Here is a 114,179-nt window from a genome sequence, read left to right on the forward strand (position 1 = left end):
GAGGAGCTGCCGGCCGAACCGGTCAAGCTGCCCAAGCGCAAGATCGGCAAGGTCAAGCCCACCGACCACCCGTTCCGCTTCATCCCAGAACCCTTCTGATCAGCCGCAAGGGGTGAGCCAAGGCTCACCCCTTGCCCTGTTGATATTGGCGGATCGCCGCCCTGGCGTTGAACAGCATGCGGCCGGCCCCCAGCTGGCTGGCCAGACCGCAGCGGCGCACGTTCTCCAGCACCCCGGGATTGAGCCCGGCCAGCCAGAGGTTGACCCCCCTGGCGCGCGCATGCTGCTCCCCCTCCATCAGCATCATCAGCGCCGAGTACTCCACATCCTGCACCCGGCTCATGTCCAGCACCACCACCTCGGGCTGGTGGGTCTCGATCAGCTGGCGGATCTGGGCGGCCACATACTGCACATTGATGAAGAACAGGCGCCCCTCCGGCCGCAGGATCAGCAGGCCCGGGATCGTCTCGTCATCGGGGTGGCGCTCGGCGAGCGGGCGCAGCACATCCTCCCCCGGCTTGCGGCCAATCACATAGACCTGGGGCTGCGCCGTCTGGCTGGCGAGCCCCAGCAGGGAGGCCAGGATCGCCACCACTATCCCCTGCAGGGTGCCAAACAGCAGCACCCCCAGGCAGGCGATGGCGGCCCAGCGGAACTCCATCATGCGGATCTGCCCTATCTTGCGAAACTCCCCCGGCTGGATGAGACCCACCGAGTAGACGATGACCACCACCGCCAGGGTGGCGTTCGGCAACCAGGACAGCAGGGGGGCGAGGAAGATCATGGTGGCCAGCGCCATCGCGGCCGTGACGGCGGAGGCCCACTGGCTCAGCCCCCCGACGGAGCGGACCACCGCGGTCTGGGAGGTGCCGCCCCCCGCCGGCATGCTGCCGCAGAAGGCGCCGCCCAGGTTGGCCAGCCCGGTGGCCACCAGCTCGCGGTTCGGATTGATCTCGGGCTCCCCCTCCCCCACGAAGGCCCGGCCGGCGGCTATGGTCTCGGTGAAGCTCATCAGCGCTATCCCCGCAGCCCCCGGCAGCAGCTGCAGCACCAGCTCCAGATCCGGCATCGTCAGGCTGGGCAGGCCGGTGGGAATGGCCCCGACGATGGCGACCCCTGCCTCGTTCAAGCCCCAGCCCCACACCAGCGCTATGCCGATGCCCACCCCCAGCAAGGGAGCCGGGGAGTGTGGGAAACGCCACTCCATGAACACCAGCACCACCAGGGTGACGAGGGCGACCCCCAGCGTCAGCCAGGAGGTCTCGGGCAAGGCCTGCCCCAGGTGGTAGAGATCCATGAAGAAGTTCTCCTTCTGGATGTGCACCCCGAACAACTTGGGCAGCTGATCGAGGATGATGACCAGCCCGATGCCGCTCTTGAACCCCACCAGCACCGGCAGGGAGATGAAGTTCGCCACGAAGCCGAGCCGCAGCACCGCCGCCAGCATCAGCATGGCCCCCACCAGCAGGGTCAGGGTGGCCGTCACAATGAGCAGCTGGCCGGGATCGCCATCCGGCACCACCACCCCGAGCTGGGTCGCGGTCAGGATCGCCAGGGTGCTGGTGGAGCTGACGCTGAGCACCCGGGAAGAGCCCAGCAGGGCGTAGAGCAACATGGGAACGAAGGCGGTGTAGAGACCGATCGCCACCGGCAGACCGGCCACGGTGGCATAGGCCATGGCCTTGGGCAGCACGACCGCCGACGCGGTGACGCCGGCCAGCAGATCGGACAGGGAGCGCCTTGGCGCCGACGCGGGTGATGACATCATATCCTCCATGATCGCTGGCCTGATCGGGCCCTGATGTTGCAACGGCGCTCAAAGAGGCCCGTTGCCAACCGACGGCCATAGCCGCTCGCCTGGGCGTGCCGACTATGTCTCGTCATACCATGAAGTGTACGCGCCCCGCCTTGCGCCGGGCTGAATGCCTCGAGATAGGTGACGGGCGCGCCGCAGTAGCCGACGCCTGAGCCGCCACAACGAAACACGGGACGCTCGCGCGTCCCGTTCCAATCAGGATGAACCCTGCTCCTGTCGCGTCACGGCAGGCAGAAGACCGAGACCAGCTCCCGGCTGATCGGGCTGTCATCCGGGTGGGAGGGCATGAGGCTCTTCATGTAGCCCCACCACTCCCGGCAGATGGCGGTGTCCGCCACCGCCTCCCAGCGTGCCTCGTCCTCTATCTCGACGTAGGCAAACAGCTGGCAGCTCTTGGAGTCGAGAAAGATGCTGTAGTTGCTGGCCCCATGTGCCTTCAGGGTCTCGGCCAGGGCTGGCCAGATCTCATCGTGACGACGGCGGTATTCCGTCTCGCAGCCGGGGTGAACCGACATCAGAAATGCCTTGCGGATCATCTTGTCGCTCCTCACGCCATGCCCATGCCAACCAGGTTGGCGGCCCCGACGATCACCAGCATGCCGATGCAGAGAATGCGCACCGGGCGCGTCCCTACCCCTTTCCATTCCGCCATCAGCAACCCCACGATCCCACCGCAGAGCACGTAGCCGCTCATGTGCAGCATCCAGTTCACGAAGGAGAGGTGCTCGGGAATGCTCGCCTCACCCCAGGCATAGAAGAAGAACTGCAGGTACCACATGATGCCACCGGTAGCGGCCAGCAGGCCGTTGATCAGCAGGCTCGGCAGTGGCTGGGCCAGATCCTTGCGCAGCGACAGCTCGGGGCGGGTGGCCAGGCGGATGAAGCAGAAGGCCATGTTCACTATGGCACCGCCGCCCATGATGATGCCGTAGCTCGGCAGCATGGCATAGAGAGGGTCTATGCCCAGCGCCAGCGAGGCCTGCTTGATGGGGGCTGCCGCCTCCAGCCCGAAGGCGAAGCCCGACGAGAAGATGCCGCACATGACCGCGAGGCCGAGCCCCTTCCTCAGGTTGAACTCCTTGGTCGCCGTGCCCAGGCTCTGCTCCTTCTGGTGACCGGCCCAAGTCACGATGCCGATGCCGACCAGGGCGACCAGCACTCCCGACAGGGTGATCTGGCCGCTGGAGGTGCCGATCAGGGTGCCAAACTCGCCACGCAGAATGGGGGGCATCAGGGTGCCGACCACCAGAGTGACCCCGATGGCGATGCCGATGCCGAGGGACATGCCGAGGTAGCGCATGGTGAGGCCATAGTTGACGTTGCCAACGCCCCACATGGCGCCGAACAGGAACATGCCCCAGAACGCCTTGCTGTCCACCACGCTGTAGAAGGAGGCGAAGTCCTCGATCAGCAGGGAGGTGACGAACCAGGGCAGCAGGATCCAGGAGAAGAGGCCGGCCAGGGCCCAGGTCGTCTCCCACGACCATTTCTTGACCTTGCTGAGGGGGGCATAGAAGGAGGCGGCGGAGGCGGCGCCAACCAGGTGCCAACCGATTCCTGATGCGATAGCAGACATAAGATCTTCCTTGTATGGGTACGATTGTGTTGCGGCTGACCGCCGGGGGAAAGCGTTCCGGCGGGCTACCGAGCTGTTTTTGTTGTTTTTATGACACCCGGCACAGGCCGGGTGCCTGATGCCCCATCAGCGACGCGCCGACAGCACCTCGGTCTCATAACCCTTGACCACCGCCAGCCAGTCGGTACCGACCGGTACCCCTTCCTGAGCACAGGCATAGTCCCAGACCGCCTGCCAGGGCAGGCTGCGGGTCTCTTCCATCAGGGCGAGACGGGTGGCGTAATCCCCCTGCTGCTCGGCCTGACGCAGCAGGGCTATGGGTTCGATCAGGGCGCGCAGCAGCGCCTTCTTCATGTTGCGGGTGCCGATGACCCAGGCCGCGATGCGGTTGATGGAGGCATCGAAAAAGTCGAGCCCGACATGCACCCGTGCCAGCAGATCGTTGCGCACTATCTCGTTGGCGATGGCCTGGGTCTCGTCGTCCAGCAGCACCACGTGGTCGCTGTCCCAGCGCACCGGGCGGCTGACGTGCAGCAGCAGGTGGCGGACGAACAGGGAGGCCGCGCTGATCTTGTCGCTGATGACCTCGGTGGGGTGGAAGTGGCCGGCATCCAGGCAGAGCGCGATGTCGCGGGAGCTGGCATAGCCCAGGTAGAACTCGTTCGAGCCGACGGTATAGGACTCGGCACCTATGCCGAACAGCTTGCTCTCCACCGCATCGATGTGATGGGCCTCGTCCAGCGGCTCGGCCAGCACCTCGTCCAGGGCGGCCATCAGGCGTTGGCGGGGCCCCAGCCGGTCGGCAGGCAGATCCTTCATGCCGTCCGGGATCCAGATGTTCATCACCGAGGGGGTACCCAGCGCCTGGCCGAAGGAGGCGGAGACGCGGCGGCTGGCCTTGCAGTGATCGATCCAGAAGCGGCGGATCTCGGGATCCGGGTGCGCCAGTGTCATGCCATCGGCACTCAGCGGGTGAGAGAAGCAGCTGGGGTTGAAGTCGAGCCCAATCCCCTTCGCATTGGCCCAGTTCACCCAGTTGGCGAAGTGCTTCGGCTCTATCTGGTCGCGCGCCACCGGGACCTCGGACTCCAGGTAGATGGCGTGCAGGTTGAGGCGTTTGGCCCCGGGGATCAGCGACATCGCCAGGTCGAGATCCCGTCGCAGCTCGGTGGCGTTGCGGGCCTTGCCCGGGTAGTTGCCGGTCGCCTGGATGCCGCCGGTCAGATCGCCGGCCTCGGCCTCGAAGCCACCGACGTCATCCCCCTGCCAGCAGTGCATGGAGACGGGAATGGTGGCCAGGGTCGCCAGCGCCTGGTCGACGTCGACGCCGAGCGCGGCATATTGCTGTTTGGCCAGGGCGAAGGCGGTTTCAATATTCGGGTTCATACAACTTCCTCGATTAAGGTATCTGAATGGCTGTGCGCACAGAGCGCGGCAAAGTGTTTCCGGTGGCGATCCAGCTGCGGGATCTCACAGGGTTCCAGGGTTTCGATGCGGGTGTTGTGGCGGATCAGCCGGCGCACGTCCGCCAGATCCTGCAAGAGGCCCAGCCCCTTGAGCTGCCAGCCGATGTTGCCGAGCGCCGAGGCCTCCACCGGCCCGGTCAGCACGGTGCGCTGGCAGATGTCGGCGCAGAGGCGGTTGAGCAGTTGATTCTGGGAGCCCCCCCCGACGATGTGCAGTGTCGTGATGGGCTCGCCGGTGACGGCCTCCAGCTCGCCAAGCACCCGGTCGTAGCAGAGCGCCAGGCTGTCCAGCACGCAGCGCACCAGCTCCCCCGCCGTCTGCGGCCTGCCCTGCCCCGTCTCCTGACAGAACTGCTGGATCGCCGTACGCATGCAGGGGGGATTGAGGAAGCGCTCATCGTTGGGGTGGATGAGGTAGGCGAAGGGCATGGCCTGCTCGGCCTGTGCCACCAGGGTGGCGAAGCTCTGGCTGGGCCACAGTGCCTGCAGCCGCTGCACCAGCCAGAGCCCCATGACGTTCTTGAGCAGACGCCAGGTGCCCTCCACCCCCCCTTCGTTGGTCAGGTTGGCCGCCTCTGCGGCCTCGTCGGTGATAGGGGCCTGGCGCTCGACCCCGACCAGTGACCAGGTGCCGGAGCTGATGTAGGCGGCCCCACTCCCGGCCAGCGGGGTGGCGACTATGGCCGAGCCGGTGTCGTGGGTCGCGGGCAGGATGACGCTGACCTGATGGCCGGAGGGGCTGGTCCAGTGCCCCAGCCGGGTGCCGGGGGCCGTGATGGGTTGCAGCCAGTTGGCCCCCTCCCCGATCAGCGCCAGCAGATCGGGATCCCAGTCACGGCTGCGGGCGTTGACCAGCTGGCTGGTGGAGGCATTGGTGAATTCGCAGCTCAGCTCGCCGCTCAGGCGGTAGTGCAGGTAGTCCGGGATCAGCAGCAGGCGAGCGGCCTGGGCCAGCCAGGCCGGCTGCTCGTCAAGCAGCGCCCGGACCTGGTACAGGCTGTTGAATTTCAGAAACTGGATGCCGCTGCGGCGGTAGATGGCCTCCCGTGGCAACTGCTGCCACAGCCGCTCCGGCACGCCGTCGGTGCGATCGTCGCGATAGGCCACCGCCTCGCCGAGCATCTTGCCGGCCGCATCCAGCAGCACGAAGTCGACGCCCCAGGCGTCGATGCCGACCGCGTCGAGTCGCACACCGGCGGCATCGATTTTTTCCAGCCCGTGCAGAATGTTGGAGAAGAGGCGCTCCGGCTCCCAGCAATCCTGCCCGTCGATCTGCACCATGCCGTTGGCGAAGCGGTGCATCTCCTGCATGGCGATATCTTGTGTGACCGGATCATAGCGGGCCCATATTACTCGCCCGCTGGAGGCACCCAAATCCACTGCTGCAATATTGACTGACATCGAATCGACTCCATAATTCTCGATGTCGTCACTTTATGTTTCTGAATTATTCACCACCTTTCTCCCAAGGCCATAAAAAAGGAACGACTGGCATAAAAATCGAGAAAGTCCGTTGCCGATATAAAACTGTGAGTCAGTTCAAATTTAATTTCCATGGCAGGAAACAATTGAAGCTGGCCGTTAAATAAATAACGGATAACTGTGAAAGGCCTCACGGAAAACACTCTGCCAATTTGACCCTGCGCCCTCTATGCGCGTATTCACTGAGCATCCCTTCATGAAGAGTCCGATCATGTTTCGTCTGCAGCAGACCGACTTCTTTGACCAGAACCGGATCATCAGCGTGTTACCGCGTGCCCCTCAGGAGCCCTTCCCGGAGCACTGCCATTCGTTTCATGAATTGGTGCTGATCAAGTCTGGCTGCGCCATCCACATCACGGACGGCAGTGCGGTACACATCAGCCGGGGCAGCGTGTTCTACCTGCGGGAGGACGATGCCCACATGTTCGATCAGATGAAGGATCTCTGCCTGACCAATGTGCTGTTCCGGCCAGAAGGATTCCACCTTGCCGGCGATCTGGAGCAGATGCTGCAGACCAGCTGCCACCCGGGGAGCGGGGTGCTGCGCCTGCCCGCCCATCTGCAGGCCCATAGCGAGACCCTGCTGGGCCAGATAGCGCAGGAGAGCGATCGGCGGGATGCCTGCTCTCCGGTGATGATCGAGGCCCTGTTCAGCCAGCTGGCGGTGCTGCTCTGGCGCACCCAGCAGCGCGCCCTGACCGGCGAGCAGGGGGAGGCCGATCAGGCGCGGCTATCGTCCCTCATCAGCTATCTCGATGAAAATTATCGGGAAGAGATCGACTGGAGTGAATTATCCGAGCGCTTCACCATTCCGCTGCGCACCCTGAATCGGAAAATACAGGAACACACGGGTTTGACGCCCAATAACTATCTTGGCCGGCTCAGATTATGCCGCGCCTCCTGGTTGCTCAGTCATACCGAAAAATCCGTGACCGAGATCGCGTTCGAAAGCGGATTCAATGATGGAAATTATTTCTCGAGCAAGTTTCATCATGTATTTGAAGCAACCCCACTGCAATATCGAAAGCGCTATAAATAATCTTCAACTCACTGCCAATATATTATTTATGCTGGCTGTCTCTTCAAGGTCATCCGCCCTGACAGGCTTAATATCTCCCTAATTTCATTCCCAAGGAGATATTGATCATGAGCTTCACACTCTGTCTGCCCCAACTCAGCCTCTCGGGCCGCGGCGCCATCCAGGATCTGGTCGTGCTGATGAGCCAGCAACCCGCCCGCCGACCACTGATAGTGACCGAGCAGGCGCTGCTGACGTTCGGCCTGCTGGATGCTCTGCTCGCCGCCTTGCGCGATCAGGGGTTCAACCCGGTGATCTTCGACGGCGTCCTGGCCAACCCGACCGACAGGGTCGTCGAGGCGGCGCTGGCGAGCTGGCAGGAGGGAGGTTGTGATGCCCTCATCGGCTTTGGCGGCGGCAGCGCCATGGATACCGCCAAGGCGATCCGCGCCCTGGTGGCCAACCCCGGCAAGCCGATCCATGCGTTCGAGGGGATCGGCAAGGTCGTCCACCGCGGCCCCTTCATGGCGTGCGTCAGCACCACCTCGGGCACGGCCGCCGAGGTGACCAGCAACGCGGTGATCACCGACACCGGGCGCAAGGTGAAGATGGTCATCATAGATCCGGCCCTGATCCCCGAGGTGGCGGTCAACGATCCTACCCTGATGACAGGGCTGCCGGCCGCCGTGACCGCCGCCACCGGCATGGACGCACTGACCCATGCCATCGAGGCCTATGTCTCCATCGGTGCCCACGTGCTGACCGATCACTCGGCCCTCGCCGCTATCCGCTTGATCGCCGAATACCTGCCGCAGGCGGTGGCAGACGGCCAGGATCTCACCGCACGCGAGATGATGGCGCACGGCCAGTTCCTCGCCGGCATGGCGTTCAACAGCGCCGGGCTCGGCTATGTGCACTCGTTGGCCCACCAGCCGGGCGCCACCCATAACCTGCCCCACGGCGTCTGCAATGCCATCCTGCTGCCGGTGGTCTGCGCGTTCAACCTGCAGGTCAGGACGGCGCGTTTCGCCGAGATAGCGGCCGCCATGGGAGTCGACACCGGCGCCCTGAGCGAGGAGGCCGCAGCCCACGCCGCCATCGAGGCCATCCGGGCGCTCTCCAGCCGGGTCGGCATCCCCTCCGGCCTGCGTGAGCTCGGCATCCGGCCAGAGGATCTGCCGGGCTGGGTCGATGCAGCCGAAGCTGACCCCTGCTCCGGCTGCGCGCCGAGACCGGCCAGCAAGGCCGAGCTGCTGGCGCTCTATCAGGCCGCCTTCTGAGCCGAGCCTCTAGCCAATCGCACCCACTACGCCGCCTGCCCAGGGCGGCGTTTTTACAGCCCATTTCCCGCTTCTTGAAAATCCGGCCAACTCCTCCCCGGCCTTGGCTGCCTCGTTGAGGCCCGCCCCACCAGCCCCCGCTACAGTGGCTCCAGCTTCACAATGCGAGTAGAGGGAATGATGCAGCAGATTGAATTCAATGCGGCCGTGCTGGCTGAAATCGAGAAGGTGGTCGAGGTGTCCGCCTACCTGTGGCAACGGGAGTGGGCCGAGCGCAATGGCGGCAACATCTCGGTCGATCTCACCGACATCTTCGGGCCGGCGCCGACCGATCTGAGCGGCTATCCCCACTGCCCGCTCTCCATGGTGGGCGGCGAGGGGGCCTTCCCGGCCGACAGCGCCGGTCACCTGTTCTTCGTCAAGGGCACCGGCGAGCGGATCCGCGAGCTGCGCAACCCGGATCTCGCGGGCTGTGTCTTGCGGATCGATGACGAGGCCCGCGGCTATCACATCCTGTGGGGCGGCCGCGGCCTGCACGACTACCGGCCGACCAGCGAGTTCATCTCCCACGTGGAGATCATCATGGACAAGCAACGCCGGGGCGCCGCCGACCGCTGCGTGGTCCACACCCACCCGCTGGAGCTGATCGCCCTCTCCCACCATCCGCATTACGCCCGCGACAGCGCGTCCTACACCCATGCCTGCTGGAAGATGCTGCCGGAGGTGCGCGCCTTCGTGCCCCGCGGCATCGCAGTGGTGCCCTACTGCATGCCCGGCAGCCAGACCATGGCGGACGGCACCACCGCCGCCCTGCGTCAGCATGATGTGGCGATCTGGGAGAAGCACGGCGCCGTGGCCACCGGCATCGATGCGCTGATGGCATTCGACTTCGTCGACGTAGCGAACAAGGGCGCCAAGCTGCACCTGATGTGCCTCGCCAGCGGCTTCGAACCTGAAGGGGTCAGCGCGCGGGACATGCAGGAGCTGCAGGAGACGTTCGGCCTCTAAGCGTCAGCCGACAGTGTCAACGCCTAAGCCCCTGCCCGCGCAGGGGCTTGTTGTTTCCGACTCTTTGCAACCTCCCTCCCTATACTTCAGCGACCATCCCCGCTGGCCCGCCCGGCATCCAGCCATTCGAGAGAGGAGAAGTCCCTTGTTGCGACTGCTTGCACTGCTGCTGATCTGCCTGGTGACCCCGGTACGGGCGCTGACCCTGGTGCCGCTGGTGGACGGGCTGGCCCACCCCTGGGGGCTGGCCTTCCTGCCCGAGGGGGAGCTGCTGATCAGCGAGCGCCCCGGCCGCCTGCTGCGCATCGACGCCAAAGGCCAGCGCCACGTCATCGCCGGCCTGCCGCCCATCGCCAACGCGGGCCAGGGCGGCCTGCTCGATCTCGCCCTGGACCAGGAGGGCTGGCTCTATCTGAGCTACAGCGAGCCCGGCGAGGGGGGCGCCGGCACCGCCGTGGCCAGGGCCCGGCTGCAGAAAGACAGCCTGGTCGACTGGCAACTGCTGTTTCGTCAGGTGCCCAAGGTCGCCGGCGGCGCCCACTTCGGCTCCCGCCTGCTGTTGACCGATGACGGCTACCTCTACATCACCCTGGGGGATCGCTTCACCGAGCGGGAGCGGGCCCAGAGCCTGGACAACCACCTCGGCAAGACGGTGCGCCTGCACCGGGATGGCCGGGTACCCGTCGACAATCCTTTCGTCAAGGAGCCGGGCGCCCTGCCCGAGATCTGGAGCCTGGGCCATCGCAACATGCAGGGGGCGGCGCTGCGCCCCGGCAGCCAGCAGTTCTGGGCCCACGAGCACGGCCCCCAGGGCGGGGATGAGGTCAACCTCATCCTGCCCGGCCACAACTACGGCTGGCCCAAGGTGACCTTCGGCGAGGAGTATGGCGGTGGCAAGATAGGCTCGGGCACGGCGGCGGCGGGCATGGTGCCACCGCTCTGGGTCTGGGTTCCCTCCATCGCCCCCTCGGGCATGACCTTCTATCGGGGCGAGCTGTTCAAGGCATGGCGGGGGGATCTGTTCGTCGGCGCCCTGCGTGGCCAGGCCCTGTTGCGCCTGCGCCTGGCGGGGGACAAGATCCTCTCGGAGGAGCGGCTGCTGACCGATCTCGGGGAAAGGATCCGCACCGTCAAGGAGGGGCCGGACGGTGCCCTTTATCTATTGACCGATGCCGGCAACGGCCGCCTGCTCAAGCTGATCCCATGACGATGGAAGCTGGGCCGAGCACTAGGGGTTATCGGCAAGGCGCGCCTAAGAGGCCGCAGCCAAGGGAGGGCCAGTCTGCTAGACTGGCCCTCTTTTTCGTTCATCTTGCAAAGGAGTGTCGGATGTCTGCTGTTTCCTGGTGGGACAAGTCCACCGGACTGGCCCTGGTCACCATACTGCTGTGGGCCTCGCTCGCGGCGCTCACCTCCCGGATCACCAGCGTCTCGCCGCTGGTGCTGGTGGGGCTGGTGCTGTTCTTCTGCGGCGCGGGCGCCCTGCCGTTCTGGCGCCAGTGGCGGGCCCGCCCCGTCACCTGGCTGGTGACCATCACGGCCCTGCTGCTCTACCACCTGCTGCTGTTCATGAGCTTTCGCCACGCCCCCGTGCTGGAGGCGAACCTTATCAACTACCTGTGGCCGCTGTGCATCATCCTGTTCACGCCGCTGCTGCTGCCGGGCCATCCGCTGCATCCGCGTCACCTGCTGGCCGGGGCGCTCGGCCTCGCCGGCTCCGTGCTGGTGATGGTCGATGGCAAGCTGCAACTGCAGCAGACCCACCTGACCGGTTACCTGCTGGCGCTCGGCGCCGCCATCGTCTGGGGCGCCTACTCCGTGCTCTCCCGTCGCCTGCCCCCCGCCCCCGCCGTGGTCACGGCCGCCGCCTGCCTGCCCGCCGGGCTGCTGGCGCTGCTGCTCGCCTGGGGGCTGGAGGGGCCGCTACCGCTCGACCAGATCCCGCAGGCGGACTGGCTGCTCATCGTGGGGCTGGCGCTCGGCCCCATGGGGGCGGCCTTCGTCACCTGGTACCTGGCGCTGCGGGACGGGGATCCGCGCCGCATCGGCGCGCTGGCCTATCTGACGCCACTCTTGAGCACCCTGCTGCTGGTCTGGCTCAACGGCGAGCAGCTCACCCCGCGCCATCTGCTGGCGGGGGCCCTCATCATGGGCGGCGCCCTGCTCGGCCTGCTGGCCCGCGCCCCCAAGGCTGGCAAGGCCCCCGCCCCCCTGTCATAAAAACGCCATCACTCCTGCTTAAGCTCCAGCCCATCGCGTGGTTCAAGCAGGAATCTGATGTGAAAATAGCCCATTACGCCACCCTCTCCTCCCTCGTTCTGCTGCTGGTCGCCGGCGTGCAAGCCGCCGCCCTGTTTCATGGTTGGCAGCGACTCCAGCAGACCGAGCAAGCCCAGCGACAGCACGAGCGCCTGCAGCAACAACTGACCGGCCCGCTGCAGGGCAAGTTGCGCGACTACCTCGACAGCGGCGATCCGCTGCGCCTGGCCGAAGCCCAGGGGATCCGCAAGCAGGCACTCGGCCAGCTGGCGCGGCAGGAGGCGTCACCGAGCACCCCGCTGCGCGCCCTGCTCGAGCGGATGGGCACACGCATCGACGGCGATTACCTGGCGGCGGGCAAGCTCTCCGGCAACCGCGAGTGGCTGCTGCAAAATGCCGAGAACGAGCTGACCGCCCACGCCAAGGCCCTGCTGCGCTATGGCCAGCAGGGCGCGGCTGGGGCGGATCCTGCCAGCGCCGATCGATACCGCCAGGGAGCGGCCGACATACTGGCGAGCCTGCCGGGACTGGCCCACCTGCGCCAGAACTACATGGCGCAGGCCAGTCCCACGCTGCTGACCGGATTGCAGTTCGAGCTGGCCGCCCTGCAAAAACAGGCGGACAGCCTGACCAGGCTGCCGCCGCTCGGGCTGTTTGAGGAGGCGCCGGCCGACGACTTCAGCCTGGGGGAGCCGGTGCGCCATGAGCTTGGCGAGCAGCCGCGCCGCGAGCTGGTCTCCCTGCTCAAGCGCTACCCGCAGGAGCTGGACAACAGCCGCAAGGCGCTGCAGCAGCAACAGGCTGCCCGCCAGAGGGTGCAGCAGGACATAGATCAGTTGCTGCAGGCCGGCAGCCAGATGGGGGAGCGGCTCGCCGCCGCCCGTCAGGATGTGAACCGGGAGCTCGCCACCATCCTCGGCTCCCTGGCGCTCTGCCTGGTAGGGGTGGCCCTGCTGTTTGCGCTGGTGCAACGGCGCTGGCTGGTCAGGCCCCTGTTGCAGCTGCGCGGCGCCTTCCTGCAACTCGATGCCACCGGCGAGGCACAGCTGCTGCCGGCGGGGCGCGAGCGCAACGAGCTGGGGGACATAGTCGCGAGCTACAACCGCCTGATCCTGCGCCTGCAGCAGGATCAGCAACAGAAGGCGATCCAGCTGTCGAGCGTCTCCCTGAGCCTGCAGGAGATGGTGGATCAGGTGCAGGAGATCCATCACAGCACCCGCACCACGGAGCAGGTGGTGGACGAGAGCGACAGCATGATGAACGAGCTGAACCAGCTCGCCAGCGAGGTACACCTGGTGGCCGCCGAGATAGCGCAGCACGCCCAGCACAACGAACACTCCATGAGCCAGAGCGAGCGGCTGGTGGGGGGCATGCTGGCCGCCACCGCCCAGACCGGCCTCGCCATCGACGAGAGCAGTGGCGCCCTGGTGCAGCTCAAGCGCTCGGTGGACGACGTGACCGCCATCGTCGATGTCATCGGCCACATCGCCCAGCAGACCAACCTGCTGGCGCTCAATGCCGCCATCGAGGCGGCCCGCGCCGGCGAGCAGGGACGCGGTTTCGCGGTGGTCGCCGACGAGGTTCGCCACCTGTCGGCCGACACCCAGCGCTCCCTCGGCCAGATCACCGAGATCCTGGCTCGCCTCACCCAGGCGGGGGATCAGCTCGCGACCGTGCTGAGCCGCATCACCAGCGAGGCCAGCGGCCAGCGCCAGCAGGCCGAGCAGCTGCGCCAGACCACCCAGACGGTGCGGGAGATGGCGCGCAGCACCGCCGTCATCGCCCTGCAGGGGGCCAGCAACGCCAGGAGCCAGGAGCACCGGCTGGCCAGCTTCGCCACCCTGATCGGCCGCATCAGCCAGCACGCCCGCCAGGGCAGCCAGCTCTCGGTGCAGGTGTCGCAACACATTCACCACCAGGCCCAGCAGATCCCCCGCATCCTGGGTCAGGCTTGATCGGGTCATCAGGGTTTGGGTCTATCCCGGCATAGGCCCGGCCAGCCACATCCATCCAGACCTGATTTAAGGCGCCAACCCGAGCCGCGCCCCGTGCGGCTCGGGCCTGCGCTCCCCCTTGCAGCAGGCTTGCTCGCCCATGTCCAAGCCCAGCCCGCACCTCCCATCCGAGCCCGATCCGATCCCCTCGCAAATGGGCGCATAACGACACCCTTCGATCACCTTCTCTCGCCCCCGACGTTCGGCATATCTTTTTTTGTGACACAAAATTATCTGTTACCACCAGGTTAACAAAGAAAGTTCTGCCTTCAGCGCGAGATCCGAGCACGACAACGGGGAATCCCGCGTGATAACGCTGTCATCGCCGCCATGAGAGGGCTGGGAGTGCCCACACCAAGAATCATGATTATTTGCACTCGGTCATATTTTTGAAACTTCGGGGGAACTTTACATTGATATTTCGCACCGCGAACGTACTCTTGGTGGTGTCCGATCGCCAAGGGTCGGTACTCAAAAAATAAAGACTGTAAAGAACAGACTGCCCTTCACCGAGAGGCGCCAAGGCACCCGGGAATGGCGGCACACATAGACAAGTATTTCTTTTTTGCCCTACGGGGTTTTGATTGCAATGCCATTACCGAGCGGCGGGCCTTTGCCTGACTGCCGGACAAAAAAGCTAAGTCCATAAAATCAGGAGCAATACAAAATGGAAAAAGTGATCTTCAAGCGCGCCGCGTTGAGTGCCGCTGTGGTTACGGCGCTGCTCGCCCCCGGAATGGCATTGGCCGCCCAGGACATGATGAGCCCGGAATACGGCAAATCCTACGAGGCCTTCCTCGATGAAGGCAAGCTGACCGGCGGCCTGTTCTACTTCCAGCGTGAGCGTGACCGCGTACAAGCCGGTCCCGGTCAGGATGGCAAGTACCACTCCAACCTGAGCCATGCCACCACCCAAGCCGCCCTGAACTACAACTCCGGTTATGCCTGGGACATGGTGGGTCTGGATGTGGGCGGTTTCGGTGCCTATGACCTGGCCGTTGACGAGAGCAACCCGGTCAACGAAGAGAACGAATTCTCCTTCTGGGGCGACCAGTGGGGTTCAGGTGGTGACGGTGTTCCCGAGAATGGCTTCAGCCTCTCCACCGCCGCCCTGAAACTCAAGTTCATGGATGGCGCCGTGACGGCCAAAGGCGGTTACACCCAGCTGTATGTGCCGGGTGTGATCGGCGTCAACTGGTCCTATCAACCCGGTACCTACCGTGGTGGCCAGATCGAGGGTAACTTCGGCAAGCTCTACCTGACCTACGCCATCGCCGACGAATACAAGGCGCCCTGGTTCAAGAACACCGCCGGCTTCTCCAAGAGCAACCCCTATGCCAGCGATCCCTTCTCCGATGAGAACCAGATCGACTACATCCACGGTCTGGCGGCCCGCTACACCTTCGACAATGGCACCGCCGTCACCGGCTCCTTCGGTCAGGCCGAAGGCTACATGGACAGCTACCACTTCAAGCTGGCCCACAAGTTTGACGTACTGGGTGGCCTGAACACCAGCTACCAGTTCTACGGTTCCGACACCGAGAACGAAGACTATGACGGCCTGGCCTGGCAACAAGCCATGACCGCCAGCTGGGGCGCCGGTCCTTACTCCTTCCGCCTGGAAGGGCTGTACACCAAGGCCGAAGGGGATCTGGGCAACTACCTGCCCCGTCTGACCCGCGGCTACGGCAACTCCCAGGGTGCGAACGAGATCTGGTGGGATTCCCGCTCAGATTGGAACCATAACGAAGAGAAGGCCGTGTTCTTCGGCACCAGCCGCACGCTGGATGATCTGGTCGGTGCTCCAGGCTGGGCCGCCGGTGTCTCCGGTGCCTACGGTTGGGATGCCAACAACGGCGATGGTACCCTCGAGCCGGGCAAAGAGTGGGCCTTCAACTTCGACGTCATGTACACGGTGCAGGATGGCAAGCTGAAGGGCACGCTGTTCAAGCTGCACTACACCGATTACAACAACGAACAGGACGACAAGGGCAGCTGGTACTACCCGAACATGTTCAGCTCCGAGCATGACGTCAAGTTCCACATCATCATGCCGTTCACCATCCTGTAATCAGGACGATGTTCTGCCAGCAAACCGGGCCACATGGCCCGGTTTTGTTTTTGGTGGCGCTCAGGCTACCATGCCCGCTTCGGCCATCTGCTGGCCGCCAATCAGGATGACCCCAATGCCCCACCCCTTCGTGCTTATCACCGGCTGCTCCAGCGGCATCGGCCTCGCCGCCGCCAAGGCGCTCGGTGCCCACGGCTTCACCGTGATCGCCTCCGCCCGCAAGGCCGAGGATGTGGCACAGCTGCGGCAGCAGGGCCTGCTGGCGGTGCAGCTGGATCTGGCGGACACCGCCAGCATAGAGCGGGGGGCGGCAGAGGCACTGGCACTGGCCGGGGGTCGCCTGTACGGGCTGTTCAACAACGGCGCCTACGGCCAGCCCGGCGCGCTGGAAGACCTGCCCACCGAGGCGCTGCGCGCCCAGTTCGACACCAACCTGTTTGGCTGGCACCATCTCATTCGTCAGGTGCTGCCGGCCATGCTGGCCGTTGGTGAGGGACGCATAGTGCAGAACAGCTCGGTACTCGGCCTGGTGGCCATGAAGTATCGCGGCGCCTACAACGCCAGCAAGTTCGCGCTGGAAGGCTACACCGACACCCTGCGCCTAGAACTCGAGGGCAGCGGCGTGCACATCAGCCTGATCGAGCCAGGCCCCATCGACACCCGTTTTCGGGCCAATGCCCGCGACGCCTTCGTGCGCCACATAGACCCGGCCCAGAGCCGCCATCAGGGCGCCTATCGCCAGACCCTGACCCGGCTGGAGAAGGAGGGGGCCACCAGCGGCTTCACCCTGTCGAGCGAGGCCTGCATACCACCGCTGCTGCATGCGCTGCAGAACAAGCGCCCGAAGCATCGCTACCCTGTCACCCTGCCGACCAAGCTGTTTACTGTGCTGCGCCGCCTGCTGCCGAGCCGCTGGCTTGACCGGATCCTCGGCAAGTCGGTGTGATCCCGTGAGCGGCCATGGGCATCCAGCAAGCCGGGCCGCGTCGCGGCCCCGAAGCGCCGAAGCGCCGACCTGGTTTACCCTCTTCCTCAATAGTGCTGGCCATCGCTGTAGTAGTGGCTCTTGACGATCGGCAGCACCTGCACCACCACATAGGTCTGCTCCCCCAGCACCGCCTTCAGATGGCGGGTGATGAGCGCCGCGGCGGCATCCTGCAGCTCCTGCGGGCGCTCGAACCAGACCAGCTCCACGAACGGAGAACCCACCTCGCGCTCGCCGTCGCGTACCCGGATGCTGTCGACGCACTCCAGGGTGACAAACTCCGGCTTGCCGCCGGTCAGGGCGCAGAGATCCGCCAGCAAGGGGCGGCTTATCTGCTGCAGGGTGTCGACAGAAACTGCCCGAAAACGAAGGTGGGGCATGGGAAACCTCTTGGCTGTGACAAATGAGGACTTATCATAGGGCTTATTGCTTTGAAGAGAAGCCATCCCCTCACATAAGGTGTCCCATGAGATTTCATCGTACGCTGTTCTCCTTCCTGCTGTGCCTGCTGCTGCCGCTGCAAGCCTTCGCGGATCCGGCCTTCTATCGCATCAGCAAGGGCAACGAGCAGCACTGGTTGCTGGGCTCCATTCATGCGGGCAAGCCCTCGCTCTACCCCCTGCCCGAGCCCGTCGAGCGGGCCTGGCAGCAGAGCCGCGCCCTGGTGATGGAGGTCAACATGACCAACATCAGCCAGGAGCAGTGGCAGGAGATGGGCTCCATCACCCGACTGGTGGACGGCAAGACGCTCAAGGATCATGTGCCGCCCGAGCTGTATAGACGCACCCTGATCGCCGCCGGCCAGAACGGGCTGACCGAGACCATGCTGGCACCGCTGCGACCCTGGTTTGCGGCCATCACCCTGACCCAGGCGGCGCTGGAGCGCACCGGCTATCGCGGTGAATTCGGGGTGGATCAGCACTTCGCCAAGCGGGCGAGCGAGAGCGGCAAGCCCATCGTCGGCTTCGAGACGCTGCTCGAGCAGCTCGGCTACCTCGCCAGCGTCGGCGACAATCAGACCCTGATGTTGGAGAGCACCCTGGATGAGTTGCCCGAGCTCAAGAGCGGCTTCGATGCGGTGATGACGGCATGGCAGAGCGGCGATCAAGCCACCCTGATCAACCTGTTGAAAGAGGAGATGGCGCCCCCCAAGCTGCAGGCCTGGCTGGAGCAGACCCTGCTGGCGGAGCGCAACCGCAACTGGCTGGCCAAGTGGTCCACCCTGCCGAACGAGAGCTTCATCGTGGTAGGGGCGCTGCATCTTTACGGCGAGCAGGGCCTGCTCGCGCTGCTGGAGCAGCAGGGCTGGCGCATCACGGCGCTCACCGAGCCGGGCAGGGTTGCGACCGCGCCGGCGGCCCAGTGATCCTGGCGGCATGACTGCCACGGGGGCTGGACTCAGCACGGCTGCGGCCGCAACTGCGAGGCCGCTCACAGAACCTGTCGGCGGTTAAATAACCAGCAAGGGACTTGATCGAGATCATCTCCTCCCTCCCAAAGAGGTATCTATCATGCCTGTCATCGAAGGATGACAGGAGTGAACGAGATGGAGTTTTGGCTCAACCTGATGTTTGGCAACAGCGTGGGACTGATGTCCATGCTGGTGATTATCGGCACCTTCCTGCTGATCAGCGCCTACGCGGCCTACTTCATCTACAAGGTGATGCACGCCAAGCCGCCCACCGAGGAACAATAAACCGGCAGGCGAAACGGATCCGCCGCTTGCGGGCAAGCCATGCCAAACGAGGTGCCGGCCCGCCATACGAGGTGATGCGCACAAAGCCCCGCCCACCGAGGCGCAATGATCCCAGCGAGCCCGTCTCGCCCGGCCCGCCATTCTAAGCACGATCAAGGCTCGCTATAATGCGCCCTCATTCTCATGCGGAGGGCCTGCCGTGTCCCATGACGACGAACGCTCACTGCTCCTGCAGGAAGTGGCCGACGTGCGGCCACTGTGTAGCGACCACCTCAGGCCCCCAGCGGGCAACCCCACCCCGACCGAGGCACAGCTCGCGCGCCGCCAGGCCGCCAGCGCCGAGCGGCTCACTCTGGATAGCCTCGGCATGGAGGCTGTCCCCATGCTCGATCCCCACGACCTCATCGGCTTCAAGCGCGACGGGGTGCAGGAGGGCGTCTACAAGAAGCTGCGACTCGGCAAATACGAGCTGCAAGGCTGCCTGAATCTGCACCAGAAGACGCTGAGCGAGGCGCGCCAGGCACTGGTGCAGTTCCTCCTGGATTGCGAGCTGCGCGACATCCGCTGCCTGCTGATCCTGCACGGCAAGGGGGAGCGCAGCAGCCCGCGCCCATGTCAGCGCCTGGCTGCCGCAACTGCCGGCGGTGATGGCCATCCACAGCGCCGAGTGCCGTCACGGCGGCAGCGGCGCGCTCTACGTCCTGCTCAGAAAGAGCGAGCGCAAGCAGGCACAGAACCGCGAACGTCACCAGCAGCGCCTCGGCTAGCCAGCACCTGTCATCTGGTCAGGCATCCTCGGCCAGGGTGGTAAAACGCGCGATGGCAGTGTTAGCATCGAACGGCCCCGATCATGCCAGGTACGGGGTGCATACTCTCAGGGACGATAACAAGGACAATTCCATGTCATACCAAAAGCTTGAACAACATCAGCAACAGCTGCATCGGCTCTCCCATCTCAGCGCCATCTGCGGCTGGGATCGGGCCGCCATGATGCCGGAAGGCGGCAACGAGGCGCGCGCCGAGGCCATGGCCGAGCTCGGTGTGCTGATCCACCAGAAACGCACCGCCCCCGAACTCGGCGACTGGATAGCGCGGGCCGAGAGCGAGCCGCTTGACGCCACCCAGCAGGCGAACCTGCGGGAGATCAAGCGCCACTGGCAGGATGCGAGCCTGCTACCGAGTGACCTGGTCGAGGCTTTGTCGCTCGCCGGCAGCAAGTGCGAGCACGCCTGGCGCAGCCAGCGCAAGCACAACGACTGGGCCGGCTTCGCCCCGAATCTCGAGGAGGTGGTGAAGCTGTCGCGGGAGGTGGCACGCCTTCGCGCCGCGGCGCTCGGGGTGCGCCCCTACGACGCCATGCTGGCGCTGTACGAGCCCGGTATGACGAGCGAGCGGCTGGATCAGATCTTCGGCGATCTCACCGGCTGGCTGCCCAGCCTGATCCAACAGGTGAGCGAGCAACAGAAGCGTGACACCTTGCTGATCCCGCAGGGCCCCTTCCCCGTCGCCACCCAGCAGGCGCTCGGCCAGCAGGTGATGGGGCTGCTCGGCTTTGACTTCGCGCACGGCCGGCTCGACGTCAGCAGCCACCCGTTCTGCGGCGGCGTGCCGACGGATGTGCGCATCACCACGCGCTACAACGAGCAGGAGTTCGTCTCCAGCCTGATGGGCATAGTGCACGAGACGGGCCACGCGCGTTACGAGCAGGGCCTGCCGCGCAACCTGCTCGGCCAGCCGGTCGCCGAGGCGCGCTCCATGGGCATTCACGAGAGCCAGAGCCTGTTCTGCGAGATGCAGCTCGGCCACCATCCCGCGTTCCTGGCGCTGCTGGCGCCGCACATCCGTCAGCACTTCGGCGAGCAGCCGGCGTTGGCACCGGCGAACCTGGCGCGGCTGTACAACCGCGTCGAGCCGGGTCTTATCCGCGTCGATGCGGACGAGGTGACCTACCCGGCGCACGTGATCCTGCGCTACGAGCTGGAGCGCGGCCTCATCGAGGGGCGCATCGAGGTCGCGGACATCCCCGAGCTGTGGGATGCGAAGATGCAGCAGTGGCTCGGCCTGTCCACCAAGGGCAACTACCAGAACGGCTGCATGCAGGACATCCACTGGACGGACGGCTCGTTCGGCTACTTCCCGAGCTACACGCTCGGCGCCATGTATGCGGCGCAGCAGCGCTTCGCACTCGAGAGAGATCTGGGTGACATGGGCGAGCTGATCGCGGCGGGCCGGCTGCCGGAGATCTTCGGCTGGCTCGGCCGCCACATCTGGTCCCAGGGCAGCCAGCACAATACGGATGAGCTGGTGCGCCGCGCGACCGGCACGGCGCTGGATCCGCAGTGGCTGCGCAAGCACCTGGAGCAGCGTTATCTGAAGTAACGGCCAGCAAGCCGCAGGACGAAACGGGGCAGCCAAGGCTGCCCCGTTTCTATTGGTTGTCGCCCGTCACAGCGGATCGGGGGCGGTGAGCGACTCGCGCAGCTGCAGGATGTTGCCCTCGGGATCAAACGCATTGCGCAGCACGAAGCCCGGCGCCGACCACTGTTGCGGCAGCAGACCGCCTCCGAGATCCGCGGCCTTCGCCTCGGCCCAGGCGAGGCTCGACACCGTGAAGAACGGCTTGATGGCGCCCTCCTCCCGCAGCCGCGGCGGCACCGCGATCTGGATGCCGCTGGCGATGGCGTCAGGAATCGCGTGCAGCAACAGCTGGATGTCGCGATTCTCCAGCACCACGAAACCTTCATCCTGGCTGAGGATCTCCATCTGCAGCAGGGTGCGGTAGAAGTGGGTCAGCCGTCCGAGATCCTTGGCGTAGATCAGGGCACCGGCGCGGGCGGGTCCTGGCATGGGGTCATCCTTCTTGAGGGGGTCTGCAGCAGATTCGCATATTTGGCCGCCTGACTCGACCGTTTTCACCTCACCGTCTGCGCTCTCCCGCCCGCAGATCCCGATGAAATTTTATTTTAATCCCTGTCCGTTTCTGGCTAGTCAGGCCGCCCCCTCCCCCTTACTCTCGAAACATGTATCCAGTGCCGAGCCCCATGCCATGAACCCGTTGCCACCGACCGAGCCCCATCAGGACGAGATCATCCCCGGCCTCACCCGCGAGCAGTGCCACGCCGCCCGGCTCGCCCGGGATGCGCGCTTCGACGGCCGCTTCTTCACCGGCGTGCTGTCCACCGGCATCTATTGCCGGCCTATCTGCCCGGCTCGGGCGCCGCACGAGCACAACGTGCAGTACTTCCGCTTCGCGGCGGCGGCGGAGCAACACGGGCTGCGCCCCTGCCTGCGCTGCCGGCCCGAGTTAGCGCCGTCGCAGGGTGGGGATCTGCCGCCGCTGCTCGCGCGCATGTTGAGCCGCATCGAACGCGGTGAGCTCGGCGAGCATTCGCTCGGCGAACTCGCGGCGCAGGCCGGCATCACCGAGCGCACGCTGCGGCGCCAGTTCGAGCAACACCTCGGCGCGTCGCCAAAGCAGGTGGAGCAGACGCGCCGCCTGCTGCTCGCGAAGCGGCTGTTGACGGAGACCGCGCTGCCGATCACCGACATCGCGTTTGCGGCGGGCTTCGCGAGCATCCGACGCTTCAACGATGCGTGGCAACAGGCCTATGGCCTGGCACCCCGCGCATTGCGCCAACATGAAGGTGCCTTGCGCCAGCGCGAGGGGACGGCGGCTGACGATATGGCGACGGACACGCCGCCGGCGAGCCTCACATTGCAACTGCCGTATCGCCCGCCGTTCGATGTGCAGGCCATGCTCGCGTTCTATCGGCTGCGCGCGATTCCGGGGCTGGAGCGCGTCGAGGGCGATGCGTATGAGCGTCGTCACCGGATCGGCGAGCGGGAGGGGTGGATCCGCATCGAGCCGGGTAAGGGCCACAGCCTGCGGCTGACGCTGCGAGACCTGCCGCCGAGCGCGCTGCCGGATCTGCTGTATCGCGTGCGGCGCATGTGGGATCTCGACGCTGACATGGTGCGCATAGGCGCAAGACTCGCAGAAGATCCGCTGCTCGCACTGCTGCAAGGGCGCTGGCCCGGCGTGCGGCTGCCGGGGGGCTGGGACGAATACGAGGTGATGCTGCGCGCCATCGTCGGTCAGCAGGTGTCGGTCAAGGGCGCCATCACCATCATGGGGCGGCTGGTGGCGCGCACCGAGGCGCAATTTGGCGTGACCGCGCTGCCGACTCCGGCGCAACTGTGCGCGCTCACGCTGGACGGCATCGGCATGCCGGGCAGCCGCATCCGCACGCTGCAGGCGCTGGCCGCCGCGCTCGCGAGCGGGGAGATCACCCTCGCCACCGCGAGCGACGAGGCACTGCTCGCGCTGCCGGGCATAGGCCCCTGGACGGTTTCGTACTGGCGGCTGCGCACCGGGCAGGATCCGGACGCCTTCCCCGCCGCCGATCTCGTGCTGCAGAAGGCGCTCGGGGGCGGCACCAAATTACCGGTCAGGGAGGTCATGGCGCGCAGCGCGTGCTGGCAGCCCTGGCGCGCCTACGCCGCGAGCTGGTTGTGGCACGCCATGAGCGAGCAGCCCGCGCTGCTCGGCACACCGGACAATGAACAACCTGAGGAGATGACATCATGATCTGTTACGATTTGCTGGATACCGCCTGCGGCCAGCTGCTGGTCGCCATCGACGAGCACGGCCTGCGCCACGTGGACTTCGTGGACGGCCTGCGCACGCTGCCGGATCAAGCCGGCTGGCGGCGAGACAGCGAGGCGCTGGCGCCTTATCTTGCACAGTTCAGGGCCTACTTCGCCGGCGAGCTGCAACGCTTCACGCTGCCGCTCGCGGCCCAGGGCACGGCGTTTCAGCGCAGCGTGTGGCAGACGCTGTGCGACATCCCCTATGGCGAAACGCGCAGCTACGGCGAGATAGCGCACGCCATCGGCAAGCCGAGTGCGAGCCGCGCCGTCGGCGCCGCGAACGGCCGCAACCCGCTATCGATCATCGTGCCCTGCCATCGCGTGATCGGCCAGAACGGCAGCCTGACCGGCTATGCGGGGGGCCTGCCCATCAAGCAGGCGCTGCTGCGCCTCGAGGGGATCCCGATCTGATCCTCGGGCTTTCTCCGCCACTCTCAGGGGCCATCCGGCCCCTGGCCGTTTGCCCATCCAGCATGTACAGCCCAACGACAGGCCGCCCGCCCCCACGAGACAAGGCATTGAAGGCCAAGGAGTTATGCCGAGGCCGCGGGCAAAGGGGTAAAAAACCAGGTGCCGGAAGCGCCGCGCAGGGGGTGAATACTTGGCCGCGGCGGGCATCAAAGCGCTGCGCCGACGCGAGTTTGGGCGAATACTTCGAATACCGGAATGACGCTGCGCGTTGCCAACTTGTTGACTGTCGAGATCACGGCGTGTTCCTGGTGATCCGGTCGCGGCCATCGGCTGCGATCCGTTTGAAACGAGGAGGAAACATGTCCACTCCAGTCACCGTCACTCAATTCCAGGTGAGGTCCCACGGCACCCCCGACGAGGTGCGCTCACCCGACAAGACCCGGGTCGAGGTCGTTAAACTCGATGGCTACACCATAGGGCGGTTCAACTTTGCCCCCGGTTGGCGCTGGTCCGAATGCATCAAACCCGTCGTCAAGACGGACCAATGCCAGCTCTCGCACGTGGGTTACGCCGTCTCGGGATCGATCTCGGTCCGCCTGACGGACGGCACCCTCAAGACCATCAGCGCCGGCGAGTCCTACACCATTCCGCCGGGGCACGACGCCTGGGTCGAGGGGGAAGAACCCTTCGTTGGCATCGAGGTGCTCAGCGCCGATCAGTACGCCAAGCCATAGTGTGTCGTCAGCAACTCACCCAGGTTGCGACCGAACCCACCGGTGGGCACTCGCCCACCGGCACAGACAGACCCGCCGCGCCATCTTGTCCATCCCGTCACAGCCCCCTTCACCCCCCCTTTCACCGTGCCCCCAGACTCTATGATTGAGAGGCGGGGTCGAGGGATCGCCTCGCCACGCATCGAACAGACTTTTCTACTGACAAAGGAGAGAGCAGATGAAATTCATGCATGCAGTCGTCCTCTCGCTATCGGCACTGCTGCTGGTCGGCGCCCCCGTCTGGGCCGCCGGCGAGTCGACCGTGGTGATGAGCAAGGCCGATCTCAAGTGGAAGGACATGGGCAACGGCATCGCCGCCGCCCCGGTGTCGGGTGACATGACGAAGGGGGAGAGCCGGTTCTTCCTGAAATATCCGGTGGGGCTGGTGACGCCGAATCATCATCATGATGCGGATCACTATGTGACGCTGGTGTCGGGCGCCATCACCCTGACGGTGGCGGGCAAGGAGTACCAGCTCGGTCCCGGCGCCTATTTTGCCCTGACCGACAAGGTTCCCCATGTCGCCAAGGTGGAAGGCAGCGAGGAGGCGGTGTTCTTTATCCAGGCGGATGGCCCCTGGAACGTGGTGATGGAAAAATAAGCGTGTGACCTGAGCGGGCGCCCTCTGCGACGCCGCTCAGGAGACGACAGGGCGTGCCCCTCAGACAGGGGCCGCCCCGACTGCCGACCAGATTGCCCCTTAGAGTGGCATCCGCTCGGCCAGCCAGCCGTGAAAGCCGAGCGCCTGAAAGTAACGCCGCCCCGCCGTAAACCCCGCCTCCCGCAGCAACCCCTGGGTTTGCGCCTCATCCAGCGGGATAAAATCGTCCGCGAGACGCAACACCATCTGCTCGCTGGCCGCGGCCGGCAAGCCGGCGAGGCGCGCCTGCAGCCCCATGACGGCCCGCTCGGACGGGTCTTGCGCCGCCATCAGATCCGCCAGCAGCAGCGGCGCCCCGGGTGTGAGCTGACGGGCGATGGCGGCCAGCAACCCGGCCTTGGCGCCGTGCGCCAGGAAGTGCAGCACCAGCAGACAGAGCGCGCCATCACACCCCAGCCCAACGGCCGGCAGCTCCCCCTGCCACCACTGCACCCTGGCGCCCATGCCCGCCTGCTCGGCGCGCCATCTGGCCTGGGCCAGCATGTCCGCCGAGATATCTTGGGCGACAAACTGCCAGTGAGGGCAGAGCCGACCCAGGAGCAGCAGCTCGCTGCCTGTGCCCACCCCCACCAGCAGCACCCTGCCTCCGGGGCCCAGCCTCGTCATCAGCTGGGCCGCGCTGAGCCGATGCAGCAGCTCATAACCGGGCACCAGCAGGGGGATGCGCCCGTCATATTCCAGCGCCCCCGCCCCTTCGAATCGCTCCGCCATCTCGCACTCTCCTCTGGTCGAGGATCCTTGATAGAGGCTACCGCCGGGAGAAGGTAAAGCACCATGATGGGCCGGCGCCTCAGACCATGGCCGCAGCGCACTTGAGGATTGAGAAATGGCGGCCCAGTAGCCGCGGTGTTATCGGGCTTTGTTGCTCAGGGCCGGTTTCTCAGCGCCGGATTGAACACCCGCTTGAGGGAGGCAGGGTTGTTCGCCAGTTTCGCCGCGGGGCGACGGGGGCGTCTTACCAGCTCGCCGCCGCAGTTGGGGCAGAGATGATGCAGATGGTGCTCGCAGCAATCGGCGCAGAAGGTGCACTCGAAGGAGCAGATATAGGCCTCCTCGCTGCCGGCGGGCAGATCCTTGTCACAGCATTCACAGTTGGGTCTGAGTTCAAGCATGGTGGTTGGCCTCAGTGGCAAGCGGCAGAAGGTGAAGGGCTCAGTCGACTATAAACAGCCTGGCGCCCTGCTCGGTGAAGGATCTATGAGGCTCGGCGTCGTCGGCCACCTGATAGCTCATGCCCGCCGTCAGGGTGAAGACGCGGCCATCCTGCAACTCGGTGTGCAGTTCCCCCTCGATGCACAGCAGCACATGGCCCTTGCTGCACCAGTGATCCGCCAGATAGCCGGCGGAATACTCCACCATCCGCACCCGCAGTTCGCCAAAGCGCTGGGTATGCCAGCGAGCGACGCCGGTTTCCCCCCGATGCTCGGTCGGCGCTATCTCGGCCCAGCGGGTCGTGCAAAACGGCAGGTTCTTGATTTCCATCACAACTCCCTTTGTCGGAAAAATCGGCGTCGCCACGGCGCGACTTGATTGCCCGTCGAGGGCTATCCGTCATCCCACCGCTAGGTCAGAGTGCCAGGATCAAGCGGGCCGCCCCTCTGGAGCCTCCCTTATACTGCCATCGAATCCGGCCCCGTGACACGCCCCGTCTGGCCCCAGCATAGGCCATTAGCGCTTGAGGCTGCCCATCACCTGCATCTCGCAGCGGTGGCAGTCGAAGCGCAGGCGGAACAGGTCCTTGCCCATCTTCAGCTCGAGCGGTTCGGGTTTGAGACCCGGCACCTGCTTGTGACAGAGGTTCTGGCTGTAACGGATGCAGTGCTTGGTGATCATCAGCACCACCTCGCCCTCCTCCTTGTTCGCCTCATAGGCGGGGGCGATGCGCCCCACCCCGTGCTCGCGGAAGAACTGCTCGGCGGCGCCGTTGAGCACGTTGCCAAGGTAGGAGAGCCGGTGCTGGGGATAGGTGGCGTCGCGCAGAGGGATGAGCCGCTCGGGTCGCCGGTAGGCGGCCAGACGGGCCGCCTCTAGAGCGGCTATGCCGTCCCGCCGCAGACCGTTGAGCATGGACGCCGCAATAAACAGCGACGAAGTGAATACCAACTCGATCTGGCGCGCCACAAACAGGGTGTTGCCGAGTTTGCCAAGCTGATCCCGCGCCTGCTGCAACGCCCGCGCCGGGTTGTCGGCCGGCTGTTTGTCACAGGCGAGGGTCACGCAGGCGCTTATGCCCTGCTCGTCCGCGAGATCCAGCCGCAAGCCTTGCTCGCACTCGGATAGCCGCAGATCGACCCGGATGCGGCGCTCGGCACTCGCGGTCGAGAGCAGCTTGCTGAACGCGCTGTCGTGGTTGCGGTAGATGGTGGTGCCCAGCTTGAGCCCGGACACCGGCTCGGAGAGCAGTAACTGCTTACCTTCTACCTTGTTCAACCGCATCCCCACCAGCTCGTCGTTCGGCTTGAAGAAGCCGAGGCCGTCGCCGTTATTCAGCGTCACCTGATGCCCATCTATCTCTATCCCCTCCCGGCTGATCTTGCTGACCCGACCGAGGGGTTCCCCCAGGTATTTCGGGCTCCTGGGGGAGCCGATATCGGCCTTGCGCTCGTGCAGGAAGTAGTCCGTCGAACCGCGATTGAAGCTCTTCTTCGGATCCGGCACGAAGCTGTAGCTGCAACGCCCGGCGGAGGCGGCCACCAGATCCGGGCGTTTATCCAGGATGGCGTCGAGCCGCTGGCGATACCAGGCGGTGACGTTCTTCACGTAATCCAGCCCCTTGAGCCGCCCCTCGATCTTGAAGGAGCGGATACCCGCCTCGATCAGCGCCTCCAGGTTCGTGCTCTGATCCATGTCTTTGAGGGAGAGCAGGTGACTGTCCGCCACCAGCACCTCCCCATCCGGCTTCTGCAGCGAGCAGGGCAGCCGGCAGAGTTGGGCGCACTCGCCGCGGTTCGCGCTGCGGCCGGTGCGGGCATAGCTGATGTTGCACTGGCCGCTGTAGGAGACGCAGAGCGCGCCGTGGATGAAGAACTCCAGCTGCACATTGGTCTGGGCGCTGATGGCGCGGATCTGCTCGAGGGACAACTCGCGGGCCAGCACCACCTGGGAGAAGCCCACATCCTGCAGGAACTTCACCTTCTCCGGCGTGCGGTTGTCGGTCTGGGTGCTGGCATGCAGCGCTATGGGGGGGAGGTCGAGCGCCAGCAGGCCCATGTCCTGCACGATCAGCGCGTCGGCGCCGGCCTCATAAATCTGGTGGGCGAGGCGTTGGGCCTGCTCCAGCTCGTGGTCGTGCAGCAGGGTGTTGAAGGCGATAAACAGCTGGGCACCGAAGCGGTGGGCATGGCGCGCCAGCGCCTCTATATCCTCGAGGGTGTTGCCCGCGGCGCTACGGGCGCCGAACGCGGGGCCGCCCATGTAGACGGCATCGGCGCCATGGTTGATAGCCTCGATGCCGTAGGCGAGGTTCTTGGCCGGAGCCAGCAGCTCGAGGCGGTTAGTCTGGGTATGATCCTGCATGGGTCTGGTCTGAAGGCGGACGAGAAATGCCCGTCACTCTAGCGAGACCGGGCGCCCCCCGCCTTGATCCCGCTTAAGATCACCGCAGAATGCAGGATTGGACAGGCCGACATCCCGAAACGGGAGATGCGGCTCTCGCCGGGCCGAGAAAGCCTATGTGGTCACCCCTCATCCCCAACCCTTCTCCCACAAGGGGAGAAGGGAGCAGAGAGATTGTGCTGGTAACACTGGCACCAAACACTGGTCTAGATCACCACCTTCAGCGCCAGCCCCAGCAGCACCAGGCCGCTGACTTTGTCGATGACGGAGGTCTTCGCCTTGAGCCAGGCCAGCCATGGATGTCCGCGGGAGAGCAGCATCAAAGCACCACCTTCAGCGCCAGTCCCAGCAGCACCAAGCCGCTGACTTTATCGATGACGGAGGACTTTGCCTTGAGCCAGGCCAGCCATGGATGTCCGCGGGAGAGCAGCATCAAAGCACCACCTTCAGCGCCAGTCCCAGCAGCACCAAGCCGCTGACTTTATCGATGACGGAGGACTTTGCCTTGAGCCAGGCCAGCACGGGGCCGCGAGACAGCACCAGGGCCACCAGCACGTACCAGATAGCATCGATGCCACCGGCGGTCAGCATCATGATGCCGCCCTCGCGCCAGCCGGTGTCGGCGTGGACGAACTGGCTGAACAGGGCGATGAAGAAGATGGCGAGCTGGGGGTTCAGGAAGGCCACCATGAAGCCCTCGAACGCGCCCTGCCGACCGCGCAGCGCATGCACCGCCTCCTCGGTCGCGCCGCTCGCGGGTTTCGCCAGCAGCGCCTTGATACCGAGCCAGGCGAGGAAGGCCGCGCCGCCGTAACGAATGAGATCGAACAGCAGCGGGGTCTGGGTGATCAGCAAGGAGAGACCCAGGGCGGTGACCAGTGCATAGATGCCGACCCCCAGGCCATGGCCGAGCGCGGTCGCCACCCCGTGGCCCTGCCCGCCCTGCACCGTATTACGGATGATCAGCGCCAGACTCGGCCCAGGGCTGATGGCCCCCATCACACAGATTGCCGCCAGCGCCAGCCAGCTCGTGAATTCCATAACTGCCTCTATCTCGAATGAAAATGAATACCGGCAGTCAGGTTAAGCGGGTGCGCCGCCATGCCAGAAGTGAAAGTTATGAATAGAGCCCATAGCCAATGGCTATGGGTCAGCACGACTCACTACCTCAGGATCTGCCGAGCGGTTTGCGGCTCTCGTCCAGTTGTTTTCGGCTCTCGGCTAGTTGTTTTCGGCTCTCGCCGAGGGTCCGCTGCAGATGTTCTCGCAGGAAGGGATAGGCCAGCTCCCTGAACCACTGGTGGGCCGGATCCTGATGATGGCGCTGGTGCCACAGCAGATGATACTGCTGGGTGCGGGTGGCGAAGGGCAGATCGCAGAAGCTCAGGCCGTGCTCCTGCGACAGCTGCCAGGCGATGTGGGCCGGGGTGGTCATCAGGCAATCGGTGCGCAGCAGCACCTCGACCGCCGCCTGGAAGAAGGGCACCCGGGCGAACCAGCGCCGGGAGAGGCCCTGGGGCATCAGCACCTGCTCCACCGGGCTGTCCTTGTCACCGCCGCCGCTCACCTGCAGATGGGGCCAGGCGAGGTAGTCCTCCAGGGTCGGCGCCATGCCGGACAGCGGATGGTGGCGCCCCATCAGCATCACCAGCCGGTCTTCCCCCTGATGCAGGCCGCGGATCTGATCCGGCACCAGCTCCGTGATGGTGGAGACCAGATCCAGCTCGGACTGCCACAGCTGCGGCAGCTGGCGCTTGTCCCACAGGCTGTATTCGAGCGCCGCCAGCGGCGCCGCCCTCGCCAGCGCCGCGCAGATGTCGGGCAGGATGTGCTGGGCCACATAGTCGGAGGAGGCGAGCCGGAACACCCGCTCGCAGCGGGCGGGCTCGAAGCCGGGCGCCTCGTAGAGCCGTGCCAGGGCCCCGAGCGGATCGGCCAGCGCCGCCGCCAGACTCTCGGCCCGCGGGGTCAACAGCCAGCGTTGCCCCTCCCGCACCAGCAGCTCGTCGCCAAACTCGCCGCGCAGCTGATTGAGCTGCTTGCTGATGGAGGGTTGACTGAGGTGCAGCAGCTCGGCCGCCCGGCTGATGTTGCGGGTCTCCAGCAAGACCTTGAGGGTTGGCAACAGGTTGAGATTCGCTTTGTGCACTCAGATCATCCTTGGGAGAAACCAGCCCCTATCTTAGGGCAAGGCGGGGCGCTATTTTAAGCAAAATCACCGACTTGTTCGTCCCCCACCCCGCCTTCTGCCATTTGCCAAAACAGGGCCGCGAGATGACACCGGAAAACCGGTACGGCATAATTGCGCGAGTTTCCGCCCGCGGGCGATCCACAACAAGAAGCGATAACAAGATGAAATACGCCAATATCACCGGCTGGGGCAAATGCCTGCCCCCCGCAGTGCTGACCAACGATGCGCTCAGCACCATCATGGAAACATCGGATGAATGGATCTATCCGCGTACCGGCATCAAGGCACGCCGGGTCTCCCACGTCAGCAACACCGAACTCGCCACCCTGGCCGGCCGCCGTGCCCTGGCCTGCGCCGGTCTCGAGGCCGCGGCGCTGGATGGCATCATCCTGGCCACCGCCACCCCGGGCACCCTGATCCCGAATTGTGCCTCAGCGGTGCAGCAGGCCCTCGGCGCCCACAAGGCGGCGGTGTTCGACCTCAATGCCGCCTGTACCGGCTTCGTCTATGCGCTCTCCGTGGCCACCTCCCTGGTCCAGACCGGCATGATGCAGAAGGTGCTGGTGATAGGCGCCGAGCGTCTCACCCAGTTGCTGGACTGGGCCAAGCGCGACACCGCAGTGCTGTTTGGTGACGGCGCCGGCGCCGTGGTGATCGAGGCGAGCGACAACCAGTCCGGCCTCATCGCCAACAAGCTCGGCTGCGACAGCGAGGCGCGCGAGATCCTGCACGTGCCGAACTTTGGCACCGATCGGGTACGCTTCGCCGACATCGACGGCCTCTTCACCTTCAACTTCGAGGGGCAGGAGATCTTCAAGCGGGCCGTGCGCGGCATGGGCGAGGCCACCGGCGCCGTGCTGGCCCAGGCCGGCATCACCCCCGAGCAGGTCGATCTCATAGTGCCGCACCAGGCCAACATGCGCATCATCGAGACCCTGGCCAAGCGCATGAATGCGCCCATGGACAAGGTGATGGTCAACATAGAGCACTACGGCAACACCTCGGCCGCCACCGTGCCCATCGCCCTGTGCGAGGCGCTGGAGCAGGGTCGGGTCAAGCCGAACTCCTATCTGCTCAGCGCCGCCTTCGGGGCCGGCCTGACCTGGGGCGCCGCCCTTATCAAGTGGGGCGACAGGGTCACCCCGCTTGGCCACTGCGATGTCGAGCTGCCGCCCTGCGAGCAGAGCGCGCTGGAGCTGATCGCCCACGCCGTCGCGGGCTGCCAGCAGGCCAACACCGAGGCCTGAGCCAGGCCGCCAAGCGCATGAATAGGCAAGGCACAGCGGCATGAACAAGAAAGAGGAGCCAGCGCTGGCTCCTCTTTCTTATCTCCATCTTTATCTCCGCCCCTCTTCCCTGCCGCCAATCACCCCGTCCACATCCGCGCCCGGCGGCTGCGCACCGCCCCTGAAAGTCATTGAAAAGCGTGAATTTTGAGCTGAACAAATCAAAAAATAACCAAACGATATTTTTTTGTCGTCAGAATGGGCCTGAGGGGTTCACAACCTTACCGGATCTGGTAGTATGCGGCCTCGCACTTGGGGAGGGGTTCCCGAGCGGCCAAAGGGATCAGACTGTAAATCTGACGGCTCTGCCTTCGAAGGTTCGAATCCTTCTCCCTCCACCATTCAAGTGCGAAAAATCAGGAAAATACCCCGTGGAGGGGTTCCCGAGCGGCCAAAGGGATCAGACTGTAAATCTGACGGCTCTGCCTTCGAAGGTTCGAATCCTTCTCCCTCCACCATCTTCCTGAGCTGTATGAGTTAGGCCTGTAAAAAATAGTACCCCTGTGGAGGGGTTCCCGAGCGGCCAAAGGGATCAGACTGTAAATCTGACGGCTCTGCCTTCGAAGGTTCGAATCCTTCTCCCTCCACCATTCTTCAGAAAACCCGGCCCAGCGCCGGGTTTTCGCTTTTATGGCTAGATGCCATTTGGCACTGTCAGATCTGACAATTGCCCTCCCCCGCTTTTTTCGAAACAGTGGACTCCTCACCGTCAGGAGCCGCCTCGCATGTTTGCAATCTGGGATGAAACCGGTCAGGAGCAGGGCTTGAGCCTGCCCCAACTGCAGCAACGGCTGCACAACTATCAGGGCGACGTCATGGTGCGTTATCTCAATCGCCTCGGCCTGTCGACGACCCTGTTCCTGACCGTCCGTCAGGGCCGCGCCTACCAGCGCTTCAAGGCCGGCACACCGCCGCTGGACTGGGCCTGGCTGGACCAGGCCATTCAGCACGTGCCCCTGCTCGATGGCCGCCTTCCGCAGTCGCACCACGCCCTTCGTTAAGCCGCTCGCCGCCGGGCACTAATCCGTGCCCAGGTAGGCCTGCGCCGCCTGCCAGCCCATCTGATAGCCCTGCTCCAGCTTGTCCGGATCCGTGGTCATGCGACCGACCCTGAAGCCCGCGGGCGGATGAATGAGCCGGATGCGGCAATCCGCCGGCGGATTGCGGATGAAGTCGATGGCGTCGTTGTAGCTGTGATGGCGGGCCAGGCTGGCGCGGGCCAGCGCCGGGGTCTGCCGCAGCAGGTAACGGTGCAGGGCGGGCAGACGCGGCGCCCGCTTGCGATAGCCGAGCGGGCGGGAGAGCACCACTGTGATGTCCCGCGCCCCCTGCTCATAGGCGTGGCGCACCGGGATGGAGTCCGCCACCCCGCCGTCGGTCATCGCCTCACCCCCGAGCCGCACGAAGTCGCGATAGGCGAGCGGCACCGAGCAGGAGGCCTTGATCTGCTGCTCCAGCTCCTCCGCCGTCGCCTTGAGATAGGCGGCCTGCCCGTCCGAGACCCGGGTGGTTACCACCGTCAGCGGCACAGGGTTCGCGGCAAACCGCGCCAGATCGAGCCGGCACTCGCGGATGGTGATCTCCCACAGCCAGTCGAGATCCAGCCAGTGACCGCCGCGCATGAACTTCGCCAGGCTGATGAACTCGGGGCGACAGGAGTAATCCGTGATGACGCTGTGGTTGCGCCCCTGCTGGCCGGCCAGGAAGGCCGCCAGGTTGACCGCTCCCGCCGAGACCCCGATGCAGTGATCGAACGCCGTCACTCCCCTGGCCATGAAGGCATCCAGCACCCCGGCGGCAAAGATGCCGCGCATGGCGCCCCCCTCGACCACCAGGGCCGTTTGCCGCCGACTCATCTCGTTTCCCCTCTGTTCTGCTCTGTGAATGGACTCACACTTTGGCTCATCCGGCGCCCTACCCAAGGGCGGGATCCCTATAATGGCCACGCCTCACTTGACCCTACAGAGGCATAACATATTGATGCTACGGAATATTACAATGAAAAATATCAACAAGTCCCTGATCGCCGCTGCCATTTCCCTCGGAATGCTGGCAGGCTGTGACAGCAACAATGACTCCAAGGCCCCCGATCCCATGGTTCGCTTCGCTACCTTCAACCTCTCGTTCGATCGCACCGCCCCCGGCATGTTGAGCGGCGAACTGGCCCTGGACCGCGCCGCCCAGGACGCCCTGCTGGCCCGCTATCAGGACGGTGACACCAGCCTCGGCAAGGCCGAGATCACCCAGGCCAAAGACGTGCAGCAGATCCGCAATATCGCCGAGATCATCCAGCGCACCCGCCCGGACGTCTTCCTGCTGAACGAATTCGACAACGACGGCAAGGGCGAGAGCACCGCCGATCTGAAGGCGTTCAACGACAACTACCTGGCCCATGCCCAGCACGGCGAGGTGCAGGCCATCAGCTACCCGGTGATGCAGAATTTCGCCACCAACACCGGCCTGATGAGCGGTCATGACCTCAATCTGGACGGCAAGCGCAACAGCGGGCCGGATGACGCCTGGGGCTTTGGCAACTACCACGGCCAGTACGCCTTCGCCCTGATGTCGAAATATCCCATCGATACCAAAGGGATCCGCACCTTCCAGCAGTTCAAGTGGAAGGACATGCCCGGCGAGCAGAACCCCATCATCGACGACTGCAACAACCCCAAGGCCCCGATCCCGGCCGGTCGCCAGTGCGGCGATGCCTGGTATGACGCCGCGGCCTGGGAGCAGTTCCCGCTCTCCTCCAAGAATCACGCGGACGTGCCGGTGCGCATCAAGCAGGGCAACAAGGAGGTGGTGGTCCACTTCCTCCTCTCCCACCCGACCCCGCCCATCTTCGGCAACGCGGCGCGCCACAACGTCAAGCACAACAGAGCCGAGGTCGCCTTCTGGCAGGACTATGTGGAGGCCGCCAGCTACATGGTGGACGACGCGGGCAAGGCCGGCGGCCTGCCACAGGGCGCCAGGTTCGTCATCGCCGGGGATCTCAACGCCGATCCCCAGCTCGGTGACGGGGATCTCAGTGCCATCCAGGACCTGCATAACCATGCGCTGGTCAACCAGGCGGTCACCAACGGCGCCCTGATCCCGGTCAGCCAGGGTGGCCCCGAGTGCCTCGCCAGCCAGCCGGATCAGTGCAAGCGCAACAACGGCCGCACCACCCCGGAGCGCATCACCAGCAGCAGCGGCCTGCAGCTCGATCACCTGATCCCCTCCGCCAACCTCAACGCGGTCGCCTCCGGCGTGTTCTGGCCCGCCAGCTTCGAGCCGGGCTACCACCTGGTGTATGACGCCAAGCTCGGCATCGCCAAGGGAGTGAGCTCGGATCACCGCCTGGTGTGGGTGGACGTCGAACTGAACCCCTAATACGCGGGATCACCGCAAAATAAAGCGGGGCCATGATGGCCCCGCTTTTTTTTTTTGCATCTGGCGCTACACCAGCTTCTCGACCCGGGCCGGCAAGCCCTGGCGCGCCGAGGAGCCGATGGCCCAGTCCACCAGGGGATAACGACCGTGGCGACTGGGATCCAGCACCGCCAGATCGTTGAGGTTCACCCCGGCGCCGCGCAGGGCGCTGGCCGCCACCCGCTGGCCGTCTATCCAGTGCTCCCGCGCCCCCAGCTCCTTGTGACCGAAGCCGTGCTCGATGGCGATGGCATCCGCCTGCACCCCGGCCACGCACTCGGCCAGCCCGATCACGCTGCCATTGGGGGTACTGACCCGCACCCTGTCCCCGCTCACTATGCCGAGGCGGGCCGCCGTCTGGGCGTTGAGCCGCACCCCGTTGCTGGGGTGCACCTGACGCAGGCGATCCGAGCCGATGCTCATGGAGCTCATGGTGTGGGACTTGTAGCTGGTGAGCAGCAGGGGCCACTGGGCCGGCTTGAACACCTCGCTCAGCGGCGTGCCGTCGGCGAGCTGGGCCCGGAAGAAGCGCGGGGTGCCGCTCAGGAACTGGCCGCTCTGGCTGTGACGGCGGCTGCCCACCGCCGGGTTCCACAGCATCAGGGGCTTGGGCCAGCGCTTGCTCGGCTGACCCGCCTCGTCGCGCCCCTTGGCCACCGGCTCGAAGCGCCCGCCCCTGGCGTAGAGATAGGCGGCGCGGCTCGCCTCCTCCGCGCTCAGGGTGGCGTTGAGGGTGGGCAGGATCCGCGCCACCCCGGACCAGGCGAGGTCTTCAGCGCCGATGGGAGGCACCGGCTGGCCGAGGTAGGCGACGTTGGCCGCCCCGTAGAGGGAGAAGTCCGCCGCCTTGTTGAGCCCATGCAGCTTGCCATCCGATCCCTCGATCGCCCCCTCGCCGAAGCCCGGCAGGCCGAGGCGCTTGGCCACCGCGATGAGGAAGGACTCCATGCAAACGGGATCCCCCTCGGCGGTCTTGATCACTCTGGGCTCGATCACAGGCCAGCGCCCGGTCGAGACCTTGGTCATGACCCCGTGCCAGGCGGTTGCCCAGCCCCAGGACTCGTAGGTCAGGGTGTCAGGCACTATGTAGTCGGAGAGCGCCGAGGATTCGTTGATGAAGCTGTCGATGCTGATGAACAGCGGCAACACCCTGGGGTCTTTGAGCTGTTCACCTATGGCCTGGTGCAACCCGGCCTGACCGTAGAGCGGGTTGCCCATGTGGTTGATCCAGGCCTTGGCGCGGTAGGGGTAACCGCTCACCGCCGCGGTCAGGTGCTCGCCGAGCAGCGGGCCCGAGAGCGGGAACCAGGGCTCGTGGGCCGGATAGGGGTTCTGCCCCGCCTCTTTCTTGCGACGATATTCGGAGGTCTTCTCGTAGGGGAACTTGGAGCGGGAGAGGAAGACGCCGGCGGGTTTCACCATGCCGGGGAAGCTCTCCAGATCGTAGCGCGGCCCGCTCCCGAAGGGATTGAACTTGCCGCCGCTCGCCACCGCGCCGCCCTTGGCGTTGAGGTTCCCTATCATGGCGTTGAGCATCATGATGGCCCAGGCCGTGTAGAAACCGTTGGCGCTCATGGTGCCGCCGTGGGTGATCACCGCCGCCCGGGTGCCGTGGCTGGTGAACTCCCGCGCCAGCTCGACGATATCGGCCACCGGCACGGCGCACTCGGCGCTGTATTGCTCGAGGGTATGCTCCCGGCTCGCCTCGGCCAGCAGCTGGAAGCTGCTCTTGACCGCCAACTCCCCGCCCGGGGTCGAAATGCTGCGCGCCACCCAGAGTCGGGCCCGCTCGCAACGGCCGGCCGGGGTCGGCTCGTCACTCCCCTCCTCGACCACCAGCACCTCATCCCCCTCGCCATAGGCTTCACCGCTGTGGGGCAGCCCCAGATCGCTGGCGTGCAGCATCTGGCCGAAGCGGGGGTGCGACTCGTCACTTATCACCAGATGGCTGGCGTTGCTGAAACCGCGATAGCCGGCCCGCTCTGCAGCTTCTGCGTTAGGTGCCGCCAGGAAGGGCTCGGCGTAACGATCGTTGTCGATGATCCAGCGCAGCATGGCCAGGGCCAGGGCCGAGTCGGTGGCGGGCCTGATGGGCAGCCAGCGGTTGGCGGGGGCGGACGGCAGGTTGACCGTGTTCGGCAGGCTCGGCGCCACCACCACGTAGGAGAACGGCTTGTCCTGCCGCGCCCGGTTCGCCGCCAGCTGGCGGGACTGGCGTTTGAAGGGGTTGCCGGACTGCTGGGGTGAGGTGCCCATGAACAGCAGGAAGTCGCTCTCGTCCCAGTCGGGCTTGAGGTGGGCGTTCTTCTCCAGATCGTCCAGCAGGGCGCCGGCCCCCACCCGGAACGACAGGCCGCAGTAGGCGCCGTGGTTCGCGAAGTTGCGGGTGCCGAAGCCGTTGAAGGTGAAACGCTTGATGAAGGCGTCGCGGCCCTCGTCCGAGGCGTTGCTCACCAGCAGCTGGTTGGCCTTGGGGCCATATTCCGGGTTGGCGGGATCGAGCGGCTCGGCGAGGTTGCGGATGGCCCTGAGCCCCTCGACGCTGCCCTCCCCGAACAGATCGCCCCCCTCCACCACCTCCTCGATCAGCTGCTCGAACGGGATGCTCTGCCAGCGACCGCTGCCACGGGGGCCGACCCGCTTGAGGCAGCGGGTGACCCTGTGCGGGCTGTCGAGCTGCTCCAGCATGGCGTTGCCCCGGGCGCAGGCGGTGGAGCGGCCATCCAGGCCCCCCTCCTGATAGCCGCTGGTGCCGAGCAGCGCTTGCTTGACCGGCGTCTTGAAGTCGATGTGATGCAGGGCGGAGAGCGGGTGATAAGGGTTGCCGAGGATGCGCACTATCTTGTCGCTCTCGTTGTCGATGCGGGCCCGCACCCCGCACAGGGTCCAGCAGCCGAGGCACATGGTGTTGGCCAGCCGCTGGGCCGGGTTGGGGTGGATCTCCCCCCGCTCATCGACCCTGTACTCCACCGCCAGGGAGTTGCCGTGGATGGGATCCCGGGTCGGCTTGCCCGAGCTGCCGGTGGCCACCCCGCTCACCACCTGCTTGAGGGTGTCGCTGTAACCGGCCACGAACAGCCCCGTGCCCCCGGCGATGGCGGCTCCCTTGAGAAACTTGCGTTTGCTGTGATCCATCAGATTGCCTCGCGAGCGGAATGAGTGGTGGACGCCTGGGTGGCGGATGCTTGGGTGACGGATGGCAGAGAGGGGGTGCGAACCAGCTCGGAGAGTGCCACCAGCAGGGCCAGCAGCAGGCCGAAGGTGCCGAGGATGCCGAGCACCCCGGCCGGCCCCCAGGCGATCTGGTAGACATAGACGCCGGCGCCATATTTCGGCGCCAGCTGCCCCTGAATGAGCACCAGCCAGCGCAGGCCCCACACCAGGTGCAGCGCCAGCAGCGCCACCCCCCAGGATTGCAGGCGCAAAGAGAGCCTGTGCCCCGCCAGCAGCAACAGGCCGAGCAGGCCCAGGGTCAGCAGCAGCCAGTGGGCCGCCAGCCGCCAACTCGGATCGAGCCGATAGAGGGCCGCCGCCTCAGCCGCCGAGGCGCCGCCGAGCAGGGCCCAGCCCAGCAGGGAGAGCGCGAGCAGGCCAAGGGTTGGGCGGATCTGGCGCAGCAGCCCCGCCTCCGTGCCCTGCTGCCAGCCCGCCAGCAGCCGGTTGAGCAGCAGCAGGGCGCTCTGGGCCGCCAGCACGGCGCTCAGCGCCAGCAGCCAGGGCAACCAGGGGGTATGCCAGAGCGGGCGCGCCTGCACCGCCATGGTCTCGAGCCCGGTGTAGAGCGCTATGCTGAGCCCGCTCAGAGCCGCGAGCAGGGCCAAGGGTTTGAGCCAGCGCTCGCCGGACCAGCCTCCCAGGCAGAGCAGCCGCGCCAGGGCGGCGACCCTGTCATGCTCCTCCCCACGCCTGGCCAGGTTCGGCCTTATCAGCAGCCAGCCCAGCCCCATGCTGAGCAGGCTGAACAGCGGCAGCAGGTAGGCGCCATACCACATGATGGAGCCGAAGCGGGTCTGGGCGTAGAAGTGCCAGGCCCGGGCCGGTTGGTGCAGATCCGCGGTCAGGGCGATGGGCGCCACCAGGCCGGCCCCCATCATCAGCACCGCGGCCAGGGTCTGCAGCCGCCGATCCGGCGCCTTGCGCCACAGATCGGCCGCGCCCAGCCAGAGGGCGCCATAGGCCAGACCGATGAGGAAGAAATATTGCACCGCCCAGGGCAGCCAGGTGATGGGTTGATCCGGGGCCAGCAGTTCATTAATGGTCATGGGCTATCTCCTTGCCGTCATCGCCAAGCAGGGTGCGCTGCGCCGGGTGGCCGTCGATCTTGCTGACAAACGCCTCATCCATGCCGAGATAGAAGACCCTGGGCTGGGTATGGGCCTCCGGCTTGAGCACCCTGAGCGCGGACTCGTATTCCCGCAGCAGCCGGCTGATCTGGCTCTTGGGATCGTTCAGATCGCCGATGATGCGCGCCTCGCCGACGCAGCTCTCCACGCAGGCGGGCAGCAACCCTGCCTCCAGCCGGTGGGCGCAGAAGGTGCACTTGTCGGCGGTGTTGGTCTCATGGTTGATGAAGCGGGCGTCATAGGGACAGGCCTGCACGCAGTAGCCGCAGGCGACGCACCAGTCGTTGTTGACCACCACTATGCCGTCCTCGCGCTGGAAGGTGGCGCCGGTGGGGCAGACATCGAGGCAGGCGGGCTCGGCGCAGTGGTTGCAGAGCCTGGGCAGCATGAAGAGGGAGGCGGGGGAATCGAGGGCCGCCACGTCGCTCACCTCGTACTGGCTGACCGTGGTGCGAAACTGGCCGAGGGGGGGCTGGTTCTCTATGGTGCAGGCCACGGTGCAGGCCTGGCAGCCGACGCAGCGGCGCAGATCGATCAGCATGCCGTAGCGCTTGCGGCCATCCCCCCGGCCTATGGCCGCCCGCTCATTGCGGGGGACGGGTACGGACTGGGCCTGAACTTGGGCTTGCGTCACGGGGATCAGGGCCGCCCCCGCGGTGAGGGCCGCGATCCCGGATAACAATCGGCGCTTGCTGAGCTCCATGGCTTCTTTCCTTCTGCTGACGCTGGCGTGGGGGAGTGAGCCGATTGTCCCCGGGCCAAAGAGCCGTCTCTATTGTGGTTTTCCACATACCGGGAGCCGGGTTGATCCAGCGCAATAAAATCGACTCGATAACCGCCGAACTGTGACGGGAGCCCCATTCGCCGCCCCAGCACCGCGCCGAGGCGGGCCCAGGGCGATGCCCAGGTGATAGACTGGCATCCCCATCCCCGCCCAAGGAGAGCGCCCTGTCCCGTCACGCCCCTTCGTCATCGCCCGCCCTGTGGCCCCTGCTGGCCCTGTGGCTCTGGCTCGGCGTCTCCCCCGCCCTGGCCGAGCCGGCGCAGCCCCTGACCGGATCTGAGCCGGCCCTGAGCGAGCCGGAACTAGCCTTGGCCGAGCCGGTACGAATAGGCGTGCTGGCGACCCGCGGTCTCGCCGTGGCCCGCCATCAGTGGCAGCCGCTGATGGGCTGGCTGGATGAGAGCGTGCCGGGGCGGCGCTTCGAGCTGGTCCCGCTGGAGCTCGATGCCCTGGCCGAGGCCGTCGCGAAGGAGCTGCTGGCGTTCGTCATCACCAACCCGGGCCAGTCGGTCAGCCTGTCGCGCCAGTATCCGCTGGCCTGGCTCGCCACCCTCAAGAGCCCGGCGGGGGGTGACAACCTCGCCATCGGCGCCGCCCTGGTGGTGCGCGCCCATGCCCCCTACCGGCACTGGCCGGATCTCAAGGGGCGGCCGGTCGCCGCCGTGTCGGAGAACGCCTTCGGCGGCTACCTCGCCTACCGCTTCGAGGCGGGGGAACAGGGAGTGCGGCTGGATAGCTTCTTCTCCGCCGTGCGCTTCAGCGGCTTCCCCCTCGACAGGCTCATCGAGCAGCTGGCGGCGGATGAGGTCGCCGCCGCCATAGTGCCGGTCTGCCAGCTGGAGCGCATGGCACGGGAGGGCAAGGTCGCCTACTCGGATTTTCGGGTGCTGGACAACCAGGCGCCGGCCGGCTTTGGCTGCCAGAGCTCGACCCGGCTCTACCCGAACTGGTCCTTTGCCAAGACGGAGCAGGCCTCCCCCGAGCTGGCGCTGGCGGTCACCCGCGCGCTGTTTGCCCTGCCCCCCGACAGCCCGGCGGCCATCGCCGCCGACTCGGCCGGCTGGACTGTGCCCACCAGCCAACTCAGCATCGATCGCCTGCTCAAGGCACTGGATCGCCACCCCTTGCAGGGCCCCTGGTGGCAGGAGGCCTGGCACTGGTTGCGCCAACATCAGCAGTGGGGCTGGGGCGCCCTGCTGCTGGTGCTGCTGCTCGGCGGCCACCACCTGCTGCTGCAACAGCTGTTCAGCCGCAGCCAGCGTCGACTGCTCGCCAGTCACCGCCGGCTCGATGAGCAGACCCGCCAGCTGGCCGACAAGGGGCGCCAGCTCGAGCAGGCCAGGCGTCTCGCCCAGCTCGGCGAGCTCGGCGCCAACATGGCCCACGAGATCAACCAGCCCCTCACCGCCATCGCCAACTACAGCCAGGGAGCCCTGCTGCGCCTGGCTAAACAGGGCCAAGGCTCGGCCCCGGATCCCGTGCTGAGCCAGGCGCTCGAGCAGATAGGCCAGCAGGTCGAGCGCATCAACCAGACAGTCCAGCGGCTGAGATCCCGCCTGCAGAAGCGCCCGCGCCAGCCCGAACCCACGGATCTGGTCGCCCTGGTGAACGGCCTGCGGCCCCTGCTCGAGCAGATGCTGGCGCCGCTCGGGGTCGCCCTCGAGGTGCGCTGGCAGGGTCAGCCACGGCTCCTGGCACTGGATGGCACCGGGGTGGAGCAGCTGCTGCTGAACCTCATCAAGAATGGGGCCGAGAGCGCGGCTCAGCGGGACAAGGGGGATGAGCCGGGCCGGGTCGAGCTATCGATCGCCTTCGAACCCGCCCAACTGCTGCTGGAGGTACGCGACAACGGTCCCGGTCTGAGGTTACCAGAGGCGCAGTTGCAGCAGGCGTTTCACAGCGACAAGGCCGACGGCATGGGGCTGGGGCTCGCCATCTGCCGGGACGTGGTCGAGTTCCATCGCGGCCAACTCTCTTTAAGCAACCTGAGCCCCCGCGGCTGCCTCGCCCGGGTGATCCTGCCCATCCACAGCCAGGAGGCTGACGCCTCCCCCACCATCAACAGCGAGAACTGAGATGCCGACCCAAGCCCAACCCCCGCTCTACCTGGTCGACGACGATAGGGCCGTGCTCGACTCCCTGCGCTTCATGCTGGAGAGCTGCGATCTGAGGGTAAGCTGCTTCACCGGCGGCGAGGCGTTCCTGAGGGACATAGATCCGGCCCGGCCCGCCTGCCTGATCCTGGATTGCCGCATGCCGGGCCTGTCGGGGCCCGAGCTGCAGCAGCGGCTGAAGGCAGCCCAGAGTCCCATCGCCATCCTCTTTCTCACCGGCCACGGGGAGGTGCCCCTGGCGGTGGAGTCCCTCAAGCAGGGGGCCGTCGACTTCCTGCAAAAACCGGTGCAGCTCGCGCCCCTGCTCCAGGCCATAGCGCGCGCCAATCTCGCCACCCTGGCGGCGGCGAAGCGGCTGGCTCGCCAGCGCGTCTATCAGACCCTGCCACCGCGCGAGCACCAGCTGTTGCAGCTCATCGCCCAGGGCCACAAGAACCTGCAGATAGCGCGGGATCTCTGCATCTCGGTGCGCACCGTCGAGGTGTGCCGCGCCAGCCTGATGAAGCGGCTCGAGGTCACTTCCCTGGCCGAGCTGATGCTGCTCTATGCGGATGTCACCGCACCGTCCTGAGGCCTGGATACCGGCCAAGGCGGGCGCAACGCCTGACTCGGCGACACAAAACGCGATGAGATCACACACTTTCTGCCCCGATGGGGTTAGAGTGCCCCTCTGCCTTAATCGGGGCCCGTGCGGCCCTGCGCCTTTCATATCGAGGAGTCACTATGGAACTGCTTCTTCTGAGCAATGGTAAAGCCACCGAATGTCCGGGTCTGCTCGGCTGGGCCCGGGATCGGGTGCAGAGCCTGCTCGCCCGCAAACAGGTCAAGCGCATCCTGCTCATCCCCTACGCGGTGATCCGCAGCGATTGGGACGCCAGGGCCAATGAGCTCGGCGAGAGCCTGGGAGTCGAGGCCGTCAGCATTCACCAGTTCGACGATCCTGTGGATGCCATCAACCGGGCCGACGCCATCTTCATCAGCGGCGGCAACACCTGGCGCCTGAACCAGCTGCTGCACGAGTACGGCCTGATCGTGCCCATCCAGCGCGCCGTGCGCGAGCGGGGCGTGCCCTATGTGGGCTGGAGCGCCGGTTGCAACGTGGCGACCCCGAGCATCCGCACCACCAACGACATGCCGGTGTGCAACGCCGCCGTGCTGCCGGCCCTCGGCCTGTTCCCCCAGCAGATCAACCCCCACTATCTGGACGCCAGCATCAGCGGCCACATGGGGGAGACCCGCGACGAGCGCCTCGCCGAGTTCTGCGCCATCAACCCGAGCGAACACGTGGTGGCCCTGCGCGAGGCCAGCCTGCTGCAGATCAGCGGCGAGAGCATCGAATACTGGAGCGCCCGCGGCCAGGGCTTCAAGATCTTCAAGCACGGCGAGACGACTCAGGAGTATCAGGACGCCACCCCGCTGGCCGCACTGACCCCCTTCATTCCCAGAGTCTGACGCGGCTCCGTGCCCTGAGCGCATAAAAAAGAGGGATGGCCTGGGCCATCCCTCTCGCTTTCTCCCGTCCGGCGCGGGCACGTGTTCAGGGTAGCCGGCACTCAATCCAGCAGCACCATCTCCTCCTTGTTGCCACCGCGCTTTGGCGCCTTGAGCAGCAACACCAGCGGGATGGCGCACAGGCTGACCCACATCATCAGGCGGAAGTCCTGCAGATAGGCGAGCAGGCTGGCCTGACGGGTCACCTCGCCGTTGAGCATGGCGAGCCCCTTGGGTGCCATCAGCGCCACCATGCCCATCCCCTGATTCAGGGCCGCGTTGAAGGGGGTGATGTAGGAGGCGAACACCTCGTGGTTCATCTGGGTGCGCTGAGCCAGGTAGGTGATGACCACAGAGATGCCGATGCTGCTGCCGATGTTGCGCACCAGGCTGAACAGCGCCGTGCCCTCGTTGCGATAGCGCGGGGCCAGGGTCGCGAAGGTGATGGTGGAGAGCGGCACGAAGATGAAGCCGAGGCCGAGCCCCTGAATGATCCCGGTGCGCACTATGTCCCAGCTGCTGATGTCGGTGTTGAACAGCGTCATCTCCCACATGGAGAAGCTGGTGAGCAGCAGCCCCAGCAGGATCAGGATGCGCACGTCCACCCGGCCCGACAGCCGTCCCACCAGCATCATGGCGAACATGGTGCCGACCCCGCGCGGTGCCAGCAGGTAGCCGACGTCGATCACCGGGTAGCCCATCAGGCCCTGCATGAAGGGCGGCAGCAGCGTCATGGTCGCCAGCAAGATGATGCCGACGATGAAGATGAACACCAGGCCGACGCTGAAGTTGCGATCCTTGAACAGGGCCGGCTCTATGTAGGGGTGAGGGTGGGTGAAGATGTGCACCACGAACAGGTAGAAGCAGAGCACCATCATGATGGTCTCGATCACTATCTCCCGGCTGGCGAACCAGTTCTGGGATTCCCCCCTATCCAGCGCCATCTGCAGCGCCCCTATCCCCAGGCTGAGCAGGGCGAAGCCGAGCAGATCGAAGCGCCGGCTGGCGTCGAGTCTGGTCTCCTCGATGAAGGCGGCGAGCCCGAACCAGGCCAGCAGGCCGAACGGCAGGTTGATGTAAAACACCCAGCGCCAGTTGTAGTACTCGGTGAGCCAGCCCCCCAGCGAGGGCCCGAGGATGGGGCCGACCATGACACCTATGCCCCAGAGCGCCATGGCGGAGGCGTGCTTCTCCGGTGGATAGGTATCGAGCAGCACCGCCTGGGAGAGGGGCACCAGGCTGGCGCCGAAGATCCCCTGCAGCAGCCGGAACAGCACTATCTGCTCCAGGCTCTGGGCCGCGCCGCACAGCATGGAGGCGACGGTGAAGCCCACCACCGACCACATGAACAGCCGCTTGCGGCCGATCCGCGACGAGATGAAGCCGGTCAGCGGCATGAAGATGGCGGCCGCCACTATGTAGGAGGTGAGCACCCAGGAGATCTGATCCTGGGTCGCGCCCATGGCGCCCTGCATGTGGGGCAGGGCGACGTTGGCGATGGTGGTATCCAGCGCCTGCATGATGGTGGCCAGCATCACCGACAGGGTGATGAAGACGCGACGGGTGCCTTGATCGGCCTCCTCTGTGCCTGCTGTCGTCATATCAACCTCGGAATGACCAGCCAAGCAGGCTGCGCTTGTGGCCGGTGTCGATCTCGGCGATGGCGCTCAGACCCGCGCGCAGCAGCGGCTGATCGGCCCCCTCCTGCAGCCGGATCCGCACCGCGACGCGCTGGGCTATCTTGACCCAGTTGCCGGTGGCGTTCTGGGCCGGGATCACCGAAAACTCGGAGCCGGTGGCCGGGCTCAGGCTCTCCACCACCCCGCTCCAGTGGGCATCCGGGTAGGTGTCCACGCTGATATCTACCGTCTGGCCCGGCTGCACATGGGTCAGCTCGGTCTCGGTGAAGTTCGCCTCCACCCAGGGGCTGTCGGTCTCCACCAGCATCATGGCGGTCATGCCCACCAGCATGTACTGACCTGGCTTGGGCAGCTGGCTGGCGATGCCGTTGGCGGGGGCGTAGATGGTGGTGCGGGCCAGATCCAGCTTGGCCTTGGCCAGGACGGCGGCGGCCTCGCGATAGGCGGGCTGCTGCTCCACCGGCAGGTTCACGTCGCCGCTGAGGGAGGCCTCGATCTTCTTGAGCCCCTCCTCCAGCGCCACCTGCTGCTGGGCGGTCTGGATGGTGAGCTGGCGCGCGTCATCGTAGTTGGCGGTCGAGGTGAAGTGCTTGGCCACCAGATCCGCCTGCCGACGCTCCTCCTTGAGGGCATAGGCGTTGCGGGTGCGGGCCACGGCAATCTCGGCCTGCTGACCGCGATAGCTGGTCTGCAGCGCCACCAGATCGGTGCGCGCCTTGGCGAGTTCGGCCTCGGCCTTGGTCACGGCGACCTGGAACGACTCGGGATCCAGCTCGAATATCGGCTGGCCGGCCTTGACCTGCTGGTTCTCGTCGACGAACACCTTGGCCACCCGACCCAGCACCTCGGTACTGATGGGCACCTTGTTCGCCTTCACATAGGCGTTGTCGGTCTCGATATAGCGTCCGCCCTGCAGGTAGACGGCGCCGACCCCGAGCAGGGCCAGTGCCGGCACCACCACCAGCAGCAGCACGCGGGTCCGGCGCCGGTCGGCCGCGGGACGGGAGGAGGGTGAGTCAGTGGTCATAAAAGCGCTCCGCTAGTAATAAGGTCGAAAGGGGAAATCAGGAATGGCAAAGGTTGGCACGCAGGATCTTGAGGGAGTGGCAGAGGGCAGTGGTCGCCTCCTCCCCCAGCTCACCGATGGCGCGCTGATGCACCACCTCGGAGGCCCGCTTGATCAGCGCCAGATAAGGGGTCGCGGCCTCGGTCAGATAGAGTTGATAGGCCCGGCGGTCGGTGGGATCGCTGCGCCGTTCGACCAGGCCATTCTCGGCCAGCTGATCGAGCTGGCGGGCCAGGGTGATGGGCTGGATATCCAGCCCGTCGGCCAGCTCGACCTGACGGATCCCCTCGCTGCGGGCGATATGCACCAGGGCACGGGCCTGGGCCAGGGTCAGGCCGCTCCCTTCCAGCTGCTGCTGAAACTGGCGACGCATCAGACGCTGCACATCGCCGAGCAGGAATCCGATGGAATCGGGTTGTTTGTTCATAGCATGCAACCTATATAGTAAGCTTTGCTTATTATAAGCAAGCCGCTGTCATATGTGCAAGCTGGCCCCGGCCGCCGTTTGTGGTCATGCTAGGGATTGGACACCTCATCGACAGGAGTATCGGTATGGACATCCGGATGGAACGAGACAGTCTGGGGGAGATCGCCGTCCCGGCGCAGCGGCTGTGGGGCGCCCAGACCCAGCGCTCCCTGCACCACTTCAACATCTCCGGTGAGCGCCAGCCGCTTGAGCTCATCCACGCCCTCGCCCGCATCAAGTCCGCCTGCGCCAGGGTCAACCACGCCCAGGGGCTACTCGCCGCACGCAAGGCCCAGGCCATCATGGCCGCCGCCGACGAGGTGCTGTGCGGCCAGCACGACGCCGAGTTTCCGCTGATGGTCTGGCAGACCGGCTCCGGCACCCAGACCAACATGAACCTCAACGAGGTGCTGGCGAACCGCGCCAGCGAGCTGCTCGGCGGCGCGCGCGGGGAGGCGCGGCTGGTGCACCCCAACGACGAGGTGAACAAGAGCCAGTCGAGCAACGATGTCTTCCCCAGCGCCATGAACCTGGCGGCCGTCACCGCCATCACGGGCCAGCTGCTGCCGGCCCTCAACACGCTCAAGAGCGCGCTCGCCAGCAAGGCCGCCGCCTTCGATGACATCGTCAAGATTGGCCGCACCCACCTGCAGGATGCCACCCCCCTCACCCTGGGCCAGGAGTTCTCCGGCTGGGTCGCCCAGCTCGAGCAGGGGGAGCGTCATCTGCGCGCCGCCCTGCCCCATCTGTATGAGCTGGCGCTGGGGGGCACCGCGGTCGGCACCGGCCTCAACTGCCCGCCCGGCTTTGCCGAGGCGGTGGCGAGCACACTCGCAGAGCAGACCGGCCTGCCGCTGGTGAGCGCCCCCAACAAGTTCGAGGCCCTGGCGGCGAGCGATGCGCTGGTGCATGGCCACGGCGCCCTCAAAACCCTCGCGGCTTCTCTCATGAAGATCGCCAACGACGTGCGCTGGCTGGCCAGCGGCCCCCGCAGCGGGCTCGGCGAGCTGATCATCCCGGAGAACGAACCCGGCTCCTCCATCATGCCGGGCAAGGTCAACCCGACCCAGAGCGAGGCGCTCACCATGCTCTGCGCCCAGGTGATGGGCAACGACGTGGCCATCAACATCGGCGGGGCCAGCGGCAACTTCGAGCTCAACGTGTTCAGGCCGATGATCGCCTACAACTTCCTGCAGAGCGTGCGGCTCTTGGCCGACGGCATGCAGAGCTTCCACGATCACTGCGCCATCGGCATAGGGCCGAACCGGGCGCGCATCGACGAGCTGCTGGCCAACTCCCTGATGCTGGTGACCGCGCTGAACCCCCACATCGGCTATGACAAGGCGGCCGAGATCGCCAAGCGCGCCCACCACGAGGGGATAGGCCTGCGCGAGGCGGCCATCGCCTCCGGTCACGTCAGCGCCGGCCAGTTCGACGCCTGGGTGATACCGGCCGAGATGGTGGGACGCAAGCCGGGCTGATGCCGGGATCGACGCCATAAAAAAAGAGGCTCCATGAGCCTCTTTTTCGTGTTCCGCACCGGCAGCTAGCACTCAAGTCTTGCTCTGGCAGTTGAACATCCAGTGGGTGCCGAACTTGTCGACCAGAGAGCCGAAGTAGTCCCCCCAGAACATCTCCTGCAACGCCATCTCCACCTTGCCCCCCGCCCCCAGGGCGGCAAACAGGCGATCGGTCTCGCCACGGCTGTCCGGCTCCAGGTTGAGGTAGCTGTTGTTGCCCTGCACCAGATTGAACCCCATGCTGACCGGGGCATCGGTGCCCATCAGCACATGGCCGCCGAGGATGGACAGCTCCACATGCATCACCAGCTCCTCGTCCTCCTTCGACAGGGCGGGCTGGCCGGGGCAGCCGGGGGAATCCTTGAAGCGGTGAATGGGGCCGTTGAAGTCGCCGCCGAACACCTCCCGGTAGAACAGGAAAGCCGCCTCCGTCTCCCGGGCGAAATTGAGATAGGTACTGACACGTGCCATGGTGATCTCCTTGTCACTGATGTGGCTGGCCCGCTGGCCAGCTATCAGCATAGAAGAGTCAACTGCCACAGTCGCATTCGCCCGGCACGGGCACTGAGGCTGATGGGGTCCAGATCCGCACGGCATTCATCCGCCCGCCGTGCGCCCGCCCCCCGATAAGGAAACCCTCGGCCGGTAGCCCCCGCCGAACGCATCCTGTGCAAACCTTGAAAAGAGCAACCAATCTTCAGCACGGGTTGCACCTCCTTCAACATTCGGGAGACAAGCCATTAACCTGTTCATCTTGCAGTAAAAAGCGCCCACGGCCGCACCACACTGGGCCCAGCCGCCAACCCGATAGGCTCCTTTAAATTCAGCAATGTAGCGAAAGCATTAAAATTTCTAACTTGCAGGTTGCACCTGGTTGCGCCATCCTCGTCAAAATTTAACCATTCGGCAATATTGTCACCGTACCGACACAGGAAGTCCCATGGCCACCACCACCCTTGGCGTTAAACTCGACGAAGCGACCCGCGACCGGCTGAAACAGGCGGCGCAGACCCTGGACCGCACCCCGCACTGGCTGATCAAGCAATCGATCTTCACCTACCTGGAGCAGCTGGAGCGCGGCCTGACCCCGCCCGAGCAGTCCGGCCTGGCCGCCGCCGCCGGTGAGGAGCCCGTAGAGGCCCTGACCGAACAGGGCATTCAGGTCTTCCTCGAGTTTGCCGAGAGCATCTTGCCGCAGTCCGTGCTGCGCGCCGCCATCACCTCCGCCTATCGCCGCCCCGAGACCGAGGCCGTGCCCATGCTGCTGGAGCAGGCGCGCCTGCCCAAAGAGAAGGCCGAGGCCACCCAGAAGCTCGCTCTGAGCATTGCCGAGAAGCTGCGCAACCAGAAGAGCGCCAGCGGCCGTCAGGGCCTGGTGCAGGGCCTGCTGCAGGAGTTTTCCCTCTCTTCCCAGGAAGGGGTGGCGCTGATGTGCCTGGCCGAGGCGCTGCTGCGCATCCCGGACAAGGCGACCCGCGATGCCCTGATCCGCGACAAGATCAGCGGCGGCAACTGGAGCCAGCATCTGGGCAACAGCACCTCCTTGTTCGTCAACGCCGCCTCCTGGGGCCTGCTCATCACCGGCAAGCTGGTGGCCACTCATAACGAGGCCGGCCTCAACAACTCCCTCAAGGGGTTGATCGGCAAGGGCGGCGAGCCGCTGATCCGCAAGGGCGTCGACATGGCGATGCGGCTGATGGGCGAGCAGTTCGTCACCGGCGAGACCATCGCCGAGGCGCTGGCCAACGCCGGCAGCACCGAGAGCAAGGGCTTCCGCTACTCCTACGACATGCTGGGGGAAGCGGCCCTGACCGAGGAGGACGCCAAGCGCTATCTCGCCTCCTACGAGCAGGCCATCCACGCCATCGGCAAGGCCTCCCACGGCCGCGGCATCTACGAGGGTCCGGGCATCTCCATCAAGCTCTCCGCCCTGCACCCGCGCTACAGCCGTGCCCAGTACGATAGGGTGATGGAGGAGCTCTACCCCACCCTGCTCGGCCTGACCCAGCTCGCCAAGCAGTATGACATCGGCATCAACATCGACGCCGAGGAGGCGGATCGGCTGGAGATCTCCCTCGATCTGCTGGAGAGGCTCTGCTTCGATCCCTCCCTTGCCGACTGGAACGGCATCGGCTTCGTCATCCAGGCCTACCAGAAGCGCTGCCCCTATGTGATCGACTACGTCATCGATCTCGCCAAACGCAGCCGCCACCGCCTGATGATCCGGCTGGTGAAGGGCGCCTACTGGGACAGCGAGATCAAGCGCGCCCAGCAGGACGGCCTGGAGGGCTATCCGGTCTATACCCGCAAGCCCTACACCGATCTCTCCTACCTCGCCTGCGCCCGCAAGCTGCTGGCGGTACCGGAGTCCATCTATCCCCAGTTCGCCACCCACAACGCCCACTCCCTGTCGGCCATCTACCAGCTGGCGGGGCAGAACTACTACCCGGGTCAGTACGAGTTCCAGTGCCTGCACGGCATGGGTGAACCGCTGTACGAACAGGTGGTCGGCAAGGTCGCCGACGGCAAGCTCGGTCGTCCCTGCCGCATCTATGCGCCGGTCGGCAGCCACGAGACCCTGCTCGCCTACCTGGTGCGCCGCCTGCTGGAGAACGGGGCCAACACCTCCTTCGTCAACCGCATCGCGGACAACAGCATCTCGCTGCAGGATCTGGTGCAGGATCCGGTGCAGCAGATCGAGCAGATGGCCGCCCGTGAAGGCAGCCTCGGCCTGCCCCACCCGCGCATCCCGTTGCCGCGCGAGCTGTACGGCGAGGCCAGACCCAACTCCGCCGGCCTGGATCTCGCCAACGAACACCGACTGGGTTCGCTCTCCGCCGCCCTGCTCGGCAGCACCAACAACCGTTATCTGGCTCAGCCCATGCTGGGTTGCGAGATTGCGGCTCCGACCGAGTTCCAGGCTGTGCTCAACCCGGCGGATCACCGCGATGTCGTCGGTCAGGTGAGCGAGGCCAGCCCCGAGCTGGTGGACAGTGCTCTGGCCTGCGCCCTGGCCAGCGGCCAGATCTGGCAGTCGACCCCGCCGGCCGAGCGCGCCGCCGTACTGGACAGAGCCGCCGATCTGATGGAGTCAGAGCTGCAGCCCCTGATGGGCCTGCTGGTGCGCGAATCCGGCAAGACCTTCAGCAACGCCATCGCCGAGGTGCGCGAGGCGGTCGACTTCCTGCGTTACTACGCCGCCCAGGCACGCGACCACTTCGCCAACGACAGCCACAGGCCGCTCGGCCCCGTGGTCTGCATCAGCCCTTGGAACTTCCCGCTGGCGATCTTCAGCGGTCAGGTCTGCGCCGCGCTGGCGGCCGGCAATACGGTGCTGGCCAAGCCGGCGGAGCAGACCCCCCTCATCGCCGCCCAGGCGGTGCGCATCCTGCGCGAGGCAGGGGTCCCCGAGGGCGCGGTGCAACTGCTGCCGGGCCGCGGTGAGACCGTGGGCGCGACGCTTATCGCCGACGAGCGGATCCGTGGCGTCATGTTCACCGGCTCCACCGAGGTGGCGGGCATCATCTCCCGCAACCTGGCCGGTCGCCTCGATGCCCAGGGCCGCACCATACCGCTGATCGCCGAGACCGGTGGCCAGAACGCCATGATCGTCGACTCCTCCGCCCTGACCGAGCAGGTGGTGATGGACGTCATCTCCTCGGCGTTCGACAGCGCCGGCCAGCGCTGCTCCGCCCTGCGGGTGCTGTGCGTACAGGACGACGTGGCGGAGCGGGTGATCCGCATGCTCAAGGGGGCCATGGCCGAGTACAAGGTCGGCAACCCCGAGCACCTCTCCACCGACATAGGCCCCGTCATCGACGCCGAGGCCAAGGCCAACATCGAGCAGCACATCAAGGCCATGGGGGACAAGGGTCGTCGGGTGCACCAGATAGCCCGTGTCCCTCTGTGTGCAGACAAGGGTGCCGACTACAGCCGCGGCACCTTCGTGCTGCCGACCCTGATCGAGCTCGACAGCCTGGACGAGCTCGGCCGCGAGGTGTTCGGCCCCGTGCTGCACCTGGTGCGCTACCCGCGCGCCAAGCTCGGCGAGCTGCTCGCGCAGATCAACGACAGCGGCTACGGCCTGACGCTGGGGGTGCATACCCGGATCGACGAGACCATAGCCCAGGTGGTCAACACCGCCAAGGTCGGCAACCTCTACGTCAACCGCAACATAGTGGGCGCCGTGGTCGGGGTGCAGCCGTTCGGCGGCGAGGGCCTCTCCGGCACCGGTCCCAAGGCGGGTGGCCCGCTCTACATGTACCGCCTGCTGGCGACCCGCCCGCAGGATGCGGTGGCCAGCCAGCTGCGCCAGGAGCCGGGTGCAACCCAGCGCAGCGAGGCGACCAAGCCGGCCCTGCAGGCCCTGCGCAACTGGGCACTCAAGCAGGAGAAGGCGCTGGTGACCCTGTGCGACCAGTATGCCGAGCTGGCCCAGAGCGGCCTGACCCAGGTGCTGGTCGGCCCCACCGGCGAGCGCAATACTTACAGCCTGCTGCCACGGGAGCGGGTGCTCTGTCTGGCCGAGGATAAGGGCGATCTGCTGGCCCAGCTGGCGGCCTGTCTGGCGGTCGGGACGCAAGTGCTGTGGCAGGACAACGCCCAGAACCGTACCCTGCAAGCCGGCCTGCCGGCCGAGGCACGGGGCCGCATCCAGCTGGTGGCGGACTGGGCCAACGGCGAGGTTGGCTTCGATGCCCTGCTGCACCACGGCGACTCGGATCAGCTGCGGGAAGTGGCCAAGCTCGCCGCCGCCCGTCCTGGTGCCATCGTCGGCGTGCACGGCCTGCACCGTGGCGAGACCGACATCCCGCTGGAGCGCCTGCTGATCGAGCACGCGCTCTCGGTCAACACCGCCGCCGCCGGTGGCAACGCCAGCCTGATGACCATAGGCTAAGCACCGCACAGTGACAGAGACCCAAGCCCCGCAGACGCGGGGCTTGTTATCTCGGTCACGCGATCAAAAGAGATTAAAAAAGGCCGTCCTTATCGGGGCGGCCTTTTTGTTGGTTCATTCAGCGGGGGAACTTACTTGGTTATGGCAGCGGCCGATTAGGCTTCGCTAATCGACCCTACACACATTCCATCAACACTCGGGAGCTGAACTTGGTGATGGGCTCGTAAGGGAAAGGTCGCGCCTGTCTCCGCCATTCATTGCCTTCTAAACCGAGATCCCAGACCTACACATACTCCATAAATACCCGGGAGGTGAGCTTGGTGATCAGTTCGTAGGGAATGGTGCCTATCTCCTCGGCGACCCGCTCCACCGGCAAGCCTTCGCCCCAGAGCACGGCCTCGTCACCGGCCTTGTCGGTGGCGCCTGGGCCGAGATCCACTGTGGTCATGTCCATGGAGACCCGACCCACCAGCGGCACTATGCGGCCATTGACCAGCACCGAAGTACCGTTGGGCGCCATCCGGGGATAGCCGTCGCCATAACCGATGGCGATGACCCCGAGCCGGGTGTCACGGGTCGATACCCAGTTAGCGCCATAGCCCACCGGCTCGCCGGCCTTGTGATCGCGCACCGCGATGAGCTGGGTCTTGAGGGTCATCACGGGCTTGAGGTCGTAATCCGCCGCCACCGTATCCGGGAAGGGGGAGACGCCGTAGAGGATGACGCCGGGGCGCACCCAGTCGCAGTGGGAGTCAGGCCAGGCCAGGATGCCCGCCGAGTTCGCCATGGCGCGCTCGCCCTTGAGCGGCGCGGTCAGGCGGCTGAACAGGTCGATCTGCTCGCGGGTGGTGGGCTGCTCCAGCTCATCGGAGCGGCTGAAGTGGGTCATGATGTTGAACGGCTGCACCACGTTCTTGCAGCGGGCCAGTCGCTCGATAAAGGCAGGCATCTCGTCGGCGCGCACCCCGAGCCGGTGCATGCCGGTGTCGAGCTTGAGCCAGGCCACCACGGGGGCCGGCAGCTCGGCCTGCTCCAGCGCCTCGAGCTGCTCCCAGGTGTGCACCGCGGTCTGCAGGTTGTTGGCCGCCAGCACCGGCAGATCCGCGCTCGAGAAGAAGCCTTCCAGCAGCACTATGGGCTTGACCACGGCGCAGGAGCGCAGCATCAGCGCCTCCTCGATGCGGGCCACCGCATAGGCGTCCGCATCCACCAGGGTGCGGGCGACCGGCAGCAGGCCATGGCCATAGGCGTTGGCCTTGACCACGGCGATGATCTTGCAGGAAGGGGCGTGGCGCTTGACCACGGCGAGGTTGTGGCGCAGGGCCGTCGTATCGATTTGGGCAATAGCCGCTTTCATCTGTTTTCCCTTACGAGGGCATGATGGCGCACGCGCGCCAGGCACCGAGTGGTGTCATCCCTTAATAGTCATCGTCTAAGGCCGGACCGGCAGAATTGTCGAACCGGGAAAACTGTGTCTGGTATCCGGGGCGATCTCGACCCCGGCTTAGTAGTCATCATCAAACGCCGGACCGGCGTAGTTGTCGAACCGGGAGAACTGACCCTGGAAGGTGAGGCGCACCCGGCCTATGGGGCCGTTACGCTGCTTGCCGATGATGATCTCGGCAATCCCCTTGTCGGGACTGTCATCGTGATAGACCTCATCACGGTAGATAAACATGATCAGATCCGCATCCTGCTCGATGGAGCCTGATTCCCGCAGATCCGAGTTGACCGGACGCTTGTCGGCCCGCTGCTCCAGGCTTCGGTTCAGCTGGGAGAGCGCCACCACCGGGCACTGCAGCTCTTTCGCCAGCGCCTTGAGGGAGCGGGAGATCTCACCGATCTCCAGGGTTCTGTTGTCGGACAGCGCCGGTACCCGCATCAGCTGCAGGTAGTCGATCATGATCATGCTGAGGCCGCCGTGCTCGCGGGCGATGCGCCGCGCACGGGAGCGCACGTCGGTCGGGGTCAGGCCGGAGGCGTCATCTATGTACATCTTGCCCTTCTCGAGCAGCAGCCCCATGGTGGAGGAGAGGCGCGCCCAATCTTCATCGTCGAGCTGGCCGGTCCGCACCTTGGTCTGATCGATGCGCCCCACAGAGGCGAGCATACGCATGATGATCTGCTCGGAGGGCATCTCCAGGGAGAAGATCAGCACCGGTTTGTCGGCGGTGAGCGCCGCGTGCTCGCACAGGTTCATGGCAAACGTCGTCTTGCCCATGGAGGGACGGGCCGCCACGATAATCAGATCCGAGCGCTGCAGGCCGGCGGTCATCTTGTCGAGATCGCCGTAACCGCTGGAGACCCCGGTCACCCCGTTGTGAGGGGTCTTGAACAGCTCCTCAATCTTGTCGACCGTCTGCTCCAGAATGAGCTTCAGGGGCTGCGGGCCCTCGTTGGCGCTGGAGCGCTGCTCGGCAATCTTGAATACCTTGCTCTCGGCCAGATCCAGCAGATCGCCCGAGGTGCGGCCCTGGGGCTCGTAACCCGCCTCGACGATCTCGTTGGCGACCGCGATCATCTCCCGCACCACGGCCCGCTCACGCACTATCTCGGCGTAGGCATTGATGTTGGCGGCGCTCGGGGTGTTCTTGGCGATCTCCACCAGATAGGCGAAGCCACCGGACTCCTCCAGCTGCTCGGAGCGCTCCAGCTCCTCCTGCAGGGTGATGAGATCGATGGGGTTGCCCGCGTTGGTGAGGCGGGTCATGGCCTGGAAGATCAGGCGGTGGGGACGGCTGTAGAAATCCTTGTCGATCACCCGCTCGGCCACCCGATCCCAGGCCTCGTTATCCAGCATCAGGCCGCCCAGTACGGACTGCTCGGCCTCAAAAGAGTGGGGGGGAACTTTCAGCTGTTGTGTCTTGGCGTCTTTTTTCGCCGTCACTTGCTCTGCCATACACATAAAAACCGCAGCGGGAAGGGGACGGGAATTTTACAAAAGAAACCCCGCCATCGCGAGCGCTAATGCGCGCTATTCACTTCGGATCGGGGCAACCCTCCTCCCCTGGGTTGCGGTCAAGGCACTTGGATGGGATTGCGGGCGGGCTCACACCACGATGAAGGGCCAGACCAGCGTCTGATCCTGCACCTTGGCTCTCAACTTGTTGCGCAGCTTGCGCTCCTTGCGACTCGGCCGTCTGTTTCTCATGCGGATTCTCCTCTGCGCTCCCCGGGATGGGGTAATCTGTTCATGAATAATTCATGCCAACCATGTTAATCATAGTCGCAAGCTGCAACACAAAAAGGGACCGGCAGCCTGCCATGCGCCTCGCTGAGCTTGCACAAGCAGAGCATGCCCCCACCTACATGAGAGTGAAAAGAGTCAAAATGAAAAAGATGCTGACCCTGTTTGCCGTGATCCTGGCCATTGGCCTCGGGGCACCCATAGCCGAAGCCAAGAAATTTGGTGGCGGCGGATCCTTTGGCAAGAGCTACAAGACGGCGCCGGCCCAACCGGCTCCAACCGCCGCACCGGTGAACGGTAAGAACCCGACCCTGGCCGCGGCGCCCAAGAAGAGCGGCATGATGGGCGGCCTGCTCGGCGGCCTGCTGGCCGGCGGCCTGTTCGCCTACCTGCTGGGTAGCGGCGCATTCGAAGGTCTGCAGGGCATGGACATGCTGCTGATCGCCCTGCTGGCCCTGGGTGCCGTCTTCCTGCTGCGCACCCTGCGCAAGAACAAGGCGGCGACGGCCCAGCCACAGGCAGCCTATGCGGGTTATCAGCCCCCGGTCGCACCCCAGCAGTTCGAGCAGAGCCACGGTGCTCCGCAGGCGACCGGCTTCGCCGACAGTGACGTGCCGTTCCGTCTGCCTCCCGGCTTTGACATGAATGGCTTCCTGTCCGGCGCGCGCGATCACTATCGCACCCTGCAAGAGGCCTGGAACAAGAACGATCTGGAGAAGGTACGCGAGTACGTGAGCCCGGAGCTGTTCGAACAGCTCAAGGCCGAGCGTGCCAAGTTGACCGGTGAGCAGCATACCGAAGTCATGTATGTGGACACCCAGCTGGTACGCGCCGACTACGGCAGCGACTGGGCCCAGGTCAGCGTGCGCTTCAGCGGTCGCTACATGGACCGTCAGGAGCAGGTCGAGGAAGACATCAAAGAGGTGTGGCACCTCGAGCGCAACCTGACCAAGGACAATGCCCCCTGGCACATCGCCGGTATCGAGCAGCTGTAAGCGCTCCCATCCGGCAAGCATGATAAAGGCGACCTCAGGGTCGCCTTTTTATTGGCACTAAATATAGAAGACGTTATTCCGGCGCCACCATGACAGCTCGCCAATATTGCCTCACCGCCGAGCCGGGTGACATCATAAATATGAAAGAGGCAGCCTGGGCTGCCTCTTTCGCTTTATGGGTGCAGGACCCTGTCGTTATTTACAGCCATCAAGCGAGGCGGAATTAACATAGCTCACCTCGCCGGCTGGCTGATAATCGGCCACCAGTATGGTCTTCTTCGCCTCGATATACTCCTTCAATACCCCGGCATCCACCAGACCGGCGTTGATGGTATTGATCTTCGGATAGCCATCGCCACCGGCCGCGCTGAAGCTCGGGATGGCAAAGCTGTAGACCGCGGCCGGATCGAACGCCTTGCCGCCCACGCTGGTGATGGTCACGCTCTTGGCCTGGCAATCCACCGCCATCTTGATGCCACCAAACTGGGCATAGCCACCGGTGTTGACTGTCTTGGTCGCCACCTGGCCCAGATAGGTCACCAGCTCGCTGCCGCTCATGGTCGCCTTGTTGACCGTGTTGCCAAACGGATGCACGGTCAGCACGTCGCGATAGCTGATGTCGCCGGCGGCGATGGAGGCACGCACCCCACCCGAGTTGACGATGGCAAAGTCGGTGCTCAGCTTCTGCGCCGTGGCGGTGGTGATCAGGCGACCCAGGTTGGTCTGCTTGTTGCGCACATTGGCACGCTCACCGTCCAGCAGGCCGTCGGTGGAACCAATTACCACGCCCAACTCCTGCTGACCCTTCTCCTGATAGGTGAGCAGAGTGTTGTACAGCTCGGGATCCTTGGTGATCTCCTCCTGAATGAAGGCACCCCCAGCGTCTTTGAGATTGACCGGGATCAGCTCATAGCTGGTCAGGGTCAGCTTGCCATTCTGGTAGTCGAACTGGGCGCGGCCCACATACTTGCCCCACTCGTGAGCCTGCATGATCCAGGTGCCGTTCTGCTGATCCGGCAGGCAGTCGTCACCCGGCTTGAAGTCGGCATACTTGTTCACCGTCCCCGGCTCCATGCAGACCGGATTCTGGGAGTGGCCGCCGATGATGGCGTCCAGGGTGCCGGCCGGCAGCGCACGGGCCATCTCGACATCGCCGGGGGCGTTGCTGCCGTGCTGACCATCCTCGTAGTGACCCATGTGGGTGATGGCGAAGACCAGGTTCGCCTCTTTGTCGGCACGGATCTGCTTGCCGAGCTTGGCCGCCTCCGTGGTCGGATCGCGGAACTCCAGGGTCTGGACGTTGTTGGGATCCACCAGCTGGGCGGTGTCTTCGGTGGTCAGCCCCAGCACGGCGACCTTGAGGCCATTCTCCAGCTTGAACACCTTGTAGGGGTCGAAGTAGCGCTTGCCGCTGGTCTTGTCGTAGATGTTGGCGGAGATCATGGGGAACTTGGCCCACTGACGCTGCTTCTCCAAGATGGTCAGGGGGTTGTCAAACTCGTGGTTGCCCACGGCCATGGCATCGTAGCGAATGCTGTTCATGGCCATGAAGTCCGGCTCCGCATCCTGCAGATCCGACTCGGGCACCCCGGTGTTCACGTCACCACCGGAGAGCACCAGCACCTCGCTGCCGGCCGCCTTGGCCTCGCCACGCAGACGCTCGACCAGCGTCTTCTGGGCCGCCATGCCATATTCACCCTTGTCATTGTGCCAGAAGCGACCATGGGTATCGTTGGTATGCAGGACGGTGAGTTTGCAGACATTCTCGCTGCAGGGGGCGACACTTTCATTGCTGGAGGTATTACAGCCACTCAGCGCGGCGAGCACAGCCAGTGCGACACTTCCTTTGACAAATTTATAATTCATTTCCATATCACCTTGTTATTTTGTTATTGGACGACCCAAGCCATTAGGTCGGGCGGTAATATAACAAACAACATGTGACGCTTTTTCATCGGTGACTCACAAATTCCGCTAAATGTGATCATCTGCGCAACTTGCTTTCTCATTCTGATATTTCGATCGTTTTCCCGTCATGCCGCGTGGGTCGCGCACCGGGATGGCAGCCTGAGCGGCGCAGTTATGGCATACTTTCCGCCAATCGATGCCAAGGAGAGCCGTGAATGGCAAAGTACGACAAGATTTCCCCCGAGACCCAGCAAGAGGCGATGAAGATCGCCCGCGCCAACCAGAAGCCGGGCCAGACCAAGGAGCAGACCCAGCTGATCGCCCAGGGGATCCAGAAGGGGGTCGACGAATACAAGAAGCAGATGAAGGCGCGGGCCCGCGAGGCCAGCCGCCAGAAGAAGCTGCAGGCCAAGGCGAAACAGCCGCAGCAGGGCGAGCATGAGGAAGAGACCCATGAGATCGAGCTGATCGAGGTCTCCCGCCAGCATCCCCTGCCCTGGATCCTGTTGCTGCTGAGCTGGCTGGGCTTTGCCGCCGCCTGGTTCTGGCTGCGCTGATCCCGCCCCAGGCAAAGGTTTGCCTGGGATCGGCTTCACAGCCTGGGGCTGGCACGCTGGTCATGTCCCGCGCCGGCTGATTAAATCCCGCCTCCCATCGTCCTGGGGCCACGCTGTCCCTGCCCCGTGCAGCGCCGAGGCCACGCCTGCCTGCCACCATCGGCAGGACGATGATGCACTCGGCCCCACTCATCCACCGTCTGGAGACCCTCTATCATGAACCCGGCCCCGCTCTATCTGTTGGCCCCCCTGGTACTGTTTATCGTGACCCTGGTGCTCTATCGCATCTCGCCGCTGCGGGCCGTCGCGGCCGGCAGCGCCCGTTGGTTCATCCTGCCCGCCTTCACCCTGTTCATCCTGCTCATCGTCATCAATGGCGCCGCCGACCCGGCCCTGCGCAGCCCGGGCTTTCACTGGCTGATGCCCGGGCTTGGCTTCGCGCTCTGCCTGTTCCCGGCGCTGCCCAAGGCGCTGGTGCCCCGCCTCGCCATCAAGGAGGGCGCCTTCGCCGCCCTCGGTCTGATGCTGATGAGCCTGGCCATGGTGTATTGACGGCAGAAAGTGGTGATATCTGACGGACCAAGAGGCGCCCTGTGACGGGCGCCTCTTGTACAAATAATGGCCTGCAGGCATCTTGGTGGACGGATAACCGGCAAGGAGGCCAGATGGACAATGCATCCGATTTCATGGCGCAGTGGGATTATCAGGATCCCGCCGCCACCGCCCTGCGCTTTCAAGCACTGCTGCCCGAGGCGCGCGCTGCCGACCTGCAGTACGAGCTGGAGCTGCTCACTCAGATAGCCCGCACCCATTCGCTGCAACGCCAGTTCGACCAGGCCCATCGGCTGCTCGACGAGATAGAACCCCGCCTCACCGATGCCACCCCGCGGGCCCGCCTTCGTACCCTGCTGGAGCGAGGGCGGACGTTCAACTCCGCTGGCGACAAGGCCACAGCCAGAGCCCTGTTTGAACAGGCCTGGCAGCAGGGGGTGAAGCACGAGGAGCGCTATCTGGCCATCGATGCGGCCCACATGGTGGCCATCGCCGCCCCGCTGGAAGAACAGAGCCGCTGGCACCAGCTGGCGATGGCATTGGCCGAGCGCAGTTCCGATGAAAAGGCGCGGGGCTGGCTCGCCACGCTCTACAACAACCAGGGCTGGACCCTGTTCGAGCTGGGCCACCTCGACGAGGCCATCGTCTGTCAGCAGAAGTGCCTGGCCTGGCACGAGCAGCACAACAACCAGGCCAAGGCCTTTATCGCCCGCTGGAGCCTGGCACGCCTGAGTCGGGCCCAGGACCAGCCTGAGCGGGCCATGACCGAGCTGACGCAGCTGCGGGACGACATGGCCGCCGCCGGCGTCCCCGAGGATGGCTATGTGTTTGAAGAGCTGGGGGAGAATGCGCTGGCGCTGAACGATCCGGCGGTGACCGAATACTTTGCCCGCGCCTGGTTTCTGCTGTCACAGGATGGCTGGCTGCAGGCCAACGAGGCAGAGCGGCTGGCCAGGCTCAAGCGCCTCGCCAAGCTCTAGCAATAACACAGCGGGGCGGCCAGTTGGCCGCCCCGCACACAAGCGCATCTGCCCAGGATGACGGATGCCATCCCGCCCCCGCCTCAGGCTATGCTCGCCTCTTCCCAGCCCTGCTTCTTGCGATAGATAGAGGTTGAGCGGGCTGATCTTCAGAGCTGGTTCGCCTCTTCCCAATTCTGCTTCTTGCGGTAAATGGTGGAGGGGCTGATCTCCAGCAGGGCCGCGGCCTTGGGAATGTTGCCATCACAGCTGGCGATGGCCTGCTCTATGGCCTCCTTCTCCACCAGCCAGAGCGGGCGGATGGGGGCATTGAGCGGCGTGGGGACGCTCGCGTCTGCCTGGGTCGCGGTGACCAGCGGCACCGGGCCGCCCCGGCGGCCGTTGAGGGGCGGCGGCAGTATGTCCATGCTCACCCACTCCCTGTCGTTGAGCACCACTATGTTGCGCACCACGTTCTGCAGCTCGCGCACGTTGCCCGGCCAGGGATAATCGAGCAGCACCCGCACCGCATCGCCATCGAAATCCCGGAAGCGCTTGTTCTCCTCTTTGGCATAACGCAGCAGGAGGTCGCGGGCCAGCAGCAGTATGTCCTCGCCGCGCTCGCGCAGCGGCGGCAGGCTGAGGGGGATCACGTGCAGGCGGTAGTAGAGATCCTCCCGAAAACGCCCCGCCTTCACCTCCACCAGAGGATCCCGGTTGGTGGCGCAGACGAAACGCACGTCCACCGTCTCCAGCTTGCCGCTGCCGACCCGCTGCAGGGTGCCGGTCTGGATGAAGCGCAGCAGCTTGCTCTGCAAGTCGAGATCCATCTCGCAGATCTCGTCGAGGAACAGGGTGCCGCCGTCGGCCAGGCTGGCTGCCCCCTTGCGATCCCCCTGGGCGCCGGTGAAGGAGCCCTTCACGTGGCCGAAGATCTCGCTCTCCATCAGATCGTGCGGGATGGCGGCGCAGTTGAGCGCGATGAAGGGTTGCTCCCGGCGCGGGCTGCATTGATGAATGGCCTCGGCACACACCTCCTTGCCGGTCCCGCTCTCGCCGGTGATGAACACGGTCGCCTTGCTCGGCGCCGCGCTCTCTATGATGCGGTACACCGCCTGCATCGGCATGGAGGCACCGATGAAGCCGGCGAAGGAGCTGCGCTCGAAGTTCTCCCTGTACTGGGCCACCAGCGAACTCAGCTGCTGATGGGTCAGGGCATTGCGGGCGGTGGCACAGAGCCGCTTGCTATCGAACGGCTTGGTCAGGAAGTCGAAGGCCCCGTGGCGCATCGCCTCCACCGCCACGTCCACCGAGCCGTGGGCGGTGATCACCACCACCGAGCAGGGCAGTTGCTGCTCGGTGATCTGCTGCAGGATCTCCATGCCGGACATGTCGGGCAGTTCCAGATCCAGCAGCACCACCGGCGGCGGGCTGGCCAGCAGCTGCGCCAGCGCCTGCTGGCCACAGTCGGCCAGCAGCACCTCATAGCCATCCTGGGCCAGGTACTGTTCATAGACGACAGCCAGACTGCGGGTGTCTTCCACCAGCAGGACGCGAGGTTTGCTTTCAGCCACGGGATCCATCCTTGCGATTGATTTTGTTGTCTATTCTGGGGGCTAGCCGCCACACACTCAAGCCGCGGCCAGCCTCTTTCTCCCGCCGACGGCGAGCGACACAAGTAAAAACGGCTCCCTGAGGAGCCGTTTTTGTGCAGTATCCTGCTTATTTCTTGGTGTTGTCGGCTTCGGCAGCCGGCTTCTCGATGGCCAGCAGCTCGACGTCGAATACCAGCACGGCGTTCGCCGGGATGGAACCAGCACCGTGCTCGCCATAGGCCAGCTTGGACGGCAGGAAGAACTTGAACTTGGAACCGACCGGCATCAGCTGCACGCCTTCGGTCCAGCCCGGGATCACCTGGTTCAGCGGGAAGGTGGCCGGCTCGCCACGGTCGACGGAGCTGTCGAACTTGGTGCCATCGGTCAGGGTACCGGTGTAGTGCACCTTGACGATGTCGGTGGCCTTCGGCTTGGCGCCATCACCCATCTTCTCGACCAGGTATTGCAGGCCGGATTCGGTGCTCTTCACGCCTTCTTTCTTGGCGTTGGCGGCCAGGTACTCTTCACCCTTCTTCTGGTTTTCCACGGCATCCTTGTCAGCCTTGGCCTTGGTCAACTCGTTGATCTTGGCGTCGTACTGCTGCAGAACCTTCTGGATCTCCTCGTCAGTCATCTTGGCGTCTTTGCCCAGACCGTCGGTCACACCCTTGAGGATGACGGAGTTGTCCAGCTTGATGCCAAGCTCCTGCTGGCGCTCCAGCGTATTGGCGATATAACGACCCATGGAGAGGCCAATTGCATAGCCGGATTGCTCTTCAAAGCTCTTGGCTTCAGCCTTGGGGGCCTCTGCCGGCTTGCTGGCTTCTGCCTTGACCTCTGCGGTGTTCGCAGCGGGCTTCTCATCTTTTTGGCAAGCAGTCAGACCTACGGCAACGGCCGCAGCCAACAGGGACACCTTCAGAAAATTGTTCATCAGTTTCTCCAAAACTCTAAATACCGCTCTCGGTTCCTTCGTGAAATGAGAGGTTTATCGTGATAAGCGCCTTATACTAACGCCGTGATCGCAGGTAACGAAAGCATGAGACAGGAAAAATGATCAAAAGTGCCATTTATCTCATCGCTATTTGTCTGATGCTGACAGGTTGCGAACAGAGCCCCCCTCCTAGCCAGCAGATCCGCGTCGCCAACCAGGGCTTGCTGAGTGCGGATCTGAGCGCTGACGGCAAGCTGGCCATCGTCTCCGGCCTGAGCCAAGGCACCGTCGTCTGGGACCTGGAACAGGGCAAGGAGCGCTGGCGCTGGCGCCAGTCCGATGACCAGAACGACTTCGTCACCCTCACCCGTTTCTCGCCGGATGACAGCCACGCCATCACCGCCTCCCAGCACCGCTTCGCCATCTGGCGTCTGCAAGATGGCCAGTCCCAAGGCTACTATTCGCTTCCTGAATCCAACCTGAGGGATGCGACACTCTCGGCGGACGGTCGCCAGGTGCTGATCGGCCGCGAAGATGGCAAGGCCGAGCTGATCGATACCCAGAGCGGGCGCAGGATCCAGTTTCTCGGCCACACCGAGCAGGTCAATACCGTGGATCTCTCCGCCAACGGCCGCTACGCCCTCACCGGCGGCAACGACTACAGCGCCTACCTGTGGGACACCCGCACCGGGCAGGTAGTGTGGCGCTTCAACCACGGCGGCAGGGTGGTGATAGCCAGGCTAGATCCCGCCGGGCGTTTCGCCTTCACCGCCGACAGCCGCCAGGCCAGCATCTGGGATCTCAAGACTGGTAAAGAAGTGAGCCGGCTGCGCTTTGATCACCGCTTCGAGGTCCACACCAGCGCCCGCTTCGCCAACGACGGCAACTGGCTCATCACCGGCGCCCCCTCCCGCCAGCTCTCCCTGTGGCGGGTCAGCGACGGCAGCCTGCTGCAGAGCTGGCGCGTCTCCCCCCATCCCAAGGTGAAACCGCCGAGCGCTGTGGTCTACGGCGTGGCTTTGCGCGACAATAGTCACCTCGTCAGCGCCAGTTCCAGTGGCCTGGCCGAAATCTGGACAATCAAGTAAGGACCAAAAGGCCCATGAGTCAGCAACTTAACGATCGCCTCGAGACCCTGGAAAGCCGTCTCGCCTATGCCGAATACACGGTGGAGCAACTCAATGAGGAGGTGACCACCCAGGGCCGTGAACTCGATCGGCTCAAGCACCAGATCCAGCTGCTGGTGGACAAGCTGCAGAGCGTGCAACCCAGCCAGATCGCCAGCATGGCCGAAGAGACGCCACCACCCCATTATTGAGCCGCTGCCGGCCCATAAAAAAACCCGCGATAGACGCGGGTTTTTTTATCGAGCCAGAGGCTGAACTCAGTGCTGGTGACCCTTGCCACCGCAACCGCCACCACCGCAGCAACCGCCGTGGCCCTTCTCCTCACCATGGTCGTGACCGTGATCGTGGCCATGGCCACCACCGCAGCAACCACCGTGGCCATGGTCATCACCGTGGTCGTGATCGTGGTCATGGCCATGATCGTGACCGCAGCCACCGGCACCGTGAACGTGGCCGTGGGCCAGCTCTTCGGCGGTCGCGGCACGCACGTCCTGGATCTCGACCTTGAAGCCCAGGGTCACACCGGCCAGCGGATGGTTGCCATCCACCTTGATGAACTCTTCGGAGACCTCGATGACGGTCACCGGACGGTGGCCATCGTCGGTCTCGGCAACAAAAGTATCCCCTTCAGACACTTCCATGCCATCGAACAGCTCGCCGGGCACTTCCTGCACCAGAGTCTCGTCATACTCGCCGTAGGCCTGGCCCGGCGTCAGGGTGACGTCAAACGCCTCGCCCACGCTGCGACCTTCCAGCTCGGCTTCGAGGCCGGCGACCAGATAACGGGTACCGTGCAGATACACCAGAGGCTCTTTACCGACAGTGGTGTCGATGACTTCACCGTGTTCGTCGGTGACCGTGTATTCCAGCGTAACCACGCTCAGGGGAGCTACTTTCATGTCAGGGATCCTGCGGATAGAAAAAAACGGGCCCAGAATACCTCAAAAAGGTGGCCAAGCATATGATCTGCCCCGCTCCGGCATGCTGAAAAAGTCAGCAGTCCAAAACGAGCCTCTTCGCACCCCGGGTATATAAGGAAGCCCCTCACTCGGGACTCAACAGCCGGAGCCCAGGTTTGGCCTCGCGGATGGCCTCGCCCACTCCGGCCATCCGGCTCGCCTTTACTCGGGGCGGAACACCCCTATCACCTGCTCGGCCTCGCGGGTGGCCTTGTCTACCTCGGCCTGGGTCTGCACCTGGGTATCCCCACAGTCGACACAGGTCACCTTCTCGACTCCATGCTCCATATACAGCATCATGGTGTCCATCTTGCCGCACGCCGGGCAAACTGCACCGGCAATGAAGCGCTTTTTACGTCTGGTTTCCATTTGCGTTACCTCCAGGCAGCATCATATCAGGGTTTTTACATGCATCACGCCATCGAATATCAGCATTTTTCCACGCCTCATCTGCAGGTCGGTGCCCGCAAACGTTCCCCCCTGGGTCAGTTGCTGCGCGTCACCCGGGGAGCGGCGCTGCTGAGACTCGGCTCCCATGAGCTGCTGCTGACGGCGGGCAAGCAGTTCTGGCTCTGCGCCGATGCCCTCGCCGCCTTCACGCCCCTGGCGGGCTGCCGTTACGATCGGTTGACCTGCTCCCTGCGAGTGGCCCAACCCGCCCAGGCGGGCTGGTTGCAGCCTACCCCGCTGATGGATGCCCTGCTGGACAGCCTGGCCAACTGGTCTAGGCCCATCGACTGGCAGGGCGCCCACGGTCATCGCCTGCAGGTCATCCTCGACGAGTTGCAATACTGCCCCATCCAGTCGCAGGCAGATCAACCGCTGCAGGCCGCCTGGCGGGCGCTGGCGAGTGGGCAGGCGGACGGCGATGCGGCCTGGCAGGCCTGCCTCGCCCAGCGCGGCATCGAGGATCCGGCCCTGGCGGCCGATGCCCTGCGCCCCCAGTGGCAGCTGCTGCAGGCGGTGCGTCTGCTCAGAAGCGGCAGCAAGCCCGCTCAGGTGCTGGCCAAGCTCGGCTATGGGGATGAAACGGCGCTGGACGGTGCCTGCCAACGCTGGCTCGGACTGGCGCTCGACACCCTGTCACAGCAGCCCGCCCAGTAAGCCGGATGAGGAAACAAAAAATGGTGAAAGCGATCCAGTTTCATGACCAACGGCCGTTAATAACAGGCAGCTCATCGCTTTCATCATCCTCTATGCTGAATGCCAAGCCGACCGCCACCGTTTAGTTCAACAGGACATCCGCCATGACGAGCAAGGCCAACCAATCCCAGGGCATGTTGCTGTTTCACCTCTCTGCCCGACAATCCTTCGCCATCGGTACCCTCAAGGTGAAGGAGATAGTTCCCTACACCCAGCTCACGGCCATGCCGCACTCCCACCCGACCGTGCTGGGTGCCGCCAGCATGCGCGGCACCACCATACCGGTGATCGACATGGCGATGGCGGTGGGTTACAGGCGCATCGCCAGGGAAGAGATGGCGCAGTGCTTCATCATCATCACCGATTGCCGCCGCACCCTGGTGGGCTTCCTGGTGCGCGGCATCGACAAGATCACCGAGTGCAACTGGCGTGACATAGAGCCGCCGCCCCCCTCCCTCGGCCAGAACGTGTTCGTGACCGGGGTGACCAAGGTGGGCGAGCAGCTGATCCAGCTGCTGGACGTGGAGCTGATTTTGTCCCGGGTCTATCCGGACGATCCCAGCCATCTCTATCCCGTGCTGACCGATGTGCAGCGTGAGCGGCTCAAGCCGATGCGGATCCTGCTGGTGGACGACTCCTCCGTCGCCCGCCGCCAGTTGATGGCGGCCCTCGATTACATCAACATTCCCTACGAGGTGTGCACCAACGGGCGCGATGCCCTCAGCCTGATGCAGGCCAGGGTCGGCCAGGGCAGCCCCATCGACATACTGGTGAGCGACATCGAGATGCCGGGGCTCGACGGTTACGAGCTGGCCTTCGAGGTGCAGAGCGACGCCAAGCTGGCGGAGGCCTACATCATCCTGCACACCTCCCTCTCCAGCGAGATCAGCGTGGAGCGGGCCCATCAGGTCGGGGCCCATGAGGCGCTGACCAAGTTTGAGGCCAACGAACTGATCCAGGCCATGCTGCGCGGCGCCGAGCACCACGACCGCCTGCCCGCCTGACCACCGCGGCGAGCAGAGAGCAGAGGCTCGCCGCCCGCTACTTAGAGCCAGAGCCGTTTCATGCTGACAGAAAGCCACTTCCACGCCCCCTGGTGGGCCCGCAATCCCCATCTGCAGACCATATTGCCGAAGTGGCTGCGCCGCACGCCGGCGCGCTTCACCGCTGAGCGGTTCGAACTAGCTGATGGCGACTTCGTCGATCTCGCCTGGAGCGGCCCCATCAGCCAGGATGCCCGGCCGCTGCTGGTGCTGTTTCACGGCCTGGAGGGGAGCATCCACTCCCACTATGCCAAGGGGCTGTTTGCCCACCTGCAGCGGCAGGGGGATGAGGCGGTACTGATGCACTTTCGTGGCTGCAGCGGCGAGCCGAACCGCCTGCTGCGGGCCTATCACTCCGGTGCCATCGAGGATGCGCAGGCGCTGATCGCCGAGCTCGGTCGTCGCTTCCCCGGCAAGCCGATGATCGCCATCGGCTACTCCCTGGGGGGCAACATGCTGGTCAATCTGTTGGCGCGCGGCTGCCCGGGCGAGCTGACGGCCGCTGTGGTGATCTCGGCGCCGCTGCAGCTGGCCAGCTGCGCCGACAGGGTCAATCAGGGGTTCTCCCGGGTTTATCAGCGCTACTTGCTGCGCACCATGCGCGCCAACCTGCAGAGCAAGATCCGCCACCAGGGCGCCGCCGGTGCCCGCTGGCGGCCGGAGCAGGTGAGTCGCATCGCCACCCTGCGCGACTTCGACGAGCAGGTCACCGCCCCCCTGCACGGCTTCGACAGTGCCGATCACTACTACCGGACCTGCTCCGGCCTCAGCCTGCTGGCCAGCATCCCCATCCCGACCCTGGTGCTCCATGCCGCCGACGATCCCTTCATGTCCCAGGCGGTGATCCCGCAACCTGAGCAACTCTCCCCCATGGTGCGCTACGAGCTGAGCCGGCGCGGCGGGCACGTGGGATTCCTGCACGGCACCCCCTGGCGGCCCCGCTTCTGGCTGGAGGAGCGGATCAGCCTGTGGCTGCGGGAACAGACTCAGGGCGCGAGCCGGTAGCAGTTGCGCCCCTCCCCCTTGGCTTGATAGAGGGCGCCATCCACCCGCTCGAGCAGCATGACCAGGCTCTCTCCCTGGCGCCATTGGGCTATGCCCTGACTCAGGGTGAGATGGGGCGCCACCGCTGACCCCTCATGGGGCAGGGCGCGAGCCGCCAGGGTATGGCGGATGCGCTCGGCGACCCGCTCGCCACCCGCCAGATCCGTGTCTTGCAGCAACACCACAAACTCCTCTCCGCCGTAACGGGCCACCAGATCGCCGGACTCGCGCGCGCTCTCTTCCAGACACTCTGCCACCAGGATCAGACACTCATCGCCGGCCTGGTGACCGTAGTGATCGTTGTAACGTTTGAAGAAATCCACGTCGAGCAGGATCAGCGTGAGCGGCGTCTCCAGGGTCGTACCTTGTGCGATGGCGTTCTTGCAGACCCGATCGAAGTGACGGCGGTTGGCGAGCCCGGTCAGGGGGTCCCGATTGGCCATGGCATCCAGCTTGCGCGCCAGCACCAGATTCTCGTGCTCCCGCGACACCGCCAGCTCGAACCAGCTGTTGAGCATCCGTCGCCCGGTCTCCAGCACGATCAGCAGCACCCCGACCACAATAAAGTTGAGCATGACGAACTGTTCGGGGCTCCATGAGGCTCGTGCCAACAGAAAAGACAAGGGGGCCGCCGCCAGCGTGTAGAACAGCCGCACATCGCAATAAGAGGCGATGAGGCCAGTCAGCAGCAGCAGGCTGATCATGTTGAAGATAAGGTTGAAGCCCCCCTTCAAGTCGACGATCGAGATGGTATACCCCACCGACGCCCAAGCCATACCCCAGCACAGGCCGCAGACCCACAGAGAGGGTTGCCAGACGGCATGAGGTTGTCGGGAGAGCCATAGCCACCCCATTGGTAGCAGCAGACATACGCAAGCCATGGTGATGAGCTGCAACTCATAGGACCAGGGCAGAACGTTGACGAGCAACAGGTGAGCATCCCGAAAAATGTAGAAACGGGTCAGCAAGAACAGGATGGCGATCAGATTGATGACCCAGTACCAGCGCAGCCCGGCTTTCAGGGCGCGCCGACGTGCCTCGTTCAGGTGCTGATCGAAATGACTGGAGAGGCGGCGCTGTTCAGCAGATAGCATAGACACTCCCGCTTTTGGCCACACAAATCCCTTGCGATTGCGGGTGAGACGCAGACAATATCCACACGCGCGTCACTGAAGATGAAACCATGATTATCCCCTGGCAAGAGCTGGATCCAGATACCCTCAACAACCTGCTCGAGCATTTTGTCTTGCAAGAAGGCACCGAATACGGTGAACAAGATGTCAGCCTGGCCGACAAGGTTGATGAGGTCAGACAACAATTACTACAAGGTAGTGCCGTGCTCGTCTACAGCGAGCTGCACGAGAGTGTCAACGTCGTGCCCAAGGCGACCCTGAGCGGTGCACCACGGGAAGACTACCCGGAATAACGCCTATCCTGTTCTCAACCGGGACATGGGTGGAGGCAGGCAGCGGAGGCTGATGCCAAACCGGGGATGATACCCTGCCGACGCCGGGAGCGGGCCATGTCCGGCGCAGGCTGCGACAATCCCTGACTCCATTGCCGCGGCCAGGAAGCTGGCCCCGGGCGGCCAATGCCTGCGGCCGGGCATCCAAGGCGCACTTGACCGCACTCCGGCCCTGCCCTTATAACGGAACTCCCAAGGAAGAGAGAACGCTATGTCGGCCAAGCATCCCATCATCGCGGTTACCGGTTCGTCCGGGGCCGGCACCTCCACCTCCACCAACGCCTTCCGATCCATGTTTCATCAGCTGGGTTATCAGGCGGCCGTGGTCGAGGGGGACAGTTTTCATCGCTATACCCGACCCGAGATGGACGTGGCGATCCGCAAGGCGCGCGAGCAGGGGCGCCACATCAGCTATTTCGGCCCCGAGGCCAACGACTTCGGCCTGCTGGAGTCCTTCTTCCAGGAGTACGGCCAGAGCGGCAGCGGCCAGTATCGGCGCTATCTGCACAGCTTCGACGAGGCGGTGCCCTTCAACCAGATGCCGGGCACCTTCACCCCCTGGCAGGACTTGCCGGGGGAGACAGATCTGCTGTTTTATGAGGGCCTGCACGGCGGCGTGGTCACCGGCGAGCACAACGTGGCCCGCCACGTGGACTTTCTCATCGGCGTGGTACCCATCGTCAACCTGGAGTGGATCCAGAAGCTCATCCGCGACACCTCGGAGCGCGGCCACTCCCGCGAGGCGGTCACCGACTCCATCGTCCGCTCCATGGATGACTACATCAACTTCATCACGCCGCAGTTCTCCCGCACCCACATCAACTTCCAGCGGGTACCGACCGTCGATACCTCCAACCCCTTCAGCGCCAAGGTGATACCCAGCCTGGACGAGAGTATGCTGGTGATCCGGTTTCGGGGCATCAAGCAGGTGGACTTCCCCTACCTGCTGTCGATGATCGATGGCGCCTTCATGTCCAGGATGAACACCATAGTGGTGCCGGGGGGCAAGATGGGCTTCGCGATGGAGCTGATCCTGCGCCCCCTGATCCAGCAGCTGTTAGAAACCGGCAAGATCACCTGAGCCAAGGAGCTTACGATGCGCGGTGCACTTCTTTCATTCATGTTGGCCAGCCTGCTGGCGGGTTGCAGTACGGGCCCCGCCGCCCCCGCCGTCGAGACGGGCACCATGGTGGTGCGCCCGGCGGACAACTGGCGCTACGGGGCGACGCCGCGCTATGCGCTGGCCGAGCAGTTCCAGTATGCGAGCAACAGTGCCGCGGGCTGGCTGGAGCCGGTGCAGCAGGCCGTCAGCCGGGATCTCAACGGCAAGGGCTGGCAGAGCGTGCCGCTCGATGAGGCCGACGTCTGGGTCGCCATCGGGGTGGCGGGCAGCAAGGACATGAGCGATGGCGAGATATTTTCCCGTCTCGGCATGACACCGGGCCTGCAGGCCGGCGCCGATGCACGCAAGGGCACCCTGGCCATCATGCTGCTCGATCGGCAGACCCAGCAGACGCTGTGGAGCAGCGCCATCCAGCTCGCCAGCGACACCCCCATCGACGACGCGACCCGCCAGCAATTGAGCCAGCAGCTGGCCGAGCAATTATTGGGCGCCCTGCCCACCCGCTGATGCTGTTCGCCTCATAGCACAACGGCCTGCATGTTGCAGGCCGTTGTTGGCACACACTGGCTGATACCGATGACGGTTACTTGAGATCGCAGCTGAGCAGCGTCACGCCTTTTTGCACCAGGGTGGCATGCTTGTCCTGATGGGAGAAGGTGGTCACCCCATCGGAATAGCTGGCGGTATCTTTGGCCGACTCGATGCGGCCCAGCTTGTGATACACCCCGGCGTAAGGGAACTGCACCATGTCGGCCTGGGCATCATAGGTGATGGCCAACATCTCTTCCCCACACTGATACTGACTGTATTGATACTGGGTCGGCTGCGGCATGCTGCAGGCGGCCAGTCCGAACAGGGGAAGCAACATTATCATCTTTTTCATCGCACTTTCCTTATGTCATGGCGTTATCGACGGGACAAACTACAACTATCAAGCTTCAAGAATTTGATAACTATGAGTAATTTCGACCGCTTTTTCCAACATCAGGGAAACTGAGCAGTACTTTTCCATCGACAGGTCGACCGCGCGGGCCACCTGCTTCTCGGCCAGCCCCTTGCCGGTCACGACGAAGTTGAGATGGATCTTCTCGAATACCCTGGGCACTGACTCGGCCCGTTCCCCGGCAAGCTCCACGTGGCAGGCGGTCACGGACTGACGAGCCTTCTCCAGAATGGAGACCACATCGATGGAGCTGCAACCACCGACCGCCAGCAGGATCATCTCCATCGGGCTGGCACCTTCGCCCGGGTTGGCGCCGTCCAGAGTCACCTGATGACCGGACTCGCTCTCGCCCACAAACTTCATGCCTTCCACCCAGCTGACCTTGGCTTTCATCTCACATTTCCTCTCAATGACAACGGTTCTAACGCTCATAGCATACCTCAGCCAGGGTCCGAGTGGCACAGTCGATTCTCTTGCACAGGGTCAGATCTCTCGTCAGATCGCAGCTTGCGCCGAAAGCTCGACAGACCCTGTCGTAAATAGATCGAAATCAACATCCAGCCCCCTCATCTTGCCTAGAATGACCGGGATGGCGCAGCAGAACGAAGCAAGGGCGACGGGCAAAAGTCCCCAAAGCCTTGTCAGCACAGACAAAGGCTCTTATCCTACTGCGACCCAAACAAGGAATGGCAAGACTGGCAACTTGCCTGGACGCACGAGTCCATAAAAAAGACACTACAGAGGAAGTCTCATGATCATTGGCAAACCGCAAAGCGATCCCACCCTGGAGTGGTTCTTGTCGCATTGCCACATTCATAAGTATCCCGCCAAGAGCACCCTGATCCACGCCGGTGAGAAAGCGGAAACCCTCTACTACATCGTCAAGGGAACAGTCGCCGTCCTGATCAAGGATGACGAGGGCAAGGAGATGATCCTGTCCTACCTGAATCAGGGGGATTTCCTGGGCGAGATGGGGATGTTCGAAGAGAACGAGAATCCGGAACGTTCCGCCTGGGTACGTGCCAAGGGAGCCTGTGAAGTCGCCGAGATCTCCTACAAGAAATTCCGCCAGCTGATCCAGGTCAACCCGGATATCCTGCTGCGCCTCTCCGGCCAGATGGCCAAGCGCCTGCAGCACACCAGCCAGAAAGTCGGTAACCTCGCCTTCCTGGACGTGACCGGCCGGATCGCCCAGACCCTGCTCAACCTGGCCAAGCAGCCGGATGCCATGACCCACCCGGATGGCATGCAGATCAAGATCACCCGCCAGGAGATCGGCCAGATCGTCGGTTGCTCTCGCGAAACCGTCGGCCGCATCCTCAAGATGCTGGAGGAGCAGGAGCTCATCTCCGCCCACGGCAAGACCATAGTGGTGTTTGGTACCCGCTGATCGGATCCAAGGCTCCGTCCAGAGCCGTCAGATAAAAGGCTGCCACGGCAGCCTTTTTCGATCATCTTCCCCTATAATCCCGAACGCCCTCCCGTTTCATGGCCTTCGCCAAGAGAGTACCTACGCCTATGCATCTTCAATGCCCCCTGTGCCGCAGCCCCCTGCATCTTCACGAAGCCTCCCGCGGGGTCTATTGCGACAACAAACACCATTTTGACCCGGCGCCCGAGGGTTATCTCGACCTCATCCCCGGCAAGAAGGATCCCAAGGACAGCGACAGCCGCATGCTGATGCGGGCCAAGCGCCACTTCCTGGAACAGGGCCACCAGCTGCCGTTGATCGAGGCGATGAGCGCCCTGCTGGCACCGCTCGGCACTCATGAGCTGATCCACCTCGGCTGCGGCGAAGGCTATTACTGCCGCGCCCTGGCCGAGCGCCTGCCCGGCTGGCACTTCGGCGGGATCGATCTCGCCAAGAACGCCATCTTCGCCGCCAACAAGGCGCAGCCGGACGGCCACTTCGTCATCGCCGATCCGGCCCGCGCCCCGCTGCAAGCCGGCACGGCCCAGGTGCTGCTGGTCAACGATCTCAAGGTCAAGACCGAGCAGCTGGTCAGCTGGCTGGCGCCGGGCGGCTATCTGCTCTATCTGCAACCGGGCCCCCGCCACCAGTGGCAGCTGAGGGTCAGCCTCAACCCGGTGAGCATGGAACACCCCCTCAGCTGGCCGACCCTGGCGGGCCTCAACCCGGTTGAGCAGCAGCGCTGCCAGTTCTCCATGACCATGGATCAGGGCCTGCGCGGCCACATCCTGGAAACCAGCCGCCTCGGCTGGCGGGCTGGCGGTGAGCAGCGCCACGCCTTCACCCACCAGGGACCGGATGAGCTGGAGCAGGATGTGTTGCTGGGCCTGTGGCAGAAGCCGCTCTAAGCGCATCCACTCCCCCATGAAAAAAGGCCCTGACGGGCCTTTTTTATTTCACGGGCATGCATATCGACAGCGCCGCTGACACAGGCAGCTCCCCACGGGAACGAGCAGAGATGCGCCCTTACTCGAGGGGACGCCCATTGACGGTGAAGGTGAGCGCCTCGCCCACCGCCGGGATCGACGCCTGATCCAGCACCTGGCCGGCGCAGAGCACGGTGGCGCTGCTCGGTTCGCTGGCCGTAGGCAGGTTGACGTGGAACTTGTTCATCACGCCACCATTGAGGCGGTGATTGGCCAGCCGGAAGCGCAGCAGGCCATCGCGGGTCTCCACCTGCAGCTGGCAATCGCGCTCCGCCACCCGCCCCGTGTCATCGCCGTAACTGAAGCCATAGGCGCCGTGCAGCGCCGGATAGAGGTAGCTGGGCAAGAGTCCGCGCGGATCGTAATAGCCCACCAGGGTGGTCACCGGCACCCCGAACGCCTGCGGCTTGCGCGGCACCCGCAGATCCACCAGCGGCCCCTCGTTCCAGCGGCTGCCGTCCGAGGTGTAGCTCTTCTTGAAGCCACGGGAGACGGTGATCTGCTGACCGTTGATGAAGAGGGTGCTGTTGTAGGCGGCGCCGTGCTCGACGGTCAGGATGCGCCCCGCATTCCCGGCCGCCGCGAGCGGCATCTGGATGTTGCGCGTCCAGTTGCCATCCCCCATGGCGACCCTGACCAGATCGTACTCCGCCAGCAGGGCCGTCAGCTTCGCCTCGCTCAAGTCGCTGACCGGCGCGGTGATCTGCTCCAGCAGATCGACCCTGTGCTGGTAGGGCTCCATCCTGGCCGTGGCGGCATTCCACTTGCTGAACCCGGTCGGCGAGGCCGCATCGAACACCGCCTTGCTCTCGAGGAAGCGCTGGATGATGGCGGCCGAGTTGGGGCTGTAGAGGGTGAAGCGGTTGAAGCTGGAGAAGGGCGCCCCGCCCGCCATGGCGTCGAAGCCGAACGGGTGCTCGTCGAAGGGGGCCTGGCACTGACCGTCGAGGCAGGTGCTCTGGCCGGTGCGGGTGACCCCGAAGTTGGGGATGAAGCGGTTGCGATCCCCATCCCAGCCCCAGCTCGAGTTGACCGCCTCCGCGCTGCGGTGCACCGAGCCCAGGAAGCCGCCGACATAGTGGCCTAGGCCATAGTTGTGGCCCACCTCGTGGCTGAATTCATTGCCGAGCGAGCTGTCCAGGGTGACGATGCCGCCCCCGCCCGAGCCACCGTGCACCTGCACCCCGTTGGCGTACTTGCCGCGGCTGTTGTGGGCCGCCAGCTGCGCCACCACATAGGGATGGCTGCTCTCCCCCTCCCCGGCGGTACTGTTGATGCCGTAGTTGGCATTGTCGATGCCCAGAGAGATGAGCTCCTTGCCGATGCGCTGGCGCATGGTGCCCTCGTGCCAGCCGCCCTGGCCGGGATCGAAATCGGTGAGCAGGGTGCCATCCGGCAGCATGACTTCAGGCAGTGACAGCGGGGCATACTGGCTGACAATCAGCCGGCTGGTCGGCACCGTCTGGAAGTACTCGCGATGGGCCTCGGGATCCTTGGCGAAGGCAAACTGGTCGCGCGGCGTGGTCAGCATGCCGAGGTCTATGGTGTGAATGAGCAGCTCACTCGGGGCCCCGACCTGCAGATCCGTCAGCTCGCCGCTGAGGGCCCCCTGGCTGAGTTGCAAGGCCAGGCCTGGCCGGATCCAATCGGCGGGCAGCACGGCACTCCAGGCGTCGCTCGCATAGCGGATGCCGTTATTCTCAAGCTCCCCGTCCCGGATCCACTGGCCCCCGACGAATTTGAACTGCAGGGTCTGGCCACGGGAGAGCGTCACCTGGCGGCCGCTGTAATAGACGGTCGAGTTATAACCGGCATTGGAGCGGGTACGCACCATCTTGCCCTCCAGCGCCGCCCCGCCCGGCAGCCGCATGTCTCTGACCCACTGGCCGTCGGCGGTCTGGATCTCCACCAGGGCATGTTGCCCCAACCGCTCGAGCAGCAAGGCCCCGGCCGGATCGCTCAGCCGGGCCAGCTCGGCGCTGCTGCGAATGACATTGGTGGTGCCGGCCCCAGGGGTGAAGTCGACCCCCTCCTCCGGCGAGCCGTCGAGGTAATAGGCCGTCTTCGGCAACTGCTCAGGCGGATTGAGGGCCAGGGTGCCGAGCGTTTGCCCCGCGCCATCTCGCGCCGTCACCGTCATCGGCACGCCGCTCTCGGCTTGCAGGGGTCTGACCAGCAGCAGGCTCTTGCGCTGGGCCGTCAGCCTTGGCTGGTTGTCCCCCTCGACGGCATGGGCCGGCAGGATCTGGCTCTGGGCAAACTGCACCTGCGCCGCCAGCGTGCCTTGCAGATCGTTGAGCGCGGGCTGGGTATTGAATAGCTGAACCGTGGGTGCCTGAACGGTAGGAGCCTGAACCGCGGCCAGCAGGGGGCCGCTCGCCAGCGTCGTCATGATCAGGCTGGCTATGTGGGTTATTTTCATTGTCGTGGTGCTCATTGTTATGGGGCATGTCCACATGCCCTGTTGTAGGAATCTTGCAAGCGAAGGGGTCACCCGCCACATCCGTGCCCCGTGCGGGAGCGGCCTGAGGGCGCTCTTGCCGGGATGCCACGGTGGGGAAAGGGGTATGCGACGCACACCCCCTGGGGATCAGGGGCAGCTGGCCGCCCCCAGATCTTGCCAGACAGCGTGCCGGCCGGGCTCGTTGCCCTTGGTCCAGTACCTGGCTTTCCATTTGCGGCCGTTGTGGGTGCTGAGCTCTCCCCCGCCGTAGGCCACGCCGGCATCCCAGCCGAGCTGGACCTGGCTGAGCAGCGCCCACTGATCGGCGGCGCGGCGTGGTTCGTTGCCCTGGGTCCAGTACTTGGCCTGCCACACCAACTGGTTGTGGCTAACCCTGTCGCCGCCGTTGTAAACCTTGCCGCTCTGCCAGGCGGGCCAGTTGGCCGCGTCTGGATCGGTGCCGTTGCACTCGCCGCCACCGCCGAGCGGCGTCACGGTGAGGCGGGTCTGACCCTGGGCATCCAGGGCGCCATCGGTCACGGTCACAGCCAGGTCATAATCCGTGTTGGCCGTCACGCTCGGGGCCGTGACCACCAGGGTGGCACTGTTCTGACCGGTCGCGGTGAGGCCGGCCGGCACAGTCCACTGGTAGCTGAGCGCATCACCGTTGGGATCTGTGGCGCTGGCGGTAAGGCTCAGCTGCTGGCCCGCCTGCACCGAGGCGGGTGCCAGCGCGGCCAGCACGGGCGGCAGGTTAGGCGGTGGCGCCTGGTGGCTCACCACCATGCGATCCACGGCCGCCAGCCCCTGCTCGTCGGTGACGCGCAGCTCGAACGCCAGCTGGGTATCCTGAGCGACTGTGCCCAGGCTCAGCCTGGCTTGCGCCTGCTCGGCATCCCTCAGCGACGCCTGCGGACCGGCGACCTGCTGCCAGTGGTAGCGCAGGGCACCGTTCTCCGGATCCCTGGAGGCGGCGCCGTCGAGCACCAGCTCGGCCGGGCCCCTGGTGCTCAGATCGCCGCCGGCGTTGGCCAGGGGCGGCAGATTGACCGCAGGTGGCGGCAGCTCGGGTTCGTCATTGCGCTCGCTCACCCCGGCATCGCCGGCCGCTATCCTGGCCTCTATGGTCTGGTGCATGGTGCGCCACTGGCTGGCGAAGAAGACCCCCTCGAAGCGGCCTCCGGTCATGAGGTTGCTCTCCCGATAAGGCTCGTCTCCCGTGTGCCACAACCCCAGGTTGTGGCCCAGCTCGTGGCTCAGGGTGATCGACTGACCATAGACGGCATGGTTGCCAGGGCAGGCGCTCCGGTAGCCCGCGCGCGGCGCACCGCTGTCGGCGCCCATGCCGATGGAGGAGGCCCCTCCCATGCTGCTGCACGCCCTGGCGTCGTCCTTGTAGGCGCGCAGCACATAGAGGTTGGAGAAGACCCGATCCGCATTCGGGATCCAGCCCTCATTAAATGGGGCCTCCTTCTCCGAGCGGTCGGCCTCGTTGGACTGGCCATTGCCATTCTTGTCCCACTCGTGCACCAGCACGCCGTTGTCCACCCAGCTGAGGCTGATGTTGTAGGGGGCATAGCGGCGGCTCATGTCCGCCATGATGGTGGCGCCGTCGCCCCACAGGTGGCTCTGGCGCTCGCCGGGGAAGGCGATATAGCTGTAGGAGACGCTGACCTCCTTGGGGGCTGTGATGAACAGCCGCACCTGCTCCACCAGCCGATCATCTGCCAGGATCTCGAGCCAGGTCTCCCCCGCCGCCAGCCCCTGCAGTTGCAGCCGATCCTGGGTCTCGCCCTGCACCAGCTGCAGGCTCGCCAGCGCGGGGTTGGCGATGCGATAACTCAGGGTCACCGGCTGCGGGCCCGCCACCTTGCAGATCAACAGCGCCTCCGGCTCGCCCCGGCTGCTGAGCAGCTTCTGCTTCATGTCAGAGCCCAAGCCCGGGTCGAAGGCCAGCTTGTTGGCCGGATCGGGCAGCACCTGGGCATAGGGGTTCGCCTCCCGCGTCTGCTGCCCCTCGGCCGTCAACCAGAGCTCGTTCTCCTCGTTGGCACGAAAGCCCTGTTCGCTCGGGCCGGAGACATAGGTCAGGCGGAACTCATAGTCCCGATCGGCCCGCAGCTTGATGGGGGCGGTCGGGGTCAACTGCTTGCCTGAACCGAGCAGGACGCCGCCCTCGTAGGCGAGTTCGCCGCTCTCCTTGTCGGTGAGACGCAGGCTGAACTGACGGTTGTTGCCGCCCCAGAGCCCCTCCTGCACCCTGAACAGGGTGATCTCCAGCGCATCCCCACTCAGGGGATGCCCGGACGAGGCCACCTTGATGTCCCGGCTCAGGCTCTGGCCGGGACCAAGCTTCAAGATGCCCGCGGCCATGGGGGCCTCCTGCCAGAGGGTACCCAACTGCTGGGTTTCGCTCGGGATGGCCACGGCGGGATCATAGACGGTGACGGGCAATGAAAACGTGGTGGTGCCTGCCCCCACACCCACATAACCATTCCCATCGGGCAAGCCGTTATCGCGCACCTCGTACTTGGCCAGATAGTTGCCGACCTGCTGGGTGTTCACTGTGCCGAGCTGCTTGATACGGGCGCTGAGATCGCCATCGTTCTCGTCCCAGGCGGTCATGTGGGGGGCGAAGGTCGCCCCGAGCGGCAGTTGCAGGGCGAAGTTATTGACCCAGGCCTGCTGGTTGTAGATCCGTGGTGGCGCCTGATCCATGCGCCACTCCCCGGTGATGGAATTCTGTTGTGCCATAGCGCCGGTTCCCACGGCCAGCATGGCGAGCGCCAGGCTGTTCATTTTTGTTGTTTTTATCATTGCATACATCCTTCAATTTCGACCGCAGCGCACCCTGGTGCCTGCGGCGCAACGCAGCCGATCCGCCGATGGCGAACCGCATCCTCGTTGCGATGGGAAAAAGGGGCGCGCGGCGCGCGCCCCTTTGTGGATCAAGGGCAGCTTGCTGCGCCCTGATCCAGCCAGACATCGTGCTTGCCGGGCTCATTGCCTTTGGTCCAGTACTGGGCCTTCCACTTGTGACCGTTGTGAGTGGTCAGGTCACCGGCGTTGTAGGCCACGCCGGCATCCCAGCCGAGCTGTACCTGGCTGATCAGCTTCCACTGATCCGCGGTGCGGCTAGGTTCATTGCCCTGGGTCCAGTACTTGGCCTGCCACACCAGCTGGTTGTGGCTCACCTTCTCCCCCCCGTTGTAGGTGGTCGCGGCCTTCCAGGCGGGCCAGTTGACCGCGTCCGGGTCGGTGGCATTGCACTCGCCGCCCCCGCTGACCGGGGTCACGGTGAGGCGGGTCTGACCCTGGCTGTCCAGGGCGCCGTCGGTCACAGTGACGATCAGCTCGTAATCCGTGTTGGCCGTCACGCTCGGGGCCGTCACCACCAGGGTCTTGCTGTTCTGGCCGCTGGCGCTGAGACCGGCCGGCACAGTCCACTGATAGCTCAGGCTGTCACCGTTGGGATCGGTGGCGCTGGCACTGATGCTCAGCTGCTTGCCCGCCTGCACCGAGACCTTGTCCTGCACCGTCACCACGGGGGGCAGGTTCGGCTGCGGCGCCTTGTTGGTCAGCACCACCTGATCGCTGGCCTTGAGGCCCTGATCGTCGGTGACGGTCAGCTCGAACACCTGGTTGATGTCGGCGCTGACCCCATCGAGCACCACCCGGGCCTTGGCCTGAGTGGCGTCGAGCAGGCTGGTCTGCGGACCAGAGACCTGTTTCCAGCTGTAGCCAAGCAGCCCGTTCTCCGGATCATGGGAGGCGCTGCCATTGAGCGTCACCTCGGCCGGACCCGTGGCGCTCAGATCGCTGCCGGCATTGGCCACCGGCGGCTTGTTGACCGGTGGCAGGGTGCCGCCGTCCCCGTTGCCGAGCCCCTCATGCATGGCGTTGAGGATGTCGCCGTTGTCGGCATCGATCTCCCAGGCAAACAGGCCGCCGAGCTGGTTGGCCAGCACATACTGCCCCTTGGCCTTGACCGAGCGGTCGTTGTCGAAGCTGATGAGCTCGCCGGTGCTGGCCTTGAAGACGTAAGGCGCCTCGGCTGTCTCGTCATAGCCCTGCTCCCAGCCGGCGCCCATGCGGTTGTTGACGATGTCGCGGTAATCCACCACGCCATTCTCCCAGGTGCCCTTGATGGGGCCGGTGGCACTGCCGGTGAAGGGATTGCCGGCCTGGTAGCCGTTCACCCCGCTCCAGCCACGGCCATACATGGCCGCCCCGACCACTATCTTGCCCGGGGTGACCCCCTGGCCGAGCAGCGCCCTGACGCCCTTGTCGGTGGTGTACCTGGTGTTGGCATCCCAGCTGGATGCGAACAGGTTGGTCTGGTGGGCCAGGTTCTGCAGGTCGAAGGCGCCGCTGAAGTCGTAACTCATCAGGAAGATGTGGTCCATGTACTGCTGGGCCGCCTGATAATCGACCTTGGCAATCTTGTCGCCACCGGCGCTGATGGCCGAGGTCAACTCGTACTGACGGCCGGTGCTGGCCTCCAGCTCATCGAGCATGGCGCGCAGCTCCTTCATCAGCGCCACATAGGTAGCGCCATCGTTCGGGCCACCCAGGCTGGGGTTGGCCCCCTGGCCACCCGGGAACTCCCAGTCGATGTCCACCCCGTCGAAGAACTTCCAGGTCTGCAGGTACTCCTTCATGGACGCCACGAAGAGGTCGCGCTTGCTCTTGTCACCGAAGAAGAAGAAGGGATCGGACAGGGTCCAGCCCCCCACCGAGGGGAGGATCTTGAGATCGGGGTTGGCCTTCTTGAGCGCCATCAGGTTGCCGAAGTTGCCCTTGTAGGGCTCGTCAAAGGCAGAGAGGTTACCCTGCGGCATCTGGATGGCGGCCCAGGGATCGTGGATGGAGACCTTGAAGTCCTCCCGCCCGGCACAGGAGCGCTGCAGCGCCTCGAAGCTGCCGGAGATCTCCTTGAGGCTGTCGTTGATGCCATTGCCGCCGCAGATGGGGGTGAAGCCGTAGAGGATGTGGGTCAGGTTCTGGGCCGGGACCTTGTCCACGGTGAACTTGCGACCATAGACGCCCCACTCCACGTAATAGGCCCCCACCACCTTGCCGGACTTGTTGGCGTAAGGCTTGTTGTTCTCCTGCAGCGGCGCCTTGAGCGGCACCAGGTGGCTGCCGTCGGTGTCGGCCACCAGGATCTCTTTCTTGTCGGAGAGGGTACAGCCCTCGGCGTTGCAGAGCGCGACCTGCATCTGATAGCGCCCCCCCTTGGTCACCTTGAAGTTCGCGGTGCCGGCGGCAGAGGCAGCGCCGGACCAGACCTCGCTGCCATCGAGCAGCACCTTGGCGGTCTGACCCAGCTCACCGGACCAGAGGTTCCAGCTCACGCTGACCGGGGCGCCATCGGCGTGGACCTTGACCAGCTTGTTGTAGGAGGTGGCGGCTTGATCCACCTCGACGATGGCGAACTTGGTTTCGCCCCAGCCGATGGTGGGTTTGCCGGGGAGCGCGGCAAAGGCGGAGGTGGTGCAGAGCCCCCCGACCAGGAGCGCCAGCAGGGAAGGTTTTGGACTTAACATAGGTGAACATCCTTTTTCGTTTTTGGAATAAACAACGAAAAAAGGCAACGCAACCGGCCAGGTAACGCAGACGACATCGCACCATGGCTTGGCCCATGGACGAAACAACCTGTGGTGGCCCCGCTATCCTAGGTACTCTGACCCTTAGACCGGAGGCTTTGCGTCCCGGACTTTCATCCGGTTTGCCTTTTTTGCACAACTTGATTTGCGATGAAAATAATCGCCGAATGACTATAGATGAACGCGTGACCCGCGCCACCTAGTAAAAATGACAGTGAATGGGACTCACTATTGCTAGTTGGCCGCGATTATGCAGAGTCCCACCCGCAACACCCCCAATAAGTGGATGAAGTGATTACTCCCGACTCGGCCTGTCGGCGATTAATTCTGTGAGTTGGCTCACTGTCTTGCACCCGACAATCTGATCAGCGTACAGGTAACAGCAAGCTGTTCATCAGCGCCCGCAGCTTGAGCGGCTTGACCGGTTTGCTGACATAGCCGTAACCGTGCTCGCGGATCTGCGCCTGCAACTCGCTCTTGCGATCCGCGCTGATGATGATGCCGCCGATGCCGTTGCCATGGGCCAGCCGGATCATGTGCAGCGCCTGCAGCCCGGTCTTGCCGTCATCCAGGTGATAATCGGAGAGCACCAGCTGGGGCTGGAAGCCGTCGGCGATGAGCGCCTCCGCCTGCACCAGGCTCTGGGCGCAGCGTACCTCGCAGCCCCAGCGCCCCAGCAGGGAGTGCATGGCGGTGAGGATATCGTCCTCGTTGTCGATGCAGAGGATCCTGACCCCCTCCAGCTGGCTGTCGCGCGGGGCGGGCGCCGCCACCTGAGCGGGCATCACAGGCCGGGTCGCGAGGTTGAGGGTGATGGCAAACACCGAGCCCGCCTCCGGCCAGCTGCGCAGGGAGAGCGGGTGACCCAGGACCAGCGAGATGCCGCGGGCGATGGCGAGGCCCAGCCCCAGTCCCTGCTCCCTGGCGGTGCGCGAGTGATCGAGGCGGGAGAACTCGTCGAAGATGGCCTCCTGCTTGTCGACGGGAATGCCGGGGCCGTTGTCCCACACCTCGATGCGCACCTTGTCCCCCAGCCGGCGACAGCCGAGCAACACCCGGCCGGCCGGGTTGTAGCGAAACGCATTGGTGAGGAAGTTCTGCAGCACCCGCCGCAGCAGGCGCACGTCGCTGTACACGGCCAGCCTGCTCTCCACCACCGAGAACTGGATGTCGCTCGCCTGGGCCAGCACCCCGAACTCCGCCTTGAGGTTGTCGAACACGTCGCTCAGGGCGAAATCGAGCTTCCTGGCCTTGAACTTGCCCGCCTCGAGCCGCGAGATGTCGAGCAGATCGGTGATGAGATCCTCGGTCGCCCCCAGCGCATCGTCGATGTGGCGGGCGATGCGGGCCTGCTCCCCCGCCTGGGGCAGCATCTCCAGCAGGGAAGAGGTGAACAGCTTGGCGGCGTTGAGGGGCTGGGTCAGATCGTGGCTCACCGCCGCCAGGAAGCGGCTCTTGGAGTGATTGGCCCGCTCCACCTGCTGGTTCACCGAGAGCAGCTGACGGTTCAGCTCGGACAGCTCGTGGGTGCGCTCGGCCACCCGCGCCTCCAGGTGCTCGTTGGCTTCGCGCAGCACCCGCTCCGCCGCCCGAAACGGGGTGATGTCGGTGAAGGTCATCACGAAGCCGCCGGCCGGCATGGGGTTGCCCTGCATCTCGATCACCCGCCCATCCGGCCGCTCCCGCGCCGAGACATGAGGGCTGCCACGCTGCATGAAGGCGACCCGCCGCGCCACATGGGCCTCGATCTCACCCACGCCGCACAGCCCCTGCTCGGCGTTGTAGCGGATGATCTCCTCAATGGAGCGCCCCACCTGGATGAGACCGGTCGGGTAGTGGAACAGCTCTATGTAGCGCCGGTTCCAGGCCACCAGCTTGAGCTCCCTGTCCACCACCGAGATGCCCTGCCCCATGTGCTCTATGGCCCCCTGCAACAGCCCCCGGTTGAAGCGGAACACGTCTGAGGCCTCGTCCACTATGGTGGCGATCTCCTCGAGCTGCATGTTGCGCCCCTGCAGGGCCGAGGCCAGCACCAGCCGGGCTGACGAGGTGCCGAACACCCCCGCCAGCAGCCGCTCGGTGTGGGCGATCAGTTCCGCCGACGCCTGCATCTGGGGCGCCAGGGTGCCGCCGCGCTCGCCGGCGAAGCGACCGAAGGCGCGCTTGACCCGGCTCGAGCCGACGAAGCGGGCCGCCAGCATCTCCAGCTCCTTGACCGAGACCCGCGCCTGATAGAGCGCAGTGGTATCCCGGCTCGGCTTGCCGACGAAGTTCGCCGCCTGCAGCCGCTCGCTCACCGCCGCCCGCGACAGCAGGGAGCCCGCCACGTAGCCGAGCAGGTTGAGCAGCAGGCTCAGGAAGATGCACCAGGCACCCAGGCTCAGATCCCTGAACGCGGGCCAGTCAGGGGGCGCCAGCAGCGCCTCCAGCGGCGAGCCCGCCAGCAGGCCGCTCTCCGCCAGCAGGGTGATGAACCAGAGGCTGACCCCGAGCGCCAGGCCAAGGTAGACCCCCTTGCGGTTGCCGTGGCGCCAGTAGAGGCCGAGCAACAGCGCCGGGGCGAACTGGGCCACGGCGCCAAACGACAGGTAGCCGATGCGCGACAGGCTGGTGAGATCCCCGAGCCAGAGGTAGAGCGCCCAGGCCGCCAGCAGGATCAGAAGGATGGCGCCACGGCGTACCTGCAGCAGCAGCCGCACCAGCCGCTCGTCCCGCCCCTGCTGCCAGAAGCGGCGCAGCAGCACCGGCAGCACCAGATCGTTGCTGACCATGATGGCCAGGGCTATGGTGCAGACGATCACCATGCCGGTGGCCGCCGAGGTGCCGCCGAGGAACGCCAGCATCGCCATGCCGTCGTAGCCGAGCGACATCGGCAGGCTGATGACATAGGTATCCGAGGCCATGCCGGCCCCGACCCACTGCTTGCCCGCCAGCGCCAGCGGCCAGATGAAGAGCCCCATCAGGAACAGGTAGAGCGGGAACAGCCAGCGCGCCCAGTGCAGATCCTGACCCTGGTTGTTCTCCACCACAGTCACGTGGAACTGGCGCGGCAGACAGATGACGGCGCACATGGCGACCAGGGTATAGATGGCGAGCTCCAGCAGGCTGCCCGGCGTGACCGCCACCACCGCATCGAGAAAGTCGTCGGTCACCTGGCTGCGGACCGGGCTCGGTTTGCTGATGATGAGCCAGAGCGCGAAGCCCCCCACCCCCATGAAGGCGAGCAGCTTGACCACGGACTCGAAGGCGATGGCCACCACCATGCCGCGGTGATGCTCGGTGGCATCCAGGTTGCGGGTGCCGAACAAGATGCTGAACAGCGCCAGCAGCAGGGCGACGCCGAGGGCCAGCCCGGCGCTGTTGCCGGCGGTCGAACCCAGGGTACCGACGGGCACAGAGTTGGCCATCAGCAGATCCAGCCCGGTGACGATCGCCTTGAGCTGCAGCACCAGGTAGGGAAGTATCCCCATGATGGCGATCAGGCTGATCACCATGGCGAGGCGCTGGGACTTGCCATAGCGGGCGGCGATGAAGTCGGCGATGGAGGTGATGTGCTCACGCTTGGCCACCAGGATAAGGCGGGCCAGCAGGCGCCAGCCAAACAGGAACACCAGCATGGGGCCGAGGTAGATGGGCACCGGCGACCAGGGGGATTCGCTGGCCTGGCCGACGGTGCCGAAGAAGGTCCAGGAGGTGCAGTAGACCGCCAGCGACAGGCTGTAGAGCAGGGGCTGCCCCTTGAGGCGGCGGCGCTTGTTCTTGTCCGCCACGAAGGCGATCAGGAACAACAATCCCAGATAGGCGAGCGACAACCCGATCAGCAGCCATCCTTGGTGCATCTACATAATTCCCTTGTCCAGATGTGTTGAAAGCCCCGCCAGTCTAGAGAGACGGCGGGCCCCTGTCATGCTCCGCGGCGAGCGTCACTCATGCCGGCGTCCCCTCGGCCGGCCCGCGCAGGCGCAGGACGAAGACCGGCAGCACCACCAGCACCATGATGAAGAAGATGCCGCCCCCCAGCGGCTCGAACAGCAGGCCGCACAGGGTCATCAGCGCCGCCACCGTCATGCCGAGCCCGAGCGCCGCATAGAGCGCCTGGGCGGGGATCAGCTGCTCGGCGGGCAACTGGCGCGTCATGAAGCGCACGGCGCCGAGGTGGCTGACGCAGAAGGTGACCGCGTGCAGCAGCTGGCCGAGCACCAGCACCAGCAGCTCGCTGGAGGCACCGAGCAGGCTCCAGCGCACCACGCAGCCGACGGCCCCCACCAGAAACAGGGTCTGGGCCCCGAAGCGGTTGAGGAAGCGCTTGTCCGCGGCAAACATGCCGATCTCCGCCACCACCCCCAGCGCCCACAGGTAGCCGATGGTGGTGCCGCTGTAGCCCGCCGCCTTCCAGTAGATGGCGCTGAAGCCGTAATAGGCGGCATGGCTGCCCTGCAGCAGGGCGGTGATGAGCAGGAAGCGGCGCATGGGGGCCGATCGCAGCGTGTCCCGCAGCGACGCCTTGGCCCGCTCTCCCTGGCGATCCTGGGGCGCCGGCTGCAGCGGCAACCAGCTCAGCACCAGCATCGCCAGCAGCCCCGCCACCATGGAGTGCAACACCCAGTCGCTGCCGAAGTTGCCCACCAGGGCGCCGACCAGGGTGGAGGCGACGATGAAGGCAAAGGAGCCGCACAGCCGCACCTTGCCATAGTCGAGGTGGGCCTGCACCACCATGCGGGTGGCCAGCGCCTCCCCCACCGGCATCAGGGTCGGGTAGATGAAGTTCGCCACCAGGGTCAGCGGCACCAGCCACCAGAGGCTGTGACTGAGGTAGAAGCCGAGGAAGGCCAGCAGGCTCAGCAGACAGAGCAGCCGGGTGACCGGCAGCAGGTGGCTGGCCCCCTTGATCTGGCCCATCACCAGCAGGTTGCCGGCGAAACGGATCGCCATCCCGGCCCCCAGCAACAGCCCGATCTGCTCGGCGCTCACCCCTATGCCCTCCAGCCAGAGCGACCAGAACGGCAGATAGGCGCCGTAGACAAAGTAGAAGGCGCCGAAGAACAGGGCTAACCAGGAGAAGGCGGGCATAGGGACTCGACCAAGGTGCATGGGGGGCAAATGATAACCGATTTTGGCGCGGGGATCCCCTGGGGTAGCGGGCAGTAAAAATCATAAATATCAATAAAGTTGAACCTTTGTCACATACCCCGGTCTACTGAATAACACCTCCTCCTGGTTAGTGTTGCAATCCTTCTACCCGCCCCGTGCGGGTTTCTTTTTTGTGGCGGGCACGGCGCCGTTTTCGTCCATAAAAAAAGGGACCATCCGGCCCCTTCTTCATCGCTGTCACTTTGCGTATCAGAACACGTACTTGACGCGGGCGCTCAGGTTGCGGCCCGGCTCGGTCAGGTTGCTGGTGCTGCTGGTGGCGCTCAGGCCGGTGATGCTCTCGTAGCTGGCGTACTCCTTGTCAAACAGGTTGAAGACCCCGACGTTGAGCTGCAGATCGGCCATCGGCTTGAACTGGGCGAAGATATCCACCACGCCCCAGCCGGCGCTCTTGATGTTGTCGTTGCCTCTGGCATCCTTGCGCACCTTGTCCATGTCGTCGGCGAAGCGCAGGGCGGTGTTGATGTTCCAGTTCGGCTGCTCCAGTCGCACACCAAGGCTGCCGTTGAGCGGGCTCAGGCTGTTGATGTAGTTGCCATCCCCGTCCTTGCCGTCGATATAGGCCAGGTTGCCCCACAGGTTGACCAGGTCGTTCAGCCAGTAATCGGCCTTGACCTCGGCCCCCTTGGTGGTCGCCTTGTCCAGGTTCTGGTACTGGTAGATGGCGGTGCGGCCTTCAGATCCGATCTGCACCATCTCGATGAAGTCGTCGAACTTGTTGTAGAAGGTCGCCACCTCGTAGCTGAAGCCGCCAGCGCTGCCACGCACCCCCAGATCGATGCCGTCGCTGCTCTCGGGTTTCAGGTTCGGGTTCGGTTCGATGCGATAGCCGTACGCCTGATGGTTCAGGGTCGAGAAGGCGCTGTCATACATGGGCGCCTTGAAGCCGTGGCTGTACTGGGCGAACAGGTTGGCCGCCTCGTGCGCCTTGAACACCAGACCCAGCTTGGGGGAGAACTCTCCCTCGGAGATCTTCTGCAGGTTCTCGCCGGTATAGGCAGGATCCTCGTCCGGGGTCATCCGGTAGTAGTCGTAACGGGCACCCGGGGTCAGCACCCAGCGCTCGCCGAACTTGATCTCGTCGAAGGCCCAGAGCGCGCTGCGCTCGCTGGTGGTGGAGGGGAAGCTCAGCTCGCTGTAGCCGACGAAGTCGCCCGGGGTGGCCGGCGCCTTGAAGCGGGTACGCTCGTTGTCGGTGTGCTCATACTCGACACCCCAGGCCAGACGCTGGCTGTCGAGCGCCTTGCTGAACTTCACCTGGGCACCCAGGCTCTCCTGCTTGAAGCCGTTGTGATCCAGGGAGGTCTTGGTCACATAGGGGTTGTTCGGCTTGACCGGGTACTTGGAGGAGGCGTACTGATCCAGGGTCTGCTTGGTGCGGGTGTAATAGAGCTTGCTGTCGATGCGATCGGCCCAGGCGGTGTTCAGGGCCAGGCCGTGATCCAGCACCAGGGAGAGGTTGTCGGTGTCCTTGTCGGTGATCGGCTGCTTGAAGATGGAGCCCACCTTGGTCAGGTCGACGGCATCCGGATCCTGCCCTTCGGTGAAGTAGTCGACGGTCAGCTTCAGGAACTGATCGTCGCTGACATTCCACTTGCTCTTGAACAGCACGGCCTGGCTGAGGATGTCGAACTCGTCCTTGTCGCCGTCATAGTTCTGGGTCACACCGCCATCACGCCAGGTGTAGCGCAGCAGATTCTCGAACTCGCCGGTGCGCAGGGCGCCGGTGAAGCCGGCCATGTTCTGGTGGCTGCTGGAGGCATAGCCAGTGGTGGCATCCAGATAGCTGTCCCTGCCCTTGAGGAAGTCGCCGGCATCCTTGGTGGTGATGGCGATGACGCCACCCAGCGCATCCGAGCCGTAAGCGGCGGAGGCCGGCCCCTTGGCCACCTCGACCTGCTTGATCATGTCGGTATCGAAATAGGTCTGACCGACCCCGCCGTTCTTGTAGGCGTCGTTCTGGCGCACCCCATCCTGCACTACCTTGACCCGGTTCTCGCTCATGCCACGGATGGTGAAGGTCTGGGCATCCCCCGCCCCACCCTGCACGCTCACACCCGGCTCGTAGCGGAACAGGTCGGCGACGTTGCTGACGACCTGCTCTTCGATCTGTTCGGCGGTGATGACGGCGATGGGGCCTGAGACATCTTCCAGCTTCTGCTCCATCCTGGAGCCGCTGACGACCATGACTTCATCGGCTTTCTTGTCTGCGGCGAAGGCCGGGGAAACGAGGCCGGCCGCCACGGCGAGGGCAATTAGTGAGGGGGTGTTGTTGTGCGCCACTGCAAAGTCCTTATTGAGAATTATTATCAACCGTGGGCATATTACTCAGCCAGCGATAAAGATCAATAATAAAGTGAATCATTCTCATTTCACTTTGTCTCAGTTAGGTTTTACACTGGCCCCCTCTTTTTTCCTGCTCGCCATGCTGCCATCGTATGGCACAGCGCCTCGTCCACTGTGAGATTGCCATGACTCGACGACTGCCCCTGCTCGCCCTGCCCCTGTTGCTGGCCGCCTGCGCCACCCCGCCGCAGAGCGAGGCGCCCCGGACCCTCTATCACTACCAACTCAGCGAAGGGCAGAGCGAGCAGCCACTCAACCTGGCGCAGGCGCTGGAGCGGGTGGCAGATGCCGACATAGTGCTGGTGGGCGAACTGCATACCCACCCGGCCGTGCACCTGTTGCAGGCAAACCTGCTGGCGGGTCTGGCCGAGACATCCCGGGCCGATGGCCGGGCACTGGTGCTCTCCATGGAGCAGTTCAGCCGCGCCGATCAAGCCGTGCTGGATGCCTACCTGGCCGGGCGCATCGGTGAGTCCACGCTGATCCGCGAGGGTCACGCCTGGCCCAACTACCCGAGTGACTATCGCCCGCTGGTGGAGTTCGCCAAGGCGCAGCGCCTGAGCGTCATCGCCGCCAACGCCCCCAAGCCGCTGGTCAGCTGTGTCGGCCAGGAGGGCCCCGAGTGGCTCGACAAGCTGCCGGCCAGCCGCCGCAGCCAGCTCGCCCGCGAGCTCACGCTCAGCGATGATCCCTACCGCCAGAAATTTATGGCCTCGATGCACCATGGGGACGCCGACGGCAACGCCCGCCGCTTCGCCGCCCAGACCAGCTGGGACGACACCATGGCCGAGAGCATGGTCGATTATCTCAAACAGCACCCCGGCCGGCGCATCATGCACATCGCCGGCAACTTCCACGTGGAGGGGGGGCTCGGGATCGCGAGCCGCATCGCCAGCCGCAACCCGGCGCTCAAGGTGGCGCTCATAGTGCCGGAGACAGGATCGCAACCGGATGACAAGGTTCCCGCCGGGCGCAGCGCCGAGATCAGGGTCAAGATCTCTCCCCTGCCGGAACGCTGGCTAAATGCCGATGAAATGAAGCAAGATATGGGGGCGCTGCATCAATCCCGCAGCCGTGACTGCAGCCAATGGCTGCAACCCTAATCTTTCAGGATACGGCGGGTAAAATATGGATGTGTTACTGATCATCGATGTGCAGCAAGGGGTCATGAAAGCGACCCATCACCAGCAACCACAAGTACTGGCCAACATCAACCGGGCCGCGGCCCATGTCAGACAGCATCATGGCCGGGTCATCTACATCCAGCATGACGATCTGCCAGGGGACGAGCTGGAGCCCGGTAGCCCCGGCTGGCAACTTCACCCGGGTCTGCAAGCCGCCAAGGGGGATAGCCGGGTACGCAAGACGGCGTGCGACAGCTTCCTCGAGACCGAGTTGGCCTTCCTGTTGGCCGAGCAGGCCGTCGACAGGCTGATCCTCTGTGGCAGCAACACCGATTTTTGCGTCGATACCACGGTACGCAGTGCCGCGGCTCATGGCTTTGAGGTGCTGGTGTTGAACGATGGTCACACCACCGCCGATCGTCCCCACCTGAGCGCGGCCCAGATCATCGAGCACCACAACTGGATGTGGCAACACCTCAGCCTGCCAGAGGGCAGAAGCGTGACCCTGCTCACCACGGATCAGTTGCTCGAGGCGGCTCAGCCTGCGCTGGCGTGCTAAGCTGCCCGCCTTGAAGTGATCACCTGATTGGAGTCTTGTGTGCGTCTATTGTCTGCCGTTGCCCTTGTGCTGTTGTTACCGGCGATCACGGCCTGCTCCGGATTGCCGGGGGTGGCACCGGATGGCCCTGCGCCCCTGTTTCGCACCCATATCAACGAAGAGGGGAGCAAGCGCTTCACCTTCGAGGCCGCCCCGTTCGAGGAGTTGCCGAGCCGGTTGCAGGACGATGACAGCCGGCTCAGCCGCAACAGCAAGAGCCTGCTGGAGCGCCGCGAGGCCCTGCAGGACGAGCAGCTGACCGAGACCCTGGCCGAGCGCAAGTATTGCCACAGTGGCTACATAGTCCTCAGCCAGACCTCCTGGAAGATCCGGGGCGAGTGCAACGAGACCGCCACCCAGGCCGATCGGCTCGGCTTCCCCAATCTGGCCTCCTGGCAAGACTGAGTCAGCACGGTTCAAACCCATAAAAAAAACGGGCAGCCCAGGCTGCCCGTTTTGCATCTCGTGAGTCCAGCATCAGACCGGTGCGTCGGTCTCGCTGGTCAGCTCGGCGCCGTTGTCGACGCGCTTGTGGCCTTCCACCAGGTGTACGAAGTCCACCAGCTCGTCGCCGGAGACCCGGAACGCCTGGCCGAAGCCCTTGACGAACAGGCCCTGCTCGGGCTTGAGGCGGAACAGCACGAAGTCCTTGAGGTTGGACAACCCCTTGACGATCTCGCCGAAGCGCCCCTCCAGGGCCGCAATCGCCTGGCTCCAGCGCTCGTCATCCCGCGCCACCACCTCGGCCACCGCATCGAAGGTCAGACGCTTGCGGGCGAACAGCTCGCGGGCACCAGTCTCGTCCTCGATCAGCATCAGCGATACCTTGGGCACCTGTTGCAGGTTGCGGGCATGGCGGGCGATCTCGGAGATCAGCACATAGTAACCGTCCTCCTGCAGCACGAAGGGGGCGTAGCTGGCATTGGGGTTGCCTTCGCTGTCCACGGTCGCGAGCTGCAGGGTACGGCAACCGTCACGAAACTCGCGGATCTCCGGTTGCAGACGGTTCTGCAGACGTTCCTGACGTTCACTCATGCTTTGACTTCCTCTTGATACTGGCGGCGCAGGGCCATGAAACGCTCCACCTGAGCCGGCAACAGCTGGCGCTGTTCGTCACGTCCCAGATAGACCTTGAAAATGCAGCGGCCGCTGTGGCCGAAGAACTGGAAGGAGTGCCCCTCCTTGCCCATGAACAGCTTGCTGACCAGGGCCATACCGACCACGTTGTCGAGCTTGAGGTGGCCGTGCATCTCGCCATCGCGGCCCATCAGGTTGTAGTAGCCACGGGCCGTCTTGCCCTTGGGGAAAGGCGCCTTCACCTCGAAGATGGAGCCGTCGGACTCGACGATGGTGGTCACCTGACCCCAGCTGGCCAGATCCGCCAGCAGGGCCTCGGCCTGCTCGCCCGGTACCAGGGTCACCAGCTCGGCGGGCAGGTGGCGCACCACCTCCCATTCGCTGACCGCCAGCTGGGCGGCGATGCTGGAGGGATGGGCGCCGGGATCTTGTGCCAGCAGCTCATGAATGCGTTGTGCAATGCTCATCGGTTCTCCCTTGGATGATCTGATTCTTGTGCTCAGTCTCGCGGCGAATACTGTAATGAATACTGTAATAAAGCAGAGCCTCAAATACAATTGATAATCGCTTTCGTTATCAGTGCATTTTCCATCTAGGCTTGATATTCTCGGCGGCAATTCCACTTCATTTACCCTTCGGAGGTCGCATGGGCCGTCGCCTTGCCCTCGCACTCAGCCTGCTGAGCTGCGCCACCCTTTCCCTATCCACCATGGCGCAAGAGCGCATCGTCAGCGTCGGCCCGGCCACCACAGAGCTGATCCTGGCGCTCGGCGGCGAGTCCAGCCTGATCGCCACCGATGTCAGCAGCCCCGAGCCCAAGGGACTGCCGAAGGTCGGCTATCACCGCGCCCTGGCCGCCGAAGGGATCCTGAGTCTGGCACCGACCCGTTTGGTCGGCAGCGACGAGATGGGCCCCAACTCTACACTGGATCAGCTGCGCCGCGCCGGCGTCAAGGTCGAGGTCATGGCCACGGCGCCGACGCTGGATAACCTCAACCAGCGGATCGATACCCTGGCCCAGTTGCTGGGCAACCCGGCCGCGGGGGCCAAGCTGAAGGCCGACATCGCCAGCCAGAGCGACCAGCTGGCGGCGCAGGCCAGACAGAACAAGCCGCTCAGGGTCGCCTTCCTGCTGCTGCACAAGGGCCAACCCACCAGCATCGCCGGGGGCAACACCACCGCCAGCGCCCTGGTGACCCTGGCCGGCGGCGTCAACCCGGTGGCCCAGCTGCACGACTACAAGCCCGTCTCCACCGAATCCCTGATCGAGCTGCAGCCGGACCTGGTGCTGGTGAGTGGCCGTGACTGGCAACAATATCAGAACATCGACAGCGTGCTGGCCCAGGTGCCGGCGCTGGCCGCCACCCCGGCGGGCAAGAACAGGGCCATCCACGCCATCGACGGTCATGCCCTGCAAGGGGGCCTCAGCCTGCGCTCCCTGCAGCAGGCCAACCAGATAGCCCAGTGGATCCGGCAGGGTTCATGATGCGTCTGCCGCTGCCCTGGCTGCTCGGCCTCACCTGCGGTGCCCTGGCGCTGCTGCTGGTCGGCTCGCTCGCGACCGGGCCCATGTCCCTGTCGTTAGCCGAGAGCCTGCAGGCCCTGTTTGCCGGTACAGAGAGCGGGATAGAGGCGCACAAACTGCTGATAGTGCAAGAGATCCGCCTGCCCCGCACCCTGCTGTGCATAGCGGTGGGGGGGATTCTCGGTCTCTGTGGCGCCGTGATGCAGGGGCTGTTTCGCAACCCCCTCGCCGATCCCGGCATCATAGGGGTCTCCGGCGGTGCGGCGCTGGGCGCCGCCCTGGCCATAGTGCTGCTGGCCCCCCTAGGTCAACAACTGCAAAGCCTGCTCGGTCTCGGTCTGCTGCCCCTGCTCGCCTTCCTCGGCGGCGCCCTGACCACCACGCTTGTCTATTTGCTGGGCACCCGCGAGGGAGGCACCTCGGTCACCGTCATGCTGCTGGCGGGGGTCGCCATCACGGCCCTGTCCGGTGCTGTGATCGGGCTGCTCACCTACCTGGCCGACGATCAGATGCTGCGCAACCTCAGCCTGTGGCAGATGGGCTCCCTGGCCGCCGGCAAGCCGGTGGATGTAACGCTGGCACTGGCGACCCTGGCCGCGCTGCTGCTGCTGTTCATGCGCGACGCCAATCCCCTCAATGCCCTGCTGCTGGGCGAGGGCGAGGCACGCCACCTGGGAGTGAACGTGCAATCCCTCAAGCGGCGGCTCATCCTGCTCACCGCCGCCGGGGTCGGCGTGGCGGTGGCGGTGGCGGGCATGATCGGCTTCGTCGGCCTGGTGGTTCCCCACCTGGTGCGGCTGCTGGCCGGCCCCAACCACGTCCGGCTGCTGCCGCTCTCGGCCCTGCTCGGCGCCGCCCTGCTGCTGGGGGCCGACATGCTGGCCCGCACCCTGCTGGCCCCCGCCGAGCTGCCGGTCGGCATCATCACCGCCCTGCTCGGCGCCCCCTTCTTCATCTGGCTCTTGGTCAAGAGTCGCCAGACGCTGTAACAGGAGATCTCCATCTTGCCCGGATCATCCCCAACGCCCCTGCTCGACTGCCAGGATGTCAGCCTGTGCCAGGGGGGGCGCCCCATCCTGGACAGGCTCAGCCTGTCGCTGCAGTCCGGTACCCTGACCACCCTGCTCGGCCCGAACGGGGCGGGCAAGAGCTCACTGCTCAAGTGCCTGACCGGCGAGCTGGAATATGACGGCGAGATCCACCTGTTTGGCCGCGTGCGGCAGGCCTGGGCCGGCACCGAGCTGGCCCACCGGCTCGGGGTGCTGCCCCAGAGCTCGTCCCTCAGCTTCCCGTTCCTGTGTGAGGAGGTGGTGGCCATGGGGCGACTGCCCCACGCCGAACCCGGCGCCCGTCGCGACGAGATAGTGCAGGCCGCCATGACCCATGCGGGGGTCGAACACCTGGCCGGTCGCCTCTATCCCGGCCTGTCGGGCGGGGAGCGCCAGCGGGTGCAGTTTGCCCGGGTGCTGGCCCAGATCTGGCAAGCGCCGGACGAGCCACAGGCCCCCCGCCTGCTGCTGCTCGACGAGCCCACCTCGGCACTCGATCTCAAGTACCAGCATCAGCTGCTCACCATGGCGCGCGCCCTCGCCGGCCGCAACACCGCCGTACTGGTGGTGCTGCACGATCTGAACCTGGCGGCCCGCTATGCCGATCGGCTGGTGATGCTGGAGCAAGGCCGGCTGATGGCGGACGGCGCCCCGACCGAGGTGCTCACCCCCGAGCTCATCGCCCGTCTCTATGGCTACCCGGCCCAGGTGCTGCACCACCCGGACACCGGCCTGCCCATGGTGGTGTGACCGCGAATGGCCAGCGAAATGCAGAAACAAACAGAGCGCCTTTGGGCGCTCTGTTTGTTTCTGCTGATGGGGCTGCTCTGGCGATCTGGTGACGACCCGGCTTGTCATTGCACGCCAGCACCGGAGTGCCGCTGCCTTGGTGCCTGATCAGGCGATCTGGTAGCGGCCCGGCTTGTGATTGAGTGTCAACACCAGGTTACAGATGATGGCCGCGACCACGGAGAGCCCCAGCAGCCAGGGGGAGACCACGAAGAAGGAGGCGATGACTATGGTGCAATCAAGCCCCATTTGCAGCTTGCCTGCCCGGATGCCGCACTTGTCCTGGATGAACAGCGCCAGGATGTTGAAGCCACCCAGGCTCGACTTGTGGCGGAACATGATGAGCAGTCCCATGCCGATCAGGGTACCCCCGATCAGCGCCGCGTAGGCGGGGTCAATCTTGCCGATCTGCAGCACGGCGTTGAGGTGATCCGTCATGAAGGAGACCGCCGCTACCGAGGCGAAGGTATTGAGGGTGAAGCGTGGCCCCATCCTGAGCCAGGCCAGGGCATAGAACGGCAGGTTCATGCCGAAGAACAGCAGGCCGAAGCTGAGGCCGGTGACCTGCTGCAGCAGCAGCGCCAGGCCGGCGGTGCCGCCGGTGAGCAGCCCGACCTGGTGAAACAGGAAGATGCCGAGTGAGACGAAGCCTGCCGCGGTCAGCAGGGCGAGCACATCCTCATAGAGCGGATGCACGGAGCGGGGGGTGTTATCCATAACCGGTGTCCAATAGCGAAGTGAAAAGAGTGTCTTCTGGCCCAGTCTGGCGGGCGCGAGCCCAGTGGTCGGGGCTTCGTTATGGCCACAGTGTCCATTTTGAGTGAGCCAGATCACAAGAGCGGGCTCGGACGCCCCAAAATGGTGCGCGTCAGCGCTGCGTTACAACCCTTGCACCAAAATCTCCCACTCCCCTGCCCGAGCCTGACTCCAGCCTGAAAAACCAGACACAAGCCGCTGCCCGGCGCCCTGAATCGTTCTAGAATGGATGCCTTGCAACTGCCTGCATCAAGGAGCAACAGCAGATGAGAGTCGCCGTATTCGGGATAGGTTATGTGGGGCTGGTTCAGGCCGCCGTGCTGGCCGAGATGGGTCACCGGGTGACCTGTGTGGATGTGGATGCGGCCAAGGTCGAGCGCCTCAAAGAGGGCATCATTCCCATCTTCGAGCCGGGCCTCGCCCCCATGGTGCAGGCCAACCATCAGGCCGGCCGCCTGCACTTCACCACGGATGTGGCCGAGGGGGTGGGCTTCGCCGAGCTTATCTTCATTGCGGTCGGCACCCCGCCGGATGAGGACGGCTCGGCCGATCTGCAGCACGTGCTGGCGGTGGCCGGCACCATAGGCCGCCTGATGCAGGGCAGCAAGGTGGTGGTCAACAAGAGCACAGTGCCGGTCGGCACCGCCAGCCGGGTACGCCAGCATATCGCCGGCATACTGCGCGAGCGCGCCGTCGACTTCCCGCTCGAGGTGGTCTCCAACCCGGAGTTCCTCAAGGAGGGGGCCGCGGTGGCTGACTGCCTGCGGCCGGATCGCATCATCATAGGCACCGACTCCGCCCATGCCCTCTCCCTGCTGGAGGAGCTCTACGCCCCCTTCAACCGCAATCGGGATCGCATCATCCACATGGACCTGCACAGCGCCGAGCTGACCAAGTACGCCGCCAACGCCATGCTGGCCACCAAGATCTCCTTCATGAACGAGATGGCCAATCTGGCGGAGAAGCTGGGGGCCGACATAGAGTCGGTGCGCAAGGGCATAGGCGCCGATCCGCGCATCGGCTACCACTTCATCTATCCCGGCTGCGGCTACGGCGGCTCCTGCTTCCCCAAGGACGTCAAGGCGCTGATCCACACCGCGGGCGAGATCGGCTGTGATGCGCCCCTGCTGCGCTCGGTGGAGCGGGTCAACGATCGGCAGAAACACAAGCTCATCGAGCGCCTGCAGCAGCACTTCGGCGCCGATCTGACGGGGCGCACCTTCGCCCTCTGGGGACTGGCCTTCAAGCCCAACACCGACGACATGAGGGAGGCGCCGAGCCGGGTGCTGATGGAGGCGATCTGGGCCGCCGGCGGCAAGGTACAGGCGTTCGATCCCCAGGCCATGACCGAGGCCCAGCACCTCTATGGCCTGCGCGACGATCTGACCCTGTGCGGCACTCAGGAGGCAGCGCTCAAGGGGGCGGACGCCCTGCTCATCTGCACCGAGTGGCAGCAGTTCCGCGCCCCGGACTTCGAGCTTGTTCAGCGTACCCTGAAGCAGGCCGTCATCATCGACGGCCGCAACCTCTATGATCCGGCCCGCCTGCGCCAGCGCGGCTTCACCTACTACGCCATCGGCCGTGGCGACAGCCTGGAGCAGACACGATGAAGTACCTGGTCACCGGCGCCGCCGGCTTCATCGGCTTTCATGTGGTGCAGCGGCTATGCGCCGACGGCCATCAGGTGGTCGGCATCGACAACCTCAACGACTACTACGAGGTCAGCCTGAAGGAGGCACGGCTGGCACTGCTGCTGCCACTGCCCGCTTTTCGCTTCGAGCGGTGCGATCTCGCCGATCGCCCCGTCATGGCGGCGCTCTTTGCCCGCGAGCGGTTCGATCGGGTGATCCACCTGGGGGCCCAGGCCGGGGTGCGCTACTCCCTCGACAATCCGTTCGCCTATGCCGACAGCAATCTGAACGGCATGCTCACCATCCTCGAGGGCTGCCGTCATCACGGGGTGCAGCACCTGGTCTACGCCTCCTCCAGCTCTGTCTACGGTCTCAACGAGCAGATGCCGTTCAAGACCTCGGACGGGGTGGATCATCCCGTCTCCCTCTATGCGGCGAGCAAGAAGGCCAACGAGCTGATGGCCCACTCCTACTCCCATCTCTACGGCTTGCCCACCACTGGCCTGCGCTTCTTCACCGTCTACGGCCCCTGGGGACGGCCCGACATGGCGCTGTTCAAGTTCGTGCGCGCCATCCTGAGCGATGAGCCCATCGACATCTACAACCAGGGTGCGCTTAGCCGGGACTTCACCCACATCGACGATATTGTGGAGGGGGTGATCCGGGTCGCGGACAGGCCTCCCCAGGGCGACCCGAGCTGGCAGGGGGCGGCTGACGCCAGCCCGGCCCCCTACCGCATCTTCAACATCGGCAATGGCAGCCCGGTGCGGCTCATCGACTTCGTGGAGGCCATAGAGGCGGCGCTCGGCAAGCGGGCCATCCGCAACCTGCTGCCCATGCAGCCCGGGGACGTGCTGGCGACCTGGGCCGACACCGAGGCATTGTTCGATGCCACCGGCTACAGACCCCGCGTGGCACTGCCGGAGGGGGTCGCCAGCTTCGTCGACTGGTACAAGGCCTACTATGGGGTCTGACCGCGAATCAACGGGCTGAAAATGAAGAGGGGCTGCCACTGGCAGCCCCTCTTGCTAGGTCCCGGCCTCAGGGATAGCTGAACGGTTCTAGCTTGGGGGTCAACCCCTGACATGCCGGCTTGATGGCGTCCGCGCCCGCCAGCAGCCAATCGGTGCGATGGCGATTGCCGAGGTTTTCCATCTTGTTGGGCTCGAAGCACAGCACCATCAGATCGGCGGCCCCCAGTATCCAGCGTCCGGGAGCGGCCGCCACCCAGGCCGCCGCCTCGCGGGCCTGCTCCCCATCCGGCATCTGATAGGAGTAGTGGCGCAGCGGCTGTTGGCTGAACAGCAGGTGCTGCTCCTTGAAGCCGGCCAGCAGCAGCTCGTCGCCCGCCGGCACCTTCTGGGCCGCCAGTGCCATCACCCCTTGCGGCGTGCGCATGTCGTTGAGCCGCACGCAGATCCAGGTGGAGTAGATCAGCCAACCCACCGCCAGCGAGCAGAGGATGGCGCTGAGCGGCGCCCGCCGCAGCAGGGCGTTGATCAGCAGCAGTGCCACCCCCAGCGCCAGCAGGGGGATCCAGGGGGCGGGCCCCAGTTCGCCCAGCTTGTCACTGAAGGCCAGTGCCAGCGCGCCCCCCAGCCCTACGATTCCCAGCAGCCAGCCGAGCCCGCCCAACAGGCGACCCGGCCAGACCCGCGTCAGCAGAGTGCCGATGAAGGGGGCGGTCAGCAGCGCCAGCGCCGGAGTGCCCGGCGTGACGTAGACACCACGCTTGCCTGGCGACAGGGAGAAGAACAGCACCACCAGCACCAGGTAGCCGAGCAGCAGTATGATGCGCTTGTCCTGCACCTGCACCGCCTTGCGCCACTCCAGCACCAGCCAGGGCAACAACAGGGAGAGCGGCAACCAGAACGGCGGGATCACCGAGGTGAGGTAGTACCAGAAGGGTTTGACGTGATGCCAGGCGTTCGCGTAGCGGGTCACCGTCTGGCGCAGCAGTATGTTGTCCCTGTAGGCCTGCAGTATGGGATCCCCGCTCTGGGCCACGGCGAGCAGCATGGGTACCAGCCACAGGCCGATGGCCAGCAGCATGAACAGCGGCCCCGCTAGTGCCTTCAGCCAGTCGGCGCGGGAGGCGGCGCGGATCTTCTCCCTGTGGGTCCAGATTGCCGGGAGCAGGATTAGCAGGGCCACCAGCCCCACCCCCTTGGTTATGATGCCGAGCCCGGCGGCAAACCAGCCGAGCCAGTACCAGCGCCAGCCGCCGTCACAGAGCAGGAAGCGGACGAAGCCGTAGACCCCGAGGGTGATGAAGAAGGTCACCAGCGCATCGATCTGGGCCGTCTTGGCCTGCAGGGTGAACTGGACGGTGAACAGCAGCAGCAGCCCGGCCATGAAGCCCGTCGCCGGGTTCCACAGGCGGCGGCCCATGTCCCACACCAGCAGTATGGTCAGCAGACCCGCCAGCAGGGAGGGCAGCAGAAACGCCACCTTGATGGAACCGGTCAGCAGATAGCCGATGGCGATGCCCCACATAAACATGGGGGGCTTGTCCGGGTAGATCTCGCCGCCACGCATGGGGAAGAGCCATTGGCCGCTCTCCACCATCTCCTTGGCGATCAGCGCGAAGCGCGGCTCGTCGGCGGGCCAGGGGTCCCGCAGGCCGAGGCCGGCCCCCAGCACGATCAGGGCGATCAGCAGCAGCCAGCCGAGGGAGCTCTGATTGAGCAGTGAGCGGTCATTTACCATGGCGGATCTCATTGTCGTTGACGAGCTTGTCCCGCTTCCAGCCCCGGTGCTGGATATCCAGATAGAGGCTGTAGAGGGCGGTGAAGGTGGGGAAGAGATTCTGCAACACGCCGACGGAGTCCTGCTTGGGCGAGAAGACGAAGTAGCTCAGGGTCATCAGACTGCCGAGCACGCTCATGTACCAGAACATCCGGGGGATGACGGGTCGGCCGGCACGTTTGGAGGCGACGAACTGCACCAGCCAGCGGCCGCCGAACATCAGCGCCCCCGTGTAGCCGATGATCTTCCAGCCGGTGACATGCAGACCGGTCCAGTCCAGCCAGTCCAATGGCATCGAGAGCAGGGCATCGATCATATGAGGCACTCCCACCAGGGATCTTCAATGCGGTTCAAGCCGGCCAGATGCAGTCCGGTGCCATTCACCAGCCAGTCCAACGGCATCGAGAGCAGGGCATCGATCATATCAGCCACCCTTGCACACGATGATTGATGACGGCCAGATGCGGCCCGGGCCCATTGCACCAGCCCAACGACATGAAGAACAAGGCAGCCATCACTCGAGGATCTCCCTTACCTCGACCACCTTGGAACGGCGTTGCAGCCACCAGACGCCGACCACGTCCACCAGCCCGACCCAGAGCCGGTTCCAGACCCCATACTTGGAGACGCCCGCCTGGCGCGGCCTGTGGTTGACCGGCCAGGGTGACATGCGGCCCCCCTGAGCCTGGATCAGGGCCGGAATGTAGCGGTGCATGTGGTTGAAGCCGGGCAGACGCAGATACCAGTCGAGTCGCACCACCTTGAGACCGCAGCCGGTATCCGGGATGCCGTCACGCAGCAGTAGATCGCGAAAACCGTTGGCCAGCCTGGAGGAGAGCCGCTTGACCCAATCATCACGGCGATTGACCCGGTGGCCAATGAGCCCCACCTGGTTCTTGTCTGCCGCGAAACGGCGCTTGGCCTCCTCCAGCATGGCGGGAATGTCGGCCGGATCGTTCTGGCCGTCCCCGTCGAGCACCACCAGCCAGTCTCCGCGGCCATGGCGCACGCCACTGAGCACCGCCATGCTCTGGCCGACGGCCTTGCCATGGCGAACCACCCGCAACCGGGGGAAGCGCGCCTTCAGCTCGCACAGGACGGCATAGCTGTCGTCCTCGCTGCCATCATCCACGTAGATCAGTTCGTAGTCGTATTTCCCTGCCAGGGCGGCATCAATCTCACCGATGAGGGGAGCCAGATTGTCCCGCTCATCCTTGGCGGGCACCACTACAGATACATCGATTGAATCAACCATATGAACTTCCCGACTATGACGAAGGATGCAACCCATGCTGTTGCCTGCGCCGTGCAAATTGTCTCAACAGCTTAGTTAACATCATGTAAACACAAGATATTAGAGGGTAATGATGGCAGTTTATTACCCCGGAACTGATAAATCCATCAACTCGAATAAAGCAACATGATTTCCACCATCGGGCCGGCCTAGCTGCCCGTCATGGCACAACCCGAGCAGGTATTTTCTTCTTAGCTAAAAGTTCCATACCGTTTTCATCTCTGATGACTGAGCACATAACCACATGTTCCATCCCCTGGCTGGCGGCCACCCCATATAGGACCTATATCTTCCGGATGCCAATACGAGGTATCCATCATGCAGAGACTCTGCACTTGGGGTTGGGGACTCCTGATGCTGCTGACCACGACAGCACCCCATGCCGAGTCGTTTCGCCAGGCCCCCAAGGCCATGGGCGCCTTGCGCCAGGGCGCCGCCATGGAGCGCAGCAACCCGCGGCAGGCCATCGCCCATTACTGCACCGCAGCCAGCCTCGGCAACCCGGAAGCCTACTTTCGCATCGGCCGCCTGCTGGCCCGCGGACCACAGGACATCCGCAACACCCGCCACGCCAATGCCTACCTCGCCATGGCCATGCGTCTCGGCAACCAGCAGGCCGCCCGCTATTACAACGAGCGGGTGGGTAATGCGCCGCTTGGCACCTGCGGCGTCGGGGGCGGCGGCGGGGGTGCCCCCTGGATACGCCCCTCGACCCCCTTCGATCAGGATAGCTACCTGGCCAGGCAGTCCATCACCAAACAGCGGCTGGCAGTTCTCATCCGTCAGGCGGCTCACCGCCACAAGGTCAATCCCCAGCTGGCACTGGCCATCGCCATCGCCGAATCGAATCTGAACAGCCTCGCCGTCTCACCCAAACGGGCGCAGGGCGTCATGCAACTCATCCCCGAGACCCAGCAACGCTTCGGCGTGACCCGGCCGTTCGATGCGGAACAAAACATCCGGGGCGCCATGATCTATCTGAAATGGCTGGAGAAACAGTTCGGCCCTGACTGGGTCAGGATCAGCGCCGCCTACAACGCCGGTGAACAGGCCGTGGTCCGCTACGGTGGCGTCCCCCCTTATCAGGAGACCCAGGAGTATGTGCAGCGGGTGCTCTATTACTCCGGACACAAGCAACCCAAGGAGGCTCGGCCGCCACGCTGATAACGCTCGTCGGAGCGGGGCCGGCCCCATCCGGAGAGAGACTCCACAGTCCAGACCGAATCCTATCGACCCAGGCTTAAGGAAAAATTAAGCCGGCGCTCCGGACCCCTTTCCCAGCGAGCTACCCGCCACAGTGGCACTCCCCCTCCCCCTGCCCCGGGCTCTCCCGCCCGGGAGGGGCAGCCGGCTGTCCGCTTTGCCGCCCCCTTCCCATTGGTTTACAATTGACAGGTTTTTTGGAACCGGGTTGGCCTGCGCCGACCAGGCCCCACCACGACATCAGTCTGTTAATGCCAAGACATTAAGCTGCTGAAAAGGAAGAGAATTAGCCAATGGCTCAATTTATTTACACCATGAACAGGGTCGGCAAGGTCGTGCCGCCCAAGCGTCATATTCTCAAGAACATCTCCCTCTCCTTCTTCCCGGGCGCCAAGATTGGCGTATTGGGCCTGAATGGGTCTGGAAAATCAACACTGCTGCGCATCATGGCGGGGATCGACACCGAGATCGAGGGGGAAGCCCGTCCGCAACCCGGCATCAAGATCGGCTACCTGCCCCAGGAGCCCAAGCTGGATCCGGAGCAGACCGTCCGCGAAGCGGTCGAAGAGGCGGTCGGCGACGTCAAACGCGCCATGGCTCGCCTGGACGAGGTCTATGCGGCCTACGCCGACCCGGATGCCGACTTCGACAAGCTGGCCCGTGAACAGGGCGAGCTGGAGGCCATCATCGCCGCCCAGGGCGGTCACAACATGGAAAACCAGCTGGAGCGTGCGGCCGATGCCCTGCGCCTGCCGGCCTGGGACGCCAAGATCCAGCACCTCTCCGGTGGTGAGCGCCGCCGCGTGGCCCTGTGCCGCCTGCTGCTGGAGAAGCCGGACATGCTGCTGCTGGATGAGCCGACCAACCACCTGGATGCGGAATCCGTAGCCTGGCTGGAGCGCTTCCTGCACGACTACGAGGGCACTGTGGTGGCCATCACCCACGACCGCTACTTCCTCGACAACGTGGCGGGCTGGATCCTGGAGCTGGACCGCGGCGAGGGCATCCCCTGGGAAGGCAACTACTCCTCCTGGCTGGAGCAGAAAGATGCGCGTCTGGCGCAGGAAGCCAGCTCAGAGGCGGCTCGTCGCAAGTCCATCGAGAAAGAGCTGGAGTGGGTGCGTCAGAACCCGAAGGGTCGTCAGGCCAAATCCAAGGCCCGTATGGCTCGCTTCGAGGAGCTCAATACCAACGACTACCAGAAGCGCAACGAGACCAACGAGCTGTTCATTCCGCCAGGACCCCGCCTCGGCGACAAGGTGGTGGACGTGGCGAACCTGTGCAAGTCCTACGGTGATCGGCAGCTGATCGACGATCTCTCCTTCTCCATTCCGAAGGGAGCCATCGTCGGCATCATAGGACCGAACGGGGCCGGTAAGTCCACCCTGTTCCGCATGATGTCGGGTCAGGAGCAGCCGGACTCCGGCGCCATCACCCTGGGCGATACCGTGGTGCTGGCCTCGGTGGATCAGTTCCGCGACAGCATGGACGACAAGAAGACGGTGTTCCAAGAAGTGGCCGACGGTCAGGATATCCTGCGCATCGGCAGCTACGAGTTCCCGAGCCGCGCCTATATCGGCCGCTTCAACTTCAAGGGCGCCGATCAACAGAAGCGGGTCGGCGAGCTGTCCGGTGGCGAGCGTGGCCGTCTGCACCTGGCCAAGCTGCTGCAGACCGGCGGCAACGTGCTGCTGCTGGATGAACCGACCAACGATCTGGACATCGAGACCCTGCGCGCCCTGGAGAACGCCCTGCTGGAGTTCCCGGGCTGTGCCATGGTCATCTCCCACGATCGCTGGTTCCTCGACCGTATCGCCACCCACATCCTGGACTACCAGGACGAGGGCAAGATCGCCTTCTTCGAAGGCAACTTCACCGAATACGAAGAGTGGAAGAAGAAGACCTATGGTGCCGACGCGGTGCAACCACACCGAGCCAAGTACAAACGCATCACCAAGTAAGTGAGCCTTGTGATGGAGCGAGGTGGCCCAACCGCACCGCTCCAGCTATACAAGTGCATCAGAACGCGTGACAAGGGGAGCCCAGGCTCCCCTTTTTGCTGCCTTTTGCTTACAATCTCCCCGCGTCCCCCTACCGATGCCAACCGATGACCCAGACCAGCCCTACCGCGAAGAGACTCACCATCCAGATCCGGATCGAACCCGGCTGCCTCGGGCCGGATGGCAAGGTACACATAGATACCTTCTGCACCGCCGCCGGCCGGGTCTTCGCCGCCCTCGAGCCCGAGCGGCTGAGCTGGGTGCTGCTGCCGCGCCATGACAAGCAGTTGCCCGAGCAGGAGTTCCTCTTCGAGGGGCGCAAGCTGAGCGAGGCGCAGGCCAGCCTGCTGCTGCAGCGCATGGGCCTGACCCTGGCCACTCTGCAGGAGCGCAGCGATGCCGTGCTGGCCCAGCTGGTCGAGCGCTACTTCAAGACGCTCTGAACCTTCCCCCGATGGCAAACGGCCTCTATCGAGTTCCATTTTTGTTGTTCAAATAGCAAACGTTTGAATTTTTGCTCTATTCATTGATCCGTCTCGCAGATCCGGGGTTTGTAAACGGCGCCGCCTGTGTGAAAATGTGCGCGCTGTCACGGTATCAGGACGAGTCTGGTCACTCAGTCGCCAGAAACAGGGCCATTTACCCCGCATGGATGGGATTGGCCGTTCGCCTGCTGCTTATTTCACGTCACCCATTGGAATCCAACATGAATCAACAACACCAAGCTGCCAGCCAGGCCGCCGGGCAAGGATTGCTTGAGCGCCTGTTTGCCCTGCGAGGCCATGGCACCACGGCCCGCACCGAGGTCATCGCCGGCATCACCACCTTCCTGACCATGGTCTACATCGTATTCGTCAACCCGCAGATCCTCTCCAACGCGGGCATGGATACCCAGGCGGTGTTCGTCACCACCTGCCTCATCGCCGGCATCGGCAGCATTCTGATGGGCCTGTTGGCCAACCTGCCCATCGCCCTGGCTCCCGCCATGGGCCTCAACGCCTTCTTCGCCTTCGTGGTGGTGGCTGGCATGGGCTACTCCTGGCAGGTCGGTATGGGCACCATCTTCTGGGGGGCGCTGGGTCTGCTGATCCTCACCCTGCTGCGGGTGCGCTACTGGCTGATCGCCAACATTCCGCTCACCCTGCGGGTCGGCATCACCGCCGGTATCGGCCTGCTCATCGCCCTGCTCGGTCTGCACAACGCCGGCATAGTGGTGGCGAGCCCGGCCACCATGGTGACGGTGGGCAACCTCACCTCACTGCCCTGCCTGCTGGGCTTTCTCGGCTTCTTCCTGATCTGCATCTTCTCCGCCCGCGGCGTGCACTCCGCCGTGCTGATCGCCATCGTGGTCACCACCACCCTGGGCTGGCTGTTTGGCGACGTGACCTTCAAGGGCTTCGTCTCCATGCCGCCGAGCATAGCCCCGGTGTTTGGTCAGCTGGATCTGATGGGCTCGCTGGACATCAGTCTCGCGGGGATCATCTTCTCCTTCATGCTGGTCAACCTGTTCGACTCCTCCGGCACCCTGATCGGGGTCACCACCCGCGCCAAGCTGGCCGATGAGCAGGGCCGCTTCCCGCGCATGAAGCAGGCGCTGGTGGTCGACAGCATCAGCTCTGTGGGTGGTGCCTTCATGGGCACCTCCTCCGTCACCGCCTATATCGAGAGCAGCTCGGGCGTCGCCGTCGGTGGTCGCACCGGCCTGACCGCCATAGTCGTAGGCGTCTTGTTCCTGCTGGCGATCTTCTTCTCCCCCATCGCCGCCATGGTGCCGGCCTATGCCGCGGCTGGCGCCCTCATCTACGTGGGCGTGCTGATGTGCTCCGAGCTGACCAAGGTGAAGTGGGAAGACCTGACCGAGGCGGTGCCGGCCTTCATGACCGCGGTCATGATGCCGTTCAGCTTCTCCATCACCGAGGGGATCGCCGTGGGCTTCATCTCCTACTGCGTGATGAAGGCGGGCACCGGTCGCTGGCGCGAGATCAACCCCTGCGTGCTGGTGGTCGCCTTGCTGTTCGTGCTGAAGTTCGTCTGGATCGACGCCCACTAAGCGCCGATGACGCAAACAAAAATGCCAGTCTCTCGACTGGCATTTTTTATGGCTGACGGGCAATGACCCGGCTGGTTAGCGGATGCCGCGCGCCTCGCGGATCCACTCCCAGGCCTGCTGGATCTCCTGGGTCTTCTCCTTCGCCATCTCCATCATCTCCGGCGGCAGCCCCTTGGCGGCCAGCTTGTCCGGGTGGTGCTTGCTCATCTCCTTGCGATAGGCGCGCTTGATGTCCTGATCGCTGTCGCTCTCGCTCACCCCCAGCAGCTGATAAGAATCCTTGAGACGATCCGCCGAGGGGGCCTCCTGCCGGTATTGCTGCTGCCCGCCGCCCTGCTGCTGGCGGTGGAAGAAGTTCATCTGTGCCTCGGCCATGGCCAGGATGCGCCCCAGCTCGATGCGGCTGAAGCCGAGCTCATCGGCGATGGTCTGCAGTATGGCACGCTCATCGGCCTCGACCCTGCCATCGGCGAAAGCGGCCTGCAGCTGCACCTCCAGGAAGAAGCGCAATATGTCGCGCTGGCCGAGGCTGGCGCGGCGAAACTCGGCCAGGGTCTCCCGCAGCGGGAAGCCGCTCTCCTTGCCCTGACGGAACGACTCTTGCGCCCGCACCCGCTGTTCGCCGGAGAGCCGCATCCTGTCCATCAGATTGGACGCGACCCGGATCTCATGCTCGGTGACCTGGCCGCTCGCCTTGGCGATGTGGCCCATGACGGCGAAGGTGGCGTGAAAGAACACCGCCTGCTGTTGCTGGCTGGGTGCACGCCGAAACGCTCCCTGGATACCCATGCCCCGATCGAAGCGATGACCGAGCCAGAGGCCGAGCAGGGCGCCGAAGATGTTGCCGAGCAGAAAACCGAAGAAGGCGCCAAGCACCTTACCCCAAATACGCATGGTTCAAGACCTCATGATGTTAATGAGTGCGTCCTTGCACTTGCAGTTGTTCATCCAGCTCGCGCAACCGATCGACGGTACCGATATCCCGCCATTCACCGGCCAGCAAGGCACCGCCGACCCGGCCTTGCGCCATCCAGTCGCGCAGCAGGGGCGCCAGTTTGCGCGCCCCGGTTGCCAGTCCGGCAAAGGCGGCGGGCCGATAGAGCCCGACGCCGCTGAAGGTCAGCGCCGGTGTATCCAGCACCCGGCCGGCTTGCAGGGAGAAATCGCCCTGAGGATGTTGCGTTGGATTAGGTACCAGCCAGAGGTGAGCCAGATCCTCCCCCAGCGGTTGGTTGACCAGGGTGCGATAATCCAGATCGAGCCAGGTATCGCCGTTGATCACCAGAAACGGCTCGGCGCCGAGCAGCGCCAATGCCTGCACTATGCCGCCGGCGGTCTCCAGCGCACTCGCTTCGGCCGACCACTGGATGCTCACCCCGAATTGGCTGCCGTCCCCCAGCGCCTCGAGCAGCTTGTGGCCGAGCCAGGCGTGGTTGATGACCAGTTCGGTCACCCCGGCCGCCTTGAGCTTCTCGATATGGTGCACGATGAGCGGCTTGCCCCCCACCGCCAGCAGCGGCTTGGGCAGCACGTCAGTCAGCGGGCGCATCCGCTCGCCACGGCCCGCGGCCAGGATCATCGCCTTCATGGCTGCTCCCCGGCGGCTCGTGCTTCTGCCACTTGGGCCAGGCCCGGCAGCACTATCTGCCGCAACCAGGCGCCGAAGCGGGCCAGCACCGGATAGTCGGCGCCGTGCAGCTCGCACACCTCCACCACATAGCCCAGAGTACGGGGGATATCCTTGAGGTAACCTGACTTGCCATCGCGATGATAGAGCCGGGTGAAGATGCCCGCCGCCTTCAGGTGGCGCTGCATACCGGTGAGATCGGCATGGCGACGGAAGCTGGCATAGTCGAGCCCGCCGAGCAGCCGGGCCTGACTCAGAACGTCGTAACCCTGGCGCATGCCCTGCTCGATCACCGCATCGGGCCAGCGCACGTAGCAATCCTTCAGCAGCGAGACGAGATCATAGCTGAGAGGGCCTATGACCATGTCCTGAAAATCGATGATGGCGAGGGTGCTGTCAGCCGGGGTCGGCTCGCCGCAGACCATCAGGTTGCGGCTGTGAAAGTCCCGGTGCATCACCCCCTGGGGCTGGGCCAGGTTGTTGGCGGTGAGGCAGGCGAAGGTATCGTCAAGCAGCTGTTGCTCGTCCCCGTTCAGGGCAAGCTGCAGGTGCTGACCAAGCAACCACTCGGGGAAGATGGCATCTTCACGGGCCATGAAGGCAGTATCAAACGGCTCAAGCGCCAGCTCGACCGCGCAGAGCCGGGGTAGCAGCGCTATGGCCTTGCCGTACCAGGCCTGCACGCTGTGCGCGTCAAGGCAGCCGATGAGCTGGGTATCGCCAAGGTCCGTCACCGCCAGCAGACCCTGCTCATAGTCCACCGCCCTGACCTCGGGGGCTAACAGTTCCATGGCGTGCAGGGCGGCGGCATTGCGGACGAATTCATGATTTTTTTCGGTTTTCGGATTAGCATCCACCCACACCAGGCCGCCGCCACGGAAGTAGCGGCGAAAACTGGCGTCACCGGAGATCAGGGTCAATTGAAGGTTGGCATCACCGGATATCCGGCGCGCCCATTGCAGTAACAGGGAATTGCGATCATGCATGAGTCGGGGACCAAATTGGAAAGCAGCACTTGGCTGTTAGCCCTGGCCGCAATAATGCTTTATCATTGCCGGCTAACATAAAGCAATGACATGCAATGTCAACTCGATGGATCCTGACATAAAATGCATGCCCTGAATCAACCGTTTTTACCACGGATTGCGCGAGCCTTTCACATGACAAAATGGACACTGGGATCTTCTTATCCCATCGCCCTGAGCATCAGCCTTGTTCCTGCCCTGAGTCCGATCATGGTGCAGGCTGCGCCACTCAACGCGCCACCGGCCACCGGGATCCTGAACAGCCTCTGTTATGACTATGTCCCCAAGATCGAGAAACCGAAGGCGGATCAGGATGCCAACGCCTTGCCGGTCGAGGTGGATGCCGATCGCCTGGAGGCCAAGCAGGGTGGCACCGCTGTCTATGAGGGTGACGTCAAGGTCCGTCAGGGCGTGCGCAAATTCGACTCCGACTATGCCCAACTGGATCAGAAGAGCCGGGATGTGATCGCCATCGGCAACATCTATTACAACGACGGCCAGATCACCGTCACCAGCGACAAGACCCTCAAATCCAACCTGGATACCAAGGATTCGGAGCTGGAAGAGGGCAAGTACCAGGTCCACGGCTCACCGGTGCGCGGCTTCGCCGACAAGGTGACCATGACCAACAACAACCAGAACATCACTCTGGAAGGGGCTCAGTACACCACCTGCCCACCTGGTCAGGAGGCCTGGACCCTGAAAGCGGGCAGCATCGATATCGATCAGACCGAGGTGTTTGGGGAGGCCTATAACGCAACCCTCTGGCTCTATGACTATCCGGTCTTCTACACCCCTTACATCAATTTCCCTATCAAGGATGAGCGCAAGACCGGCCTGCTTTACCCTTATTACAAGCAGAGTTCCGACAATGGCATGGAGATCACCCAGCCATTCTACTGGAACATAGCCCCCAACTACGACGCTACCATCACCCCCCGTTTCATGGACAGACGGGGCCTGATGAACCAGGTCGAGTTCCGCTACATGCCGGATCCAGCCCATGTCGGCAGCCTCTATTTCGAGAACCTGGACAACGACAAACAGTACGACGAGACGGCCAGTCTGCATGACAACCTGTCCGACGGGCATCGCTATCTGATCAATGCCCGCCACACCTCCATGTTCATCGACAATGCCCTGCGGGTGTCGGTGGACTACACCAAGGTGCGGGACAATGACTACAACTACTTCAACGACTTCGATCCCAGCGTGGGTACTCAGGTCGACAACCAGTTGCAGCAATCCTTGACGGCCGGTTACTTCCAGCAGAACTGGAACCTCAAAACTGAGGTTAGAACCTATCAGATCCTGCTGGCGGGGGCTCAACAGCCTCACTCCATGTTGCCGCGCATCGACCACAACTACTACCAGCAGGGCAACTGGTACGATCTGGCCTGGAACACCGAACTGACCAAGTTTGGCTATGACAACGACGAATCCACCATAGGTGAGGTCTACACAGGCACCCGTCTCTACACTGCGCCCACCCTGACGGTGCCGCTCATCAATGCTGCCGGTTACTATCTGGATAGCCAGTACAAGCTGATGTATACCCACTACAATCAGGAAGTACCGGATGCCAGCAAACTCACCGCCTACTACCGTGACCGAGGGTTGACCGAACTCGATGAGCAGGTCACCCGGGTACTACCCTCGGTTCGTCTCAAGGGCGGCCTCACCTTCGATCGCCAGCAGGATTGGTTTGGCGAGAGCGCCAGCCAGACCCTGGAGCCCGAGTTCCAATACCTCTATGTCCCCTACAAGGATCAGGACAACATAGGTATTTACGACTCCACCACCATGCGCCAGGACTACTACAGCCTGTTCAGTGACCGTCGTTACGCCGGTCTCGACCGCATCAGCGACTCCAACCGGCTCTCCCTCGGTCTCACCACCCGCATCTACGATCCGGCCGGTGATGAACGAATTCGGCTGGCCGTTGCCCAAGCATTCGACTTCGTGGCCCCCAAGGTCACGCTCTATCCCAGCGACGAAGCCAGCATCAATACCCGCTCCCCCCTGTCATTCGAAGGGGATGCCAAGATCAATGAACAGTGGTTTGCCCATGCCGGGGCACAATATGATATGGAGCAAAATCGTATCAGCTCGGCCAACAGCGCGCTGGAGTACCGCCGCGATAAGCTGATCAGCCAACTGAGCCATCGCTTTATCCGCGATGCCAACTACGACCTGGACAGCAAGGGCCAAGAGATCACAGACCTCAACCAGATCGGCATGCTGTTGACCACTCCGCTCAACGCTCAGTGGCGCCTCTATGGCGGTTACTATT

Annotated in this window: 99 protein-coding genes, 3 tRNA genes, 1 pseudogene and 1 riboswitch (2 of these 104 cut by a window edge); of the genes and pseudogenes, 56 read left to right on the forward strand and 47 right to left on the reverse strand. The window is 64.5% G+C overall.

Annotated elements, in window-relative coordinates; genetic code table 11:
* Window positions 1-99 carry the 3' end of a polyphosphate kinase 2 gene (ppk2, locus tag EL255_RS16490; protein WP_042654150.1) on the forward strand. The gene continues 726 nt to the left of window position 1, outside the view, so 99 of the gene's 825 nt are visible here — the last part of the coding sequence; the start codon falls outside the window, past its left edge; it ends in the stop codon at window positions 97-99.
* 25 nt (window positions 100-124) lie between these two features.
* Here ppk2 and EL255_RS16495 read toward each other — a convergent pair whose 3' ends face one another.
* The 5 genes from EL255_RS16495 to rhaB form a co-directional block, all read right to left on the reverse strand.
* Window positions 125-1,765, reverse strand: a complete 1,641-nt coding sequence (locus EL255_RS16495) for a SulP family inorganic anion transporter (protein ID WP_084228375.1) — start codon at window positions 1,763-1,765, stop codon at window positions 125-127.
* Window positions 1,766-2,037: 272 nt separating this feature from the next.
* A complete protein-coding gene (gene rhaM / locus EL255_RS16500) occupies window positions 2,038-2,352 on the reverse strand; it encodes an L-rhamnose mutarotase (protein ID WP_033130190.1) in 315 nt (104 codons plus the stop codon).
* 11 nt (window positions 2,353-2,363) lie between these two features.
* On the reverse strand, window positions 2,364-3,392 hold the full coding sequence (gene rhaT / locus EL255_RS16505; protein ID WP_042654152.1) for an L-rhamnose/proton symporter RhaT: 1,029 nt from the start codon (window positions 3,390-3,392) through the stop codon (window positions 2,364-2,366).
* Window positions 3,393-3,518: 126 nt separating this feature from the next.
* Window positions 3,519-4,778 carry an L-rhamnose isomerase gene (locus tag EL255_RS16510; RefSeq protein ID WP_042654153.1) on the reverse strand — a complete coding sequence of 420 codons (1,260 nt, stop codon included), beginning with the start codon at window positions 4,776-4,778 and terminating at the stop codon, window positions 3,519-3,521.
* Window positions 4,775-6,259, reverse strand: a complete 1,485-nt coding sequence (rhaB, locus tag EL255_RS16515; protein WP_042654154.1) for a rhamnulokinase — start codon at window positions 6,257-6,259, stop codon at window positions 4,775-4,777. The genes EL255_RS16510 and rhaB overlap by 4 nt, the downstream gene beginning before the upstream one ends.
* A 277-nt stretch (window positions 6,260-6,536) precedes the next feature.
* On the opposite strand from rhaB, the gene EL255_RS16520 reads away from it, so the two are divergent.
* From EL255_RS16520 to EL255_RS16555, 8 genes are all read left to right on the forward strand, one after another.
* Window positions 6,537-7,379 (forward strand): helix-turn-helix domain-containing protein, encoded by an 843-nt coding sequence (locus EL255_RS16520; RefSeq protein WP_048823157.1) that lies wholly within the window; start codon window positions 6,537-6,539, stop codon window positions 7,377-7,379.
* A 107-nt stretch (window positions 7,380-7,486) separates the two neighbouring features.
* Window positions 7,487-8,638 carry an iron-containing alcohol dehydrogenase gene (locus EL255_RS16525; RefSeq protein ID WP_042654155.1) on the forward strand — a complete coding sequence of 384 codons (1,152 nt, stop codon included), beginning with the start codon at window positions 7,487-7,489 and terminating at the stop codon, window positions 8,636-8,638.
* 180 nt (window positions 8,639-8,818) lie between these two features.
* On the forward strand, window positions 8,819-9,646 hold the full coding sequence (gene rhaD / locus EL255_RS16530; RefSeq protein ID WP_042654320.1) for a rhamnulose-1-phosphate aldolase: 828 nt from the start codon (window positions 8,819-8,821) through the stop codon (window positions 9,644-9,646).
* Window positions 9,647-9,791: 145 nt separating this feature from the next.
* Window positions 9,792-10,853, forward strand: coding sequence for a PQQ-dependent sugar dehydrogenase (locus tag EL255_RS16535; protein ID WP_042654156.1), 1,062 nt, complete (start codon window positions 9,792-9,794; stop codon window positions 10,851-10,853).
* 122 nt (window positions 10,854-10,975) lie between these two features.
* A complete protein-coding gene (locus tag EL255_RS16540; protein ID WP_042654157.1) occupies window positions 10,976-11,866 on the forward strand; it encodes a DMT family transporter in 891 nt (296 codons plus the stop codon).
* A gap of 59 nt (window positions 11,867-11,925) precedes the next feature.
* Window positions 11,926-13,860 (forward strand): methyl-accepting chemotaxis protein, encoded by a 1,935-nt coding sequence (locus EL255_RS16545; RefSeq protein WP_042654158.1) that lies wholly within the window; start codon window positions 11,926-11,928, stop codon window positions 13,858-13,860.
* Between the two features lie 706 nt (window positions 13,861-14,566).
* Window positions 14,567-15,970, forward strand: coding sequence for an OprD family outer membrane porin (locus EL255_RS16550; RefSeq protein WP_042654159.1), 1,404 nt, complete (start codon window positions 14,567-14,569; stop codon window positions 15,968-15,970).
* 115 nt (window positions 15,971-16,085) lie between these two features.
* Window positions 16,086-16,916: an SDR family oxidoreductase gene (locus tag EL255_RS16555; RefSeq protein WP_042654160.1), complete on the forward strand. Its 831-nt coding sequence runs from the start codon at window positions 16,086-16,088 to the stop codon at window positions 16,914-16,916.
* An 86-nt stretch (window positions 16,917-17,002) separates the two neighbouring features.
* Here EL255_RS16555 and EL255_RS16560 read toward each other — a convergent pair whose 3' ends face one another.
* On the reverse strand, window positions 17,003-17,335 hold the full coding sequence (locus tag EL255_RS16560; RefSeq protein ID WP_042654161.1) for a DUF1904 family protein: 333 nt from the start codon (window positions 17,333-17,335) through the stop codon (window positions 17,003-17,005).
* Window positions 17,336-17,421: 86 nt separating this feature from the next.
* On the opposite strand from EL255_RS16560, the gene EL255_RS16565 reads away from it, so the two are divergent.
* The 4 genes and pseudogenes from EL255_RS16565 to EL255_RS16580 all read left to right on the forward strand — a co-directional run bounded on the left by EL255_RS16565 (window position 17,422) and on the right by EL255_RS16580 (window position 21,030).
* Window positions 17,422-18,321: a TraB/GumN family protein gene (locus EL255_RS16565; protein ID WP_042654162.1), complete on the forward strand. Its 900-nt coding sequence runs from the start codon at window positions 17,422-17,424 to the stop codon at window positions 18,319-18,321.
* Window positions 18,322-18,501: 180 nt separating this feature from the next.
* Window positions 18,502-18,651, forward strand: a complete 150-nt coding sequence (locus EL255_RS16570; protein WP_084228384.1) for a DUF3149 domain-containing protein — start codon at window positions 18,502-18,504, stop codon at window positions 18,649-18,651.
* 199 nt (window positions 18,652-18,850) lie between these two features.
* A pseudogene (smrA, locus tag EL255_RS16575) lies at window positions 18,851-19,418 on the forward strand (DNA endonuclease SmrA).
* Between the two features lie 133 nt (window positions 19,419-19,551).
* Window positions 19,552-21,030, forward strand: a complete 1,479-nt coding sequence (locus tag EL255_RS16580) for a carboxypeptidase M32 (RefSeq protein WP_042654163.1) — start codon at window positions 19,552-19,554, stop codon at window positions 21,028-21,030.
* A gap of 66 nt (window positions 21,031-21,096) precedes the next feature.
* Here EL255_RS16580 and EL255_RS16585 read toward each other — a convergent pair whose 3' ends face one another.
* Window positions 21,097-21,498 (reverse strand): VOC family protein, encoded by a 402-nt coding sequence (locus tag EL255_RS16585; protein WP_042654164.1) that lies wholly within the window; start codon window positions 21,496-21,498, stop codon window positions 21,097-21,099.
* A gap of 199 nt (window positions 21,499-21,697) precedes the next feature.
* Here EL255_RS16585 and EL255_RS16590 point away from each other — a divergent pair, with 199 nt between their 5' ends.
* The 4 genes from EL255_RS16590 (at window position 21,698) to EL255_RS16605 (ending at window position 25,086) form a co-directional block, all read left to right on the forward strand.
* Entirely contained in the window at window positions 21,698-23,239 is a 1,542-nt protein-coding gene (locus EL255_RS16590) for an AlkA N-terminal domain-containing protein (protein WP_042654165.1), read from the forward strand.
* Window positions 23,236-23,712, forward strand: coding sequence for a methylated-DNA--[protein]-cysteine S-methyltransferase (locus EL255_RS16595; RefSeq protein ID WP_042654166.1), 477 nt, complete (start codon window positions 23,236-23,238; stop codon window positions 23,710-23,712). Before EL255_RS16590 ends, EL255_RS16595 begins: the two co-directional genes overlap by 4 nt.
* A gap of 359 nt (window positions 23,713-24,071) precedes the next feature.
* Window positions 24,072-24,446 carry a cupin domain-containing protein gene (locus EL255_RS16600; RefSeq protein WP_042654167.1) on the forward strand — a complete coding sequence of 125 codons (375 nt, stop codon included), beginning with the start codon at window positions 24,072-24,074 and terminating at the stop codon, window positions 24,444-24,446.
* A 217-nt stretch (window positions 24,447-24,663) separates the two neighbouring features.
* Window positions 24,664-25,086, forward strand: a complete 423-nt coding sequence (locus EL255_RS16605; protein ID WP_042654168.1) for a cupin domain-containing protein — start codon at window positions 24,664-24,666, stop codon at window positions 25,084-25,086.
* Between the two features lie 99 nt (window positions 25,087-25,185).
* Here the strand turns inward: EL255_RS16605 and EL255_RS16610 are convergent, their stop codons facing one another.
* From EL255_RS16610 to EL255_RS16645, 6 genes are all read right to left on the reverse strand, one after another.
* The gene (locus tag EL255_RS16610; RefSeq protein ID WP_042654169.1) at window positions 25,186-25,857 is read right to left on the reverse strand and encodes a class I SAM-dependent methyltransferase; all 672 of its coding nucleotides are present in this window, start codon (window positions 25,855-25,857) and stop codon (window positions 25,186-25,188) included.
* Window positions 25,858-26,012: 155 nt separating this feature from the next.
* A complete protein-coding gene (locus EL255_RS16615; protein WP_042654170.1) occupies window positions 26,013-26,258 on the reverse strand; it encodes a DUF1272 domain-containing protein in 246 nt (81 codons plus the stop codon).
* A 40-nt stretch (window positions 26,259-26,298) separates the two neighbouring features.
* Entirely contained in the window at window positions 26,299-26,628 is a 330-nt protein-coding gene (locus EL255_RS16620) for a DHCW motif cupin fold protein (protein WP_042654171.1), read from the reverse strand.
* 186 nt (window positions 26,629-26,814) lie between these two features.
* Window positions 26,815-28,662, reverse strand: coding sequence for a peptidase U32 family protein (locus tag EL255_RS16625; protein WP_042654172.1), 1,848 nt, complete (start codon window positions 28,660-28,662; stop codon window positions 26,815-26,817).
* 471 nt (window positions 28,663-29,133) lie between these two features.
* Window positions 29,134-29,742, reverse strand: coding sequence for a LysE family translocator (locus tag EL255_RS16640; RefSeq protein ID WP_042654173.1), 609 nt, complete (start codon window positions 29,740-29,742; stop codon window positions 29,134-29,136).
* A 127-nt stretch (window positions 29,743-29,869) separates the two neighbouring features.
* Complete coding sequence (locus tag EL255_RS16645; RefSeq protein ID WP_042654174.1) at window positions 29,870-30,850, reverse strand: LysR family transcriptional regulator; 981 nt, start codon at window positions 30,848-30,850, stop codon at window positions 29,870-29,872.
* Window positions 30,851-31,053: 203 nt separating this feature from the next.
* On the opposite strand from EL255_RS16645, the gene EL255_RS16650 reads away from it, so the two are divergent.
* The 6 genes from EL255_RS16650 to EL255_RS16670 all read left to right on the forward strand — a co-directional run bounded on the left by EL255_RS16650 (window position 31,054) and on the right by EL255_RS16670 (window position 33,179).
* Complete coding sequence (locus EL255_RS16650; RefSeq protein WP_042654175.1) at window positions 31,054-32,139, forward strand: ketoacyl-ACP synthase III; 1,086 nt, start codon at window positions 31,054-31,056, stop codon at window positions 32,137-32,139.
* Window positions 32,140-32,179: 40 nt separating this feature from the next.
* Entirely contained in the window at window positions 32,180-32,329 is a 150-nt protein-coding gene (locus tag EL255_RS21410) for a hypothetical protein (protein WP_157013112.1), read from the forward strand.
* A 105-nt stretch (window positions 32,330-32,434) separates the two neighbouring features.
* Window positions 32,435-32,519, forward strand: a tRNA-Tyr gene (locus tag EL255_RS16655).
* A gap of 32 nt (window positions 32,520-32,551) precedes the next feature.
* Window positions 32,552-32,636, forward strand: a tRNA-Tyr gene (locus tag EL255_RS16660).
* A 47-nt stretch (window positions 32,637-32,683) separates the two neighbouring features.
* Window positions 32,684-32,768, forward strand: a tRNA-Tyr gene (locus EL255_RS16665).
* 135 nt (window positions 32,769-32,903) lie between these two features.
* Window positions 32,904-33,179, forward strand: coding sequence for a hypothetical protein (locus EL255_RS16670; RefSeq protein WP_042654176.1), 276 nt, complete (start codon window positions 32,904-32,906; stop codon window positions 33,177-33,179).
* A gap of 18 nt (window positions 33,180-33,197) precedes the next feature.
* On the opposite strand, the gene EL255_RS16675 is transcribed toward EL255_RS16670, so the two are convergent.
* Window positions 33,198-34,034 carry a patatin-like phospholipase family protein gene (locus EL255_RS16675; protein ID WP_042654177.1) on the reverse strand — a complete coding sequence of 279 codons (837 nt, stop codon included), beginning with the start codon at window positions 34,032-34,034 and terminating at the stop codon, window positions 33,198-33,200.
* Window positions 34,035-34,176: 142 nt separating this feature from the next.
* Here EL255_RS16675 and EL255_RS16680 point away from each other — a divergent pair, with 142 nt between their 5' ends.
* On the forward strand, window positions 34,177-35,550 hold the full coding sequence (locus tag EL255_RS16680) for an endonuclease/exonuclease/phosphatase family protein (protein WP_042654178.1): 1,374 nt from the start codon (window positions 34,177-34,179) through the stop codon (window positions 35,548-35,550).
* Between the two features lie 66 nt (window positions 35,551-35,616).
* On the opposite strand, the gene EL255_RS16685 is transcribed toward EL255_RS16680, so the two are convergent.
* From EL255_RS16685 to dsrO, 3 genes are read right to left on the reverse strand one after another with little or no spacing between them, the layout of a single operon-like run.
* Window positions 35,617-38,724, reverse strand: coding sequence for a tetrathionate reductase subunit A (locus EL255_RS16685; protein WP_042654179.1), 3,108 nt, complete (start codon window positions 38,722-38,724; stop codon window positions 35,617-35,619).
* On the reverse strand, window positions 38,724-39,851 hold the full coding sequence (nrfD, locus tag EL255_RS16690; protein WP_042654180.1) for an NrfD/PsrC family molybdoenzyme membrane anchor subunit: 1,128 nt from the start codon (window positions 39,849-39,851) through the stop codon (window positions 38,724-38,726). The genes EL255_RS16685 and nrfD overlap by 1 nt, the downstream gene beginning before the upstream one ends.
* Window positions 39,841-40,635 (reverse strand): sulfate reduction electron transfer complex DsrMKJOP subunit DsrO, encoded by a 795-nt coding sequence (gene dsrO / locus EL255_RS16695; protein ID WP_042654181.1) that lies wholly within the window; start codon window positions 40,633-40,635, stop codon window positions 39,841-39,843. Before dsrO ends, nrfD begins: the two co-directional genes overlap by 11 nt.
* A gap of 278 nt (window positions 40,636-40,913) precedes the next feature.
* Here dsrO and EL255_RS16700 point away from each other — a divergent pair, with 278 nt between their 5' ends.
* The 3 genes from EL255_RS16700 to pepE all read left to right on the forward strand — a co-directional run bounded on the left by EL255_RS16700 (window position 40,914) and on the right by pepE (window position 44,282).
* The gene (locus EL255_RS16700; protein ID WP_084228376.1) at window positions 40,914-42,791 is read left to right on the forward strand and encodes a sensor histidine kinase; all 1,878 of its coding nucleotides are present in this window, start codon (window positions 40,914-40,916) and stop codon (window positions 42,789-42,791) included.
* 1 nt (window position 42,792) lies between these two features.
* Window positions 42,793-43,401 (forward strand): response regulator transcription factor, encoded by a 609-nt coding sequence (locus EL255_RS16705; RefSeq protein WP_042654183.1) that lies wholly within the window; start codon window positions 42,793-42,795, stop codon window positions 43,399-43,401.
* A gap of 152 nt (window positions 43,402-43,553) precedes the next feature.
* A complete protein-coding gene (gene pepE / locus EL255_RS16710; RefSeq protein ID WP_042654184.1) occupies window positions 43,554-44,282 on the forward strand; it encodes a dipeptidase PepE in 729 nt (242 codons plus the stop codon).
* A gap of 101 nt (window positions 44,283-44,383) precedes the next feature.
* Here pepE and EL255_RS16715 read toward each other — a convergent pair whose 3' ends face one another.
* From EL255_RS16715 to EL255_RS16725, 3 genes are read right to left on the reverse strand one after another with little or no spacing between them, the layout of a single operon-like run.
* Window positions 44,384-45,922: a DHA2 family efflux MFS transporter permease subunit gene (locus EL255_RS16715; protein ID WP_042654185.1), complete on the reverse strand. Its 1,539-nt coding sequence runs from the start codon at window positions 45,920-45,922 to the stop codon at window positions 44,384-44,386.
* A gap of 1 nt (window position 45,923) precedes the next feature.
* A complete protein-coding gene (locus EL255_RS16720; protein ID WP_042654186.1) occupies window positions 45,924-46,988 on the reverse strand; it encodes an HlyD family secretion protein in 1,065 nt (354 codons plus the stop codon).
* Between the two features lie 37 nt (window positions 46,989-47,025).
* A complete protein-coding gene (locus EL255_RS16725; protein ID WP_042654187.1) occupies window positions 47,026-47,454 on the reverse strand; it encodes a MarR family winged helix-turn-helix transcriptional regulator in 429 nt (142 codons plus the stop codon).
* 125 nt (window positions 47,455-47,579) lie between these two features.
* Here EL255_RS16725 and fumC point away from each other — a divergent pair, with 125 nt between their 5' ends.
* On the forward strand, window positions 47,580-48,974 hold the full coding sequence (gene fumC, locus EL255_RS16730; RefSeq protein ID WP_042654188.1) for a class II fumarate hydratase: 1,395 nt from the start codon (window positions 47,580-47,582) through the stop codon (window positions 48,972-48,974).
* 72 nt (window positions 48,975-49,046) lie between these two features.
* On the opposite strand, the gene EL255_RS16735 is transcribed toward fumC, so the two are convergent.
* Window positions 49,047-49,484, reverse strand: coding sequence for a VOC family protein (locus EL255_RS16735; RefSeq protein ID WP_042654321.1), 438 nt, complete (start codon window positions 49,482-49,484; stop codon window positions 49,047-49,049).
* 469 nt (window positions 49,485-49,953) lie between these two features.
* Between EL255_RS16735 and putA the strand changes: the two genes are divergently transcribed.
* Window positions 49,954-53,910 carry a trifunctional transcriptional regulator/proline dehydrogenase/L-glutamate gamma-semialdehyde dehydrogenase gene (putA, locus tag EL255_RS16740; protein WP_042654189.1) on the forward strand — a complete coding sequence of 1,319 codons (3,957 nt, stop codon included), beginning with the start codon at window positions 49,954-49,956 and terminating at the stop codon, window positions 53,908-53,910.
* A gap of 283 nt (window positions 53,911-54,193) precedes the next feature.
* Here putA and alr read toward each other — a convergent pair whose 3' ends face one another.
* On the reverse strand, window positions 54,194-55,267 hold the full coding sequence (alr, locus tag EL255_RS16745; protein WP_042654190.1) for an alanine racemase: 1,074 nt from the start codon (window positions 55,265-55,267) through the stop codon (window positions 54,194-54,196).
* 147 nt (window positions 55,268-55,414) lie between these two features.
* Entirely contained in the window at window positions 55,415-56,809 is a 1,395-nt protein-coding gene (gene dnaB / locus EL255_RS16750; RefSeq protein ID WP_042654191.1) for a replicative DNA helicase, read from the reverse strand.
* A 431-nt stretch (window positions 56,810-57,240) separates the two neighbouring features.
* Between dnaB and EL255_RS16760 the strand changes: the two genes are divergently transcribed.
* Window positions 57,241-58,092, forward strand: a complete 852-nt coding sequence (locus EL255_RS16760) for a Tim44 domain-containing protein (RefSeq protein ID WP_042654192.1) — start codon at window positions 57,241-57,243, stop codon at window positions 58,090-58,092.
* 195 nt (window positions 58,093-58,287) lie between these two features.
* Here EL255_RS16760 and ushA read toward each other — a convergent pair whose 3' ends face one another.
* Window positions 58,288-59,958, reverse strand: coding sequence for a bifunctional UDP-sugar hydrolase/5'-nucleotidase UshA (ushA, locus tag EL255_RS16765; protein ID WP_042654193.1), 1,671 nt, complete (start codon window positions 59,956-59,958; stop codon window positions 58,288-58,290).
* Between the two features lie 257 nt (window positions 59,959-60,215).
* Between ushA and EL255_RS16770 the strand changes: the two genes are divergently transcribed.
* From EL255_RS16770 to EL255_RS16780, 3 genes are all read left to right on the forward strand, one after another.
* Window positions 60,216-60,557, forward strand: a complete 342-nt coding sequence (locus EL255_RS16770) for a DUF2956 domain-containing protein (RefSeq protein WP_042654194.1) — start codon at window positions 60,216-60,218, stop codon at window positions 60,555-60,557.
* A 216-nt stretch (window positions 60,558-60,773) separates the two neighbouring features.
* Window positions 60,774-61,109: a hypothetical protein gene (locus EL255_RS16775; protein ID WP_042654195.1), complete on the forward strand. Its 336-nt coding sequence runs from the start codon at window positions 60,774-60,776 to the stop codon at window positions 61,107-61,109.
* 113 nt (window positions 61,110-61,222) lie between these two features.
* Window positions 61,223-62,089, forward strand: coding sequence for a tetratricopeptide repeat protein (locus tag EL255_RS16780; protein WP_042654196.1), 867 nt, complete (start codon window positions 61,223-61,225; stop codon window positions 62,087-62,089).
* Between the two features lie 149 nt (window positions 62,090-62,238).
* On the opposite strand, the gene EL255_RS16785 is transcribed toward EL255_RS16780, so the two are convergent.
* Complete coding sequence (locus EL255_RS16785; protein ID WP_042654322.1) at window positions 62,239-63,642, reverse strand: sigma-54-dependent transcriptional regulator; 1,404 nt, start codon at window positions 63,640-63,642, stop codon at window positions 62,239-62,241.
* A 148-nt stretch (window positions 63,643-63,790) separates the two neighbouring features.
* Window positions 63,791-64,597, reverse strand: coding sequence for an FKBP-type peptidyl-prolyl cis-trans isomerase (gene fkpA / locus EL255_RS16790; protein WP_042654197.1), 807 nt, complete (start codon window positions 64,595-64,597; stop codon window positions 63,791-63,793).
* A gap of 119 nt (window positions 64,598-64,716) precedes the next feature.
* Between fkpA and EL255_RS16795 the strand changes: the two genes are divergently transcribed.
* Together EL255_RS16795 and EL255_RS16800 are read left to right on the forward strand one after the other, a co-directional pair.
* Complete coding sequence (locus EL255_RS16795; protein WP_042654198.1) at window positions 64,717-65,685, forward strand: WD40 repeat domain-containing protein; 969 nt, start codon at window positions 64,717-64,719, stop codon at window positions 65,683-65,685.
* 14 nt (window positions 65,686-65,699) lie between these two features.
* Entirely contained in the window at window positions 65,700-65,915 is a 216-nt protein-coding gene (locus EL255_RS16800; protein WP_025328072.1) for a SlyX family protein, read from the forward strand.
* Window positions 65,916-65,981: 66 nt separating this feature from the next.
* On the opposite strand, the gene EL255_RS16805 is transcribed toward EL255_RS16800, so the two are convergent.
* Together EL255_RS16805 and EL255_RS16810 are read right to left on the reverse strand one after the other, a co-directional pair.
* On the reverse strand, window positions 65,982-66,623 hold the full coding sequence (locus tag EL255_RS16805) for an FKBP-type peptidyl-prolyl cis-trans isomerase (RefSeq protein WP_042654199.1): 642 nt from the start codon (window positions 66,621-66,623) through the stop codon (window positions 65,982-65,984).
* Between the two features lie 222 nt (window positions 66,624-66,845).
* Window positions 66,846-67,052: a YheV family putative zinc ribbon protein gene (locus tag EL255_RS16810; protein ID WP_033130616.1), complete on the reverse strand. Its 207-nt coding sequence runs from the start codon at window positions 67,050-67,052 to the stop codon at window positions 66,846-66,848.
* Window positions 67,053-67,091: 39 nt separating this feature from the next.
* On the opposite strand from EL255_RS16810, the gene EL255_RS16815 reads away from it, so the two are divergent.
* The 3 genes from EL255_RS16815 (at window position 67,092) to EL255_RS16825 (ending at window position 69,874) form a co-directional block, all read left to right on the forward strand.
* A complete protein-coding gene (locus EL255_RS16815) occupies window positions 67,092-67,787 on the forward strand; it encodes a hypothetical protein (RefSeq protein ID WP_042654323.1) in 696 nt (231 codons plus the stop codon).
* Window positions 67,788-67,930: 143 nt separating this feature from the next.
* Window positions 67,931-68,830: a chemotaxis protein gene (locus tag EL255_RS16820; protein WP_042654200.1), complete on the forward strand. Its 900-nt coding sequence runs from the start codon at window positions 67,931-67,933 to the stop codon at window positions 68,828-68,830.
* A 60-nt stretch (window positions 68,831-68,890) separates the two neighbouring features.
* Window positions 68,891-69,874: a hydrolase gene (locus EL255_RS16825; protein ID WP_042654201.1), complete on the forward strand. Its 984-nt coding sequence runs from the start codon at window positions 68,891-68,893 to the stop codon at window positions 69,872-69,874.
* On the opposite strand, the gene EL255_RS16830 is transcribed toward EL255_RS16825, so the two are convergent.
* Window positions 69,856-71,007, reverse strand: a complete 1,152-nt coding sequence (locus tag EL255_RS16830; protein WP_042654202.1) for a GGDEF domain-containing protein — start codon at window positions 71,005-71,007, stop codon at window positions 69,856-69,858. The two genes, EL255_RS16825 and EL255_RS16830, sit on opposite strands and share 19 nt — an antisense overlap.
* Before the next feature lie 89 nt (window positions 71,008-71,096).
* Here EL255_RS16830 and EL255_RS16835 point away from each other — a divergent pair, with 89 nt between their 5' ends.
* From EL255_RS16835 to EL255_RS16845, 3 genes are all read left to right on the forward strand, one after another.
* Window positions 71,097-71,339 (forward strand): YheU family protein, encoded by a 243-nt coding sequence (locus EL255_RS16835; RefSeq protein WP_042654203.1) that lies wholly within the window; start codon window positions 71,097-71,099, stop codon window positions 71,337-71,339.
* A gap of 250 nt (window positions 71,340-71,589) precedes the next feature.
* Window positions 71,590-72,459 carry a phosphoribulokinase gene (locus tag EL255_RS16840; RefSeq protein WP_042654204.1) on the forward strand — a complete coding sequence of 290 codons (870 nt, stop codon included), beginning with the start codon at window positions 71,590-71,592 and terminating at the stop codon, window positions 72,457-72,459.
* A 15-nt stretch (window positions 72,460-72,474) separates the two neighbouring features.
* Window positions 72,475-73,008 carry a DUF4136 domain-containing protein gene (locus EL255_RS16845; RefSeq protein ID WP_042654205.1) on the forward strand — a complete coding sequence of 178 codons (534 nt, stop codon included), beginning with the start codon at window positions 72,475-72,477 and terminating at the stop codon, window positions 73,006-73,008.
* On the opposite strand, the gene EL255_RS21805 is transcribed toward EL255_RS16845, so the two are convergent.
* The 3 genes from EL255_RS21805 to EL255_RS16860 are packed head-to-tail and all read right to left on the reverse strand — an operon-like array spanning window position 72,982 to window position 73,837.
* Window positions 72,982-73,065: a hypothetical protein gene (locus tag EL255_RS21805; protein WP_370302257.1), complete on the reverse strand. Its 84-nt coding sequence runs from the start codon at window positions 73,063-73,065 to the stop codon at window positions 72,982-72,984. The genes EL255_RS16845 and EL255_RS21805 overlap by 27 nt on opposite strands.
* Before the next feature lie 19 nt (window positions 73,066-73,084).
* Window positions 73,085-73,384 (reverse strand): MliC family protein, encoded by a 300-nt coding sequence (locus EL255_RS16855; RefSeq protein ID WP_042654206.1) that lies wholly within the window; start codon window positions 73,382-73,384, stop codon window positions 73,085-73,087.
* A 48-nt stretch (window positions 73,385-73,432) separates the two neighbouring features.
* Window positions 73,433-73,837 carry an OsmC family protein gene (locus EL255_RS16860; RefSeq protein ID WP_042654207.1) on the reverse strand — a complete coding sequence of 135 codons (405 nt, stop codon included), beginning with the start codon at window positions 73,835-73,837 and terminating at the stop codon, window positions 73,433-73,435.
* Window positions 73,838-74,195: 358 nt separating this feature from the next.
* Here EL255_RS16860 and crp point away from each other — a divergent pair, with 358 nt between their 5' ends.
* The gene (gene crp / locus EL255_RS16865) at window positions 74,196-74,834 is read left to right on the forward strand and encodes a cAMP-activated global transcriptional regulator CRP (RefSeq protein WP_025328082.1); all 639 of its coding nucleotides are present in this window, start codon (window positions 74,196-74,198) and stop codon (window positions 74,832-74,834) included.
* Window positions 74,835-74,962: 128 nt separating this feature from the next.
* The gene (locus EL255_RS16870; protein ID WP_042654208.1) at window positions 74,963-75,763 is read left to right on the forward strand and encodes a putative RNA methyltransferase; all 801 of its coding nucleotides are present in this window, start codon (window positions 74,963-74,965) and stop codon (window positions 75,761-75,763) included.
* A 118-nt stretch (window positions 75,764-75,881) separates the two neighbouring features.
* Here the strand turns inward: EL255_RS16870 and EL255_RS16875 are convergent, their stop codons facing one another.
* The 6 genes from EL255_RS16875 to EL255_RS16900 all read right to left on the reverse strand — a co-directional run bounded on the left by EL255_RS16875 (window position 75,882) and on the right by EL255_RS16900 (window position 91,327).
* Window positions 75,882-78,263 (reverse strand): M66 family metalloprotease, encoded by a 2,382-nt coding sequence (locus tag EL255_RS16875; protein ID WP_408608781.1) that lies wholly within the window; start codon window positions 78,261-78,263, stop codon window positions 75,882-75,884.
* Between the two features lie 168 nt (window positions 78,264-78,431).
* Window positions 78,432-81,101 (reverse strand): PKD domain-containing protein, encoded by a 2,670-nt coding sequence (locus tag EL255_RS16880; RefSeq protein ID WP_170176017.1) that lies wholly within the window; start codon window positions 81,099-81,101, stop codon window positions 78,432-78,434.
* A gap of 131 nt (window positions 81,102-81,232) precedes the next feature.
* On the reverse strand, window positions 81,233-83,833 hold the full coding sequence (locus tag EL255_RS16885) for a glycosyl hydrolase family 18 protein (protein ID WP_042654210.1): 2,601 nt from the start codon (window positions 83,831-83,833) through the stop codon (window positions 81,233-81,235).
* Between the two features lie 110 nt (window positions 83,834-83,943).
* A riboswitch (cyclic di-GMP riboswitch) is annotated at window positions 83,944-84,030 on the reverse strand.
* Between the two features lie 228 nt (window positions 84,031-84,258).
* Complete coding sequence (locus EL255_RS16890; RefSeq protein ID WP_042654211.1) at window positions 84,259-87,732, reverse strand: hybrid sensor histidine kinase/response regulator; 3,474 nt, start codon at window positions 87,730-87,732, stop codon at window positions 84,259-84,261.
* Window positions 87,733-87,820: 88 nt separating this feature from the next.
* Window positions 87,821-88,963, reverse strand: coding sequence for a 3-phenylpropionate MFS transporter (locus EL255_RS16895; protein ID WP_042654212.1), 1,143 nt, complete (start codon window positions 88,961-88,963; stop codon window positions 87,821-87,823).
* 270 nt (window positions 88,964-89,233) lie between these two features.
* Window positions 89,234-91,327, reverse strand: a complete 2,094-nt coding sequence (locus EL255_RS16900) for a TonB-dependent hemoglobin/transferrin/lactoferrin family receptor (protein ID WP_042654213.1) — start codon at window positions 91,325-91,327, stop codon at window positions 89,234-89,236.
* Between the two features lie 188 nt (window positions 91,328-91,515).
* Here EL255_RS16900 and EL255_RS16905 point away from each other — a divergent pair, with 188 nt between their 5' ends.
* The 3 genes from EL255_RS16905 to EL255_RS16915 are packed head-to-tail and all read left to right on the forward strand — an operon-like array spanning window position 91,516 to window position 93,517.
* Window positions 91,516-92,493: a ChaN family lipoprotein gene (locus tag EL255_RS16905; protein ID WP_042654325.1), complete on the forward strand. Its 978-nt coding sequence runs from the start codon at window positions 91,516-91,518 to the stop codon at window positions 92,491-92,493.
* Between the two features lie 25 nt (window positions 92,494-92,518).
* On the forward strand, window positions 92,519-93,073 hold the full coding sequence (locus EL255_RS16910) for a cysteine hydrolase family protein (RefSeq protein ID WP_042654214.1): 555 nt from the start codon (window positions 92,519-92,521) through the stop codon (window positions 93,071-93,073).
* A 39-nt stretch (window positions 93,074-93,112) separates the two neighbouring features.
* The gene (locus tag EL255_RS16915) at window positions 93,113-93,517 is read left to right on the forward strand and encodes a hypothetical protein (protein ID WP_042654215.1); all 405 of its coding nucleotides are present in this window, start codon (window positions 93,113-93,115) and stop codon (window positions 93,515-93,517) included.
* A 72-nt stretch (window positions 93,518-93,589) separates the two neighbouring features.
* Here the strand turns inward: EL255_RS16915 and hutZ are convergent, their stop codons facing one another.
* Together hutZ and hutX are read right to left on the reverse strand one after the other, a co-directional pair.
* Window positions 93,590-94,147 (reverse strand): heme utilization protein HutZ, encoded by a 558-nt coding sequence (gene hutZ, locus EL255_RS16920; RefSeq protein WP_042654216.1) that lies wholly within the window; start codon window positions 94,145-94,147, stop codon window positions 93,590-93,592.
* The gene (gene hutX, locus EL255_RS16925) at window positions 94,144-94,656 is read right to left on the reverse strand and encodes a heme utilization cystosolic carrier protein HutX (RefSeq protein ID WP_042654217.1); all 513 of its coding nucleotides are present in this window, start codon (window positions 94,654-94,656) and stop codon (window positions 94,144-94,146) included. The genes hutZ and hutX overlap by 4 nt, the downstream gene beginning before the upstream one ends.
* A gap of 179 nt (window positions 94,657-94,835) precedes the next feature.
* On the opposite strand from hutX, the gene EL255_RS16930 reads away from it, so the two are divergent.
* From EL255_RS16930 to EL255_RS16940, 3 genes are read left to right on the forward strand one after another with little or no spacing between them, the layout of a single operon-like run.
* A complete protein-coding gene (locus EL255_RS16930; protein ID WP_042654218.1) occupies window positions 94,836-95,675 on the forward strand; it encodes a heme/hemin ABC transporter substrate-binding protein in 840 nt (279 codons plus the stop codon).
* Window positions 95,672-96,703 carry a FecCD family ABC transporter permease gene (locus tag EL255_RS16935; RefSeq protein ID WP_042654219.1) on the forward strand — a complete coding sequence of 344 codons (1,032 nt, stop codon included), beginning with the start codon at window positions 95,672-95,674 and terminating at the stop codon, window positions 96,701-96,703. Before EL255_RS16930 ends, EL255_RS16935 begins: the two co-directional genes overlap by 4 nt.
* A 15-nt stretch (window positions 96,704-96,718) precedes the next feature.
* Window positions 96,719-97,513, forward strand: coding sequence for a heme ABC transporter ATP-binding protein (locus tag EL255_RS16940; protein ID WP_042654220.1), 795 nt, complete (start codon window positions 96,719-96,721; stop codon window positions 97,511-97,513).
* 147 nt (window positions 97,514-97,660) lie between these two features.
* Here EL255_RS16940 and EL255_RS16945 read toward each other — a convergent pair whose 3' ends face one another.
* The gene (locus tag EL255_RS16945) at window positions 97,661-98,269 is read right to left on the reverse strand and encodes a YitT family protein (RefSeq protein ID WP_042654221.1); all 609 of its coding nucleotides are present in this window, start codon (window positions 98,267-98,269) and stop codon (window positions 97,661-97,663) included.
* Window positions 98,270-98,574: 305 nt separating this feature from the next.
* On the opposite strand from EL255_RS16945, the gene EL255_RS16950 reads away from it, so the two are divergent.
* Complete coding sequence (locus EL255_RS16950; protein WP_042654222.1) at window positions 98,575-99,918, forward strand: UDP-glucose dehydrogenase family protein; 1,344 nt, start codon at window positions 98,575-98,577, stop codon at window positions 99,916-99,918.
* Entirely contained in the window at window positions 99,915-100,913 is a 999-nt protein-coding gene (locus tag EL255_RS16955) for an NAD-dependent epimerase (RefSeq protein ID WP_042654223.1), read from the forward strand. The genes EL255_RS16950 and EL255_RS16955 overlap by 4 nt, the downstream gene beginning before the upstream one ends.
* A gap of 67 nt (window positions 100,914-100,980) precedes the next feature.
* Here EL255_RS16955 and EL255_RS16960 read toward each other — a convergent pair whose 3' ends face one another.
* The 3 genes from EL255_RS16960 to EL255_RS16970 form a co-directional block, all read right to left on the reverse strand.
* Window positions 100,981-102,648, reverse strand: a complete 1,668-nt coding sequence (locus EL255_RS16960; protein WP_232018879.1) for an ArnT family glycosyltransferase — start codon at window positions 102,646-102,648, stop codon at window positions 100,981-100,983.
* The gene (locus tag EL255_RS16965; RefSeq protein WP_042654225.1) at window positions 102,638-103,003 is read right to left on the reverse strand and encodes a lipid-A-disaccharide synthase N-terminal domain-containing protein; all 366 of its coding nucleotides are present in this window, start codon (window positions 103,001-103,003) and stop codon (window positions 102,638-102,640) included. Before EL255_RS16965 ends, EL255_RS16960 begins: the two co-directional genes overlap by 11 nt.
* 198 nt (window positions 103,004-103,201) lie before the next feature.
* Entirely contained in the window at window positions 103,202-103,942 is a 741-nt protein-coding gene (locus EL255_RS16970; RefSeq protein ID WP_042654226.1) for a glycosyltransferase, read from the reverse strand.
* 393 nt (window positions 103,943-104,335) lie between these two features.
* Here EL255_RS16970 and EL255_RS16975 point away from each other — a divergent pair, with 393 nt between their 5' ends.
* The 4 genes from EL255_RS16975 to EL255_RS16990 all read left to right on the forward strand — a co-directional run bounded on the left by EL255_RS16975 (window position 104,336) and on the right by EL255_RS16990 (window position 109,234).
* Window positions 104,336-105,145 carry a lytic transglycosylase domain-containing protein gene (locus EL255_RS16975; protein ID WP_042654227.1) on the forward strand — a complete coding sequence of 270 codons (810 nt, stop codon included), beginning with the start codon at window positions 104,336-104,338 and terminating at the stop codon, window positions 105,143-105,145.
* Window positions 105,146-105,477: 332 nt separating this feature from the next.
* On the forward strand, window positions 105,478-107,145 hold the full coding sequence (ettA, locus tag EL255_RS16980; protein ID WP_042654228.1) for an energy-dependent translational throttle protein EttA: 1,668 nt from the start codon (window positions 105,478-105,480) through the stop codon (window positions 107,143-107,145).
* A gap of 146 nt (window positions 107,146-107,291) precedes the next feature.
* Complete coding sequence (locus tag EL255_RS16985) at window positions 107,292-107,627, forward strand: hypothetical protein (RefSeq protein ID WP_042654229.1); 336 nt, start codon at window positions 107,292-107,294, stop codon at window positions 107,625-107,627.
* Window positions 107,628-107,890: 263 nt separating this feature from the next.
* Window positions 107,891-109,234: an NCS2 family permease gene (locus tag EL255_RS16990; RefSeq protein ID WP_042654230.1), complete on the forward strand. Its 1,344-nt coding sequence runs from the start codon at window positions 107,891-107,893 to the stop codon at window positions 109,232-109,234.
* A 75-nt stretch (window positions 109,235-109,309) separates the two neighbouring features.
* Here EL255_RS16990 and djlA read toward each other — a convergent pair whose 3' ends face one another.
* Genes djlA through EL255_RS17005 form a run of 3 tightly spaced genes read right to left on the reverse strand, consistent with a single transcriptional unit; the run spans window position 109,310 to window position 111,847 of the window.
* The gene (gene djlA, locus EL255_RS16995) at window positions 109,310-110,128 is read right to left on the reverse strand and encodes a co-chaperone DjlA (protein WP_042654231.1); all 819 of its coding nucleotides are present in this window, start codon (window positions 110,126-110,128) and stop codon (window positions 109,310-109,312) included.
* Between the two features lie 19 nt (window positions 110,129-110,147).
* Window positions 110,148-110,822, reverse strand: coding sequence for an N-acetylmuramate alpha-1-phosphate uridylyltransferase MurU (murU, locus tag EL255_RS17000; protein WP_042654232.1), 675 nt, complete (start codon window positions 110,820-110,822; stop codon window positions 110,148-110,150).
* Complete coding sequence (locus EL255_RS17005) at window positions 110,819-111,847, reverse strand: aminoglycoside phosphotransferase family protein (protein WP_042654233.1); 1,029 nt, start codon at window positions 111,845-111,847, stop codon at window positions 110,819-110,821. Before EL255_RS17005 ends, murU begins: the two co-directional genes overlap by 4 nt.
* A 174-nt stretch (window positions 111,848-112,021) precedes the next feature.
* On the opposite strand from EL255_RS17005, the gene lptD reads away from it, so the two are divergent.
* On the forward strand, window positions 112,022-114,179 hold the 5' portion of the coding sequence (lptD, locus tag EL255_RS17010; RefSeq protein WP_042654234.1) for an LPS assembly protein LptD. Its footprint extends 254 nt past the window's final position; 2,158 of the gene's 2,412 nt are visible here — the first part of the coding sequence; its start codon is at window positions 112,022-112,024; its stop codon lies beyond the right edge, outside the window.

The sequence above is a fragment of the Aeromonas encheleia genome, assembly GCF_900637545.1.
Taxonomy (GTDB): domain Bacteria; phylum Pseudomonadota; class Gammaproteobacteria; order Enterobacterales; family Aeromonadaceae; genus Aeromonas; species Aeromonas encheleia.

Coding starts and splice junctions, on each gene's coding strand:
- EL255_RS16615 (WP_042654170.1), bottom strand. CDS start 26,258: ATGCTTGAACTCAGACCCAACTGTGAATGCTGTGACAAGGATCTGCCC.
- fkpA (WP_042654197.1), bottom strand. CDS start 64,597: ATGAACAATTTTCTGAAGGTGTCCCTGTTGGCTGCGGCCGTTGCCGTA.
- EL255_RS16560 (WP_042654161.1), bottom strand. CDS start 17,335: ATGCCCCACCTTCGTTTTCGGGCAGTTTCTGTCGACACCCTGCAGCAG.
- rhaD (WP_042654320.1), top strand. CDS start 8,819: ATGCAGCAGATTGAATTCAATGCGGCCGTGCTGGCTGAAATCGAGAAG.
- EL255_RS16810 (WP_033130616.1), bottom strand. CDS start 67,052: ATGGAAACCAGACGTAAAAAGCGCTTCATTGCCGGTGCAGTTTGCCCG.
- EL255_RS16860 (WP_042654207.1), bottom strand. CDS start 73,837: ATGAAAGCCAAGGTCAGCTGGGTGGAAGGCATGAAGTTTGTGGGCGAG.
- EL255_RS16875 (WP_408608781.1), bottom strand. CDS start 78,263: ATGAAAATAACCCACATAGCCAGCCTGATCATGACGACGCTGGCGAGC.
- EL255_RS16815 (WP_042654323.1), top strand. CDS start 67,092: ATGCATCACGCCATCGAATATCAGCATTTTTCCACGCCTCATCTGCAG.
- EL255_RS16725 (WP_042654187.1), bottom strand. CDS start 47,454: ATGAACAAACAACCCGATTCCATCGGATTCCTGCTCGGCGATGTGCAG.
- EL255_RS16945 (WP_042654221.1), bottom strand. CDS start 98,269: ATGGATAACACCCCCCGCTCCGTGCATCCGCTCTATGAGGATGTGCTC.
- EL255_RS16610 (WP_042654169.1), bottom strand. CDS start 25,857: ATGGCGGAGCGATTCGAAGGGGCGGGGGCGCTGGAATATGACGGGCGC.
- dsrO (WP_042654181.1), bottom strand. CDS start 40,635: ATGGAGCTCAGCAAGCGCCGATTGTTATCCGGGATCGCGGCCCTCACC.
- crp (WP_025328082.1), top strand. CDS start 74,196: ATGATCATTGGCAAACCGCAAAGCGATCCCACCCTGGAGTGGTTCTTG.
- djlA (WP_042654231.1), bottom strand. CDS start 110,128: ATGCGTATTTGGGGTAAGGTGCTTGGCGCCTTCTTCGGTTTTCTGCTC.
- nrfD (WP_042654180.1), bottom strand. CDS start 39,851: ATGACCATTAATGAACTGCTGGCCCCGGATCAACCCATCACCTGGCTG.
- EL255_RS16590 (WP_042654165.1), top strand. CDS start 21,698: ATGAACCCGTTGCCACCGACCGAGCCCCATCAGGACGAGATCATCCCC.
- EL255_RS16605 (WP_042654168.1), top strand. CDS start 24,664: ATGAAATTCATGCATGCAGTCGTCCTCTCGCTATCGGCACTGCTGCTG.
- EL255_RS16890 (WP_042654211.1), bottom strand. CDS start 87,732: ATGCACCAAGGATGGCTGCTGATCGGGTTGTCGCTCGCCTATCTGGGA.
- EL255_RS16885 (WP_042654210.1), bottom strand. CDS start 83,833: ATGTTAAGTCCAAAACCTTCCCTGCTGGCGCTCCTGGTCGGGGGGCTC.
- rhaM (WP_033130190.1), bottom strand. CDS start 2,352: ATGATCCGCAAGGCATTTCTGATGTCGGTTCACCCCGGCTGCGAGACG.
- EL255_RS16555 (WP_042654160.1), top strand. CDS start 16,086: ATGCCCCACCCCTTCGTGCTTATCACCGGCTGCTCCAGCGGCATCGGC.
- EL255_RS16950 (WP_042654222.1), top strand. CDS start 98,575: ATGAGAGTCGCCGTATTCGGGATAGGTTATGTGGGGCTGGTTCAGGCC.
- EL255_RS16775 (WP_042654195.1), top strand. CDS start 60,774: ATGAACCCGGCCCCGCTCTATCTGTTGGCCCCCCTGGTACTGTTTATC.
- EL255_RS16985 (WP_042654229.1), top strand. CDS start 107,292: ATGACCCAGACCAGCCCTACCGCGAAGAGACTCACCATCCAGATCCGG.
- EL255_RS16565 (WP_042654162.1), top strand. CDS start 17,422: ATGAGATTTCATCGTACGCTGTTCTCCTTCCTGCTGTGCCTGCTGCTG.
- EL255_RS16670 (WP_042654176.1), top strand. CDS start 32,904: ATGTTTGCAATCTGGGATGAAACCGGTCAGGAGCAGGGCTTGAGCCTG.
- hutZ (WP_042654216.1), bottom strand. CDS start 94,147: ATGAGTGAACGTCAGGAACGTCTGCAGAACCGTCTGCAACCGGAGATC.
- EL255_RS16835 (WP_042654203.1), top strand. CDS start 71,097: ATGATTATCCCCTGGCAAGAGCTGGATCCAGATACCCTCAACAACCTG.
- ettA (WP_042654228.1), top strand. CDS start 105,478: ATGGCTCAATTTATTTACACCATGAACAGGGTCGGCAAGGTCGTGCCG.
- EL255_RS16820 (WP_042654200.1), top strand. CDS start 67,931: ATGACGAGCAAGGCCAACCAATCCCAGGGCATGTTGCTGTTTCACCTC.
- EL255_RS16600 (WP_042654167.1), top strand. CDS start 24,072: ATGTCCACTCCAGTCACCGTCACTCAATTCCAGGTGAGGTCCCACGGC.
- EL255_RS16825 (WP_042654201.1), top strand. CDS start 68,891: ATGCTGACAGAAAGCCACTTCCACGCCCCCTGGTGGGCCCGCAATCCC.
- EL255_RS16970 (WP_042654226.1), bottom strand. CDS start 103,942: ATGGTTGATTCAATCGATGTATCTGTAGTGGTGCCCGCCAAGGATGAG.
- murU (WP_042654232.1), bottom strand. CDS start 110,822: ATGAAGGCGATGATCCTGGCCGCGGGCCGTGGCGAGCGGATGCGCCCG.
- EL255_RS16735 (WP_042654321.1), bottom strand. CDS start 49,484: ATGGCACGTGTCAGTACCTATCTCAATTTCGCCCGGGAGACGGAGGCG.
- EL255_RS16795 (WP_042654198.1), top strand. CDS start 64,717: ATGATCAAAAGTGCCATTTATCTCATCGCTATTTGTCTGATGCTGACA.
- EL255_RS16965 (WP_042654225.1), bottom strand. CDS start 103,003: ATGATCGATGCCCTGCTCTCGATGCCATTGGACTGGCTGGACTGGACC.
- EL255_RS16870 (WP_042654208.1), top strand. CDS start 74,963: ATGCATCTTCAATGCCCCCTGTGCCGCAGCCCCCTGCATCTTCACGAA.
- EL255_RS16640 (WP_042654173.1), bottom strand. CDS start 29,742: ATGGAATTCACGAGCTGGCTGGCGCTGGCGGCAATCTGTGTGATGGGG.
- EL255_RS16680 (WP_042654178.1), top strand. CDS start 34,177: ATGAAAAATATCAACAAGTCCCTGATCGCCGCTGCCATTTCCCTCGGA.
- EL255_RS17005 (WP_042654233.1), bottom strand. CDS start 111,847: ATGCATGATCGCAATTCCCTGTTACTGCAATGGGCGCGCCGGATATCC.
- EL255_RS16720 (WP_042654186.1), bottom strand. CDS start 46,988: ATGACCACTGACTCACCCTCCTCCCGTCCCGCGGCCGACCGGCGCCGG.
- dnaB (WP_042654191.1), bottom strand. CDS start 56,809: ATGGCAGAGCAAGTGACGGCGAAAAAAGACGCCAAGACACAACAGCTG.
- EL255_RS16540 (WP_042654157.1), top strand. CDS start 10,976: ATGTCTGCTGTTTCCTGGTGGGACAAGTCCACCGGACTGGCCCTGGTC.
- EL255_RS16675 (WP_042654177.1), bottom strand. CDS start 34,034: ATGAGTCGGCGGCAAACGGCCCTGGTGGTCGAGGGGGGCGCCATGCGC.
- EL255_RS16570 (WP_084228384.1), top strand. CDS start 18,502: ATGGAGTTTTGGCTCAACCTGATGTTTGGCAACAGCGTGGGACTGATG.
- ushA (WP_042654193.1), bottom strand. CDS start 59,958: ATGAATTATAAATTTGTCAAAGGAAGTGTCGCACTGGCTGTGCTCGCC.
- EL255_RS16830 (WP_042654202.1), bottom strand. CDS start 71,007: ATGCTATCTGCTGAACAGCGCCGCCTCTCCAGTCATTTCGATCAGCAC.
- EL255_RS21410 (WP_157013112.1), top strand. CDS start 32,180: ATGAACAAGAAAGAGGAGCCAGCGCTGGCTCCTCTTTCTTATCTCCAT.
- EL255_RS16770 (WP_042654194.1), top strand. CDS start 60,216: ATGGCAAAGTACGACAAGATTTCCCCCGAGACCCAGCAAGAGGCGATG.
- EL255_RS16805 (WP_042654199.1), bottom strand. CDS start 66,623: ATGAAAGTAGCTCCCCTGAGCGTGGTTACGCTGGAATACACGGTCACC.
- EL255_RS16495 (WP_084228375.1), bottom strand. CDS start 1,765: ATGTCATCACCCGCGTCGGCGCCAAGGCGCTCCCTGTCCGATCTGCTG.
- EL255_RS16910 (WP_042654214.1), top strand. CDS start 92,519: ATGGATGTGTTACTGATCATCGATGTGCAGCAAGGGGTCATGAAAGCG.
- EL255_RS16905 (WP_042654325.1), top strand. CDS start 91,516: ATGACTCGACGACTGCCCCTGCTCGCCCTGCCCCTGTTGCTGGCCGCC.
- EL255_RS16625 (WP_042654172.1), bottom strand. CDS start 28,662: ATGCAGGATCATACCCAGACTAACCGCCTCGAGCTGCTGGCTCCGGCC.
- EL255_RS16840 (WP_042654204.1), top strand. CDS start 71,590: ATGTCGGCCAAGCATCCCATCATCGCGGTTACCGGTTCGTCCGGGGCC.
- EL255_RS16975 (WP_042654227.1), top strand. CDS start 104,336: ATGCTGCTGACCACGACAGCACCCCATGCCGAGTCGTTTCGCCAGGCC.
- EL255_RS16800 (WP_025328072.1), top strand. CDS start 65,700: ATGAGTCAGCAACTTAACGATCGCCTCGAGACCCTGGAAAGCCGTCTC.
- hutX (WP_042654217.1), bottom strand. CDS start 94,656: ATGAGCATTGCACAACGCATTCATGAGCTGCTGGCACAAGATCCCGGC.
- EL255_RS16585 (WP_042654164.1), bottom strand. CDS start 21,498: ATGCCAGGACCCGCCCGCGCCGGTGCCCTGATCTACGCCAAGGATCTC.
- EL255_RS16845 (WP_042654205.1), top strand. CDS start 72,475: ATGCGCGGTGCACTTCTTTCATTCATGTTGGCCAGCCTGCTGGCGGGT.
- EL255_RS16715 (WP_042654185.1), bottom strand. CDS start 45,922: ATGACGACAGCAGGCACAGAGGAGGCCGATCAAGGCACCCGTCGCGTC.
- rhaT (WP_042654152.1), bottom strand. CDS start 3,392: ATGTCTGCTATCGCATCAGGAATCGGTTGGCACCTGGTTGGCGCCGCC.
- EL255_RS16685 (WP_042654179.1), bottom strand. CDS start 38,724: ATGGATCACAGCAAACGCAAGTTTCTCAAGGGAGCCGCCATCGCCGGG.
- pepE (WP_042654184.1), top strand. CDS start 43,554: ATGGAACTGCTTCTTCTGAGCAATGGTAAAGCCACCGAATGTCCGGGT.
- EL255_RS16895 (WP_042654212.1), bottom strand. CDS start 88,963: ATGCCCGCCTTCTCCTGGTTAGCCCTGTTCTTCGGCGCCTTCTACTTT.
- alr (WP_042654190.1), bottom strand. CDS start 55,267: ATGAAAGCGGCTATTGCCCAAATCGATACGACGGCCCTGCGCCACAAC.
- EL255_RS16990 (WP_042654230.1), top strand. CDS start 107,891: ATGAATCAACAACACCAAGCTGCCAGCCAGGCCGCCGGGCAAGGATTG.
- EL255_RS16960 (WP_232018879.1), bottom strand. CDS start 102,648: ATGGTAAATGACCGCTCACTGCTCAATCAGAGCTCCCTCGGCTGGCTG.
- putA (WP_042654189.1), top strand. CDS start 49,954: ATGGCCACCACCACCCTTGGCGTTAAACTCGACGAAGCGACCCGCGAC.
- EL255_RS16580 (WP_042654163.1), top strand. CDS start 19,552: ATGTCATACCAAAAGCTTGAACAACATCAGCAACAGCTGCATCGGCTC.
- EL255_RS16520 (WP_048823157.1), top strand. CDS start 6,537: ATGAAGAGTCCGATCATGTTTCGTCTGCAGCAGACCGACTTCTTTGAC.
- EL255_RS16955 (WP_042654223.1), top strand. CDS start 99,915: ATGAAGTACCTGGTCACCGGCGCCGCCGGCTTCATCGGCTTTCATGTG.
- EL255_RS16855 (WP_042654206.1), bottom strand. CDS start 73,384: ATGAAAAAGATGATAATGTTGCTTCCCCTGTTCGGACTGGCCGCCTGC.
- EL255_RS16525 (WP_042654155.1), top strand. CDS start 7,487: ATGAGCTTCACACTCTGTCTGCCCCAACTCAGCCTCTCGGGCCGCGGC.
- EL255_RS16705 (WP_042654183.1), top strand. CDS start 42,793: ATGCCGACCCAAGCCCAACCCCCGCTCTACCTGGTCGACGACGATAGG.
- EL255_RS16510 (WP_042654153.1), bottom strand. CDS start 4,778: ATGAACCCGAATATTGAAACCGCCTTCGCCCTGGCCAAACAGCAATAT.
- EL255_RS16760 (WP_042654192.1), top strand. CDS start 57,241: ATGAAAAAGATGCTGACCCTGTTTGCCGTGATCCTGGCCATTGGCCTC.
- EL255_RS16650 (WP_042654175.1), top strand. CDS start 31,054: ATGAAATACGCCAATATCACCGGCTGGGGCAAATGCCTGCCCCCCGCA.
- EL255_RS16930 (WP_042654218.1), top strand. CDS start 94,836: ATGGGCCGTCGCCTTGCCCTCGCACTCAGCCTGCTGAGCTGCGCCACC.
- EL255_RS16595 (WP_042654166.1), top strand. CDS start 23,236: ATGATCTGTTACGATTTGCTGGATACCGCCTGCGGCCAGCTGCTGGTC.
- EL255_RS16550 (WP_042654159.1), top strand. CDS start 14,567: ATGGAAAAAGTGATCTTCAAGCGCGCCGCGTTGAGTGCCGCTGTGGTT.
- EL255_RS16935 (WP_042654219.1), top strand. CDS start 95,672: ATGATGCGTCTGCCGCTGCCCTGGCTGCTCGGCCTCACCTGCGGTGCC.
- fumC (WP_042654188.1), top strand. CDS start 47,580: ATGGACATCCGGATGGAACGAGACAGTCTGGGGGAGATCGCCGTCCCG.
- EL255_RS16780 (WP_042654196.1), top strand. CDS start 61,223: ATGGACAATGCATCCGATTTCATGGCGCAGTGGGATTATCAGGATCCC.
- EL255_RS16880 (WP_170176017.1), bottom strand. CDS start 81,101: ATGATAAAAACAACAAAAATGAACAGCCTGGCGCTCGCCATGCTGGCC.
- rhaB (WP_042654154.1), bottom strand. CDS start 6,259: ATGTCAGTCAATATTGCAGCAGTGGATTTGGGTGCCTCCAGCGGGCGA.
- EL255_RS16620 (WP_042654171.1), bottom strand. CDS start 26,628: ATGGAAATCAAGAACCTGCCGTTTTGCACGACCCGCTGGGCCGAGATA.